Annotated in this window: 77 protein-coding genes and 4 tRNA genes; 13 read left to right on the top strand and 68 right to left on the bottom strand. The window is 63.4% G+C overall.

Annotated elements, in window-relative coordinates; all coding sequences use genetic code 11:
- Nucleotides 1–321: 321 nt before the first annotated feature.
- From ACW4LP_RS11125 to ACW4LP_RS11065, 13 genes are all read right to left on the bottom strand, one after another.
- Entirely contained in the window at nt 322–1,434 is a 1,113-nt protein-coding gene (locus tag ACW4LP_RS11125) for a cell division protein FtsQ/DivIB (protein ID WP_455803816.1), read from the bottom strand.
- Nucleotides 1,427–2,578 carry a UDP-N-acetylmuramate dehydrogenase gene (murB, locus tag ACW4LP_RS11120; protein WP_157012229.1) on the bottom strand — a complete coding sequence of 384 codons (1,152 nt, stop codon included), beginning with the start codon at nt 2,576–2,578 and terminating at the stop codon, nt 1,427–1,429. Before murB ends, ACW4LP_RS11125 begins: the two co-directional genes overlap by 8 nt.
- A 9-nt stretch (nt 2,579–2,587) precedes the next feature.
- A complete protein-coding gene (murC, locus tag ACW4LP_RS11115; RefSeq protein WP_173112451.1) occupies nt 2,588–3,976 on the bottom strand; it encodes a UDP-N-acetylmuramate--L-alanine ligase in 1,389 nt (462 codons plus the stop codon).
- A gap of 46 nt (nt 3,977–4,022) precedes the next feature.
- A complete protein-coding gene (gene murG, locus ACW4LP_RS11110; RefSeq protein ID WP_114539916.1) occupies nt 4,023–5,123 on the bottom strand; it encodes an undecaprenyldiphospho-muramoylpentapeptide beta-N-acetylglucosaminyltransferase in 1,101 nt (366 codons plus the stop codon).
- Between the two features lie 4 nt (nt 5,124–5,127).
- A complete protein-coding gene (locus ACW4LP_RS11105) occupies nt 5,128–6,474 on the bottom strand; it encodes an FtsW/RodA/SpoVE family cell cycle protein (RefSeq protein ID WP_455803815.1) in 1,347 nt (448 codons plus the stop codon).
- A 4-nt stretch (nt 6,475–6,478) separates the two neighbouring features.
- Nucleotides 6,479–7,945, bottom strand: coding sequence for a UDP-N-acetylmuramoyl-L-alanine--D-glutamate ligase (murD, locus tag ACW4LP_RS11100; protein ID WP_114539917.1), 1,467 nt, complete (start codon nt 7,943–7,945; stop codon nt 6,479–6,481).
- Nucleotides 7,946–7,965: 20 nt separating this feature from the next.
- Nucleotides 7,966–9,012 carry a phospho-N-acetylmuramoyl-pentapeptide-transferase gene (mraY, locus tag ACW4LP_RS11095; protein WP_443613040.1) on the bottom strand — a complete coding sequence of 349 codons (1,047 nt, stop codon included), beginning with the start codon at nt 9,010–9,012 and terminating at the stop codon, nt 7,966–7,968.
- A complete protein-coding gene (locus tag ACW4LP_RS11090) occupies nt 9,012–10,514 on the bottom strand; it encodes a UDP-N-acetylmuramoyl-tripeptide--D-alanyl-D-alanine ligase (protein WP_114539919.1) in 1,503 nt (500 codons plus the stop codon). The genes mraY and ACW4LP_RS11090 overlap by 1 nt, the downstream gene beginning before the upstream one ends.
- Nucleotides 10,515–10,529: 15 nt before the next feature.
- On the bottom strand, nt 10,530–12,020 hold the full coding sequence (locus ACW4LP_RS11085) for a UDP-N-acetylmuramoyl-L-alanyl-D-glutamate--2,6-diaminopimelate ligase (protein WP_114539920.1): 1,491 nt from the start codon (nt 12,018–12,020) through the stop codon (nt 10,530–10,532).
- Nucleotides 12,021–12,035: 15 nt separating this feature from the next.
- Nucleotides 12,036–13,943: a peptidoglycan D,D-transpeptidase FtsI family protein gene (locus ACW4LP_RS11080; protein ID WP_232325587.1), complete on the bottom strand. Its 1,908-nt coding sequence runs from the start codon at nt 13,941–13,943 to the stop codon at nt 12,036–12,038.
- A gap of 4 nt (nt 13,944–13,947) precedes the next feature.
- Nucleotides 13,948–14,508 (bottom strand): cell division protein FtsL, encoded by a 561-nt coding sequence (locus ACW4LP_RS11075; protein WP_114539921.1) that lies wholly within the window; start codon nt 14,506–14,508, stop codon nt 13,948–13,950.
- Between the two features lie 105 nt (nt 14,509–14,613).
- Complete coding sequence (rsmH, locus tag ACW4LP_RS11070; protein ID WP_114539922.1) at nt 14,614–15,570, bottom strand: 16S rRNA (cytosine(1402)-N(4))-methyltransferase RsmH; 957 nt, start codon at nt 15,568–15,570, stop codon at nt 14,614–14,616.
- An 18-nt stretch (nt 15,571–15,588) separates the two neighbouring features.
- Nucleotides 15,589–16,065, bottom strand: coding sequence for a division/cell wall cluster transcriptional repressor MraZ (locus ACW4LP_RS11065; RefSeq protein WP_022740289.1), 477 nt, complete (start codon nt 16,063–16,065; stop codon nt 15,589–15,591).
- A gap of 451 nt (nt 16,066–16,516) precedes the next feature.
- Between ACW4LP_RS11065 and ACW4LP_RS11060 the strand changes: the two genes are divergently transcribed.
- On the top strand, nt 16,517–17,440 hold the full coding sequence (locus ACW4LP_RS11060; RefSeq protein ID WP_241520702.1) for a site-specific tyrosine recombinase: 924 nt from the start codon (nt 16,517–16,519) through the stop codon (nt 17,438–17,440).
- On the opposite strand, the gene ACW4LP_RS11055 is transcribed toward ACW4LP_RS11060, so the two are convergent.
- The 9 genes from ACW4LP_RS11055 to ACW4LP_RS11015 all read right to left on the bottom strand — a co-directional run bounded on the left by ACW4LP_RS11055 (nt 17,437) and on the right by ACW4LP_RS11015 (nt 26,710).
- Nucleotides 17,437–18,465, bottom strand: a complete 1,029-nt coding sequence (locus ACW4LP_RS11055; protein WP_114539924.1) for an asparaginase — start codon at nt 18,463–18,465, stop codon at nt 17,437–17,439. The genes ACW4LP_RS11060 and ACW4LP_RS11055 overlap by 4 nt on opposite strands.
- Nucleotides 18,466–18,468: 3 nt before the next feature.
- A complete protein-coding gene (locus tag ACW4LP_RS11050) occupies nt 18,469–19,236 on the bottom strand; it encodes a trimeric intracellular cation channel family protein (RefSeq protein WP_114539925.1) in 768 nt (255 codons plus the stop codon).
- A gap of 3 nt (nt 19,237–19,239) precedes the next feature.
- Nucleotides 19,240–20,721, bottom strand: coding sequence for a DUF1846 domain-containing protein (locus ACW4LP_RS11045; RefSeq protein WP_417177164.1), 1,482 nt, complete (start codon nt 20,719–20,721; stop codon nt 19,240–19,242).
- Between the two features lie 411 nt (nt 20,722–21,132).
- Nucleotides 21,133–22,974, bottom strand: a complete 1,842-nt coding sequence (locus ACW4LP_RS11040) for an FAD-dependent oxidoreductase (RefSeq protein ID WP_302383943.1) — start codon at nt 22,972–22,974, stop codon at nt 21,133–21,135.
- A 185-nt stretch (nt 22,975–23,159) separates the two neighbouring features.
- Complete coding sequence (locus ACW4LP_RS11035) at nt 23,160–24,608, bottom strand: helix-turn-helix transcriptional regulator (RefSeq protein ID WP_417177165.1); 1,449 nt, start codon at nt 24,606–24,608, stop codon at nt 23,160–23,162.
- A gap of 39 nt (nt 24,609–24,647) precedes the next feature.
- Nucleotides 24,648–25,043: a HEPN domain-containing protein gene (locus ACW4LP_RS11030; RefSeq protein ID WP_455803814.1), complete on the bottom strand. Its 396-nt coding sequence runs from the start codon at nt 25,041–25,043 to the stop codon at nt 24,648–24,650.
- 4 nt (nt 25,044–25,047) lie between these two features.
- A complete protein-coding gene (locus ACW4LP_RS11025; protein ID WP_455803813.1) occupies nt 25,048–25,593 on the bottom strand; it encodes a helix-turn-helix domain-containing protein in 546 nt (181 codons plus the stop codon).
- Between the two features lie 533 nt (nt 25,594–26,126).
- On the bottom strand, nt 26,127–26,456 hold the full coding sequence (locus ACW4LP_RS11020) for a type II toxin-antitoxin system HicB family antitoxin (protein ID WP_417177167.1): 330 nt from the start codon (nt 26,454–26,456) through the stop codon (nt 26,127–26,129).
- Nucleotides 26,453–26,710 (bottom strand): type II toxin-antitoxin system HicA family toxin, encoded by a 258-nt coding sequence (locus ACW4LP_RS11015; protein ID WP_302383954.1) that lies wholly within the window; start codon nt 26,708–26,710, stop codon nt 26,453–26,455. Before ACW4LP_RS11015 ends, ACW4LP_RS11020 begins: the two co-directional genes overlap by 4 nt.
- 370 nt (nt 26,711–27,080) lie before the next feature.
- Between ACW4LP_RS11015 and ACW4LP_RS11010 the strand changes: the two genes are divergently transcribed.
- Complete coding sequence (locus ACW4LP_RS11010) at nt 27,081–28,694, top strand: CTP synthase (protein WP_417177168.1); 1,614 nt, start codon at nt 27,081–27,083, stop codon at nt 28,692–28,694.
- A 3-nt stretch (nt 28,695–28,697) separates the two neighbouring features.
- On the opposite strand, the gene map is transcribed toward ACW4LP_RS11010, so the two are convergent.
- Together map and murJ are read right to left on the bottom strand one after the other, a co-directional pair.
- A complete protein-coding gene (gene map, locus ACW4LP_RS11005; RefSeq protein ID WP_455803812.1) occupies nt 28,698–29,471 on the bottom strand; it encodes a type I methionyl aminopeptidase in 774 nt (257 codons plus the stop codon).
- An 86-nt stretch (nt 29,472–29,557) separates the two neighbouring features.
- Nucleotides 29,558–31,489, bottom strand: a complete 1,932-nt coding sequence (gene murJ, locus ACW4LP_RS11000; RefSeq protein WP_114539931.1) for a murein biosynthesis integral membrane protein MurJ — start codon at nt 31,487–31,489, stop codon at nt 29,558–29,560.
- Nucleotides 31,490–31,555: 66 nt separating this feature from the next.
- Between murJ and ACW4LP_RS10995 the strand changes: the two genes are divergently transcribed.
- Nucleotides 31,556–32,584 carry an NAD(+)/NADH kinase gene (locus ACW4LP_RS10995; protein WP_455803811.1) on the top strand — a complete coding sequence of 343 codons (1,029 nt, stop codon included), beginning with the start codon at nt 31,556–31,558 and terminating at the stop codon, nt 32,582–32,584.
- Nucleotides 32,585–32,640: 56 nt separating this feature from the next.
- Here ACW4LP_RS10995 and rplA read toward each other — a convergent pair whose 3' ends face one another.
- The 10 genes from rplA to ACW4LP_RS10945 form a co-directional block, all read right to left on the bottom strand.
- Nucleotides 32,641–33,351, bottom strand: a complete 711-nt coding sequence (gene rplA / locus ACW4LP_RS10990) for a 50S ribosomal protein L1 (protein WP_455803810.1) — start codon at nt 33,349–33,351, stop codon at nt 32,641–32,643.
- 58 nt (nt 33,352–33,409) lie between these two features.
- A complete protein-coding gene (rplK, locus tag ACW4LP_RS10985; protein ID WP_022740302.1) occupies nt 33,410–33,907 on the bottom strand; it encodes a 50S ribosomal protein L11 in 498 nt (165 codons plus the stop codon).
- 114 nt (nt 33,908–34,021) lie between these two features.
- Nucleotides 34,022–34,552, bottom strand: a complete 531-nt coding sequence (gene nusG / locus ACW4LP_RS10980; RefSeq protein WP_041714608.1) for a transcription termination/antitermination protein NusG — start codon at nt 34,550–34,552, stop codon at nt 34,022–34,024.
- Nucleotides 34,553–34,555: 3 nt separating this feature from the next.
- Nucleotides 34,556–34,957: a preprotein translocase subunit SecE gene (gene secE, locus ACW4LP_RS10975; RefSeq protein WP_173112406.1), complete on the bottom strand. Its 402-nt coding sequence runs from the start codon at nt 34,955–34,957 to the stop codon at nt 34,556–34,558.
- A gap of 71 nt (nt 34,958–35,028) precedes the next feature.
- Nucleotides 35,029–35,105, bottom strand: a tRNA-Trp gene (locus tag ACW4LP_RS10970).
- Nucleotides 35,106–35,128: 23 nt separating this feature from the next.
- Nucleotides 35,129–35,278 (bottom strand): 50S ribosomal protein L33, encoded by a 150-nt coding sequence (rpmG, locus tag ACW4LP_RS10965; protein ID WP_022740305.1) that lies wholly within the window; start codon nt 35,276–35,278, stop codon nt 35,129–35,131.
- Nucleotides 35,279–35,393: 115 nt separating this feature from the next.
- Complete coding sequence (tuf, locus tag ACW4LP_RS10960; protein ID WP_114539934.1) at nt 35,394–36,596, bottom strand: elongation factor Tu; 1,203 nt, start codon at nt 36,594–36,596, stop codon at nt 35,394–35,396.
- An 80-nt stretch (nt 36,597–36,676) separates the two neighbouring features.
- Nucleotides 36,677–36,753, bottom strand: a tRNA-Met gene (locus tag ACW4LP_RS10955).
- Between the two features lie 3 nt (nt 36,754–36,756).
- Nucleotides 36,757–36,832: transfer RNA gene (locus ACW4LP_RS10950), tRNA-Thr, on the bottom strand.
- Between the two features lie 5 nt (nt 36,833–36,837).
- Nucleotides 36,838–36,922, bottom strand: a tRNA-Tyr gene (locus ACW4LP_RS10945).
- 433 nt (nt 36,923–37,355) lie between these two features.
- On the opposite strand from ACW4LP_RS10945, the gene ACW4LP_RS10940 reads away from it, so the two are divergent.
- Nucleotides 37,356–38,525: a coiled-coil domain-containing protein gene (locus ACW4LP_RS10940; protein WP_302384650.1), complete on the top strand. Its 1,170-nt coding sequence runs from the start codon at nt 37,356–37,358 to the stop codon at nt 38,523–38,525.
- Nucleotides 38,526–38,592: 67 nt separating this feature from the next.
- On the opposite strand, the gene ACW4LP_RS10935 is transcribed toward ACW4LP_RS10940, so the two are convergent.
- Nucleotides 38,593–39,783 (bottom strand): FprA family A-type flavoprotein, encoded by a 1,191-nt coding sequence (locus tag ACW4LP_RS10935; RefSeq protein ID WP_417177172.1) that lies wholly within the window; start codon nt 39,781–39,783, stop codon nt 38,593–38,595.
- Between the two features lie 108 nt (nt 39,784–39,891).
- Complete coding sequence (gene putP, locus ACW4LP_RS10930) at nt 39,892–41,454, bottom strand: sodium/proline symporter PutP (RefSeq protein ID WP_417177173.1); 1,563 nt, start codon at nt 41,452–41,454, stop codon at nt 39,892–39,894.
- Nucleotides 41,455–41,696: 242 nt separating this feature from the next.
- Between putP and ACW4LP_RS10925 the strand changes: the two genes are divergently transcribed.
- The 4 genes from ACW4LP_RS10925 (at nt 41,697) to asnB (ending at nt 47,363) form a co-directional block, all read left to right on the top strand.
- Nucleotides 41,697–42,986 carry an aminotransferase class I/II-fold pyridoxal phosphate-dependent enzyme gene (locus tag ACW4LP_RS10925; RefSeq protein ID WP_417177174.1) on the top strand — a complete coding sequence of 430 codons (1,290 nt, stop codon included), beginning with the start codon at nt 41,697–41,699 and terminating at the stop codon, nt 42,984–42,986.
- A gap of 274 nt (nt 42,987–43,260) precedes the next feature.
- Nucleotides 43,261–44,661 carry a carboxylate--amine ligase gene (locus ACW4LP_RS10920; protein WP_417177175.1) on the top strand — a complete coding sequence of 467 codons (1,401 nt, stop codon included), beginning with the start codon at nt 43,261–43,263 and terminating at the stop codon, nt 44,659–44,661.
- Nucleotides 44,658–45,389: a cysteate racemase gene (gene cuyB / locus ACW4LP_RS10915; protein ID WP_417177176.1), complete on the top strand. Its 732-nt coding sequence runs from the start codon at nt 44,658–44,660 to the stop codon at nt 45,387–45,389. The genes ACW4LP_RS10920 and cuyB overlap by 4 nt, the downstream gene beginning before the upstream one ends.
- A gap of 93 nt (nt 45,390–45,482) precedes the next feature.
- Entirely contained in the window at nt 45,483–47,363 is a 1,881-nt protein-coding gene (asnB, locus tag ACW4LP_RS10910) for an asparagine synthase (glutamine-hydrolyzing) (RefSeq protein WP_455803809.1), read from the top strand.
- A 39-nt stretch (nt 47,364–47,402) separates the two neighbouring features.
- Here asnB and ACW4LP_RS10905 read toward each other — a convergent pair whose 3' ends face one another.
- The 6 genes from ACW4LP_RS10905 to ACW4LP_RS10880 all read right to left on the bottom strand — a co-directional run bounded on the left by ACW4LP_RS10905 (nt 47,403) and on the right by ACW4LP_RS10880 (nt 54,033).
- Entirely contained in the window at nt 47,403–48,362 is a 960-nt protein-coding gene (locus tag ACW4LP_RS10905; protein ID WP_417177178.1) for a slipin family protein, read from the bottom strand.
- Between the two features lie 22 nt (nt 48,363–48,384).
- On the bottom strand, nt 48,385–48,771 hold the full coding sequence (locus ACW4LP_RS10900) for a GntR family transcriptional regulator (RefSeq protein WP_157012244.1): 387 nt from the start codon (nt 48,769–48,771) through the stop codon (nt 48,385–48,387).
- 68 nt (nt 48,772–48,839) lie between these two features.
- Nucleotides 48,840–49,718 (bottom strand): NrfD/PsrC family molybdoenzyme membrane anchor subunit, encoded by an 879-nt coding sequence (gene nrfD, locus ACW4LP_RS10895; protein WP_417177179.1) that lies wholly within the window; start codon nt 49,716–49,718, stop codon nt 48,840–48,842.
- Nucleotides 49,719–49,745: 27 nt separating this feature from the next.
- On the bottom strand, nt 49,746–50,510 hold the full coding sequence (locus ACW4LP_RS10890; RefSeq protein ID WP_157012246.1) for a TorD/DmsD family molecular chaperone: 765 nt from the start codon (nt 50,508–50,510) through the stop codon (nt 49,746–49,748).
- 234 nt (nt 50,511–50,744) lie between these two features.
- Nucleotides 50,745–51,371, bottom strand: a complete 627-nt coding sequence (locus ACW4LP_RS10885) for a 4Fe-4S dicluster domain-containing protein (RefSeq protein ID WP_455803808.1) — start codon at nt 51,369–51,371, stop codon at nt 50,745–50,747.
- A 10-nt stretch (nt 51,372–51,381) separates the two neighbouring features.
- Nucleotides 51,382–54,033, bottom strand: coding sequence for a molybdopterin-dependent oxidoreductase (locus tag ACW4LP_RS10880; protein WP_417177181.1), 2,652 nt, complete (start codon nt 54,031–54,033; stop codon nt 51,382–51,384).
- Nucleotides 54,034–54,445: 412 nt separating this feature from the next.
- Between ACW4LP_RS10880 and ACW4LP_RS10875 the strand changes: the two genes are divergently transcribed.
- Nucleotides 54,446–55,159: a ferric reductase-like transmembrane domain-containing protein gene (locus tag ACW4LP_RS10875; RefSeq protein WP_417177182.1), complete on the top strand. Its 714-nt coding sequence runs from the start codon at nt 54,446–54,448 to the stop codon at nt 55,157–55,159.
- Nucleotides 55,160–55,183: 24 nt separating this feature from the next.
- Here the strand turns inward: ACW4LP_RS10875 and ACW4LP_RS10870 are convergent, their stop codons facing one another.
- Nucleotides 55,184–56,560: an ATP-binding protein gene (locus ACW4LP_RS10870; RefSeq protein ID WP_417177183.1), complete on the bottom strand. Its 1,377-nt coding sequence runs from the start codon at nt 56,558–56,560 to the stop codon at nt 55,184–55,186.
- 758 nt (nt 56,561–57,318) lie between these two features.
- On the bottom strand, nt 57,319–60,870 hold the full coding sequence (gene nifJ / locus ACW4LP_RS10865) for a pyruvate:ferredoxin (flavodoxin) oxidoreductase (protein WP_455803807.1): 3,552 nt from the start codon (nt 60,868–60,870) through the stop codon (nt 57,319–57,321).
- A 319-nt stretch (nt 60,871–61,189) separates the two neighbouring features.
- Here nifJ and ACW4LP_RS10860 point away from each other — a divergent pair, with 319 nt between their 5' ends.
- Nucleotides 61,190–62,833: an ABC transporter substrate-binding protein gene (locus ACW4LP_RS10860; RefSeq protein ID WP_417177185.1), complete on the top strand. Its 1,644-nt coding sequence runs from the start codon at nt 61,190–61,192 to the stop codon at nt 62,831–62,833.
- Here ACW4LP_RS10860 and ACW4LP_RS10855 read toward each other — a convergent pair.
- The 20 genes from ACW4LP_RS10855 to rplB all read right to left on the bottom strand — a co-directional run bounded on the left by ACW4LP_RS10855 (nt 62,830) and on the right by rplB (nt 74,988).
- The gene (locus ACW4LP_RS10855; protein ID WP_417177187.1) at nt 62,830–65,007 is read right to left on the bottom strand and encodes a cytochrome C oxidase Cbb3; all 2,178 of its coding nucleotides are present in this window, start codon (nt 65,005–65,007) and stop codon (nt 62,830–62,832) included. The genes ACW4LP_RS10860 and ACW4LP_RS10855 overlap by 4 nt on opposite strands.
- Before the next feature lie 175 nt (nt 65,008–65,182).
- A complete protein-coding gene (locus ACW4LP_RS10850; RefSeq protein ID WP_022740320.1) occupies nt 65,183–65,812 on the bottom strand; it encodes an adenylate kinase in 630 nt (209 codons plus the stop codon).
- A 37-nt stretch (nt 65,813–65,849) separates the two neighbouring features.
- Complete coding sequence (gene secY / locus ACW4LP_RS10845) at nt 65,850–67,130, bottom strand: preprotein translocase subunit SecY (protein WP_022740321.1); 1,281 nt, start codon at nt 67,128–67,130, stop codon at nt 65,850–65,852.
- Nucleotides 67,124–67,573, bottom strand: a complete 450-nt coding sequence (gene rplO, locus ACW4LP_RS10840) for a 50S ribosomal protein L15 (protein ID WP_022740322.1) — start codon at nt 67,571–67,573, stop codon at nt 67,124–67,126. Before rplO ends, secY begins: the two co-directional genes overlap by 7 nt.
- Nucleotides 67,574–67,893: 320 nt before the next feature.
- Nucleotides 67,894–68,085: a 50S ribosomal protein L30 gene (gene rpmD / locus ACW4LP_RS10835; RefSeq protein WP_022740323.1), complete on the bottom strand. Its 192-nt coding sequence runs from the start codon at nt 68,083–68,085 to the stop codon at nt 67,894–67,896.
- Nucleotides 68,085–68,615 (bottom strand): 30S ribosomal protein S5, encoded by a 531-nt coding sequence (gene rpsE / locus ACW4LP_RS10830; RefSeq protein ID WP_022740324.1) that lies wholly within the window; start codon nt 68,613–68,615, stop codon nt 68,085–68,087. The genes rpmD and rpsE overlap by 1 nt, the downstream gene beginning before the upstream one ends.
- Before the next feature lie 15 nt (nt 68,616–68,630).
- On the bottom strand, nt 68,631–68,999 hold the full coding sequence (gene rplR / locus ACW4LP_RS10825; RefSeq protein ID WP_016309207.1) for a 50S ribosomal protein L18: 369 nt from the start codon (nt 68,997–68,999) through the stop codon (nt 68,631–68,633).
- Nucleotides 69,000–69,035: 36 nt separating this feature from the next.
- A complete protein-coding gene (gene rplF / locus ACW4LP_RS10820) occupies nt 69,036–69,575 on the bottom strand; it encodes a 50S ribosomal protein L6 (RefSeq protein WP_455803806.1) in 540 nt (179 codons plus the stop codon).
- A gap of 18 nt (nt 69,576–69,593) precedes the next feature.
- A complete protein-coding gene (rpsH, locus tag ACW4LP_RS10815) occupies nt 69,594–69,992 on the bottom strand; it encodes a 30S ribosomal protein S8 (protein WP_022740326.1) in 399 nt (132 codons plus the stop codon).
- Between the two features lie 101 nt (nt 69,993–70,093).
- Nucleotides 70,094–70,279: a type Z 30S ribosomal protein S14 gene (locus ACW4LP_RS10810; protein ID WP_013980746.1), complete on the bottom strand. Its 186-nt coding sequence runs from the start codon at nt 70,277–70,279 to the stop codon at nt 70,094–70,096.
- 97 nt (nt 70,280–70,376) lie between these two features.
- Complete coding sequence (gene rplE / locus ACW4LP_RS10805; protein WP_041714614.1) at nt 70,377–70,928, bottom strand: 50S ribosomal protein L5; 552 nt, start codon at nt 70,926–70,928, stop codon at nt 70,377–70,379.
- A gap of 191 nt (nt 70,929–71,119) precedes the next feature.
- Nucleotides 71,120–71,455 (bottom strand): 50S ribosomal protein L24, encoded by a 336-nt coding sequence (rplX, locus tag ACW4LP_RS10800; protein WP_022740328.1) that lies wholly within the window; start codon nt 71,453–71,455, stop codon nt 71,120–71,122.
- 13 nt (nt 71,456–71,468) lie between these two features.
- A complete protein-coding gene (rplN, locus tag ACW4LP_RS10795) occupies nt 71,469–71,837 on the bottom strand; it encodes a 50S ribosomal protein L14 (protein WP_022740329.1) in 369 nt (122 codons plus the stop codon).
- Between the two features lie 50 nt (nt 71,838–71,887).
- Nucleotides 71,888–72,148, bottom strand: a complete 261-nt coding sequence (gene rpsQ, locus ACW4LP_RS10790; protein ID WP_016309213.1) for a 30S ribosomal protein S17 — start codon at nt 72,146–72,148, stop codon at nt 71,888–71,890.
- A gap of 19 nt (nt 72,149–72,167) precedes the next feature.
- Nucleotides 72,168–72,362, bottom strand: coding sequence for a 50S ribosomal protein L29 (gene rpmC, locus ACW4LP_RS10785; protein WP_016309214.1), 195 nt, complete (start codon nt 72,360–72,362; stop codon nt 72,168–72,170).
- Complete coding sequence (gene rplP / locus ACW4LP_RS10780; RefSeq protein WP_016309215.1) at nt 72,362–72,784, bottom strand: 50S ribosomal protein L16; 423 nt, start codon at nt 72,782–72,784, stop codon at nt 72,362–72,364. The genes rpmC and rplP overlap by 1 nt, the downstream gene beginning before the upstream one ends.
- Nucleotides 72,785–73,498: a 30S ribosomal protein S3 gene (gene rpsC, locus ACW4LP_RS10775; RefSeq protein ID WP_022740330.1), complete on the bottom strand. Its 714-nt coding sequence runs from the start codon at nt 73,496–73,498 to the stop codon at nt 72,785–72,787.
- A gap of 5 nt (nt 73,499–73,503) precedes the next feature.
- Nucleotides 73,504–73,845 carry a 50S ribosomal protein L22 gene (gene rplV / locus ACW4LP_RS10770; RefSeq protein ID WP_022740331.1) on the bottom strand — a complete coding sequence of 114 codons (342 nt, stop codon included), beginning with the start codon at nt 73,843–73,845 and terminating at the stop codon, nt 73,504–73,506.
- A gap of 19 nt (nt 73,846–73,864) precedes the next feature.
- Nucleotides 73,865–74,137, bottom strand: coding sequence for a 30S ribosomal protein S19 (rpsS, locus tag ACW4LP_RS10765; protein ID WP_022740332.1), 273 nt, complete (start codon nt 74,135–74,137; stop codon nt 73,865–73,867).
- 20 nt (nt 74,138–74,157) lie between these two features.
- Nucleotides 74,158–74,988: a 50S ribosomal protein L2 gene (gene rplB, locus ACW4LP_RS10760; protein ID WP_022740333.1), complete on the bottom strand. Its 831-nt coding sequence runs from the start codon at nt 74,986–74,988 to the stop codon at nt 74,158–74,160.
- A 610-nt stretch (nt 74,989–75,598) separates the two neighbouring features.
- On the opposite strand from rplB, the gene ACW4LP_RS10755 reads away from it, so the two are divergent.
- Nucleotides 75,599–77,287: an FAD-dependent oxidoreductase gene (locus ACW4LP_RS10755; RefSeq protein ID WP_173112363.1), complete on the top strand. Its 1,689-nt coding sequence runs from the start codon at nt 75,599–75,601 to the stop codon at nt 77,285–77,287.
- A 171-nt stretch (nt 77,288–77,458) separates the two neighbouring features.
- Here the strand turns inward: ACW4LP_RS10755 and ACW4LP_RS10750 are convergent, their stop codons facing one another.
- Together ACW4LP_RS10750 and ACW4LP_RS10745 are read right to left on the bottom strand one after the other, a co-directional pair.
- Nucleotides 77,459–78,868 carry a LuxR family transcriptional regulator gene (locus ACW4LP_RS10750; protein ID WP_302234054.1) on the bottom strand — a complete coding sequence of 470 codons (1,410 nt, stop codon included), beginning with the start codon at nt 78,866–78,868 and terminating at the stop codon, nt 77,459–77,461.
- A gap of 111 nt (nt 78,869–78,979) precedes the next feature.
- Nucleotides 78,980–79,411: a DUF3362 domain-containing protein gene (locus tag ACW4LP_RS10745; protein ID WP_173112355.1), complete on the bottom strand. Its 432-nt coding sequence runs from the start codon at nt 79,409–79,411 to the stop codon at nt 78,980–78,982.
- A gap of 172 nt (nt 79,412–79,583) precedes the next feature.
- On the opposite strand from ACW4LP_RS10745, the gene ACW4LP_RS10740 reads away from it, so the two are divergent.
- Nucleotides 79,584–80,696, top strand: a complete 1,113-nt coding sequence (locus tag ACW4LP_RS10740) for an ATP-binding protein (RefSeq protein ID WP_173112352.1) — start codon at nt 79,584–79,586, stop codon at nt 80,694–80,696.
- 161 nt (nt 80,697–80,857) lie between these two features.
- Here ACW4LP_RS10740 and ACW4LP_RS10735 read toward each other — a convergent pair whose 3' ends face one another.
- Nucleotides 80,858–81,553, bottom strand: a complete 696-nt coding sequence (locus ACW4LP_RS10735; RefSeq protein ID WP_173112349.1) for a succinate dehydrogenase/fumarate reductase iron-sulfur subunit — start codon at nt 81,551–81,553, stop codon at nt 80,858–80,860.
- A 23-nt stretch (nt 81,554–81,576) separates the two neighbouring features.
- A complete protein-coding gene (locus ACW4LP_RS10730) occupies nt 81,577–83,412 on the bottom strand; it encodes an FAD-dependent oxidoreductase (RefSeq protein WP_173112346.1) in 1,836 nt (611 codons plus the stop codon).
- Between the two features lie 293 nt (nt 83,413–83,705).
- Between ACW4LP_RS10730 and ACW4LP_RS10725 the strand changes: the two genes are divergently transcribed.
- On the top strand, nt 83,706–84,519 hold an 814-nt coding region (locus tag ACW4LP_RS10725), incomplete at its 3' end, for a MarR family winged helix-turn-helix transcriptional regulator (protein WP_451917978.1).

Below are 84,519 nucleotides of genomic sequence, written 5' to 3'. Positions count from 1 at the left end.
CGAGAACCACAGATCCAGCGCATCCTGCTTGGCCCTCTTGTCGTACATTCGAACTCCCTTCCGGACACCTGGGTGTCCAACTTGGAGTCCGCACCCCCTAGACGCTTACAACTCGCGATTTGCTGCAAAAACGGGGGTGTTCGCCGACCGAAGACCGCGACACCTGCTCGGTAGACGCGGTTGGGAGGGGCGACCAAGGTCGCCCCCTACGGGAAAGATCGCTCACGGTTTCGCCCGAGGAAGTCAGGGAGAAGCCAACCGGTGCCTGTCGGGCGCGCAGCGTCGGCAGGGACGTTCGTCCCGTAGGGCGAGCGAAACCTCCTAGACGGCGCGCCAGGTGGGGCGGTCGGGGACGCGGACGTTGATGTAGGAGACTTTGCCGGGGTTGTCGGCCATGATCTGCAGGACGATGCGTTCCTTGTCGCGGATATCCTCGGCGGTGCCGAAGGCGATCTCGATGCCGTTGTCCAAGGTCAGGCACGTGGAGGCGGCGTCGGTGGCCGTCACCGTCTTTACCTGCTCGGCAAGTTCCGTGGAAAGGCCGTCCAAGATGGCCAGGGCGTTGTTCACGTTGCCGTCGGCGCAGTAGGTGCCCACCTCGGGCGTGAGGCCGAAAGGCACGCCGGTGATATGCAGCACCCGGTCGGCGTCCTCGTAGATCTGCGGAGAAATGGTGGCACCAAGTTCGGAATCGCGGGCGGGAATCTCCATGAGCCACATGCCGTCGGAGGCGATGGCCCACATCTGGGTGACCTTCGCGTTGTCGGCCGCCACTTCCACGATGGCGGCGATCTCGCGCTCGGTGACGTTGATCTCCAGCGTATCGGGGAAGATGCGGTTCACGGACACGTCGGCGACCCAGGCGTCGCGGTCGACGCTGTTGGCCACCGAAGACGTGTCCACGTTCAGAAGCGTCGTACCCTGAGGCACGGCGGCGAGGATGGCCATCTCGTCGTTGGTGATGTGGTCGGCGCCGTTGACCTTCACCGACGTGATGGCGAAGGCCCCGCTGAAATAGAGGGCCGCATAGGTGATGCCCAGCACGCAGACGAGCACAAGCGCCACGATAAAGGCTTTGAAGGCGCCGGAGCGCTTCGGGCGGGCGATGGCCCGGGCCGCCGGCGCGCGGCGGTCGCCACGAGACGCGGGCAAGTCCCCCAGGCGCACCGATGTCGTCACCGTGCGGGGCGCGGGGCGCGCGCCCGAGGCGCGACCGCCGGCAGAGCGGCCGGCCGCCGAAGATGCCGCCGAGCCGAAATGTGCGCGCGAGGTCGGGCGCACGGACGGGGCAGGTCGGGACGAAGCCGGGCGCATCGGGGCCGACGCGGGGCGCCGCGACGGCGAGGCGCTGCGCGAAACGCCTCCGCGCGCACTCCCCCGCGAGGTGGAGCCCCGGGGAACCGAGACGTTGCGGTTGCTCGATCTCCTAGCCACGGCGACCGTCCTCGTCGCGCCCCTCGCCTGTGGAAAGCGCGCCAACCTCGCCAGCAGTCTCGCCAGCGGCCGCGTCAGCGGAAGGCGTGCCGCGCTCGCCGGTAGAAGGCGCGGAGCCCGCCGTAGAGGCAACGCTCGCGCCCGTGCCAGCAGACGTGCCGCCAGCGGCACCGCGCGCGCACTCGTCGCCAAATGCCTCGTCGGCACCGCGCGCACTCGGGAAATCTTCGTCGAAGCCCAGCATGCGCACCTCGGGCACAAGCTCGACGCCGGTGCTCTCAAGCACGGCGGCGCGCACCTGTTCCATGAGCGCGCGCACGTCGGCGGCCGTGGCGCCACCGCGGTTCACTATGAAGTTGCCGTGCAGCTCGGACACTTTCGCACCGCCCACCTCGGCGCCCTTGCATCCCGCCCCCTCGATGAGGCGCCCGGCCGATCCCCCCTCGGGGTTCTTGAACACGCTGCCGCAGGTGGGCTCGGAAAGCGGCTGGCAGCCCTTGCGCCGGGCGAGGTTGCCCTCCATCTTGTCGCGCACCCGATAGGGATCGGCGGCCTCGGCGGCCAGCTCGCATTCCAGAATCACCTCGTCCGCCGCAAAGGAACTCGCGCGGTAGCCCCAGGAGATCTCGTCGCCGCGTCGTCGGGCCAGGCCGCGCCCGGGCCGGTAGGTGGTGACGGAGACGACGCGCTGGCCTATCCACTCGTCAGCCGTGCCGGCGTTCATGCGCAGGGCGCCGCCCACGGTACCCGGAGTACCAACGGCGAACTCGAAACCGCCGATAGCGCGCTTGAAGGCCTCCTGCACCACTGCAGAGAGCGAGGCGCCCGCGCCCACGATAAAGCGGTCATCATCGAAGCGCAGGGTGCGGAAGTCGCGGCCGAGCACAATGGCCACGCCGGCGAATCCCGCATCGGCCACGAGCACATTGGAGCCGCGGCCGAGCACGACCCAAGGCGTGCCCTCGGCCGCGCAGACGTCCACCAGCCCCGTGAGCGCCCCCACGGAATTCGCGCGCACGAAGAAGCGCGCCGGGCCTCCGATGCGGTAGGTGGTGTGGCGACTTAAGGGCTCGTGGGCGTAGACGTCGCCGTCGAAGCGGTCGTCCACAAGCAGCGATTGCACGGGCGAGGCGTGACGGGCCATGGGGCTCCCTTAGCGGCCCAGCTCGTCCACAAGCTGTGGCGCGATGGCGGTCACGTCCCCCGCGCCCATGGTGATGACGAGGTCACCGGGCTCGGCCACTTCCAGCATATGGGGCACCGTGTCGATGCGGCGCGGCACGAAGACGGCATGGGGATGCCCATGGTCGGTGACCACGTTCAAGAAGGTCTTGCCGGTAACGCCCGGCACCGGCGCCTCGCCGGCGGAGTACACGTCCATGAAGGTGACGGTGTCCGCTTCGTCGAAGGCGCTGCCGAACTCGTCGCGCATGATATCGGTGAACAGGGCGACGCGGGAATAGCGGTGCGGCTGGAACAGCACGTGCACACGGTTGAAATCCAGGGCCTTGGCCGCCTTGATGGTGGCGGCGATCTCCGTGGGGTGATGGGCGTAGTCGTCCACCACCGTGACCCCGCCGGCCTCGCCGATAAGGTCGAAGCGGCGACGAACGCCGGCGAACTCCTGCAGCTTCTCGGCCGCCAGATCGACATCGAGGCCCAGAAGCGAGATGAGCGTCAGCACCGCGGCACCATTGGAGACGTTGTGCAGGCCCGGGTTCTGCTTGATGCGGCTGGCCACCACGCGCCCGTCGGGTAGCCGCAGGGTGAAGCGGGTGCCCACGCCCTGGGCCTCCGTGGCCAGGATGCGGGCGTCGCAGTCCTCGGAAAAGCCGTAGGTGGTCACGGTGCGCCCGGTGCCGCGGGCCACTTCCACCAATTTCGGGTCATCGCCGCACACGACGATGGGACCGCCCTCTCGCACCCCGGAGAGGAACGCGGCGAACTGGGCGTAAATCTCCTCGAGTCCCTCGTAGTGGTCCAGGTGATCCGCCTCGATGTTCGTGACGATGGCCGCCGCCGGGGAGAGGTAGGTGAAGGACTTGTCGGACTCGTCGGCCTCCACCACGTAGGAGCGGCCGCGCCCGGAATGGGCGTTGGTGCCGTAGGCCCGCACGATGCCGCCGATGAGGAAGGTGGGATCGTAGCCCATGGCGTCCAGCGTGCTGGCGAGCATGGAAGAGGTCGTCGTCTTCCCATGGGTGCCCGCCACGGCCAGCGTGTCCAGATCGCGCCCGAGGCGAGCGAGCATCTGGGCGCGGTGCACGATGGGAAGGTTGCGCCGGCGCGCCTCGATGAGCTCGGGGTTGTTCTCCAGGATGGCCGTGGAGACGACCACCGTCACGTCGCCGTCGGGGATGTTCGCGCCGTCCTGGCCGATGAACACGGTGACCCCCGCATCGCGCAGCTGCTTGGTGTAGCGGCTCTCCTTGATGTCCGAGCCCGACACGGCCATGCCCTGGTCGTGGGCGACCCGGGCGATACCGCTCATGCCAACGCCGCCGACCCCGATAAAGTGAAGCTGCTCTTGTTCGCTATTCACGTCGCCTCGCCTTTCGTCCTCGTTGCAATCCCGCTATTGTAAAGCATCAGCGCGCCGTGGCGACGCCGACCACAACATCTGCCAAGGCGGCCGCCGCCTCGCCGGTCTTCTGGGCCCGGGCCGCCGCGACCATGCCCTCGCGCACCGACGCGTCGTCGATGAGCGCGAAGAGCTTGGCTTTGAACTCGTCGCTTCCCAGCTCGTCGTCGGGCATCATGAACGCGGCGCCCGATTCCACCCACGCGCGGGCGTTGGTGGTCTGATGGTCCGCCGTGGCGAAGGGATAGGGCACGAGCAGGGCCGGAATGGCCAGCGCGGAAATCTCCGCAAGCGAGGTGGCCCCGGCGCGCGACACGATGGCGTCGGCCGCGGCCAAAGTCTCCCCCATGCGATCCTGGTAGCCCAGAAGGTGCCAGCGGCGCGCCTCGTCATCCGTGAGCGCCAGCGCCTCGGTCACCGCATCCAGCTCCTTGGGGCCCGTGATGTGCACGATGTGCAGATTCGGGCGCGCGAGCAGCTCGTCTTTCAGGGCGACGACGGCCTCGTTGATGTGGCGCGCGCCCAAAGACCCGCCGAAGACGAGCAGCATGAAATCATCCTCGGCAAGGTCGAACATCGCCCGGCCCGCGGCGCGATCGGCCTCGATGACCGAACGGCGCACGGGATTGCCCGTCACGGTGACCGGCGCGGCCGCGCCCAGGCTCTCCGCCGAGCACTCGTAGGTCACGCAGACGGCGTCAGCCCGCCGGGCCAGATACTTGTTTGCCATACCCGCCACGGAATTCTGCTCGTGCAGCACCACGGGCACGCCGGTCTTCTCGGCCGCTCGGGCCACGGGAATGCACACGTACCCGCCAAAACCCACGACGACGTCGGGCTTGATGTCGGCAAACCACTTTTTCGCCTTGCCCGTGGAGGCGGCGATCTTCGCCACGCCCTTCGCGAGGGAGGCCGGATGCGATCGGTCGAACCCTGAGGCCTCGAAGGCCGTGAACGGGATGCCGGCGGCGGGCACGAGGCGCGACTCCACCCCGCCGGGGGTGCCGGCGAAGCGCACGTCCCAGCCGCGGCTTACCAGCTCGTCGGCCAGAGCGAGGGCGGGGTTGATATGCCCGGCGGTGCCTCCGCCGGAAAGAACGGCCAGCATGAGCTTACCTCCTGTAATTGGAACGGTTAGATGGGCGCGCGGAGCGGGATCGGGCCGAAGCATCGATGCGACCGGATCCGCTACGACTCGAGGCGCCCGCGGAACGCGAGCGCAAAGACTCCCGCGACCGCGTTCGGCCCGACGGCGCAGGGGGCGCCGGCTCCCGGCGCACGAGGCGCAGATCGGCCCGGCGCTGCTCGTAGACGGACGGGGCGGCCGGCGCCGCGGACACGGAGAGCACGAGCCCCACCAAGATGAACGAGGCGATCATAGACGTGCCGCCCGAGGAGATGAAGGGCAGCGGCTTTCCCGTCGTGGGAAACACGCCGATGACGCAGGCGATGTTCAGAAACGCCTGGAACACGAGCATCACCGTGGCACCGCCGGCGATCATGGCACCGATGTCGTCGGCCGCCCGCTCGGCGATGGCGAGCCCCGCATACAGCACGCAAAAGAACAGCCCGATGACGAAGAGCGCCCCCACAAGCCCCAGCTCCTCGCCGATGACGGCGAAGATGAAGTCGCTCTCCGAGGCGAACAGGTACTGGAACTTCTCATGGGAATTGCCGAGCCCCACGCCGAAGATACCGCCCTCGGCCAGCGCGTAGTAGGAGCGGATGATGTTGTAGCCGGTGCCGTAGCCGCCCTCCCCGTCGTTCCACGGATCCATGAACACGAGGCGGTCGGAACGGTAGCCGGTGCCGAAGATGGCCACGAGACCGCCGAGCACGGCCACGCCCAGACAGGCGAAGATGACCCGGCGCGATACCCCGCCCATCCACATGACGGCGAGAATGCCCACGAAGCAGATGGCCGTAGTACCCAAATCGGACTGGGTGCGGTACATGAGCGCGATGGGGGCGATGATGAAGATGAGCGCGCGCACCATGGTGGCCCGGCTCTCCACGAGCCCCGCCCGCCAATCGACGACGAGGCGCACGGCCACCAGGATGAAGGCGATCTTGCAGAACTCCGAGGGCTGCAGCCCGACAGGCCCGATATAGAGCCAGCGCTGGGCGCCGTAATGGTCGGTGCCAGCGAGCCACACGGCGAAGATGAGCGCCACGGCCACGGCCCACACGGCCCATACAATCGGCCCCACCCAGAAGCGGTAGGGCACGACTTTCCACAAGAAGAGGGCGCAGGCCGCGCCAAAAGCCACATATAGGAGCTGGTCGGTGAAGAAGTCCGTCGCCGGCTTGCCGGCATCCAGCGCCTTCACCATGGAGGCGGAATACACCATGACGAGCCCCACCAGCACAAGCGCCAGCACACACAGAAGCAGCAGAACGCGAGGCCCCTGACTGGAGGGGCCCGCGGACGTCTCGCTATGTCGGGAGGAGCGGCTCAAAGGCCTAGGCCTTCCCGGCCCGGTCGGCCACGAGGCGCTTGAACACGTCGCCCCGCTCCTCGAAGCAGCTAAACTCGTCGAAGGAGGCGCAGGCCGGCGAGAGCACGACCACGTCCCCGTCCTCGGCGATGGAAAGAGCCGCATCGAGCGCCTCCTCCATCGTGCCGGCGGAGAGCACTGGGGAGACCCCCGAGCCCGCGAAAGCCGCCAGGAACCGCTCGCGGGCCTCGCCGAAGCAGACCACGGCCCGGGCGTTCTCTTCGCAGGCCGCCACGAGCGGGGCCAAATCGGTGCCCTTGTCGCGGCCGCCGAGCAGCACGATGGGGCGCGTCGGCAGAAAGGCGGTGAGCGCCACCAGCGTGGCGTCCACGTTGGTGGCCTTCGAATCGTTGTAGCAGGCCACGCCGTCCACGAGCCCTGCCGGCTCGATGCGATGCTCCAGGGGGCGGAAGGTGAGCAGACCCTCGCCCACCGCCGTGTCCGTGGCGCCCAGTACGAGCGCGCATGCGGCGGCGGCCAGGGCGTTCTGTTGGTTGTGGCCGCCCTTGATCTGGAGATCGTCCACGAAAACGAGGTCGGAGACGCGGCCGTCCCACGCCACGACGAGCTGACCGCCGTCGCCGCGGAAGGCGGCGGCGCCAGTGCCGCAGGTGGCGCGCATGTCGGCGCCGAGACCGGAGGCGCCCCCGATAGGGATGTAACGGAAGGGAACGCCGCCTCGGGCCCGCAGCTCGCGGATCTTCGCGCGCACGGCGTCGTCGCAGGCATCGAGCACGGCCACACCGCCGCTGACGCCCAGATTGGCGAGCACCTTCCACTTGGCCGCGGCGTAGGCCTCAAGGCTGCCATGCCAGGAAAGATGATCCGGCGTGATGTTGAGCACCACGGCCACATCCGGCGCGAACAGGCGCGTCGAGGCCAGCTGGTAGCTGGAGGTCTCCGCCACGTACACGTCGGTGTTCCCGGCGGCCACCGCATCGATGCAAGTCTCGCCGATGTTGCCCACGGCGGCCGCGTTCATGCCCGCCTCCCGCAGCAAATGGCAGGTGAGCGCGGTCGTAGTGGTCTTGCCGTTGGTGCCAGTGATGGCGACCCACTTCGAGGAAGCGTCGCTCTCGCGCCAGGCGAATTCCACCTCGCTGATCACCTCGGCGGAGGCCGCAGCGGCGCTCCGATAGAACGGGGAGTTCTCGGAAATGCCGGGGCTCGCGATGCACAAATCGTAGGCGCCTTCGATGGTCTCGTGGTCGAAGAGCACCACGGCCCCGCGCTCGCGGGCGCCCTCGGCCCAGACCAGCGCCGCCTCGCCCGGCGCGCCGGCGGCCACGGCCAGCGTCTCCACGCGGCTGCCCAGCGCATCCAAGCAGTACTCCGCCGCCGCTGTGCCCGACTTTCCCAGCCCTAAGATAAGCACGCGCCCGAGGTTCTTCGGGGCGTGTTTCTTGCCGGCGATCATCTCCACGTTTTCCATGCCTTCCCTAGCCATTGCCTCTACGCCCCCAGCGTCGTCGCGAAGTACAGCACAAAGCCGCAGGCGGCCAGCATGCCCGAAACGATCCAGAAGCGCACGACCACCTTCGTCTCCGACCAGCCCTTCTTCTCGAAATGATGGTGCAGAGGCGCCATGAGGAAGATGCGCTTTTTGGTCTTTTTGTAGTAGAACACCTGGATCATGACCGAGAGCGCCTCGGCCACGAACAGGCCGCCGATGATGATGACGACGAACTCCGTCTTGGTCACCACGGCGAGGCACCCGAGCGCCATGCCGAGGGCGAGCGAGCCGGTGTCGCCCATGAAGATGTCGGCGGGATGCGAGTTGAACCAAAGGAAGCCGATGCAGGCGCCGGCGAGCGCCCCGGCGAACAGGGCCGGCTCAAGCACGCCCGCGCGGAAGGCGATGGCGGCCATGACGAGCATGACCACCATGACCGTGCCCGCGGCCAAACCGTCAAGCCCGTCGGTGAGGTTCACGGCGTTGCAGAGCCCCACGAGCAGGATAAGGCAGTAGATAAGGTAGAGCCAGGGAATGGCGATGCCGTCGCCCACGGGCACCACCGTGGTGAGCACGCCCAAATCGAGGGTGGCCACAAACGGGATCTCCACGGTGGGCTTGATACCGAGCAGGTTCACCGCCACCAGCACGAAAACGGCGGCGATGAGAAACTGGCCGATCAGCTTCGCCTTGGGCGTGAGCCCAAGCGATCGCTCGTGGGCCACCTTCGAAGCATCATCGATGAGCCCGAGGATACCGGTGGCCACCGTGGCGCCGAGCAGAAGCCACAGCTCCGCGGTAGGGGCGCCCACCGAGGCGAGCAAGGTGAAGACGATGACGGCGATGAGCATGATGACGCCGCCCATAGTGGGGGTTCCCTGCTTCACCAGATGGCTCTGGGGGCCGTCGGCGCGCACCTGCTGGCCGATGTGGCTCGTCTTCAGAAAGCGGATCCAGGCGGGCATGAGCACCATGGTGATCACCATGGCGATGGCCACGCCGAGGAAGATCGTGAACGTGGGGTAGGCGGAGAACAGAGAGAACATCAGTTGACCAATCCTTCGACGATACGGGTAAGGCCCATGAAGTGCGAGGCCTTCACGAGCACGGCGTCGCCCGGCTCGAGCAGCGCGTCCAGCTCCTCCAGCACGTCGGCGACGGTGTCGGCGCGGCTGATGCGCGCCGCGTCCATGCCGGCAGCCTCGGCGCCTGCGGCGATATGCCGCGCCAGCTCGCCGATGCAGATGAGCTTATCGAGATGGTGCGAGGCAGCGGCGGCGCCGACGCCCTCGTGGCAGGCGGGGGCGAAGCTGCCGAGCTCGCCCATGTCGCCGAGCACGGCGATGCGCCGGCCGGCCACGTCCGTGGCGGCGAAGGTCGCGAGCGAGGCGCGCATGGAATCGGGGCTCGCGTTGTAGGCGTCGTTGATGACCGTGAAGCCGCCGCGGGCGGCGATGACCTCCTGGCGGCCCGGCTCGGGCACCGACGCTCCCAGCGCGGCGGCGATGGTGGCCAAATCGAGCCCCAAGGCGAAGCCCACCGAGGCGGCGGCGCAGGCGTTGTCCACGTTGTGGGCGCCGGTGAGGGAGAGCGCGCAGGGCACGCGTTCCACGGTGGCGAACAGGGCGCCGTCGTCGTGGTCGGCGGCATCGCGGGCGCACAGGGTGAAGCGGGGGCGGCCCTCGGCGTCCAGCGACACGTCCTCGGCCCAGACCGCCTGATCGCAAGCGGCGCTCTCGCGCTCGAGCGCCCCGCGGAGGGCCGCATCGGGATGCCCGGCGAAGCCTGAGAGGGCCACAGAGCGCTCGGACAGGCGTCCGCGCTCGGCCATAAAGGCGGCGAAGTCGTCGTCCAGGTTGGCGAAGGCGCGGCCCACACCGGCGGGCAGGGCCTCGAAGAGCTCGGACTTGGCCCGGGCGATGTTCTCCCGACTGCCCAGAAGCTCGATGTGGCTCTCGCCCACGTTGGTGATAAGGCCCCACACCGGCCGCACGAAATCGCACAGCTCGGCAATTTGCCCGCGGCCGCGCATGCCCATCTCAACGACGACCACGGCCGTCTCCGGATCGGCGTTGAGCAATGTGCGGGGAACGCCCAGCTCGTTGTTCTGATTGGCCTTGGTGGCCACCACGCTGCCGTAGGCGGCGCACACGTCCCGGGTGAGGTTCTTGGTGGTGGTTTTGCCCACCGAGCCGGTCAGCCCGATGACGCGGCCCCGCAAATGGGAGCGCCAGGCCCGGGCCAGGTCGGTGATGGCCGAGGCGGTGTTGGGCACCTCGATGATGGCGGCCCCCAGCTCCCGGGCCAAAAGAGCGCAGGATTGCGAGGGGCCATCGGTGACCAGCGCGCCCGCGGCGCCGGCGCGCAGGGCGGCCTCCACGAACGCGTGGCCGTCGACGCGCTCGCCGGGCAGGGCCACGTAGAGCCAGCCCGGGCGCACTTCCCGCGAATCCCAGGTGATGCCCGTCATGAGGGCGCTGGCGTCGATGGGGTCTACAAGGAACTGGCCGCCGGTGTATGCTGCGATTTGTTTTGCGTTGAGGCGCACGCCGAGTCCTTTCGCCTAGTCCGAACACGCACCGCCGAAGGCGCGCTCCAACTCCTCAGCCGCCACAACGCGGTCGTCGAAGGAGAGCACTTCATCGCCCACGAGCTGGTAGTCCTCATGGCCCTTGCCGGCCACGAGAATGGCATCGCCCGGGCGTGCGAGCGCGATGGCGGCCGCGATGGCACTACGGCGGTCGGGCTCCACGGTGAAGCGCTCGGCGTCTTCCATACCCGCCACGATATCGGCGATGATGGCATCGGGCTCCTCGTGGCGCGGGTTGTCGCTCGTCACCACGGCGTAGTCGGCGGCCAGCGCCGCAGCTCCCATGATGGGGCGCTTGGTGGCATCGCGGTTGCCGCCGCAGCCGAAGACGACGATGGTGCGTCCGTGTGAGAGCTCCTTGATAGAGGCGATGGCCTTGGTGAGCGCGTCGGGGGTGTGGGCGTAATCCACGTACACCGACACCGGCGCGTCCACCGCAGGGCGCACGCGCTCCAGGCGGCCGGGAACCGCCGGCATGGTGGCCAGGGCCTCGGCGATGATCTGGGCGGGAATCCCTAAGGCCAACGCGCAGCCGAAGGCCGTCATGACGTTCTCCACGTTGAAGCGCCCCACGAGCGGGTACTCCACCGCGATGCGCGTCCCGCGCACCTCGAGCACCGCCTTGGTGCGGGCGGCCTCGTAGGTGACCTCCACCGGATGGATCTGGGCGGAGACGTCGAAGCCCGTGGTGATGACCTCGTCGCCGGCGGCGGTGCAGCGGCGCAGAAGCTCGCGCCCCCAGGAGCCGTCGATGGAGATGACGCGGCGGGCCGGGTAGTCCTTCGAGAACAGAAGCGCCTTGGCCTCGAAGTAGTCGTCGAAGGTGTGGTGGTAGTCCAGGTGGTCCTGGGTGAGGTTCGTGAACGCCGTCACGGCGAAGTCGGTGTCCCAGGTACGGCGCAGATCGAGCGCGTGCGAGCTCACCTCCATGGCCACCACCGTGCAGCCCGCGTCGCGCATCCGCGCGAACAGCTTCTGCAGGTCGGGCGACTCCGGCGTGGTGCGCTCGGCGTGCTCCATGGCGCCGGCGATCTTGTTGCCCACGGTGCCGATGACGCCGCAGCGGTTGCCGGCCACACTCGCGATGTGCTCCACCAGATAGGTCGTGGTGGTCTTGCCGTTGGTGCCCGTGATGCCCACGAGCGAGAAGGCGCGGGAGGGGTTGTCGTAGTAGTTCGCCGAGGCGTAGGCCATGGCCTTGCGCGAGTCGGAGACGACGACCTCGGTGACATCGGTGGCGTCGGCCAGGTACACCTTGCGCTCGGCCACCAGCGAGGTGGCCCCACGGTCGATGGCGTCCTGGGCGAAGGAGTGGCCGTCGACGACGGTGCCGACGATGCAAAAGAACATATCGTTCGGGCGAACCTCGTCGCTGCGGAACGCCAGCCCTGCCACCTCCTCGTTCCCGTTGCCGATGATGGTGCAATCCATCCCTTGGAAGAGCTCTGAGCAGGTCTTGGTCATAACGGTATCGTTCCTCTAATTCGACGGCATCGAAGTAATGTTGTACTGCTTGACAGCGTTCTCCATTATATCGTTGAAGATCTGCGTGGTCTGGCGCATGGCGTAAACCTCGTTGGCTCCTACAAAACAAACTAAATTGCTTGACGAGTTGTCAATGAAGCCGCAGAAGCCGATGTTGTAGACTTCCTTCTTGTATCCGCCCTCTTCCGAGGCGATTTCCGCTGTGGACGTCTTGCCGCAGACCTCGTAGCCCTCGATGTCGGCGGCGGCTCCCGTGCCGTCGGTGACTACCGAGCGCAGCATCGAGCGCATATCGGCGAGCACCGTTTCGTCGACGCCCGTCTCCTCGCTTTCCCATTCGGCCACGTCCCCGCTCTGGGGCTTCGAGATGAGGAAGTGCGGGGTCACGAGCGTCCCATCGTTGGCGATGGCGCTGTAGAAGCGCGCCATCTGCAGCGGCGTCACCGCGATGCCCTGGCCGAAGCTCACGTTGTAGCCCGTGATCTTGGCCCAGTTGTCGAAGTCGAGCACGTTGCCGGCCGCCTCGCCGGGATAGTCCACGCCGGTGGATTCGGTGAAGTGGAAGCGCTTGATGTTGTCGTAGAGCTTGTCGAAACCCGCCTGTTCCGTGGCCAGCGAGATGCCCACGTTCGACGAGTGATTCAGGATCTCGCGCAGCGAGTAGGTCTCGCCGTCGCGCTCGTGGGAGTCGGACACGTCGTAGTCGTCGGCGGAGATGGAGCTCGGGCAGAACATGGTGTCCTCGGGGCCCATCGTCCCCTGCTCCAGGATGGTGAGCGCCGAGACGGACTTGAAGGTGGAACCGGGCTCGTAGGCCTGGGTGATGGCCTTCACCGATTCGCTACCCACCTGCGACGAGGACATGTCGGCCGGGTTCATGTAGGGCAACGAGCACGCGGCGTAAATCTCGCCGGTGGCGGCATCCATGACGATGGACGAGCCCTCCTCGGTCTCCAGATCCTTCACGCCCTCGGCGAGCGCCTGTTCCACGGTGTCCTGCAGCTTGATGTCGAGGGAGACCATGATGTCCTGGCCGTTGACGGCCGGCGTCTCCTCCTTCACACCGCCAGGAATGGGGAATCCCTGCTCGCCGCGCTCGGCGGTGTAGGTGCCCGGCGTGCCGGAGAGGATGTCGTTGTATTGCAGCTCGAGGCCGGTGATGCCCTCGCCGTCGACGTTGCAGTAGCCGATAACCTGGCCGCCGATGGCGCCGTTGGGGTACTCGCGGCGGGTGTCGGCGATGAAGTAGACGCCGTCGAGCTTGAGTTCTTTGACCTTATCGGCCACATCGACGTCGGCTTGGCGCTTGATGTAGACGAAGGTGGTGGAAGGGGTGGACAGAAGCTCGCGGTAGTCGGCCGCATCTCCCCCGAGCACCGAGGCCAGAGACGCCGCCTCGGCCGCCGCATCGGTCACCTCCACGGGGTTCGCGTAGATGGTGGTGGCCTCCACCGAGGTGGCCAGCACGATGCCGTTGCGGTCGTAGATGGTGCCGCGGCGCGGCGTCGTCTCGAAACTGACCGTGCGGGACTCCTCGGCCATGGCCGAGTACTGATCCGATACGATGACCTGCAGAAACACCAAGCGCAGGAAGAACACGGCCGCTATGGCCGCGAAAACCAGCAGCAGCACCTTGGCGCGCCCGGAGACCGTCGGCATGGCCGCGTCGATGGCGGCGCCCACGCCGGCGCGGGCCGGGCGAGGGGCGCCCGCGCGCCCCGAGGGGCGGCTGGACCGGTTGCCGCCTGCAAAGCCGCGACCCCGCGAGGAGGCCGAGGCCCGGGCCGTGCGCGAGGAGGCGCGCCGGGGCTCGTCGAAGGAGCGTCCGCGGACGCGCCCGGTGCGCGAGGCATCGGCACGGCCGCCGCGGCCGCTTTTGTCGGGGTAGCGGTAGCGTTCCATGGGATTAGAGCCCCTTCATGCGCGCCACCGACTCCGACAGCGACAGGCTGCCGGCGCCATCGGTGGCGACGATATCGGGAGACAGCGTGATCTGCTCGCTGCACTCGGGGGCCGGGGCCGCCATGCCGAGGGCCGTGGCCTGGGCCTTGATGCGCGAGGGGTTCGCCAGCACGCTCTGGGACACCTCCAGCTCGTTGCCCTCGGCCCGGGCGGTCTCGATGCTCGTCTGCAGCGAGCGCGTCTCCAGCGCGCAGGAAGCGGCGGCCGAGGTGATGGCCACGCGGGCCATGGCGATGAGCGCTATGACGATGCAGATGACGGCGCAGGCCTTCGCCAGGGAAAGCGCCGCCGCCGAGATGCCCTCGCTCTGGGCGCGGCGACCGGCACCGGGCACCACCGAGATGGAGGGCGCCTCCTCGAAGGAGAGCTCCTCGGCCAGAGACGAGGAGACGTAGCGGGCGCCGCGGTAGCCGGAGGCAGCGCCGGCGCGTCCGGCGGAGGAGCGCCCATAAGAGACGCGGTCGGTGCGGGGGCGCGACGTGCGCGAGTATGATGCGGCGCTCATCTTGGCCCTCCTCACTCATTCTGCGGCTCAAGCGTCCATTAAGGCTTAACAAGCCCGATGACAGCGTCCTCGGGCTTGCTTTTGTTCTCTTGTCGGGCGACTCCCCTAGCGCTTGCGCGCCACGCGCAGCTTGGCACTGCGCGAGCGGGGGTTCCGCTCGATTTCCTCCGCGCTGGGCAGCAGAGGCTTGCGGGTGATAAGGTCGAGTACCGGCTGCTTTCCGCACACGCACACCGGGATGTCCGGCGGGCAGGTGCATCGGTTCGCGAAATCCGCGAACATGTCCTTCACGATGCGGTCTTCCAAAGAGTGGTAGCTGATCACCGCGATGATGCCGCCCGGATTGAGCCAGCGTACCGCCGCGTCAAGGCCGCGACGCAGAACGGTCAGCTCCGAGTTGACTTCAATCCGAAGGGCTTGGAAGGTGCGCTTGGCGGGATGTCCCCCCGCGCGCCTCGCCGAGGCGGGTATAGCCGCCTTGATCACATCGACCAGCTGACCACTCTCGGTTATCGGAGCGTCCGCCCGCGCCTTCACGATGAAGTCCGCGATGCGGCTCGCCCACTTCTCGTCCGAGTAACTGCGAATGATCCGAGTGAGATCTGCTGCGTTGTAAGTATTGACGATCTCTTCTGCGGTTAGAGTTTGTTTCCCCGGATCCATCCGCATGTCGAGGGGGCCGTTCTCCTTGAAGGAGAAGCCACGTGATTGCGTGTCTATCTGCACCGATGAGACGCCCAGGTCGAACAGTATCGCGTCGATGCCGGGGATCTCGCAACTCGCGAGCAGCTCATCGAGGTCGCCGAAGTTGCCGCGCAGAAGCGCGAGCTCGGGACGATCGCCCGCAGGTATCGACTCCAGCTTCGCGGCGGCCTCAGTGAGCGCCACCTCGTCCTGGTCGATGCCGATAAGCAGGCCGCCGGCGCCCAATTGCTTGGCCGCCTCGAAGGAGTGCCCCGCGAAGCCGAGCGTGGCGTCCACGAACACCGGATGATCCGGAAGGTCGAGGGCGTCGATGCATTCGGTGAGAAGAACGGGTATGTGCCGGTATTCGCTTGTCACGGTTCGCTCGCTTTCCGCCTAGCTGTAGAACAGCCCCAGATCGACTTCGTCGCTCATGGCCTTGAAGCGGTCGGCGTCCCAGATCTCGAAGCGGCCCGTGTTGCCCACGACCACGACTTCCTTGTCGATGCCGACGGCGGCGCGCACTTCCGGGGACAGCATGATGCGCCCCGAGGCGTCCACCTCGACATCGCGGGCGCGGCTCTTCAGCACGCGGCGAAGCTTGACGTGCTCGCGGTCGGACTCCTTGTACTCGCCGAACCGATCGATGAACAGCTTCTCGACCCATTCGTTGAAATCGGGCGTCTCGAACACGTACACGCACTCGTTGGTCAGCTCCGGCGTCACCACGAGATCTTTGGAAAGAACCTTGCGGAACTTCGCGGGAAGGGCCATGCGACCTTTGCCGTCAACCTTGAAATGGAACTCGCCGTTGAGATCTACCCCATGTTGGGGCAGCTCGCTTGTCCCTTCGGTGTCGGCGGTGGCGGCCACGTGTTCCTTTCCGTGCTGCGTTTTGAGGGAGATTTGATTTCGTTTGGAGTGCGTTTCGAAATCCCGCTCGGTCGTTTTCCACAGCACGCATATTACCCCACAATGCCCCACTTCGCAACATTTTCTCCCACTTTTGCCCTATTTTCACCCCACTTGTCATCCTCAAGATATGGAAGGGTAACCGAAGGAAAATGCGAGCATTTCCCATATCTTGTATTCGTATTGAGGTATTGCGCACAATGGCCACTAGATATGCCCGACTCATGCGGATGGTGGGGCGCGGTGGGGCGCGCGACCGCGCACGTGCCACCTGTGAACGAGATTTGAAGAGGTGCGCCAAGACGGCCGCCGAGCGGCTACAATGAGGTCCGCGCATCCTGCGCCGAGTCCTGCACCGTCCCGATCGGAGACGCAGCGAAAAGTCGGAAGATCTCCCGAAAGAAGGAGCCCCGTGTTCGAATTAGAGAACGCCCTGGACGAGTACTTGTCCCATCTGCGCATCGAGCGCGGGGCATCGCCGCGCACGGCCGAGGCCTACCGACGCGATCTGGAGGACTACCTCGCCTTCCTCGACGGCGAGGGCGTGGAGGGCTTCGGCGACATCGACCGCGAGAAGGTGGCCGCCTTCGAACGCAGCCTCATGGAGCAGAACCTCGCCGTCACCACCGTGCGCCGGCGCATCTCCGCCGTGCGCGGCTACCACCGGTTCCTTGTGCGCGAGGGGCTCACCGATGCGAACCCGGCCGACGCCGTGGACATTCCCAAGGCCGCCGACCGGCTGCCGGACGTGCTTTCCATCGAGGAAGTGGGCAAGATGCTGGACGCCTTCGTGGGCGAGCGCCCGAGCGACTTGCGCGACCGGGCGCTTTTGGAAGTGCTCTACGGTTGCGGGCTGCGCGCCAGCGAGGCCGTGGGGCTCGATATGGAGGCCGTCAACTTCGACGACGGCTTCCTGCGCGTGTTCGGCAAGGGATCCAAGGAGCGCATCGTGCCCATTGCCGGCGCGGCCGAGCGCGCGCTGCGCCGGTATTTAGCCGAAGGGCGCCCGGCCCTCGCGCGCGCGGCCGCCAACCCAACCGCCGATGCCACAGCTGCGGTGTTCCTGAACCAGCGGGGCGGCCGCCTCGGGCGCCAGAGCGTCTTCAACCTGGCGCGCAAGGCCGGCCGCGTCATCGGCCGCTACGATCTGCACCCCCACACCTTGCGCCACTCGTTTGCCACCCACATGCTGAAGGGCGGCGCCGATCTGCGCGTGCTGCAGGAGATCTTGGGCCACGCCGACATGTCCACCCTGCAGGTGTACACGCACCTCGACCGCACCCACCTCCACGAGGAGTACGCCCACGCCCATCCCCGCGACAAAATGAATATCTAGACCGTCATCTCCCCGGCGAGGGGCTTAACCATGGCGGCGGCCACCTCGGTCGCCGTGAGGCCCTGGCCGAACAAGTACATGAGCTTGGTGAGGGCCGCCTCGCAGGTCATGTCGTAACCGGACACGACGCCGGAGCGCGCCAGAGCGTCACCGGTGGCGTAGCGCTTCTCCTCCACACCGCCCGCAGGGCACTGGGTCACGTTCACGACCACCTTTCCCGCGCGCACCGTATCGGCCATAAGCTCGGTGAACCATGACTCGGTGGGCGCGTTGCCGGCGCCGAACGTGCGCAGCACGAGGGCCTTCACGGCCTTCGATTCCAGCTGGGGCCGCAGCACCGCCTCGGTGATACCGGGATACAGAAACACCACCGACACCGCATCGTCCATGGCGAGCGCCGCCGCCAGCGTCCCTCCCGTAGCGGGCCGAGCGAGCAGGCGCTCGCGGAAAACGATGTGCAGGTCCATGTCGGCCAAGGGCGGGTAATTGAACGATTGGAAGGCGCCGAAATTTGTGGAGCTGACCTTCGTCGCGCGGTTGCCGCGCCACAGATGGCGCCCGAACGAGATGGCCACCTCCTGCACCATGGGCTCGCCGGCATCGGTACGGGCCGCAGCGATCTGCAGCGCCGTGATGAGGTTCTCAGTACCGTCCTCGCGGATCTCGCCGATGGGCAGCTGGCTTCCCGTGAGCACCACCGGTTTGGCCAGACCGGACAGCATGAACGAGAGCGCCGAGGCGGTGTAGGCCATGGTATCGGTGCCATGCAGCACGACGAAACCGTCGAAGTCCTCGTAGCGGTCGGCGATCACGGACGCTATCCGGGCCCAGCAGGCCGGGTTCATGTTCGAGGAATCGATGGGCGGATCCATCTCCACGTGATCGAGGTTAAAGCCGAGACGCCCGATCTTCGGCACGTTCTTCATCAGATGATCGAAGCTGAAGGGCACGAGCGCGCCGGTGGAGAGATCCTCGGTCATGCCGATGGTGCCCCCGGTGTACACGATGAGAATGCGGGGTTGCATAAGCTAATCCTTTCGATGGCGAAACCACGAGGCGCGGGTGGCGGGCTCCTTCTTGCGATGCAGGGTGGCGCGGCGAAACAGCTCGGCGCAGAAGTGCTTGGCCGTTCGCGCGCCACGGGCCACCTTCGGCGTGAGGTCGGCCTCGTCGGAGGTCTTCCAATCGTAGTACACCGACAGGTAGCGCAGAAACACCACGGTGAACACGCAGGCCGCGGCCGCCAGCACGAGCGGCGCCTTCGCGAAAGCCATGGCCGCGAACACGAACGCGCCGCCGAATCCGGCCACCGCGTAGAAGTTCGAGCGCTGGAACACGCCCGGCGTCTCCCCCACCGAGATATCGCGCAGAGCGCCGCCGCCCACGCTGGTAAGCGCGCCCAAAATGACCACCATCACGAAGCCCTCCCCGCAAGCGAAGGCCTTGTTGGCCCCGGCCAGTGCGAACAGGGCCACCGAGAGCGCGTCGGCGAAGAACAGCACCTGGCCCGTGTGGCGAAACAGCCCCCGGAAGTAGAACACGAACACCGCCAGGCAGATGCATATGAGGATGACCTCGGGATATTCCATGAAGTAGACCCCGTGATCCTGCAGCAGCAGATCGCGGATGATGCCGCCGCCGTAGGCTGTCACGAGGCCCAACACAATGGTGCCCACGATGTCCAGCTTGCGGTCGCAGGCGAAGATGGCCCCGGTGAGAACGCCCACGGCGACGCTGAAGAAGTCGGCCCCGAAGGGCACCTGCAGGGCGCCTCCCCCGGCGAAAAACTGATCCATGGCTTACTTGTGGTAGAAGCGGTGCTGCTCGTACTTCGGCTCGCAGCACACGTTGATGCCGAGTGTCTTGTACAGCTTCTCGTCGGCCGCGGAGATGATGACCGAGAAGTAGGCGTCGCAACCGCGCAGCTTGTCGGCGTTGTCGATGAGCTCGGCGGCCAGCGGGTTGTGCACCGAGGAGATGGACAGCGCCAGCAGCGTCTCGTCGGAGTGCAGGCGCGGGTTGTGGCTCTTCAGGTGCTCGGTCTTCAGGTGGCAGATGGGCTCCAGCACGTCGTCGGAGATGACATAGAGCTCGTCGTCGACCCCCGAGACGCCCTTGAGCGCGTTCATGAGCAGCGCCGAGGCCGCACCGAGCAGGTTGCCCGTCTTGCCCGTCACCACGCGCCCGTCCGGCAGCACCATGGCACCGGCGGGGCCGCCCGTCATTTCCTCCTTCAGAAGTGCCGCCGAGCGGGCCGGCGAGAGATTCTGGGTGATGTTCGCCTGGTTCATGAGCAGCTCGATCTTCTTCAGGGCCTCCTCGCCCACGCCCGTGCGCTTGATCTCCTCGGCGGTCTGGAAGTAACGGCGCACGATCTCGTTGTTGCCCGCCTCGCGGCACGCCTCGTCGTCGGAAATGGCCAGCCCCGCCATGTTCACGCCCATGTCCGTGGGCGACTGGTAGGGACACTCACCGGAGATGCGCTCCATGGTGGCGCGCAGCACAGGGAAGATCTCCACGTCGCGGTTGTAGTTCACCGTGGTCTCGCCGTAGGCCTCCAAATGAAACGGATCGATGATGTTGTCGTCGTCCAAATCGGCCGTGGCCGCCTCATAGGCGATGTTCACCGGATGGGACAGCGGCAGATTCCAAATGGGGAAGGTCTCGTACTTGGCGTAGCCGGCGGTGATGCCACGCTTGTGCTCATGATAGAGCTGGGAGAGGCAGGTGGCCATCTTGCCCGAGCCGGGGCCCGGGGCGGTCACCACGACGATGGGGCGCTCGGTTTCGATGTACTCGTTTTTGCCGAAGCCCTCGTCGGAGACGATGTAGTCGATGTCGTTGGGATAGCCCGGAATCGGGTAATGCAGGTAGCTCGTGATGCCCATGGCCGTGAGCCGCTTGCGGAACAGGTCGGCGTCGGGCTGGTTGGCGTAGCGGGTGATGACCACGCTTCCCACTTTGAAGCCCATGGAGCGGAAGATGTCCATGAGGCGCAGCACGTCCTCGTCGTAGGTGATGCCGAGGTCGCCGCGCACCTTCGAGCGCTCGATGTCGTTGGCGTTGATGGCGATGACGATCTCCACGTCATCCTTCATCGATTGCAGCATGGAGATCTTCGTGTCCGGCTTGAAGCCGGGCAGCACGCGCGAGGCATGGTAGTCGTCGAAGAGCTTACCGCCGAACTCGAGATAGAGCTTGCCGCCAAACTGCTCGACCCGCTCGCGGATACGCTCGGCCTGCAGCTCGATGTACTTGTCGTTGTCGAATCCTTCGCGCATGGGCGGCACTCCTTCGCATCCGTTGCCTTCGGGCTCTCTGCGTCTCCGCGCCGCCGTGGCCTTAAGGGGCGGACGGTTCGCGGCTCGCTAGCAAACTCCCAAATTATAGCCCAGCCGCCCCGAAGTCTCCGACCTGTTCTCCCTTTTTCAAGTTTTCAAGAGAAAATGCCAGTTCGACCCTGAAATGGCATTCCCTTTCTAGCCATTTCTGGGCCGAAGTGGCATTTTCAGCCATTTCGGCCCTCAACTGGCAGCCCTTCCTTACCATTTCTGCCTCCAACTGGCATCTACTTTGCAAAATGGGCAAATGGGAGAGCTCTCGATGAGCTTCAACGCACAAAAGGCCCGCGACGCCGGGGAGGGAAAGCGTCGCGGGCCCGAAAGGGAGGGAGCAAGGGAAAGTACGAAGCGCTACAGCCCCTTGGCGGCGTTCTGGCCGGCCAAACGGCCGTAGACGATGCACCCGGCGTGATTCTGTCCCATGTTGGTGTTGGGGTAGCAGCCATGGAAACGGTTGCCCACCATGGAGCCGGCCAGGTACAGCCCGGGAACGGGCATGTTGTCGGCGTCCAACGCATGCACGTGCTCGTCGCTCATCACACCGCCCACGGTGTTGCGGAACTTCGGCGGCGTGATGGCCGTGGCATAGAAGGGGGCCTTGCGCACCGGGGCCATGCGGTCGGCGCGCTTGCCGAAGTCCTCGTCGACGCCCTTGTCGTACAGCTCGTTGTAGCGCTCGATAGTGGCGGCGAAGGCGTCGGCCGGCACGCCCATCTGCTCGGCCAGCTCCTCCAGCGAGTCAGCCTTGAACTGGCTCATCTTCTCCACCTCGGCGCGGGTCATGGTGCCGATGGGATCGAACAGATGCCCCATGGGGATGTCGTCGTAGTTATCGGTGATGCGCCAGTAGCAGCGGTGGCCGACGGGCATATGCGACACCTGCTCCGGGAAGTCGTCGTCGAAGATCTGCCACATGACCTTGCCGGCCACGCGCATCGACTTCGCGCCGAACACCTCGCCGACCACGTCCTCGTTCATGAAGCGGTTGCCCAAACCGTCGACGAGCAGGAAGGGGTTGCAGCCCATGGCGCCCCCGTAGGAGTCGCACACGTAGGTCATGGTCTCCGAACGGTCGATAGCGGCGCCGGCCCACGCGGCCAAGCTGATGCCGTCGCCCACATTGGTCACGTTGCCCTTGGCGTCCACCTCCGGCCAGCCGGTGGGCTCCAGCTCGGCGGCCGAGCGCACATAGTAGTCTATCATGGCCGGGTTGCTGGAGAAGTTGCCCGTGGCCAAAATGACGCCGTTTTTCGCCACGGCCTTGTGCATGTCGCCGGCCTCGTCCTCGAAGTAGACGCCGGTCACGCGGCCGTCGTCATCCTTGGCCAGCTGGCGCGCCCACACGGCATAGCGCACATCGGCGCCCTCTTCCACGAACTCGGCGGAGTACTTGCCCACGTAGGTGTGCTCCGGCTCCACGGCGATGACCGAGGCGAACATGGGGTACAGCTCGTCCTCGACGTTCCAGTTGGGGTTCACCGGATGGTTGAACAGGTTGATGTAGGGAGCGGCGGCACGAGCGGCTTCCTCGCGCTCGGGGGTCACGTCGTCGAAGTGGCGGCCGGCGCGCTCGGCCAAACCTGCGGTGCAGATGTTCAGAATGGCTTCGTAATCGAGATCGGTCTCCCCTGCCGTCTGCTGGGCGTCGAGCACCGTGTAGCTGGGGCACTTCTCCAGGTACCAGTCGAAGTCCTCGCCGCAGTGGTACACCATGTGCTTGAGCAGGTTGTAGTTGCCGCGGCCGCGCCCGTCGGCCACTACCTGGCGCAAAATGCGGTCGAGTTGCTCGTCGGAGAACTCCACGCCCTGCTCTTTGGCGATTTTGGAATTGATGGCCGTGATCTGGTGGGAGTGCAGGTGGTACTCGGCGCCCTTCTCGAGGCAGATCACACTCGCGCCCTCCTCCAGAGCGGCGCGGGCGGCGCAGATGCCGGCCAGGCCCATGCCCACGACGACCACATCGGCCTCAACCGTCTCGACGAGCGTCGACTCGTCCACTGGGTCGGGGGCGATCAAAAACGACGGGGTGTACACGCCGTCGGCATCGAAGGTGCCGAACTCGCTGCCGCCGGTTTCCGCAAGCGACTCGCTTTGCGTCTTGGGCGCGCAGCCGGCCATGCCGGCGGCCAGGGCGGCGGCGCCGGTCATGGCAGCGCCCTTCAGAAAGCTGCGGCGGTTGATGTTCGTTTTCATGGTAATCCCTCCTGAACCTTTGATGACTGTTGCCGCGTTCGGCGGTTCAGTTCTCGCCGAGCGCACTGCCATCATGGCCTCTCGGCAGCAGAAAGGGAATCAACGAACCATGTGAATTAGGGACAAAACCCCTCGTCAATCCATGTGAAATTGCAGAAAAGCCCAGAGGTGGGCTTTTCGGGAAACTACAAGGAAGCGTCTTGGTGAATAAGCGCGATCAGCTCCTCGCGCGAGCCGATCTTCGCCTTCCGGTACACGTTGCGCACGTGGGTGCGCACGGTGTTCTCCGACACCACGAGTTCCTTGGCAATGTAGGGATAGCTGTGACCGCGGGTGAGCAGCGCCATCACCTCGCGCTCGCGAGGCGTGAGGGCCCAAGCGTCCGATAGCGCCTCGCAGCGACGGGCGATGACCGCTTCCAAATCGTCCTTCGGAGCATCCGCGGGGGCCTTGGCGGCAGCCCCATCAACGATAGGCGCATTCACAATGGCGATGATCACGATATAGAACGTGAACAAGATCGCCCCCATGTAGGACACGATCGGCCCTAGAACATAGGTGATCCCCAGCCCTGCGAGGCCGCAGGCCCCGAAACCCGCGAGCAGAACCCCAGCCCCGAAGCCCGTCGACACATCCGATTCACGCGCCGCGTCCGACACGGCAATCCAAGCCGCGCCGAGGAACAGCGCGAAGCCCGCTTCCCGCAAAACCCCGAACACGCTGAGCACCAGCGCGCCGGTGGGCACATCGAGGAAGTAGGGCCTTATCACGAACACGAGCACCATGAGCGGCAGCACCGTGTTAAAGAGCACACGCTGGGCGTCGCCGCCCTTGCGCGCGAAACGGCTCAGCCCGGCGAACAGCGCGGCGCCCAGCGCCATGCCGATGACCTTTTCGAAGGCGAGGGATGCGCCGTAGTTCAAGGTGATGCTCATCAGATCGGTATCCCAGGTAAACCCGAAGACGAACATCGTGATGAACGCGCCGACAACCGGCCGCCACGTTCCCGCCGCGAACGACTTCAAGCGCTCCTTCGGCGAAAGGCCCTCCCCCTCAGGTTGCGCAATGGCGCCGGCGACTCCCTCGGAAGCGGGCAGCAGCAACCCGATCCATGTCAGGGCAACGAGGACAGCTACCACGACCGACACAAGCGACGTCGGCACGTAGAACAGCAGAGCGCTGGCCACAGCCGCCGTCGCGAATGCCAAGCCCGTGCAAAAGAAGCGCTCGGCCATGGTGCGCCGGGCGAACCAGTCGAGCCAGGCGAGAAGCAGCAGCGACGCGCCAAAGCCCGCGGCAGCCCCGCCAACAAACATCGGAAGCGGCACCAGCCACCCGGCAACAGCGACGAGAGCGCCGATGCCGCCAATCACCTGGCGCCGCCGGCGACAGCCCGAAGAACGATCGAATCCTTCGCGAGCATAGAACAGCACGAGGCCTCCCCCGAACACCAGAAGGCCCGCAAAGCACACACCCGCAAACGGCTTCCACGCAGCCAGCCCCGCCGCGAGCACCATCGCGCCCGTCCGATGGATCGCCACAACCAGCGCGGCTATAAGAGCCCCGAAGCAGCACGATGCGGGCCAGAGCATCCCTGCGCCGGCCACGCGTCCTTCATGCTTGCGCCCTGCCATCAACCCTCCATCGCCCTGTGCCCACACTGCAGGCCGCCGTCACTCACGGATTTCCTCCTCAAGGGCAGCAATGGCAGCCGTTTCTTGTGCCGCCACTTCGGCTAGATAGTCGTCGATCTCGCTCAGGGCCCGTTCCACCTTTCGGGATTCGATGGCGTAACCGAGAACGTAACGCGACTTGGCCTCCCACTGGGAAAGCATTTCAGCGTGATCCTCCAAATACTCGGGAAGATACAGCTCCGCTCCGGCCTCACGGCCCATGCGTATGAGCTGATCGATGTCGTGGGTCTTAGGATATTCGACGCCGTTCTGCTCCAGCAAGTACTTCAACGCCAGCTCCATGGCTTGCTGAAGGTGATAGCCCATCGCGTTGATCTGCTCTTCGTCGTCGGCGTCGTGGTCGAACAATATTTGAGCTGTTCGCAAGTTTGCCACGGCCTTATCGTAGAGCGTCCGAGCGCTTCCCATAGACCGTCACCCCCGTCCTCGCTATCTCGGCCTTCAAGCCCCCGTCGGCGGTATAGTTGGTCCATAGATCGAAGGGGAAATCGTGGGCCTCCGTCACGGGATTGCGGTCGCTGGCCATTTCCACGTACACATCGACATCGCTTCCACGGTGACAGCGCTCGGTGACGCTTGAGCCGAACACCGCGATGCTCTCCACCGCATCGTCGCGCGCAATGTCGTCGATGAGCTCGCGCACCTTCCGCTGCTGCGTGGGATAAACGCGATGGCACTGGTCGAAAGGCCGATCGACGCACACGCGCCAAGACGTCCGAGGGGGAATGACGTGGCGAGCCGCGTGCCGCTCTCCCCTACGCCAGCTGCTCCTTGGTAAAAGCCGTTCCATCATGGAGAGCACATAAGCTGGCGGAGCGCTCTTCCCCTGCTCCCACTGCTGCAACGTCCGGACGGGGATACCGAAAAGCTCAGCGAACTGACGCTGACTCAGCTTTGTTTCCCTCCGCAAATCCGCAACCGTCATAGCGCACCTCCTATACGTTGATAACGTATATGATTTCCTGTGGCCTGTCAAGATAGGGGCACCCCTGACTCTCTCTTCGACCCTAAAACCCGAAAGCGAGAGACCGCCGAGGACGACCGCTTCCTCGCCTCGGGCGCTGCGGGCCGCTTCTCCAGCGACAGCCGAGCTCATCGAAGCGGCGATGGTCCAATGAGCCGGCTCACCGTCGACTTCTCAACGGCCTTCTTCGAGAGAGTCGACAGCAACGATAAGCTGTCCCGGCGAAGTCCATCTCCCGCAATACGATCAGCTCATCGCCGACTTCAATAGACAGAGCATCAGAGAGGCTTTTGCTTCTGCGCAAAAGGAAGGGAGCTTCAGTCTGATTGCTCTAAGTTCACGACAATCGGCCCTCCTTTATGTAGACAGGTTTGGTAATCCCAACGACTTTCGAGCTCGTCGACGTCCAGCAAAAAGGTAAGACTTTTCCAATCACGTTCACTTCCGCACTATCGGAAAAGCAAGGGCTATATGCCCCATTCCCGCAAGAACCCTCAAACAGCAGCCGCAATAGCGTCGGCGACGAACTGGTTGAGAGACTCGTTGCGTGCCGCAGCGGCCATGGCGGCCGCACGGTGCAAATCGGGGTTGATGCGCACGTTGAATGTCCCCTTGTAGGACTTCTCCGGCTTCTTGCCTTTCTCTGCGCAAAAAGCCAAATAATCGTCGACGGCGTCGTGGAATGCCTGCTCGATGCAAGAGGCGCTATCGGCCTCGAAGTAGACCCTGTCGCTCATACCCACCACGGTGCCGCAAAGCATCTTGGTATCGCTGTCGAATTCAACCGTTGCGAAGTAACCGCAATATGAAAGAACGTTGCTCACAAGCGCTCCTCTCCATGAAGGAACTTGACGGCAGCCTTGATAGCGCCTCCGGTCATCTCGTCGGAAGGGTGCGGAGAATGCATGACCAGCATTCTCCCGTCGGACTCGCGATAGAATCGAACGCGAGACCCGGACGTGGCGCCCTTCTGGTCCAGCTCGTAGCCCAGAGACTCCATGACGCGGACGAAATCTCTGAAGCGGAAGGTACGGGGCTTCGTCATAAGAAGGCTGTACAGCTTTTCCACTTGAGTCATAACCCCTCACCTTATGCAACTATATTATAGTTGCTATTTCCTGCATGTCAAATATGTCATCAAAAAATGATGATAGCACAAATGTTCTGTTAAACCAGATGAAATCTATGAGCTCAATGCAAGATTCCTAATCTGCCTGATAGATTCCCCCTGAGCTCCTCGAAGCTTTGGCGGTCTCGCTTACAAGAAACCCCAACAAGCAGCTTCCCCCGAAATCCGTTTCCTGTTGGAAACATTTCGGGACTATGCTGGTTAAGCGTTGGGAAGTTGCGCAGGCGCGCCGCTTCGAGCGCATTTTTTATGCCCGGAGCCCGCAACAGGCACACTGCCCCATGGCAAGAGATTCGCTCGCAATGATAAGGAGACTCGTATGGCCAAGCACATCTTCGTTACCGGGGGCGTCGTCTCGTCGCTGGGCAAGGGCATCACCGCCGCCTCGCTGGGCCAGCTTTTGAAAGCGCGCGGCTACAAGGTGACCATGCAGAAGATGGACCCGTACCTGAACGTAGACCCGGGCACCATGAGCCCCTTCCAGCACGGCGAGGTGTTCGTCACCGAGGACGGCCACGAGGGCGATCTGGATCTCGGCCACTACGAGCGCTTCATCGACGAGAACCTCTCGCGCGAGAGCAACTTCACCCAGGGCTCCATCTATCAGACGCTCATCGCCCGCGAGCGGCGCGGCGATTTCCTCGGCGGCACCGTGCAGGTCATCCCGCACGTGACCGAGGCCATCAAGGAGCGGATCCGCCGCGCGGCCGAGCAGTCCGGCGCCGACATCGTCATCTCGGAAATCGGCGGCACCATCGGCGACATCGAGGGCCTGCCCTTCATCGAGGCGGCGCGCCAGTTCAAGAAGGAGATGGGGCCGGGCAACGTGCTGTTCGTCCACGTGACGCTCGTGCCGTACATCGCCGCAGCCCACGAGGTGAAGACGAAGCCCACCCAGCACTCGGTAAAGGAGCTGCGATCCTTAGGCGTGCAGCCGGACTTCATCGTGTGCCGGTCCGATCATGAGATCACCGATGGGGTGCGCGAGAAAATCGCGCTGTTCTGCGACGTGGACACTGACGACGTGCTCGCCTGCCCCGACGCGCCTTCCATCTACGAGGTGCCCATCAGCCTCTACGAGCAGGGTTTCGACATCTCGGCCCTGGCGAAGATGGGACTCGCGCCCCGCAAAATCAAGCTCGCTCCCTGGCGTGCCTTCCTGAAGGCGAAGGACGCCTGCGCCGGCGAGCTGGACATCGCCGTGGTGGGCAAGTACGTGAGCCTGCCCGACGCCTACCTCTCCATCAACGAGGCGCTCGTGGCCGCCGGCATCGCGGCAGGGCGCCACGTGAACGTGCACCTCATAGACGGCGAGGAGCTCACCGACAAGAACGCTGAGAAAGTGCTCGGCGCCATGGACGGCATCCTCGTGCCGGGCGGCTTCGGCGCCCGCGCCTTCGAGGGCAAGATCGCCGCGGCCCGCTACGCCCGCGAGAACAACGTGCCGTTTCTGGGCATCTGCCTGGGGCTTCAGGCAGCCGTCTGCTCCTTTGCCCGCGACGTGTGCGGCCTGGAAGGCGCCACTTCCGCCGAGTTCGCCGACGCGGCGCCCGCGGGCACGCCCTTCGTCATTGACCTCATGCCCGAGCAGGAGGACGTGGAAGACAAGGGCGGCACCATGCGCCTGGGCGCCTACCCCTGCAAGGTGGTGACCGGCACCCGCGCGGCGCAGGCCTACGGCGAGCCCATCGTCTACGAGCGCCACCGCCACCGCTTCGAGGTGAACAACGCCTACCGCGACGCGCTCGTGGAAGGCGGCCTCGTGATTTCGGGCCTCTCCCCCGACGAGCGCCTGGTGGAGATGATCGAGCTGCCCGACCATCCCTTTTTCGTCGCCAGCCAAGCCCACCCCGAGTTCAAGAGCCGCCCCGGCAAGCCCCACCCCCTCTTCAAGGCCTTCGTGGAAGCCGCCAACGAACGCAAGGGAGCGTAGAGCCTACACGGGGCGCGGATGGCCTTCCTCGGTGGTGAGAACGACCGGACCGTCCTCGGTGATGGCGACGGTTTTTTCGAAGTGCACCGAGGGCTTCCCGTCGCGGGTGCGCACGAGCCAGCCGTCCGCGGCCGCCTTCACCTTGCGGATACCCATGTTCACCATAGGCTCGATAGCGAGCACCATGCCCGGCAGAAGCTTCAGCCCCGTGCGGCGACGCCCGAAGTTCGGGACGTTCGGATCCTCGTGCATCTCGCGTCCGATGCCGTGGCCCACATAGTCGCGCACCACCGAGTAGCCGGCCGCCTCGGCCAGCGACTGCACCGCGTGCCCGATGTCGCCGAGGCGCTTGGTGGGACGCGCGTTGTCGAGCCCCTCCCACATGCAGCGCTCCCCCACCTCCAGCAGGCGCTGCACCTCGGGTGCCACCGTGCCCACCGGATACGTCCAGGCGTTGTCGCCCACCCAGCCGTCCACGATGGCCCCGGTGTCGATGGAGATGAGGTCGCCCTCGCGCAGGACGAGCTTCCTCGAGGGAATGCCGTGCACCACGGCGTCGTTCACCGAGGCGCAGATGGAGCCGGGAAAGCCGCCGTAGCCCTTGAAGGCCGGAACGCCGCCCTCGGCGCGGATGACCTTCTCGGCGATGGCGTCCAGCTCGGCCGTGGTGATGCCGGGCTCGACCGCCTCGCCCACGCGCCGCAGCGCCAGCGCCGACACGCGGCCCGCCTCCTTCATGGCCTCGATCTGAGCCGGGGACTTCAACTTCACTGCCATGGAATCACGCTTTCTGCTTGCTGATCTTATCTGCCCGAGGCCCTGCGACCTCGCACGGCGCGCACCGTGCGCGCGGACGCGTCGCGTTATCGCCTCAGCTTCCGGGCGACTTTGCGGACGGCGCCCGAAATGAAGGACGCCTCGGGCCAATCGCCGCGCACAGCGGGGCCGAACGTCACGACGAGAGCCGCGCACCCGCCGGCAACCACGTAGGCGAAGGCGCGGACGACGCTGCCGTCCATGGGCCCGAAGCCGAGCGTGAGCCCCACGAGCACCCCGTAGCCCACCACGGCTCCGGCGCCGCCCAGGGCGAGCGCCACGATAAACGAGCGCATCACCGCGCCGAGCCCCATGGGCCCGAAATGCCGCCGCAGGTACGCGAAGGCGATTACGTCGCCGATAACGTAGGAGACGATGGTCGAGGCCGCAATGGACTCCAACGTGACGTCCAGTCCCTGCTGGTAAGCCCAGGCCGCCCCCAGCGTGACCGCCACCTGGGCCGCCACCGCCGCAAAGTTGATAACCGAGAAGACTCCCATGCGCCGAATGGAGCTGAATATCTTGTTCAAGTAGGCGTTCACCCCGTAGAACGGCAGCGCCACGGCCATGACGGCCAGATAGCTCGCGATCTGGCCTATGGCATCGGCGGTGAACGCGCCGATATGGTACAGCGTCACGAGCGGTGTCGCGAACACCATGAGGTAGAGCGCCATGGGGATCATGAGAAAGAGAATCTGCCGCGTGCCGTCGATGATGCCCGCGATGACACCGCGGGTGTTCCCATCGGCCTGCATGTCCGACAGCTCCGTGAACAGCGTGGTGGTCACGGGCACTGCGAGGAACGAGTACGGGAACGTGAACCACAGCCGTGCGTAGGCGATGACCGAAGGGCCGTTGTCCGCGAACACGTAGGAGGCGGCGTTCTGGGCCGACACCGTGGCGAACGAGCACACCGTGACGAACACCGCGGGCGCGCCGAGGCGCAGCGTGTCGACCAGCGCCGGATCGCGCCAGTCGATGCGGGGGCGCAGGCGGATGCCCACCTTCTTGAGCGCGGGAATCTGGAAGGCCATCTGCACGAAGACGCCGAGGGGGTTGCCGATGGCGATGGCGAGAAAGGCCAGGTTCTGATCGGTCTGGGCGATGACGGCGTATAGGATGAACGAGGCGATGACGATGAGGTTGTTGAACACCGGTGCGAAGGAGGACCAAAAATATTCGCGGTTCGCGTTCAGAAGGCCCGACACAATGGAGGAGGCGCCGTAGAAGACAATCTGGATGGAGAAGAACTGGAAGAAGAACACCGCCAGCGCCATCTCGTCCTGGTTCGAGTAGAAGCTCTGGGTGTAGATGATCTGCCCGGCGAACACCATGCAGAGCACCGAGACGATAGCGAGCAGCACCACGACGATGGTGAGCAGATTCGATGCGTACTCGTTGCCCCGCCTGTCGCCGAGCTGCTTTTTCACCGAGAGGTACACCGGTAGAAACGCCGTGATGAGCATGCCGCCCATGACCAGCTCGTAGAGCATGTTCGGCAGGTTGTTGGCCACCTGGTAGGAGCTGGAGACGAAGGTGGAGCCCAACGCGAAGGCCATGGCCCAGGTGCGGGCGAAGCCAGTGATGCGGGAGATGATGACACAGATGGAGATGAGGGCCGCGCTCGCCCCCACCGATTCGGCCGACAGCTTGCCGGCGCTCGCGCCACCACGGCCCGCAGCCTCGGCCTCGGCGGCCTCGGCGACGATCACCTCCTGCTGGCGGATGGACGCCTCGGACGTGGCGCCGGGGATGGTGCGGTCGAGGCCCGCATGGGAGCCGACGACGGGGATGAGCCCCGTGGCGCCCGGGTCGGTCGGAGGACGCAGAAGCGTCTTGTCCACGCCGCGATGGCGACCGCGGGCGGGAATGCGCGCCTCGGCGTTCGCCCGCGGGTTGTTGCGGGGCGCAGCATTCCTATCCGTCGGGTCGGGCGGATTCGAGCGTATATGACGGGCTCGTTGGAGCTTGTCGGACATGGGCGAACTCTTCGATGATGAGCGGTATAATTCATCCATCATAGCAAACTCGGAAAGCAGAGCCCCATGCACATACTTGTCGTACGCAATAACTCCAACCCGCAAGCTGTTGACGCCTCGCTGCTGCTCACCGCCTATCTTACGAGCCAGGGAATCGAGGCGCTGCTCGTCGATTCCTCGTCGCTTGGCACCGACCAAGGGCGCCGTGACGTGCGTGCGCAGCTGCCCGGGCAGCTGGCGCTTGTCGTCGTGCTCGGCGGCGACGGCACCGTGCTGCATACCGTGCACCTGCTCCATGACCGCCAGGTTCCCATCCTGCCCATCAACTTCGGACGGCTGGGGTTTCTCGCCAATGCCGACACCGATGGCGTGGTGCCGCTCGTGGCCGAGGCCCTGGCCGGCGACTTGCGCGCCGAGCGCCGCAGCATTCTCTCCATCGAGGTGGTTTGCGAAGGCGAGCACGATCCCTACGGGGAGGCGAACAGGGCCGGAGAAGGCGCCGCCTGGGACATGCCCGACGTGAACGCGGAGCCGAACGCCGCCACCCCTCCTTCGGTTCGCAAGCCCGGGGAGACCGACAGCGCCCCCTGGACGCCCATCTCGGGTCGCTTCGGCGTCAACGGTCGGGGGCTCTCCGGCGCACGGCAGTTCTTCGCCCTGAACGAGGCGGCCATCACCCGCGGCGCCATGGGACGCATCATCGAGCTGACCCTGAACGTCTCGGGGGTGGACGTGGCCCGCATGCGCGGCGACGGCCTCGTCGTCTCCACGGCCACCGGCTCGACGGCCTACGCACTCTCAGCCGGCGGCCCTTTGGTCTCCCCCGGCTTCAAGGGCATGATCGCCGTGCCGCTCGCTCCCCATACCCTGCGCTCCCGCGCCGTGGTCACCGATGTCAGCGACGTTATCGAGGTAGGTTTCGACGACACCGACGAGTTCCGCGAGGCGACGCTGTTCGTCGACGGCGACATCGTCCCCTTCGATGCGCCCCTGCGGAAGATCTACGTGCAATGCGCCCCCTTCGACGTCACGCTCCTGCGCGCCGACGGCGCCTCCTTCTACGACCGCATCAGCAAGGACTTCTTCGGGGAGTAAACGCAAAAGGGCCCCGCCGAAGCGGGGCCCTTGCTCTTCGATAGAGAATCGTCGATTTACTCGGCGGACTCGGTGTAGGCGCGGGTCGCAGAGGAGTCCACGGAAACACCGGGAGTCATGGTGCCGGACACGGTGATGGACTTGACGTACTTGCCCTTGGCCGCGGCGGGCTTCATGCGCAGGATCTCGTCGTAGACAGCGCCGTAGTTCTCGGCGAGCTGCTCGGGGGTGAAGCTCACCTTGCCGAGGACGACGTGCGCGATGCCGTAACGGTCGGCGCGGTACTCCACGCGGCCGCCCTTGAGCTCCTTGATGGCCTTCGCCACATCGTTGGTGACGGTGCCGAGCTTCGGGTTGGGCATGAGACCGCGGGGGCCGAGGATCTTGCCGAGACGGCCGACCTTGCCCATCTGATCGGGCGTGGCCACAGCGGCGTCGAAGTTGAACTCGCCGGCCTGAATCTGCTGCATGAGCTCGTCGGTGCCCACGATGTCGGCGCCGGCCTCCTCGGCGGCCTGGGCAGCGGCGCCCTCGGCGAAGACGGCCACGCGGACGGTCTTGCCGGAGCCGTTGGGCAGGCTCACGGTGCCGCGCAGCTGCTGGTCGGCCTGACGGGTATCGATGCCCAGGCGGAAGTCGCCGGTCACCGTCTCGTCGAAGTTGGCCACGGAGATCTCCTTCAGCAGCTTCATAGCGGCGAGCGGGCTCACCGGCTCGGCCGGAATCTGCTTCTCGGCCTCAACGTACTTCTTTCCGTGCTTAGTCATTGCATTTCCTTTCGTGGTAATGGCGGGCGCTTCTCACCCTTCCACTGTTGAATCAAACTTAGTCGACGGCCTTGCCCTGAAGCATCGCGGCAACCTTGCGGCTGGGCACGTACTTCTTCTTCATCTCGCGACCCTCGATGCGCACGCCCATGGAGCGGGCGGTGCCGGCCACGATCTCCATGGCCGCCTCGATGTCGTTGGCGTTCAGGTCGGGCATCTTGATCTCGGCGATCTCGCGGAGCTGATCCTCGGTCAGCGTGCCGGCCACCTGAATCTGCGGAATGGCGGCGCCGCTCTTAATGCCGAGCTTCTCCTTGATGAGCACGGCCGCGGGCGGGGTCTTGCACACGAAGGTGAAGGACTTGTCCTCGTACACCGTGATCTCGACCGGGATGATGGTGCCGGCCTGGTCCTGCGTCTGGGCGTTGAACGCCTGGCAGAACTGCATGATGTTGACGCCCTGGGCGCCGAGGGCCGGGCCTACCGGCGGGGCCGGATTGGCAGCGCCGGCGGGGATTTGCAGCTTTACAAATCCAGTGACTTTCTTGTCAGCCATCTGTGACTACCTTTCAGATGAATCGACGTTTACTTCTCTATCACTCAAAACTCGAAGGCCGCGAGAAGCCCCGGTCCACGCGGGCGCGACGATCGAGTCAAAGTGCTTGCAAAATTAGATCTTGGCCACCTGGTCGAAGGAAAGCTCGACGGGGGTCTCGCGGCCGAAGATGGAGACCATGACCTTGACCTTGCCCGCGTCGGGCATGACCTCGGAAATCGTGCCGTCGAACTCGGCGAGAGGACCGTGGGTCACCTTCACCGACTGGCCGACCTCGAGGTTCGTGGAGGTCTTCTTCGGAGCCTCGCGGCTCGTGCGCTTCATGATCTTGTTGTATTCGTCGCGGGTCAGCGCCTGGGGGTTGCCCTGGCTGCCCACGAAACCGGTGACGCCCGGCGTGTTGCGAACAGCGGCCCAGCTGCGGTCGTCCAGCTCCATGCGGACGAGCACGTAGCCCGGGAACACCTTCTTCTCGCTCTCCACGCGACGGCCGCCCTCCTTGATCTCGGTGACCATCTCCGTAGGGATCTCGATGCCGAAGACGTTGTTCTCGAGACCCATGGCCTCGATGCGCTGCTCGAGATTCGACTTCACCTTGTTCTCGTAGCCCGAGTAGGTGTGCAGCACGTACCATTTCTTAGCCATCGATTACGCCCCAATCCCAGAGATGAACACGAGCAGCGGCGTGATAATCACGTTATCCAGCAACGCCACGAAGATACCGAAAAACAGCAGGGCCACCACCACGACGCCGCTCCAGCGGAGCACATCGGTGCGGGTCGGCCACGTCACGCGCTTCATCTCGGACTTCACGTCGCGGAAGAACTGGAAGCGCTTCTTCTTCGGCTTGTCCTCCTTCTTGGAGGACTTCGCGGTATCGTTGGAAGACGCAGACTTGTCCTCGGAGCCCTTCTTGAACAGGCCGCCCTTCTTCTCCTCCGTCGCCTCGGCAACGGGGGTCGGGCTCTGCTCTTCCAGCTCGCGGTTGGCCTTGCGCTGCTGACGGGCGGCGGAGGCCTTGGCCTTCTGTGTCTTGGATTTCTTTGCCATGGAATTCCTTATGGAAAGTCTCTTGTCTAATCGCCAAAAAAGCAGCCTCTAGGCTGCTCACGAAAACAAGCTGGCAGGCCAGGAGGGACTCGAACCCCCAACATGCGGTTTTGGAGACCGCCGCTCTACCAATTGGAGCTACTGGCCTATGCCTGTTTCTTCCTTAACCTCTTATCGGGTCTCTTTGTGCACCGTGTGGGCGTTGCACCACTTGCAGTACTTCTTGAGCTCGATGCGGTCAGGATTGTTCTGCTTGTTCTTCTTGGTCGTGTAGTTGCGGCGCTTGCACTCGGTGCAGGCCAGAGTGACCAGAGTACGCATGAATTCTCCTTTTACCTATAAAGCGAAACGCAGGGTTGATCATACACATGAAGCGCAGGGGGCGGGGCCTGCCTCGCAAAAGACAGGCCCCGCGAAATCACTCAGTAAGAAGGACTTACTTGAAGATCTTGGTCACGCGACCGGAGCCCACGGTACGGCCACCCTCGCGGATAGCGAACTTCAGGCCCTCTTCCATGGCGATGGGGTGAATGAGCTCGCCCTTGATCGTCACGTTGTCGCCCGGCATAACCATCTCGGTGCCCTCGGGGAGGTGCGCCACACCGGTGATGTCGGTGGTACGGAAGTAGAACTGCGGACGATAGCCATCGAAGAACGGGGTGTGACGGCCGCCCTCTTCCTTGGTCAGGATGTAGACCTGGCCCTCGAACTCGGTGTGCGGAGTCACGGAACCGGGCTTGCAGAGAACCTGGCCACGGACGATCTCCTCGCGCTTGATGCCGCGCAGCAGGCAGCCAATGTTGTCGCCGGCCTGAGCCTCATCGAGCAGCTTGCGGAACATCTCGATGCCGGTGCAAACGGTGTTCTGGGTCTCGCGGATACCCACGATCTCCAGCGGGTCGTTCACATGGAGCACGCCGCGCTCCACACGGCCGGTGGCAACGGTGCCGCGGCCGGTGATGGTCATGGTGTCCTCGACGGCCATCAGGAACGGCTTGTCGACGTCGCGGTCGGGAGTCGGGATGTAGGAGTCCACAGCGTCCATGAGCTCCCAAACCTTCTCCTGCCACTCCTTGTCGCCCTCCAGGGCCTTCAGAGCGGAGCCGCGGATGATCGGGGTGTCGTCGCCCGGGAACTCGTAGCTGTCGAGCAGCTCGCGAACTTCCATCTCGACGAGCTCGATGAGCTCCTCGTCGTCGACCATGTCGCACTTGTTCAGGAAGACCACGATGTAGGGCACGCCCACCTGACGGGCGAGCAGGATGTGCTCGCGGGTCTGGGCCATGGGGCCGTCGGTAGCAGCGATAACCAGGATGGCGCCGTCCATCTGGGCCGCACCGGTGATCATGTTCTTCACGTAGTCGGCGTGACCGGGGCAGTCGACGTGAGCGTAGTGACGGGTATCGGTCTCGTACTCGATGTGAGCGATGGAGATGGTGATGCCGCGCTCGCGCTCCTCGGGGGCCTTGTCGATCATGTCGAAGGCAGTGAAGTCAGCGTGCGCCGTGCCGTGGGAGCCGTCGTTCTCGGACAGAGTCTTGGAGATGGCGGCCGTCAGCGTCGTCTTACCGTGGTCGACGTGACCGATGGTGCCGATGTTAACATGCGGCTTCGAGCGCTCGAACTTCTCCTTAGCCATGTTTCATCCTCCTTCAAGGGTGATTGCGAAACGAATTGCAACAAAATAAACGCGCCCAGAAAGGACGCGGTAAATCTAAATGGTAGCGGTGACTGGATTTGAACCAGTGACGCCACGGGTATGAACCGTGTGCTCTGACCAACTGAGCTACACCGCCAAGTGGAGCCTGCGACCGGACTTGAACCGGTGACCTCTTCGTTACCAACGAAGTGCTCTACCGACTGAGCTACACAGGCAGAAATGGTGGGCGCGCTAGGATTCGAACCTAGGTAGGCATAACCAACGGGTTTACAGCCCGTCCCCTTTAACCACTCGGGCACACGCCCATTTCGGCGCTTAATTCATGTGTACTTTTCAAGCTGCCACCCGTCTTTCGCGTTGTTCCGCGAAAAGCGAGCGAACGGAATAATACGCTACGGCAACAAGCGTGTCAACCATTTACACGCCCCCGGGCGTGTCTCCACGATTCCTCCCCAACCTCGAACGAGGAACCCGGCGACCGCCTTTTCTTCATACTATATAAAGAGACACTTGGACACCATATGTTGGATGAGAAAGCGCACCTCTCCCCCAAGGTATGGAAACCCTCCTTCACTCATGATTTTTTTCGGCCGCGAACGGCGCGAATTCCCGCGCGGATGGGCTGAGGTCGGCTTGTGAATCCCTTCTGTGGGGGTCGTGAAGAGGCGGCATCCGTGCTATGATACGAAGCTAGTTTGCCCCAACGCACCAGATGCTCAACCAGGAGGATACTTTTATATGAGTGAGCATACACGTCCCTTCAGCAGACGCGCCTTCGTCGGCACGGCGGCCGCTTTCGGCATCTCGCTGTGCCTGCCCCCGCTCATGCCCGCCAAGGCTCACGCCGTCACGGCCGCCGAGAAGCAGGCCGAGGCCAACGCGGCACTTGAGAAGCTCAACGCCATGCAGGAGAAGCTCGACCGCGCCGAGGTCTCCCTCTATGCGGCTGAAACCGAGCGCGACGATGCCCAGGCCCGCATGGACGAGGCTCAGGGTCGCATCGATTCCGCTTCCTCGCGCATCAGCGAGCTGCAGGACAAGCTCGGCAACCGCGCCCGCTCCATGTACCGTTCCGGCTCGTCTACGTTCCTCGATCTTCTTCTGGGAGCCACCACGTTCCAGGCCTTCGCCTCGAACTGGGATCTCCTGAACGATATGAACCAGAACGACGCCGACATGGTGGAGGAAACCAAGACCCTGCGCTCCGAGGTGGAATCCGAGAAGGCCGTCTACGAGGAGCAGCGCAACGTCGCCGCCCAGAAGGCCGAGGAGGCCGAGGCCGTCAAGAAGGAGGCCGAGAGCCTCGTCTCCCAGATGCAGGACACCTACAACTCCCTGTCCGAGGAAGCGGCCCAGCTGCTCGCCGAGGAAGAGGCCGCCCGCGAGGCTGCGGCTTTGGCTGCCGCCCAGGCGGCCGAGGAAGAGGCCCGTCGCCAGGCCGAGGAGGAAGAGCGCCGTCAGCAGAGCAATTCCGGCGGCAACTCCGGTGGAAACTCGGGCGGCGGCTCCGGCTCCGGCGGCAATTCCGGCGGCAGCTCGAGCGGCGGCTCCAGTTCCGGCGGTGGCTCGTCGAACAACTCGAAGCCCCAGACCGTCGGCGGCACGGCCGTCGACCGCGCTTACGGCGAGCTGGGCAAGCCCTATTCCTGGGGCGCCGTGGGACCGGATTCCTACGATTGCTCCGGTCTGGTGAGCTACTGCCTGCTCGGCCGTCACAGCCGCCTGGGCACCGCCGCCAGCTTCATGGGCTACACGCGCGTCTCCAACCCCAAGCCGGGCGACATCTGCTGCAACGACCACCATTGCGGCATCTACATCGGCGACGGCCAGATGATCCACGCGCCGCGCACCGGCGACGTCGTGAAGATCTCCGCCGTGCATTCCGGCATGATTTATACCCGCTATTAGAGCGTATCTGCCAGCTAGCGAAGGGGCTCCCGTTGGGAGCCCCTTTTTTCGCTCGCGTTCCTGCTCTTTAGGCCCTCTCGTGAAAGAGACTCACGTAGTCGACGATAGCGTCATGCAGGGCATTCAGACCCTCCTCGTCTTCCACCCATTGGTGGGTAAGCGGAGCTTCCGGCAGAATGAACTTGCAGCTCTCCAGGGCCTGGTACACATCATTGGGGCCCATGGGCGCCCAGCCGTAGCTGCCGAACGGGATGCCCACGCGCCCGGCCGGCGCCAAGCCCCGCATGTAGCAGAGAAACGACGCCACCGTGGGCATCATAGTCTTGTTGAGCGTCGGCGAGCCTACAGCGATGTAGCGCGCGTTCAGCACTTCGGCCATGATGTCGGAAATGTGGTTCACCTTCAAATCGAGCAGGCGCGCGGGGATGCCCATCTCGATGAAGGCCTCGGTGATCTCCGTGGCCATGGCCTCGGTGGTATGCCACATGGAGTCGTAGACCACAAGCGCATACTCCTCGGGAATGCCGCTGCTCCACTTCTCATACATCGCCAGAATCTCCGGCACATGGCTGCGCCAGATGATGCCGTGGGCCGGGGCGATCATATCGAAGGAAAGGCCGGAGAGCGCCCTTAGGGCCGCTTCCACATTCTTACCGTAGGGCATGACGATGTTGGCGTAGTACTTCTGGGCCTGGACGAGCACCTCGGGCAGGCCCACCTCGTCGTCGAAGCGCTTCGAGGAGGCATAGTGCTGGCCGAAGGCGTCGTTGGAGAACAGGATCTGGTCGTACTCGTCGTAGGTGACCATGGAATCGGGCCAGTGCACCATGGGCGTCTGTACGAAAGCGAGCGTGCGCTTTCCGATCTCGAGGGTGTCGCCGGTCTTCACGCCCACGAGGTTAAGACCGTCCCCGTAATGAGCGCGAAGTCCCTGGATGCCCTTGGGCGCACCGGTGACGATAGTGGCTTTCGGAGCGATTTCGGCCAGAGCCGGAAGGCCTCCGGAATGATCCATCTCCACATGGTTGGACACAATATAGTCGATGGAGGCCGGATCCACGATGGTGCCGATGCGTTCGATGAGCTCGCCGGTGAAGGGCTTCTTGCAGGTGTCGATGAGCGTGATCTTCTCGTCGAGGATGAGGTAGGCGTTGTAGGTGCTTCCGCGCTCGGTGGTGTAGCCGTGGAAGTTGCGCTCGTTCCAATCGATGCCGCCCACCCAGAACACGTCCGGCTTGATCTCGATGGCCTTCAACATATCGCTCTCCTTGTCTCACGGTTGACGTTCGCATCGTAGCCCGAAACAGCAACGGAGCACCCCGCTTCGGAGTGCTCCGTTGAGAAAACGTATCGTTGCCGCGCAGCGCTACACGTCAAGCTCCATGTAGGTGTCGAAGTCGTCGGTGACTTCCTTGCTCGGCTCCTTCGTGAGCTTGGAGACCACCACGATCACGAGCAGCGCCAGCAAAAAGCCGGGAAGCAGCTCGTAGACGGCGAACCAGCCGCCGAGCGGGGCAATGAGGTTCTTCCACACCACCACGGTGACGGCACCGGTCAGCATGCCGGCGATGGCGCCAGGCAGCGTGGTGCGGCGCCAGTACAGCGAGCACAGCATGAGCGGGCCGAACGACGCGCCGAAGCCGGCCCAGGCGTAGGATACGATGTCGAAGATGGAGGAGTTCTGGTCCATGGCCAGGAAGATGCCCAGAAGCAGGATGCAGGTGAGCGTGATGCGGGCCACGATCATGACCTGGTTGTCGGTGGCATCGCGCTTGATGAGGCCCTTGAAGATGTTGGTGGCCACAGCGGAGCCGGAGATGAGCAGGTAGCTGGAAGAGGAGCTCATAGCCGCCGCGAAGATACCCGAGACCACGAGCCCGCAGAAGAAGCTCGGCAGCAGCATCTTCGACAGCACGATGAACACAGACTCGGCCGCCGACTGGGTGAGGAACTCGGTCGGGATGACCGCGCGGCCGATAAGGCCGATGCACACCGCCGAGGACAGGGACACCACGAGCCAGATCATGGCGATGATACGCGACTTCTTGATCTCGTCGGAGTGGCGGATGGACATGAAGCGGATGAGCACCTGGGGCATGCCGAAGTAACCGAGGCCCCAGGCCAGGCCGCTCACGATGGTGATAATGCCGTAGGTGCCGGCCGGCCCGAACATGGGCTCGTTGCCCTCGATGAGCTGGTTGCCCGCCTCATCGAGCAGGGGCGTGGCGATCTCGGTGCCCGAGAGGAAGCCGGGGATGTTCTGCAGGAAGGCGACGGTGTTTTCCACGCCGCCGGCCGCTGTGACAGAGCCGATGAACACGGTGGCCAGCGCGAAGAACATGAGCATGCCCTGAATGAGGTCGGTGGTGCACACCGAGAGGTAGCCGCCCATGAAGGTATAGAGGAACACGATGATGGCGCCGATGACCATCATGACGCCGTAGTCCCAGCCAAACAGCGTGGCGAACAGCTTGCCCACGGTGACGAAGCAGGACGCGGTGTAGATGGTGAAGAACAGAAGGATGATGACCGCAGCGATGGTCATGAGGATGTGCTTCGTGTCATGGAAGCGATTGGAGAAGAAGTCGGGCACCGTGATGGCGTTGCCGGCCTTCTCGGAGTACTTGCGCAGGCGCTTGGCCACGAACTTCCAGTTCAGATAGGTGCCGATGGCCAGTCCGATGGCCGTCCACATGGCGTCCGACGCGCCGGTGAAGTAGGCCACGCCGGGCAGGCCCATGAGCAGCCAGCCGGACATGTCCGACGCCTCGGCCGACAGGGCCGTGAGCCACGGGCCCAGCCCGCGCCCGCCGAGGAAGTACTCCTCGCTCGACGAGTTCGAGCGCTTGGCGTACACGAAGCCGATGACCACTACTACGACGAAGTAGAGCAGCATGGCGAGTACGACTTGCATATCGCTTTCGATCATGTTTCCCCTTCCGCGAGAATCCTTGCAACACGTTTGGAACTCCCAGGGTCGGTTTCGGCAAGAGGCGCCAGCGGGCCAGCCCCCAACGCCGCCCTGCCGAAACCGACACCGTATGGCCAGCCATTCTTGCGAAGCGCCATATTCCGTGTCGTTTCATTGACCTTTGGGATTATACTTTACCGCGATGGAGTGACACTCCGTATCTTATGCAGACGAGCAGTTTTACGGCGAAAGGACGGAATATGCCGCGCTATGCAGAGATGTCCAAGGCGGAATTGGAGGCCGAGCTCGCCGAGGTGCGCGCCCGCTACGGCGAGATGGCGGCCCGGGGCCTCAAGCTGAACATGGCCCGCGGCAAGCCCTCGGCCGCACAGCTGGAGCTGTCCTTGCCTATGCTGGACGTGCTGGACTCCGAAGCCGACCTTGCCGCCGAGGACGGCACCGACTGCCGCAACTACGGCGTGCTCGACGGCATCCCCGAGGCGAAGCGGCTCATGGCGGCGCTTCTGGACGATGAGCCAGAGAACGTCATCGTGCTCGGCAATGCGAGCCTCACGGCCATGTACGACGCCATGGTGCGCTACCTGGTGTTCGGGGCCCTGGGAAGTACGCCCTGGGGGCGCTTGCCCGAGGTGAAATGGCTCTGCCCCGTCCCCGGCTACGACCGTCACTTCTTTATTTGCGAAGATCTCGGCATCGAGATGATTCCCGTCCCCCTTTGCGAGGACGGCCCCGATATGGAAGAAGTGGAGCGCCTCGTCGTCGCCGACGACGCCATCAAGGGCATCTGGTGCGTGCCGAAGTACTCGAACCCCTCCGGCATCACCTACTCCGATGAGACGGTGCGCCGCCTCGCCGCCATGGAGTGCGCCGCCGACGATTTCCGCATCTTCTGGGACAACGCCTACGCCGTGCACCATTTCTCCGGCGATCCGGCCGAGCAGGACATCGTGCTCGATATCGCCGAAGCCTGCCGCGAGGCGGGCAACCCCGATCGCTATCTGAAGTTCGGCTCCACGTCGAAGATCACCTTCCCCGGCGCGGGCGTGGCCGCTTTGGCCGCAAGCCCCGCCAACATAGCCGAGATCAAGCGGCACTTGGGCGTTCAGGCCATCGGCCACGACAAGCTCAATCAGTTGCGTCACGCCCGCTTCCTGGAAGAGGGCGCGCGCCTGCCCGAGCATATGGCCGCTCACGGCGCGCTCATGGGCCCGAAGTTCGAGCTCGTCGAAAAGAAACTGGCCGAGAAGCTTGCCGAGGCCGGCATCGCCACATGGACCAATCCGCGCGGCGGCTACTTCGTGAGCTTCGAGGGGCCCGCCGGCACGGCGCGCCGCATCGTGGAGCTGGCGAAGAATGCCGGCGTCACCATGACGGGTGCCGGCGCCACCTGGCCCTACGGCAACGACCCGGCCGATTCCAACATCCGCATCGCACCCTCGCTGCCGCCCTTGGAAGAGCTTGACGCCGCCATGGATGTCTTCACCTGCTGCGTGAAACTGGCCGCCCTGGAACAGCTCGCCGAGGGATAGTCCCCCGACATCTTCGGGGCGCGCCCGACGGGGATGCACCCCGTGCTCAAGCAATGGCTCGCTCGGCAGGACAGGACATTTAGTCCTGTCCTGTTCGCTGCGCAACCTGCGCGCGGGGCGCATCCCCGTCGGGCGCCCGCATGGCTTCCACTGTCGTAAGGAAAAGTTACGCCCTCCTTACGCTTTCGTCAGCATTTGCTATGGGAAGCGTAATGGAGGGCTTTCCTATCATTTCTCCTGAACGCAGACGAGCGAAGGTCAGGAGATGAGCCCTATGGAGAATATCGACGCCCCCGATGTATTGCCGGTGATCCTCGGCGGAGACATCGGCGCCTACAGCCTCGCCCGGGCCTTCCACGAGGCTTACGGCATCGTGCCCTTGGTGTTTTCCCAGGCCGACTGCCACATGTGCGGCGACTCATCCATCCTTGTGAACCGCATGGTGCCGCATTTGGAACGGCCGGCGGTGCTCCTCTCCACCTTGGCCAACACTGCCGAGTGCTTCAGCGACCGCCCGCTGCTTCTGCTCGGCTGCGGCGATTGGTACGTGCGGCTCATCGTTGAGAACCGCGCCGTGCTGGAGAAGCCCTTCATCATCCCCTACATTGGCGAAGATCTGCTGAACCGGCTCACCGAGAAGGATCGCTTCTACGAACTGTGCGCGAAAGTCGGCGTGCCCGCGCCGCGCACCGTGGTGTTCGATGCCCGCACGGGCGGCGACGACCCGGCCGCCCTCGCGCTTCCCTTCTCCTTCCCCGTGGTGGCCAAGCCCGCTTCCTCGGCCGCCTACCACTATGCCGACTTCCCCGGCAAGCAGAAGGTCTTCTTCTTGCGCGACGCGGCGGAGCTTCGGGCGACGCTTGCGGCCGTGCAGAGCAGCCGCTACGAGGGGAAGTTCCTCATCCAGGAGATGATCCCCGGCGACGACACGAGCATGCGCATCCTCACTACCTACTCCGACCAGAACGGAAAGGTGCGCTTCGCCTCTTTCGGACAGACGCTTTTGGAGGACATGCGACCTATGGGAGTGGGCAACCCGCTCGCCATCGTGAGCCGCACCGACGAGACGATCGTGGCCGAGGCCGCGCGCCTTCTGGAAGCTGTCGGCTACACCGGGTTCGCGAACTTCGACATCAAAGTGGATCCGCGCGACGGCAGCCATCGCTTCTTCGAGATAAACACGCGCCTGGGCCGCAGCAACTATTACGTGACCGCCGCCGGCGACAACGTGGCCCGCTGGCTCATGGACGACCTCGTGTTGGGCCGACCCCTGCCCGAAGGGCTCACGATAGCCCGGGGCGAGTCGCTCTACACCGTGGCGCCCAAGGCCATCCTGCTCGACTACATCCGCGACGACGCCCTGCGTCGGGAGGTGCGGGGGCTGTACGCGCTGGGCCGCGATGCCGACCCGCTGGACTACCCGGCCGAGAAGAGCCTGCGTCGGCGCCTGTATCCGCTCGTTTTCGCGTTCCGCCAATGGAAGACCTGCCGGGCCGCCATGGCAGATAAGCGGGCCCGGGAGAAAGCAGTGGAAGATTTGGAAGGTGCCGGGGCCATAGTCGATCGCCGTACGAAGGGGACTGTCTCCGGCAAAGACGACGAGTGCGTTGCCTGCGTCTCGCCGGAGCTCCCGTTGACAGACAGGCTGGCGGCCCGCGCGAAAGCAGCATCATGAGCGGGCGCTTGGTAGGCGTGCTCGGAGGCACCGGACCTGCGGCCACGGCCTACTTCCTGCAGCGGCTCGTCGAGCGCACCGAGGCCCGCTGCGACCAGGACCACGTGCGCACCCTTGCCTTCAACGACACGGCCATCCCCGATCGCACGGCATTTCTGCTGGGGCGAAGCGACCGCTCTCCCCTCGCGGCGCTTATCGAGGACGGTCAGCTTCTGGAAGCCTGCGGCTGCGATCTTCTGGCGCTGCCCTGCAACACGGCCCACGGCTTCTTCGACGAACTGCAGGGCGCCTTGGGCATCCCCGTCGTCCACATGGTGCGCGAGACTGCCGCCGCCGCATCCGCTGTGGGCTTGGCGCGCATCGGCGTGCTGGCCACAAGCGGCACCGTGGCCGCCGATCTGTACGGGCACGAGGCCGCACGACTCGGCGTGGACTGTCTTTACCCGGATAGCGCCACGCAAGCGCGGGCGAACCGCATCATCTTTGACGAAGTGAAGGCGGGGCGATTCGTAGAGCCAGCGGCTCTCGAGGCGCTGGCGGCCCCGCTGCGCGCAGCGGGCTGCGACGGCGTCGTGCTCGGCTGCACCGAGCTGTCCTTGGCTTTCAGCGGCGTGACGCGGGCGGCAGGACTTCCCGTGGTAGACGCCCTGGACGTACTAGCCGACTGCGTCATCATGCGTGCCGGGCGGCCGTCGAAAACCTCGAAAAACTTGTCACTTCGAAACTAGCCTTTTGACCTGCGGTTTCCTTCGATATCACCAGATCAGAAGCTTGGCAAGTTTTCCACGTTTTTCGGCACGAGCTTTCAGGAAGGATCCCTTATGTGCGGCTTTGTCGGCTTTATCGACGAGAACGACCAGACTTACGACCACCGCGCCACCATCGTCGCTATGGCCAATGCCATCGCCCATCGCGGGCCCGATTCGGAAGGGTATTTCAGCGACGGCCGCGCCGCCTTGGGCTTCCGGCGCCTGGCCATCATCGATCTGGCCGGTGCAAACCAGCCCCTCTATAACGAGAATCGCTCGCTCGTGCTCGTCTTCAACGGCGAAATCTACAACTACCGGGAACTACACCAGCAGCTGATCACCGCAGGTCACACCTTCTCCACCCAGGGCGATGCGGAAGTGATGCTCCACGGGTTCGAGCAGTGGGGCGAAGGGGTGCTCGACCGTTTGCGCGGCATGTTCGCGTTCGCTCTGTATCGCCCAGCCACAGGAGAGCTTTTCTGCGCGCGCGACGCCTTCGGCATCAAGCCCCTCTACTATGCCGTGGAAGGCGAGCGCATCCTGTTCGGCTCCGAGATCAAGGGGCTTATCGCGCATCCGCGCGCGCACCGGAGCCTGAACGAGCGGCGACTCGCCCATTGGCTGTGCATGGAGTACCTGCCCGACGAGGAGACCCTGTTCGAAGGCGTCCGCAAGTTGCCCGCCGGCCATTGGCTGCGATGGCGCGACGGCCGCGCCGAATGTGGCCGATGGTTCGCCCCGCGCTTTGTCCCCGATGCGAGCCGCAGTCTGGAGGAGAGCGCCGAGGCCATCGAGGCTACCTTGCGGGAGTCGGTGGCGGCCCATGCCATCGCCGACGTAGATGTGGGCTGTTTCCTCTCGGCCGGGGTGGATTCCAGCCTCGTGGCCCGGGAGGCCGCCCGCATCATGGAGGCGCGCACGTTCACCATCGGCTGGGGCGAGGGGCGCTTTTCGGAATTGGAGGCCGCTGCAACCTTCGCCCGGGCCACCGGGTTGCCGAACGAGGGGTGCATTCTCGGCGCCGAGCAGTTCTTCGCCTCGGTGCCCGCCGTGCAGTACGCCATGGACGAGCCTCTGCCGAACCCCTCGGCGGTGCCGCTGTACCACCTGTGCGCCATGGCCGCCGAGTCGGTGAAGGTGGTGCTGTCGGGCGAAGGGGCCGACGAGCTGTTCGGCGGCTATCCCTACTACCAGGAGTGCCTCGCCTTTGCGCCTTACATGGCCGTGCCCGCACCCGTGCGCCGGGCCGCGGGCGCCGCCGCGCGGCACCTGCCCGAGGGCACCCACGGGCGGCGCTTCCTTTTGCGCGGGGCCCATGGGCTACCCGAGCGCTATATCCGATTGGAGTACAATTTCACCTGGGCCGAAGCGCTGGGGCTCTTGGCGCCGGAGGTGGGCGCCCGATGCGCGGCGGCCCCGGCGCCCTGGAAGCTCACAGCGCCCCTGTTCGCGGAAATCGAAGGCAGCGGGAAAGCGTGTGGGGATGCGCCCGACGAGGTCACGGCCATGCAGACCGCCGACGTTCTCACCTGGCTTCAGCAGGACATCCTCCTGAAGGCGGACAAGATGTCCATGGCATCGTCGCTGGAGCTGCGCGTTCCCTTCCTCGACCGCGAGGTGTTCGCCCTGGCGAGCACGCTTCCCGCCGCCCAGCGCGTCGGCCGCCACGAGACGAAAATCGCCCTGCGCGCCGCCGCGGCCCGCATGCTGCCGCAAGCCACGGCCGCCATGCCCAAGCAGGGCTTCATCACCCCGCTCGCCCAGTGGCTGAGGGAAGAGCCGTGGAACGCCCAGGTCCGCGAGGTGCTGAACAGCGAGCGCGCCCGTCGCCTCTTCCACACCGAACGTTTGAATGCCCTGCTCGACGAGCACCAGCGCAGCGCTTGCTCCCACATGAAGAAGATCTGGTCAGCCTACTGCTTCCTCATCTGGCACGAGCAGTACTTCGAGTAGCAAGGGTTTCCGGGAGATGCCGGGTGCCTCGACCGCCCCCTATTTCCCGCTTTTCAAGCTGTCCAGCGCGCGGTCCAAGCCGGCGTCGGCGAAGCCCTCGGAGTAAGCGCTCGGGATGACCACCGTGCCGCCGGAGTTCTTCACCGACTCGTACAGCAGGTGCATGGTACGCAGCCGCACCGCCAACTCGTTCTCGTCGTACACATTGGCGGCGTCCACCAGCATCGAGGAGATGTCCTTCTCAACCTCGGCCAACACCATGCGGGCGTTCTTCTCGCGCTCGGCCTGGGCCTCGGCGGACATGGCCTCCTGCAGCTCCTGCGGGATAACGATGTCGCGAATCTCCACGGACATGACGGTGATGCCCCACACGCTCGTGCGCTCTTCGATGACCTCCTGCAGCTCCTGGTCGAGCTGGTTGCGGCGGATAGCCACCTCCGACACGCTCGCTCGTCCGATGGCATCGCGCAGGGCCGTCTGGGCCGCCAGCGACACGGAGTTGTAGTAGTTCTCCACCTCCAGGCACGCCTTCTTCGCGTCCCACACCATCCAGAACAGCACGGCGTCCACATTGATGGGCACAAGATCGCTCGTCAAGGTCTCCTCGGCGCCGAAGCCGGTGACCATGATGCGCTGATCGGCCTTGAGCGCCGTCTGTTCAATGAAGGGAATGGTGAAATACAACCCAGGCCCCGCCATGCGGTCGAACTTGCCGAAGCGGAAGATGACCACCTTCTCCCACTGCATGGCGATGTGCACGCACATGGTGGCAGCCCAGGCCACTACCAGCGCGCCCAAAAGCCACCAGACGTTGAATTCCCCCATCAGCGCGAACCCGCCCACGAACACGCAGGAGAACACCACCACAGCGATGAAGGCCGAGAAAATAAGCGGCCCGTTTTGGGAGGTGCGACGGTCGACGTTAGAATTGTATTTCTCGATGCCGGCGGCGCGACGGGTGCGGCCCTCGCGCTCGGTCTTCGCAGTGCGGTTTAGCATGGAACTCTCCCCTCTTCGAGGATCAGGACTTTTCGTCCTTCAAACGGTGGGCCACGTCCATCATGCGCAGGGTGACCTCGTCTATGGTCATTCCCAGGGCCAGACAGCGCCGGATGCAGCCCTCGATCTCGGTGTCGGCGATGGAACGCACGTCATCGGCCTTCCCGCCGATGTCGCGCACGAACACGCCCCGGCCGCGCACGGACTCGACGTAGCCGTCGCTTTCCAAATTGACGTACACCTTGCTCACGGTGTTGTAGTTGATGGCGGCCTCGGCGGCCAGGGTGCGCACGCTGGGCAGCTGGTCGCCCGGCTGGTAGTGGCCCGTCTTGATGAGATACACGAACCGGTTGCGCAGCTGCACCCAAACGGGGAGTCCGCTTGATTCGTCTATCTCGAACAGGGCCATAGGGCGCCTTCCGCCTTCCTGCTTGCGCGCGCAACGGGCGCGTCAGTTTCATGTCGGCTCGCATTGTATCACCCGAGCCAGTGACTTCCGGCCAGCACCAGGCAGAACCGTAGAATCAGTCCTCCGAAGAGGCAGAGCACCTCGGATGCGGCCACGGGCGCGACACGGCCCGTGAAGGGGCGCAGCGTTTCAGCGGCGAAGGGAACGATGATGCCGCCCAGCACGAACCCCGCGAAGAACCAGGGGGCTTGGCCATCGGGCGAAACAAGCTGCGCGAGGCCCGGACCGGCGAATGGGTTTATCGCGGCCAGGGCGAGAAAGACGACAAGCGCTAGAAACTCGAGTCCCAGGACCACCAGATGCGCCCGGTGCAAGCCGCCTATCCAGCCGGACAAAAGTGCCCAATCGCGCACAAAAGGCGCCGCGAGAAGCACTGCAGCCATTCCCGAAGAGAGCGACGAGAGCGCGAACAAAGCCGGGAGCGCCCCATTGCTCCAAAGGGGCACGGCTTCCATCCACGCCAGGTACAGGCCGGTATATACCATCAGCACCGTCGCCAGCACCGCACAAAGCGCTTCCAACCCCTTGCGCGCCCATGAGGGCGCAGGCCAGCCGAGAGCATGAACCGCTGCCAAGCAGCCTGAGGCGAGCAGTGCCGCCAACAGCACGAACGAGCCCACCGACAGCAGCGATGCCGTCGGGCGCAGGAACAACAGGAAGAAGCGGTGGGGGCTACCAAGATCAAGAAGCAGGCAGAATGCCGAAAGAGCCAGAAGCCCGAAACTAGCGAGGTAAAGCTTCCCCGCCAGATCCCAGAAGGCGCGGCTCTGCTGGAAGGTGCGCGTTTCCGTGCGATGGAACAGCAGCGACCATACAGCCGTCACGAACAGCGCGGCAGCCCCGCATCCGCCTAGAAACAGGTACAGCACCACGAACGTCCCCAACATACGCGCCTCCCCTCAAAGGCACCGACGCTACTTCCTCCGCTTGAACGCGCTGGCCTTTCCGTCGAAGCGAATGCCGAAACGCTCGGCATAACAGGCAATCAGGCCGAAAACGAACGCTCCGACACCACGGTAGTAATCGGTGCGCGCGTATTTCTCGACAGCATAGCGCCACGGAGCCAGCCAGGGAAGGACATGCTCGGTCAGGAACGCGTCCTGCTCGTCAGCGAGTGCAGCGCCCTGCTGCATATCGCCGGCCTCGACGGCCTCGCGCTCCTCGGCCATCAGGCGCGAGAGAAAGCCCAGCATGAGGCCTAGATGGTCATCAGGCTCGCGGTGCAGTCGCTCAATCTCAAGGCCATGGCGGCGATAGGCCTCGCGCACGGCGATGACGTTCTTACCGAACATATGGCTGTTGGGCTCCACGTAGAACGACTCTAAGCACGACGCCTCGGGCGTGCCCAGGCCGACAAACAGGCGCAGCCATTCGCGGCGCAATTCAGCCACGGCTTCGGCGAATGCGGGGCTTTCCACGAGACGCGCGGCCGCTTCGTCGGCGCTTGCCTCCTCGGGCACCTCGGATGCGTTCAGGGCGACTGCACACCACCCGTCAAGAAGATGCAGGCCCTGCCGCTCATCGTCGTTACCTTCGCCAAAGGGAGCGCTCGCGAACTGACGGCTTGCGACCTGCTCGGCCACCGGCGCGATCTCCGGCTCAAGGTACAGCAACTGCGAGGCGACAGCAAAGCAGACCTCGGCCGCAGCCAGCGTATCGGAATCAAAAGGAGTGTTCATGGGGCACCTCGGAAAAAAGAAAGGGCGGGGCACCGGGCAAATCGGGAGGGAGGGGGGTGAATCTGTCCGGTGCCCGCCTTAACGTGGGATTATACAGGGTTGGAAAGCATTCTTCTCGGTATTGGAAAGGTTCATGAAAGGGGCACAGATCCTGCCGCAACGGTTACTGCTTCGCGCAGCGATCTGCGCCCCTCGCAGTCCTCTCGCACCGAGCGAGTATCTTCCCGGAAACCGCTACAGCTCTTCCTCGAGATTGACCACTGAGCCAGTGCCCGATCCCGACTTCTGAGCGTCGCGATGATGCGTCAGGATCAGGTTGGGGCCCGTGGTGTCGGCAGGCAGCGGCTCCACCTCAACATCTCCCTCGCCGTACTTCTCGATCATCTCCTCGCGAGTGCCGAAGTCCAGCGCGCGCATGGGACAGCCGGTTACGCAGATAGGCTTGCCGCCCGCGGCCACTTCGCCGCGGCACATGTCGCATTTCAACATGTAGCCCTCTTCCTCGCCGTAGGTCGGCGCGCCATAGGGGCAAGCGGTCTCGCAGGTCTTGCAGCCGATACACACGTCGTGATCGGTCCAAACGATGCCGGTCTCCTCGTCCTTCTGCATGGCACCGGTGGGGCAGTTCGCCACGCAGGCCGGGCTCGAGCAGTGGTTGCAGGCCAGAGACACAAAATAACCGAACACACCGTCGGGTACATAGTGGCCAGCTTCAGTGGGTTTCCATGAGCCACCTTGGTAGTTGTACACCTTGCGGTAGAGGTTGCTCACTGGCAACTTATACGTTTCCTTGCATGCAACCTGGCACGTCTTACAACCAGTGCACTTGCCACCATCCAAATGAAATGCGTATTGAGTCATGATGCGCCCCCTATTCCTCAATGCCTACAGGCATAACTATAGGCGTGTCCTTGTCGGGCTTAAGTGTCAGCGGCCCATCGTATTTCTCCACCTGCACGAGCGTGCCCGTCCACGACTGGGAGGCTTGCCCCGACGCCTTCGGCGCCTGAAGAATATTCGGATCGCCACCCAAATCGATGCCCGTCTCCTCGTCGATGCGAATCCAGGCGCCGTCCTGCAGCGCCACGGCACCGGGCACAATGGTGGGCAGCACCTTGGCCGGGCGCAGCACTTTGCCGTAGGGGCTCGTCATCAACACTGTGTCCCCACTCTTGATGCCCCGGGCCTCGGCATCCACGGTACTCATGAAGCACTCTTGGGGGAATGCCTCGCGCAGCGAGACAACGTTGTCGTTCACCGTATGGGAGCGACGCAGGGAGTGCGGCGTCCACAGCAGCAGCGGATAGGCGTCGGTCTGAGTACCAGCACCCTGCTCGGGGTCGCCGATCTGCCACTTCGCGATGGGCGGAATGGCGGAATAGCCCAGCGAACTTACAACTGCCGAGAGCGTCGCGCTGTAAATCTCGAACTTGCCCGATGCCGTGGCAGCGGGATTGGCTACCGGATCAGCGATGAATGCCTCGAACGGCCGATAGGTGAGCGCGTCCCCCTTGGATCGCTGGGTCTTATAGCAGCCCTTTTCCTTGAACTCGGCGATGGTGATGCTGCCTTGTTGCGGTTCGCCCTCCACGCCCAGGGCGTTAATGTCTTCCTGGGTGATGGTGAACAGCGGCTCGTATGCTGCCGTTGCCTGGTCGGTCATCTTGATGGCGCCGGCGAAGGAATAGTAGGTGCGCTCGGCGTCGGTCATGGTGTTTACGGCCTTCGGATCGAGGCCGAGGCGGCTCGCCAGCTCTTCGGCGATCTCGGTCTCAGGGCGCGCCTCGTACAGCGGCTCCATAATGCGGTCGGCCCAGTACACCGTCTCGGCATTCACGCTCCAGGCTATGTTGCCCTTCTCCCACCACGTTGCCACGGGCAGCACAATGTCGCAGTATTGGCGCGAGGCATCGAAGAAGGGCGCGGCGCCCCACACGAAATCGACTTTGCGGAAGACCTTGATGCCGGCATTCGCGTTGGGCAGCGAGTTCAGACTGTTCTCGTAGCCGCCCGTGTAGATGACGTGGATGTCAAGGGGCTTCTTGCCGCCGGGCCAGGTGTCGCGTCCGTAGGCCCCGTCGAGAATGGACTGCCAGCACTCGGTGTAGTCCACCTTTTCCCAGGAGTCTTTGTCGGTAATTTCAGCCCAATTGGGCACAAGCACGATGACCGGGGGAGCCAGCGGGTTGACAGGGTTCTTGCCGGCACCGTTGGAGGCATCCCCCGCGAAGCAGTAGGGTGTAGTGGAATAGCCGTGCTCGTGCATACCGAGCCATCCCACATAGTTGCCCGGGGTTCCCACGCCGTGCATGAAGGCCAAGGTGTAGAAAGCCTGGCCGAACATCTCGCCAGCGGGAATCTTGGTGGTGGACTGACCAGCGAAGAAATCGACCTTCTCGGTTTTAGCGATCTCCTCGGCGAGACGGCGCGTAGTGGCCGCAGGTACACCGCAGATAGCCTCGGCCCATTCCGGCGTCTTCGGCTCACCGTCGTAGGTGCCCAGCAGGTAGTCCTTGAAGTTCTCCTTGGGGTCCGCCCCCTCAGGCATATGCTCGGCGTCGAATCCGATGCAGTAGGTATCCAAGAACTCCTGGTTCTGCAAGTTGTTCTCCACCTGGTGGTACATCATACCGAGACAGAATGCCGTGTCGGTTCCGGGCAAAATGGGTACCCACTCATCGGCAATAGCGGCGGCCGTCTGGTTGAGCCATGGATCCACGATGACGAGTTTTGCCCCCTGCTCCTTAGCGTAATTCAGTTGCAGGGGCGTGTTGCCGGCCTTGTTCGCCGCCCAGTTGTTGCCGAAATGGAAGTGCAGCTGACTCTCGGCGAGGCTTAGGGCATCGGGGGCTTCGAAGATGCTGCCCGTCATGAACAACTCCACACAGGGCCACGAACCCAGCGACACCGTGCCCAAGTCATGATGTACCGCGCCACCCTTGGCGTTCAGCAGGCACACAATGGGATCGAAGTATTCCTCGCCGATATCACTATAGGCGGCAGCGAGGATCGATTTCGGGCCCCAATTATCGTAGGCCTTCTGCATCTCCGCGGCAATATAGTCGAGTGCCTCGTCCCAACTGATGCGCTCCCACTCATCACGACCGCGCATCTCGCCATTGGGGGCGTCGGGGCTCCAACCCTTGCGCTTCATGGGGTACTTGATGCGCGCCGGAGAGGTCATGTTGCTGATCTGGGCGCGTCCGCGCGGGCAGGCGCGGCGTTGGGGGATTTCGATGGAGTCTTCCTCCTCGTCAGTGCGAATGCGCAGCGGGACGCCATCCTCCACATACACCCGCAAAAGGCACCGGGAATGCTCGCAGCTGCAATTGTTCATGCAGGCACCTGTGAGCCACTGGCCATCGCCTTTCTCCCCTGGATAGGCTTCAATGCTGGTATCACCCAACGCGGTCTCGGAAGATGCTGACGAATTCGCGCAGCCAGTGAAACCGGCGAGGGTGGCAGCGCCTGCGGCGGCGGTGCCCCATTTTACGAAGCTGCGTCGAGTCAAATCATTGCTCATGGTTGACCCTCCCTCTTCTCTGATCGTACGGGAAAGCTCCCAGGCAGGTCGCTTCCCCTTCTCTTCCAATACGACCCATGCATAGGTGCAACCGTCCTAAAGTTATATGACGGCTACAAGCGGCATACTATCATGCTCACGTAGGACAGTCAATGAGGGTTTCCAAACTTATTTATCTATCTTGGATATAATATTTTCCAGGTCATTTTTCAGTACTATATTTCATGATTCACCCTTTTCTTTCGCTTGAGGTGTCCTAATGCTGTGTTGACATCTAGCTCTGGCCCTTTTGCCGTCAACTTGCGCATTGACCGTAATGCACAATGTTGGGTTGAGAAAAAATCTATCCTATGCTACTGTGACAATCAGGAGAGAGCAGTCGAGCATCACTCGAACGATCCGAGGAGGCCCCATGAGGTTCATCGTCGCCCTTGTCATTTCCTTCGCGCTGGTCTGGCTGTGCGCCAAGCCCCTCAAGATGCATCCCGTGCCTTTCTACGTGGGAGCCGTCGCGCTCCTTGGTCTGTATTTCTGGGGCACCACCACGGGCGTGCGCAACGAGGTCTGGGCGTACTTCCAGCCGCTCATGCAGCGCTGCGCCCTGGCGTTTCTGCTGTTCTCCATCGTGATGTTCGTCGGCGTGCTCGGCGAGCGCAACCCGCTGCGCGTGCACCTCATGCCCATTCGCCGGCAGCTGTCCATCCTCGCCTGCATCTTCGCCTGCGGTCACATCGCCTTCTACGCCTCCTCCTACGTGCCGCGCCTGGCAAGCGCCTTTACGGGCAACCTCGCCTTCTCGCTGGGACTCGCGGCGCTCATCACCGCGCTCATGGTGGTGCTGTGGGCCACCTCGGCCCAGCGTGTGAAGCACACCATGAAGGCGGCCAGCTGGAAGCGCGTGCAGCGGCTCGCCTATCCCTTCTACGTGCTCACCTATGTGCACCTGGCCCTGCTGCTCATGCCGAGCGCGATGGCCGGCAACAATGTGGCCGTGCTCTCCATCGCCGTGTACTCCATCGTCATGGGCGCCTATGTGGTGCTGCGCCTGCGCAAGGCCGCTGCCGACCGCCTGGCCGAACCAGCCGCCGCAGCCTCCGACCTCGACCTGGAAGCCGCCCCGGCGTAAACGCTTCAGAACGTCGTGGGCCTTCTAAAACGTCGGAGGAGCCAGATGCATGGAGCCGAAGGTGCCACTTGTTTGCTCGGCAATGCAGAACGCCATGTAAAGAGGCAGATACCATATGGGCTTACCCTCGCGCTCACGCCGCTCCACATTCGCCGAGGAGAGCACGCAGGCCTCCCCTATCTCGAAGTCGTGCGTGCCCAACAAAGTGTTGAGAGCCGTATGCAGCTTGTAGTCCTTCCCCGACTTGACCTCAATGGGCACAAGAGCGCCGTCGTTGCGCTGCGCGATGAAATCCACCTCGCCCTTTCGGCTGCTGCAGAAATAGAACAGATCGGGGTTCTCGTTACTGAGCGCCTGGGCGACGGCATTTTCGTAGACCGAGCCGAAGTTCACCGAGGGTGCGTCGGCGATGACATCCAGCATTGTCTGGGGCGCGTACTGCGATAGCAAGAGCCCCGTGTCGGCCTCGTAAAGCTTGAACTTGTTCTCTTGGGCCGTTCGCCTAAGCGGGCGTTTCGGTTCGCTCACTTGATAAGTCGGCAGCACAACCGCCGCATCGATGAGCCACGCGAAATCGTTGGCGTAGCGATCGTACACGGCCCCGCTTTTCAAAGCGTCCATGCGAAAGCGCTTGTTCACCTTATCGAGTTGCGAGGGGACGGCATCGAATACCCGCCGAATCTGCGGTGCGCGACCTTGGGCATATTTCGCGATATCGAACCGATACTGCTCCACGATCTGCGAAGCAACAGCGCGCACCGCCATCATGTCGTAGGAGGAGTCGAGATACGCACTCACCGCCTCAGGCATTCCACCAATAGCTACAAAGTACCTGAACAAGCCGGAAAGCCTCTCGTGAAGTCCTGCATCCAGCCCCTTTCGAGCATCAAACGCCTCTCTGATGCCGTCGATGATCGCCTGTGGCACGTTTTGCGACCAGCAGAACTCCTCGAAATCGAGAGGGAACATGCGCTCGATCTGCACATAGCCTACCGGGAAAGAGCGAAAGCCCTTCATTTCGGTACCCAGCATCGATCCGGAGATCACCACCCGATGACGGCCATCCTCGACGAGGAACTTCACAGCGGTAATGAGATCGGGTGCCTCCTGTATCTCATCGAGAAAGACAAGCGTCTCTCCAGGAATTACAGGCATGCCGCAAATCAGAGAGAGACGCGAGACGAAGTCTTCCGCATCCTGTGCTTCCGAAAGAACCCGAATGGCCTTCTCGTCCTCCAGAAAGTTCACTTCGGCAAGATGAGCGAAGTGTTCGCGAGCAAATTCTCTCACGATATAAGTTTTTCCCGTCTGTCGCGCTCCCACAAGCAGAAAGGCCTTCTTTGCCTTGCTTTCGTTCCAGCGTTCAAGTACCTGAAGCATTTTACGTCGAATTGCAGCCATGGAAAACACCGCTTTCATCAGGTAGTTGTTTCTAATACGGAAATAATATCACTATATCTGTGTCTAGAACGGAAAGATATTCTCCCAAAATGTGTCTAACGCAGAAAATCGTGTTTCTGGGCTTGCTTGCGAGTTCTTCGAAAGCGAGGGTTACCGCGTGCTGGCGACGCGCGGCGGGATCGAGGCGCTGCGACTGGCCGAGAAGGGGCCGATCTCGTTTTGCTAGACGTGACGATGCCCGGCGCCGACGGTCTCGTGACTTGCCGGCACCTCGGTCACTGCCATCTTTTCCATTGGCGATAATTAGATAGCTGTCGCAATAGCGCGGCCACACTCGTCAGCGAAACCCCTCTTTTTTGCACGAGATATCGAGTTGTAAGCGTCTTAAATGAACGATTCCTTCTCTTGCATCATTTTTGAACTTCCATGACCTGGGGTTTTGCGAAAAGCAACGGGCATTCAATCTAAAGCCCACATTCCCTGGACGCTTACAACTCGCAATCTCATGCAAAAACCAAGGGTTGAGTTGACTGGCAGATCTTATGCGGGCCGAAACGCCCCAAACTACGAGAAGAGTGCTGGGGAAGCTGGCTCCTGCGGTCACAGAGGCGCCGTAACTGCGATCTTGCTGCCGCAGAGGCAACGCAGCAGCGCCCCTATTACCGTAAATGCGACGACGGCCAAAGAAAAGGGAGCCCGAAGGCTCCCTTTTCGGTTGCGGCCTAAAGCGGGCCGGCACGTTTTGGCGTGCGCTCGCGCTACTCGGCGGCGTAGAGGTCCTTAAGCTTCTGCAGGTGATCCCAGCGGGCCATGGCGGCCTGCTCGTTCTCGGCGAACAGCTCCTCGGCGCGCTCGGGGAACTCGCGGGTCAGGCGGCTGTAGCGGGCCTCGTTCATGAGGAAGTTCTGATACTCGCCCTCGGCCGGATCCTTCGAGTCGATGACGAGCTTCTTGCCCGGAGCGCCCTCGGGGTTGAAGCGCAGCAGGTTCCAGTAGCCGCAGTCGACGGCCTTCTTCATCTCGGTCTGACAGTTGGTCATGCCGCCCTTGATGGAGTGCATCTCGCACGGGCTGTAGCCGATGATGAGCGAGGGACCCGGATAGGCCTCGGCCTCGGTGATGGCCTTAATGGTCTGGTTGAGGTTCGCGCCCATGGCCACCTGAGCCACGTACACGTAGCCGTAGGTCATGGCGATCTCGGCCAGCGACTTCTTCTTCACGTCCTTGCCGGCGGCGGCGAACTGCGCCACCTGGCCGAGATTAGAGGCCTTGGAGGCCTGGCCGCCGGTGTTGGAGTACACCTCGGTGTCGAACACGAACACGTTCACGTCCTTGCCGGAGGCGAGCACGTGGTCGAGTCCGCCGTAGCCGATGTCGTAGGCCCAGCCGTCGCCGCCGAAGATCCACACGGACTTCTTGGTCAGGTACTCCTTGTTGGCCAGGATGCCGGCCGCCAGCTCGGCCACCTCGCCGGTGCCCTCGGCCGCCGTCGTCAAGGCCGCCACATAAGCCGCAGCCGTCGTCTTGGAGGCCTCGGCATCCGTGCGGGCCTCAAGCCACGCGCGGGCCGCGTCGGCCAGCTCACCGGCCGCTCCGGCGCACTCGATGAGCGCCTCGGAATCGACCACGACCTTGTCCTGCACAGCCTCATAACCCAGAAGCATGCCCATGCCGTGCTCCGCGTTGTCCTCGAACAGCGAGTTGGACCAGGCCGGGCCGTGGCCGTCGGCATTCACCGTGTAAGGAGAGGTGGCCGCCGGACCGCCCCAGATGGAGGAGCATCCCGTGGCGTTGGCAATGTACATGCGGTCGCCGAACAGCTGGGTGACCAGGCGCGCATAGGAGGTCTGGGCGCAACCGGCACAGGAGCCGGAGAACTCAAGCAGCGGCTTCTTAAACTGGCTCGCCTTCACCGACGTGCCCTCGAGCTCAGGCTTGGCCGCCACCTTGTTCACGCAGTAGTCGAACACCGGCTGCTCGTCCAGCTCATCGGCGATGGGCATCATGGTGAGCGAGTCGGTCGGGCACTGGATGACGCACAGGCCGCAGCCCATGCAATCCAGCGGCGACACGGCCAGCATGTACTGCATGTCAGCGCCCACCTTGCCCTTCACCGGCACGTGCTTGGTCTGGGCCGGAGCCTGCGCCATCTCGGCGTCGGTCAGCGCGAAGGGACGGATGGTGGCGTGGGGGCAGACGAAGGAGCACTGGTTGCACTGGATGCAGGTATCGGGGTTCCACTCAGGCACCGACACGGCCACGCCGCGCTTCTCATAGGCCGAAGCACCCAGCGGGAACTGGCCGTCCTCGTAGCCGACGAAGGCGGACACGGGCAGCGAGTCGCCGTCCATGCGGGCCACGGGCTCCATGACGTTGGTGACGAGCGCCACCGTCTCGGGACGGCCATCGATGTCGGAGGTCTTTGGCGCCGCTTCGGCTGTCTTCCACGCCTCGGGCACGTCCACCTGCACGAAGGCAGTGGCGCCGGCGTCAATGGCCTTGTGGTTCATGTCCACGATGTCGGCGCCCTTCTTGGCGTAGGACTTCGTGGCGGCATCCTTCATGTACTGGATGGCCTCCTCCTGCGGCATGACCTTCGCCAGAGTGAAGAAGGCGGACTGCAGGATGGTGTTGGTGCGCTTGCCCATGCCGATCTCGATGGCCAAATCGATGGCGTTGATGAGGTAGAGCTTGATATCGTTCTCGGCGATGTAGCGCTTGGCCGCGGCCGACAGGTGCTCCTCCAGCTCGTCTGCCGTCCACTGGCAGTTGATGAGCAGGGCACCACCGGGCTTCACGTCGCGCACGATCGGGAAGTCCTTGGTGATGTAGGAGGGATTGTGGCAGGCCACGAAGTCGGCCTTGTTCACATAGTAGGGACTGCGGATGGGGCTGTCGCCGAAGCGCAGGTGCGAGATGGTCACGCCGCCGGTCTTCTTCGAGTCGTACTGGAAATAGGCCTGCACGTACTTGTCGGTGTGGTCGCCGATGATCTTGATGGAGTTCTTGTTCGCGCCCACGGTGCCGTCGCCGCCGAGGCCCCAGAACTTGCACTCGATGGTGCCAGGAGCGGCAGTGTTGGGGGCGGGAACCTCAGGCAGCGACAGATTCGTCACGTCGTCGACGATGCCGATGGTGAACTGGCGGCGCGGCTCGTCCTTCTGAAGCTCGGTGTACACGGCGAACACGGAGGACGGCGGGGTGTCCTTGGAACCGAGGCCGTAGCGGCCGCCGATGACGGTGATGCCGTCGCGGCCCTCAACGGACAGCGCGTTCACGACATCCATGTACAGCGGCTCGCCAATGGAACCGGGCTCCTTGGTGCGGTCGAGCACGGCGATCTTCTTCACCGTCTCGGGCAGAGCGGCCACGAACTTCTCGGTGACGAAGGGGCGGTACAGGCGCACCTTCACGAGGCCCACCTTCTCGCCCTGGGCGGTGAGGTAGTCGATGACCTCCTCGGCCACGTCGCAAATGGAGCCCATGGCCACGATGACACGGTCGGCGTCCGGGGCGCCGTAGTAGTTGAACAGCTGGTAGTTGGTGCCCAGCTTCGCGTTCACCTTCTCCATGTACTCCTCCACCACGGCCGGCAGGTCGTTGTAGATGGAGTTGCAGGACTCGCGGTGCTGGAAGAAGATGTCGCCGTTCTCGTGGGAGCCGCGCATGGCCGGGCGCTCCGGGTTCAGGGAATGCTCGCGGAAGGCGCGCACGGCATCCATGTCGCACATCTCGGCCAGATCCTCGTAGTCCCACACCTGGATCTTCTGGATCTCATGGGAGGTGCGGAAGCCGTCGAAGAAGTTCAGGAAGGGAACGCGGCCCTTGATGGCGGCAAGGTGCGCCACGGCGGACAGGTCCATGACCTCCTGCACGTTGCCCTCGGCGAGCATCGCGAAACCGGTCTGGCGGCAGGCCATGACGTCGGAGTGGTCGCCGAAGATGTTGAGCGCCTGGGTGGAGACGGTACGGGCCGACACATGGAAGACGGTCGGCAGCTGCTCGGCGGCGATCTTGTACATGTTGGGGATCATGAGGAGCAGGCCCTGGCTGGCCGTGTAGGTGGTGGTCAGCGCGCCGGTGGCCAGAGAGCCGTGAACCGCGCCGGCCGCACCGCCCTCGGACTGCATCTCGCACACCTTCACCGTGGTGCCGAAGATGTTCTTGCGGCCCTGGGCGGCCCAGATGTCGACGAAGTCGGCCATGGGGCTGGAAGGCGTGATCGGGTAGATGCCGGCAACTTCCGTGAACGCATACGAGACATGCGCTGCGGCGTTGTTGCCGTCCATCGACTTGAGTTCTCTCGTCATGTTCCTCTCCTTTGCATCTGGCCCGCACGGAATCGGCCGGCTTGCGGCCTCGTCGCTCAACGCGCGGGTGGTACTGTCGCGGAGAGGTCGGAGGGACGAAGCGCGTCCGACGATGCGGGTCGGATTTGCTCTGCGAACAGAAATACCTGTCCGATATTAGCAGCCCGCGCGCGCCAACGCGCCGTCAACGCACGGGCGGGCCGCGCTAGGCTTATCCCCGTCGGTCGGCGGGGCACCTGCAGCTTTGTCATGGGCTTTCTTCGAGCTGCTCCAACTTTCTATATAATAGGCTGCGGAAAACGAAGAAGGAGCCTTTACGATGCTGAACTTCCCCCTCACGCGGCGGGCCTTTGTGGCTGGGACGGCGGCGACGGCGCTGGCGTTGGCCGGCTGCTCGGTGGAGCAGCCCATCGAGCCCGGGCCCGCACCGGCAGATCCGGCCGACGACAACGCGCCCACCGAGCCCGTGGCCGCGCAGAGCGGCGTGGCCCGAACGCTCACGGCCGCCGTGGCCTACGAGGGGAGCGATCCGAACCCCATCGGCACGAGCTCCGGCGTCTTTCTCGCGGCCGGCTGGCACGTCTTCGAGGGGCTCTACGAGCTGAACATGCATACCTATCGGGCCGAGTGCGGCCTGGCAGCCGACGCGCCCGTTCAGATAGACGACTTGGAATACGAGGTGACCCTGCGCGAGGACACCGTCTTCTCCGACGGCTCGCCGCTCACCTCCGCCGATGTCGTGAACGCCTTCGAGCGCAACGGCGAAAGCGACCTGTACGGCGCGTTCCTCTCGTTCATCACGGCAGTGTCGGCCCCCGACGAGCGCACGGTGCGCTTCAAACTGAACGCCCCCATGGGCTCGGTGCTGCAGGAGCGCCTGGCCCTCGTTCGCGTGTTCCCGGCCGCGCTGACCGACGAGCAGCTGGCGACCAAGCCTATCGGCTCGGGCCCGTGGTGCTACGAGACCATCAACGCCGCCGACGGGGGCCGCATCTCCTTCACGGCGAACCACCGCTACACCGGCCCCTGGCCAGCCACCTGCGAGCGCATGGAATGGTCGGTGCTGCTGGACGATACGCGCCGCACCGACGAGCTTATCGACAAAGACGTCATGGCCATGGAGGCCGCCCCGGTCGTGCGCGCCGAGGAGCTTGCCGGCGCGGGCGCCACGGTGGAATGGGTGCCTGGGTTCAACCTCCCCTTCCTGATGTTCAACTGCGAGAAGCCGCCTTTCGACGACGTGCGCGTGCGCCAGGCACTGCTGTACGCCATCGACGTCGACTCGCTCATCGGCACGTACATGGCGGGCCACGCGCGGGCGGCCACGTCCCTTCTGCCCGATTACTTCCGGCATTACCACCGCGCGGCCACGGTCTACAGCTACGACCTGGAGAAAGCGCGAAAGCTTCTGGCCGAGGCCGGCGTCGACGAGCTGGCGCTGACCTTGCGCGCGAACGACAACTGGGTGAGCACGCTCGCCCCCGCCATCGCAGAGGACTGGAAGGCCGTGGGCGTCACCGCCGAGGTGGTGCTCCTGGACACGACGGCCCTGTTTGCGGACCTATCCACGGAACCGGAGCCGGGGACGCTTCTGCCCTTCGACGTCGTGCTCTCCCCCGGCGACCCGTCGTGCTTCGGAAACGACGCCGACCTCATCATCAGCTGGTGGTACGGCGACAACGTATGGACCCGCGCCCGCAGCCGCTGGGCCACCACCCCGGCCTTCGCGGAGATGGCACAACTTCTGGCCGAGGCGCGGTCGAAGACCTCCGAGGACGAGCAGCAGCCCCTGTGGAACCAATGCTTCGACATCATCGCCGCCGAGGTGCCCCTCTACCCGCTGTTCCACCGCGAGACGGCCACGGCCTGGTGGACGGCCCAGCTGGACGACTACGATCCCATTTCGGCCACGGGGCTCAACTTCCTCGGCACGACACCCATGCGCGACGCCGATCCCATTTAGCGCCAGAAGACCACCGCATCGAGCAGCCCCTGATAGGCCCACGGGTACACATCGGAGTACCAACCGGTTTCCGGAGCGAGGCAGAGCAGGGCGCTGTAGGCCACCGATACGCCGACGAGCACGAGCAGAAGCTTCAGCATGAGGTCGTGGAGGGCCGCCCGCTCAGCTAATTGCTCGTTCACCACGAAGCACAGAAGCACGGCGGCGGCCAGGAACATGAAGCTGAAATCGGCGTAGTAGCGCTGCAGGATGCCCGCCAGCTCCGCATCGAGCAGCGCCACGAGCACGCCGGAGGCCACCAGCACCACAATGATGCCGAAGATGGTGCGCGTCTCCGCCTGGCGCGCCCGCATCCCCAGAATGCGCCGCGTGAAGGCGAGCACCCACAAAATGGGCAGGCAGGCGAGGATGCCGCCGAAAGTCACTTCCTTGATGGTCTGTCCCATGTAGGTGGTCTCAAAAGGCGCCGGCTGCAAAAACGGGAAGACGCCGGTCATGCAGGGCGGCTGTAGGAAGTAGGTGAAGAACGCCGGGGCCAGGCGACCGACGTTCATGCCGCGCTTGGTCATGTCGTTCACCGTCAGGTTGTAGTTCGCGCCGAAATCGGTCAGCGAGCCGAAGCGCGCGTAGTTGTAGGCCATGATGCCCGCGGCCACCAAAACGTAGGGGGCCGCCAGGCAGGCGAACTCCACGATACCCCGGCGGGTGGCCAGCCGGCGCTCGGTGATGTAGGTGCGCCAGAACAGCGGGAAGGCCAGAAGTGACAGCACGAGCAGCTGGGGACGGCAGCCAGCCACGAGCGCCATGCACAGCGACCCGGCGAACAGCCAGCCGCACTTGTGCGCGGCGAGCCGCGAGCGCATCCAGCAATACAGGCCCCACACCGAGAACGCCAGGCCGCACATGATGGGCAGGGAGTAGAAGGTCGGGAACTTCACGAGGTACATGATGCCGCAACAGAACACGAGCGGTATCTGAAGCAGCAGGTACACGCCGAGGCTCACCGAGCGGAAATGGTAGCGGGCGAATCGGTCGAGAAGGGCCGTGGCCCCCAAGATGAACAGCAGCGCCATGACGAGCACGCCGATGGCCGTGGGGAAATTGGCCCCGGTGAGCAGATAGAAGGGCAGGTAGAACAGCAGCACCGGCACCACGCCGAAGTAGACGTAGTAGTGCCCGTCGTGGTAGGCCACATCGAACAGGTAGGGCTCGCCGGTCTCCTTCTGGGCCTCGTCGCGGGCGCCCTTGTCGTAGGGATCCTCCATGTCCTTGAGCCACTGGGGCGGCTCCTCCTCCAGATACAGCTGGCCTTTGGCCATGGCCTGGGCCAGCATGGCGTACTGCTGGGCGTTGTCGCCGCCCACCTCGAAGGTGTTCACGAGCGACGTACCGTTCCAAGCGCCGTAGTTGTAGGAGGAAGTGGCCACGCCCACGAGGTTCGAGCCGTAGAAGAGGAACGTCGTCGTAAGCGCCAGCTCGATGGCCACGGCGAAGATGATGCCCGCCTTCGACTTGCGCGGGTTCTCGACAATGCGGATGCGGTAGATGGCCGACTTGGGACGGAAGGCGTAGCCCAGAAGCAGCAGTCCGAAAACGGCGACGAAGCGCAGCGGGTTGAAGGCGAAGGGGCGATGGGCGTTCAGGGAGACGCCGTTCAAGAGGATGGGATAGGAGACATCCTCCCCCACCACCTCGATGCGCAGGTTCTCCACGTAGCCAGCGGTCTGCAGGTTGATGAACTTGCTCGGATCCACCACGGTGGACACGCTCGCATCGGGGATGCCGACGGTGTATTCGGTGGTGTCGAAATAGGTCTGGTGGGCCGAGTCGGTGAACTGGATCTTCACGGCGATGTTCTGGGCCGGCTGATCGGTGGCAAAATCGATGCGGATGTTGCGCACCTCGGTGTTCAGGCTGGAGAACTCGAGCGTGTGATCCACGTCGGTGAGCAGAAAGGCGCCCGTATCGTTGCGCTGAAGCTGGATGCGGTCGTCCAAGTTGATGGTTCGATAGCCCGACGAAGTGAAGAAGTTGATATTGAAGACGAAGACCTCCAACGCCAGGGCGACAAGAGCAATGACCGCCACCGCCCGGGCCACCTTCAGCAAGGTGCCGCGGTAGACGAGCATGAAATGTTCGAAGGTGTAGGCTATGTTCTCGCGCACAGTGGGCATGAAGGGAATTATACCGTAGGGGCATGACTTGGTCTGCTCTCACGAAAGAAACGGAAGCGCATTCCCTCTCGTAGGGGCTGACCTCGGTCAGCCCTCGCAAGCAGAACGACATCGCACGACAAAAAAGGGGGCGACCAAGGTCGCCCCCTACGGGTTTGGCTGTGCGTCCTCCGGCCTACAGGTCGAGGGCCTCCTTGACGTCGGCGTACACCACGTTCGGGTCGCGGTCGCCGTCGATGGTGACGAGCAGCTCGCAGCCGCGGTAGTAGTCGATCAGCGGGCTCGTGGACGTCTCGTACACGTCGAGACGGTTGCGCACCGTGGCCTCGTTGTCGTCGTCGCGCTGATACATCTCGCCGCCGCACTTGGGGCAGGTGTCGCCGTCGGCGGCGCTGCCGATGTAGCCGCAGTCGCGGCACATGCGACGGGAGGTGAGACGGGCCACGATGACCTCGGGATCCACATCGATGAGCAGCGCGGCGTCCAGCGGACGGCCCAGCTTGGAGAGCTCCGCGTCCAGCGCCACGGCCTGGGCCGAGGTGCGCGGGAAGCCGTCCAGAATGAAGCCGGCAGCGGTGTCGTCGTCCTGCAGACGCTCGGTCACCAGGCCGATGATGACGTCGTCGGGCACCAAGTCGCCGGCGTCCATGTAGGACTTGGCCTTCTGGCCCAGCTCGGTGCCGGCGGCCACGGCGGCGCGCAGCATGTCGCCCGTGGAGATATGGGGCGTGGAGAACTCCTCCACCAGCTTGGCGGCCTGAGTACCCTTGCCGGCACCCGGCGCCCCCAAAAGCACGATGTTCATAGCAAACATCCTTTCCTATTCGGACTGCGCGTCCGCCTTACTTAAAGAAGCCTTCGTAGTTGTACATCTTCAGCTGGCTCTCCACCTTGCTCATGGTGTCAAGCGCCACGCCGATCATAATGAGGATGGACGTACCACCGAAGGCCTGGATGAGCTGGTTGTTGGTGAAGTAGAAGATGATGGTGGGCACTACCGCGATCAGCGCGATGAAGATGCCGCCGGGCAGCGTCACGCGGTTGATCACGTTCTTGATGTACTGCACCGTAGCCGTGCCCGGACGCACGCCAGGGATGAAGCCGCCCTGCTTGCGGATATTGTCCGCCGTCTCCTCCGGATTGAACACCATGGAGGTGTAGAAATACGCGAAGAACACGATAAGGGCAACGGTGAGCAGCCAGTTCAGCCAGCCGGTGGAGCACCAGTTCGCGAAGGTGGTCAGCCAATCGACGTTGAAGATCGCCGCCAGCTGCGCCGGGAAGTAGATGATGCAGCTCGCGAAGATGATCGGGATAACGCCGGCCGCGTTCACCTTCAGCGGAATGTAAGTGGACTGGCCACCCATCATCTTTCGGCCCTGGACGCGCTTGGCGTAGTTGACCGGAATGCGGCGCTGGGCGCGCTCCACGAAGATGATGAGCGGGATGCAAACGAGCACCACGGCCAGAATCACGATGGTGAGGGCGATGCCCGTGCCCAGATCGTTCGTCAGCGTGGCGGACGAGAAGATGGCCGACGGCACGCGGGACACGATGCTCACGAAGATGATGAGCGACATGCCGTTGCCGATGCCGCGCTGGGTGATGAGCTCGCCCATCCACATGATGAAGGCGGTCCCGGCGACGAGCGTGAACACGATGATGATGTTCGTGAGCGCCTCGGGCACCTCCGTGGAGAACTGCACACCGTAGGCCGGCGACTTGAACAGCAACAGGTAGCCCACCGCGTTGATGAGGCCGAGGCCCAGCGTCAGGTAGCGGGTCACCTGAGTGATCTTGCGACGGCCCGTATCCCCCTCGCGAGCCCAACGGCCCACGGCGGGGATAACGCCCTGCATCAGCTGCATGATGATGGATGCGGTGATGTAGGGCATGATGCCGAGCGAGAACACCGAGAAGTTCGACAGCGCGCCACCGGTGAACAGGTCAAGCATGGTCATAGCCACGCCCGTGTCCTGGAAGGCCGTGGCAAACTCATGGAAGGGAATGCCCGGCACCGGCACGTAGGCACCGAAGCGGTACAGCGCGAGAATAGCCAAGGTGAAGAGGATCTTCTTGCGCAGCTCCGGAACCTTGAATGCGTCAATGATTGAGCTTAGCAAGGCTCTTCGACCTTTCCTCCGGCCGCCTCGATCTTCGCCTTGGCGGAAGCGGACACCTTATCGACGCGGACGGTGAGAGCCTTGGTGATCTCGCCGTCGCCGAGCACCTTCACCAGCGCATCGGCATGCTTGATGATGCCCTTGGCCTTCAGGGACTCGCCGTCCACCACGTCTCCGGCCTCGAACTTGGCATCGAGACGGCTGACGTTCACGGGCAGATACTCCACGCGATTGAAGTTACGGAAGCCGGGCAGCTTGGGCAGACGACGGGCAAGCGGCGTCTGGCCGCCCTCGAAGCCGGCACCCTTGCCGCCACCGGCACGGGACTTCTGGCCGTTCATGCCGCGACCGGCGGTCTTGCCGGTGCCAGAAGCGGGGCCACGGCCCACGCGCTTGCGGTTCTTCGTCGAGCCCTCGGCCGGGCGCAGATCCTTGAGTTCCATGTAAGTAAATCTCCTTTTCGCTCTCTGACCGGGGATTTTCTCTTCCCTCAGTCAGTGCTAGCAGCTCGCCGCTAGCAAACTTCCATCTATCATGGCAACGGCGTGTCTGTTCAGACACGCCGATTGTCATCTTTCATCCCGACACATTATTAAATTCATAGACTCACTGGTTCGCCCAAGGGAGTCAGCGAGGTTGCGACAGGTGCCTGGAATTGCCCCGCCTTGGGGCCAAGTTGGCTTAGGCCAACGCCGTGCCCCAAACAAGGGGCAAGGCCAGGTGCCTGTCGGAACCGCAGCGTCGGGATTGAAGTTGGGGAAATTTAGATTTCCTCAACTTCAATCAAGTGCTTGACCGTGAAGATCATCCCGCGCACGCTCTCGTTGTCCACCTGCTCGGTGGTGCTGCCGATGCCGTGCAGGCCCAGCGCGCGCAGGGTGCGACCCTGGTTCGGCTTGCGGCCGATGGCGCTCTTCACCTGGGTGAGGCGCAGCGTCTTGTTCGTCTCAGCCATTAGTTCTCCTTCCCGCCGAACATCTCGGCCACGGAGATGCCGCGGCGCTCGGCGACCTGGACGGGGCTCTCCATGTTCTTGAGACCCTCGGCGGCAGCCTTCACGATGTTCATGGCGTTGTCCGTGCCCAGCGACTTGGTGATCACGTTCTGAACGCCGGCCAGCTCCATGATGGCGCGAACCGGGCCACCGGCGAGCACACCGGTACCAGGAACAGCGGGCTTGATCAGCACGCGGCCGGCACCGTACTCGCCCATGATCTCGTGGGGCACCGAGCCCTCGGCGGTCACGGGGACGGTGAACATGTTCTTCTTCGCGTCCTCGACGCCCTTCTTGATGGCGGTGGGCACCTCGGCGGACTTGCCCATGCCCACGCCCACGCGGCCGTTGCCGTCGCCGACGACGACCAGGGCCGAGAGCTGCATGCGGCGGCCGCCCTTGACGGTCTTCGCGACGCGATTGATGAAGACCACGCGCTCCTGAAGCTCAGGAGTCGTGCTCTCCTGCTGACGGTTGTTGTTACGAGCCATAAGCTAAAACCCCTTCTAGAATTTCAATCCTGCTTCACGGGCAGCTTCGGCCAGAGCCTTCACGCGCCCATGATACAGGTGGCCGCCACGGTCGAACACAACTTCCGTCACGCCGTTTTCCTGAGCCAACTTGCCAACGATGGTGCCGAGCTCGGCTGCGCCCTCGACGGTCGCGCCGCTCTTGCCGGTGGCCTTGAAGGCCTCCCCGAGGGTAGAGACGCCGCAGATGGTGGTGTGGGCCACGTCATCGATGACCTGCACGTACATGTTGCTGTTGCTCCGCGTCACGCACAGACGCGGGCGAGCTGCAGTGCCGGAGATCTTGCCGCGCACGCGACGATGGCGACGGGCAAGACGGGCCTGCTTCTCCTGTTGCTTATTCATAGGTTTAATCCCTTCAATCAGCTACCGAATAGGCACTTAGTCTTTGCCGGCCTTGCCAGCCTTGCGGCGGACATGCTCGCCCTCGTAGCGAATGCCCTTGCCCTTGTAGGGCTCCGGCTTGCGCCACTTGCGGATGTTCGCGGCAACCTGGCCGACCTGCTCCTTGCTCGGACCGGACACGACGATCTCGGTCTGAGAGGGCACCTCGAAGGTGATGTTCTCGGGAGCCTCCACCAGCACGGGATGGGAGTAGCCGAGCTGCATCTCGAGATCCTTGCCCTTGAGTGCGGCACGATAGCCAACGCCGACGAGCTGCAGCTTCTTGGAGAAGCCGTTCGACACGCCCTCCACCATGTTGGCGAGAAGGGTGCGGGTCAGGCCGTGGGCGCTCTTGGACTCACGGGTGTCGTCGGGACGGGTGACGATAAGCTCATCGCCGTCGCGGGTGATGGTCATGGACGGCAGGAACATGCGGGTAAGCTCCCCCTTGGGGCCCTTCACCGTCACCGTCTGGCCGTCGATGGTCACATCGACGCCGGCAGGAACGGGGATGGGCATCTTGCCGATACGAGACATACTAGATACCTTCCTTTCCTACCACAGATAGGCGATGACCTCGCCGCCGATGCCCTGCTTGCGGGCATCGCGGTCGGTCATGACGCCGCGACTGGTCGAGATAATTGCCGTGCCGAGGCCGCCGAGCACGCGGGGCAGATCGTCCTTGCCGGCATAGATGCGCAGACCCGGCTTGGAGATGCGCTTGATGCCGCGGATGGTCTTGGCCTTCTTCGGGCCGTACTTGAGGGTGATCTCAAGGGTGCCGCGGGGCTCGCCGTCGATAACATCGAAGCGCTGGATGTAGCCTTCCTGCTCCATAATGCGCACGATCTCGACGAGCTTCTTGCTCGTCGGCATGGACACGGTGTCCTTGCCGGCAGACTGGGCGTTACGCACACGCGTAAGCATGTCTGCGATGGGGTCGGTCATTGTCATGTTTGTTTTCTCCTTTGATCCGTGATGAACCGGCGTTCGGTTCGTCGGCGCCCATAGCGCCTCCGCCTTTAACGTCGGCACACCCTTAGCGTCCGCGTCTTCTACCAGGAAGCCTTGGTCACGCCGGGCAGCTCGCCTTTGTTAGCCAACTCACGCACGCAAATACGGCACAGGCCGAACTTGCGATAGTAGGCGCGGGGACGTCCGCAACGGGTGCAGCGGTTGTGCTGACGCGTAGAGAACTTCGGCTCGCGCTTGGCTTTGGCGATCATCGATTTCTTAGCCATGCATGTCCTTCTTTCTTTATGTCCTTAAGCCCGCAGCCTTATCGCGGACTTGTGACCGAGGTTGCGCGACGCGGGGCATAAGTGGGCCCCGGTCGGTTTACTTGCTCTTGAACGGGAACCCGAGGGCGGACAGAAGAGCGAACGCGGAATCGTTGTCGCCGGCATTGGTCACGAAGGTGATGTCCATGCCGCGGGTGCGATCGATCTTGTCGTACTCGATCTCCGGGAAGATGAGCTGCTCGGTGATGCCCAGGGTGTAGTTGCCGCGGCCGTCGAAGCTCTTCGGCGAGATGCCGCGGAAGTCGCGGACGCGCGGAAGGGCGGTAGCCAGCAGGCGATCGAGGAACTCCCACATGCGGTCGCCGCGCAGGGTCACCTTGCAGCCGATGGCCTGGCCCTCGCGCACATGGAAGCCGGCGATGGACTTCTTGGCGCGGGTCACGCAGGGCTGCTGGCCGGTGATGATGCGCATGTCGTTCATGGCGGCATCAAGCAGCTTGGAATCGCCGGCGGCAGCGCCGACGCCCATGTTCACGACGATCTTCTCCAGCTTCGGCACGCAGTTGATGTTCTTGATGCCGAGCTGCTCGACGAGCGCGGGGACGATCTCGGTCTGGTACTTCACCTTGAGGCGGGGGGTATCAGCCATCTTTCTTCAAACCTTTCTCCGATGGATTAAACGCCGGATTTCCGACCCGGCGTCCCTGGGACCTTCCCAGGGCCATGGCGCTTGCGCGCGATTGGAAATTGTCCCACAAAACGAGATACTTTCCAAGTAAAAACCGCCCGCTACACAAATTCGGTAGCAGGCGGTCTGTTCAGAGCCTTGAGTGCCTTATCTTAGGCCTCGACGGCGGGGATGTCCTTGCCGCACTTCTTGCAGACGCGGACGAGCTTGCCGTCCTCGCGGCGACGGGCCACGCGGGTGGCCTCGCCGCAGCTGGGGCACACGAGCATCACGTTGGACACGTGGATGGGCGCCTCGACGGTAGAAATGCCGCCCTGGGGGTTGGCCTGGGTCGGGCGCATGGCCTTCTTGACCATGTTCACCTTCTCCACGACAACGCGGGACTTCTCGGGCACCGAGCGCAGCACCTTGCCGGTCTTGCCGCGGTCCTTGCCGGCGATGACCTTGACGGTGTCGCCCTTGCGGATCGTCATCTTGTTCTGAGCCATTCTGACACCTCCCCTACAGCGTTTCCGGTGCCAGAGACACGATCTTCATGTACTTCTTGTCGCGCAGCTCGCGGGCGACGGGCCCGAAGATACGGGTGCCGCGCGGAGAGCCGTCGTTGTTGATGAGCACGGCGGCGTTCTGATCGAAGCGGATGTAGGAGCCGTCGGCGCGACGGACTTCCTTCTTCACGCGCACGATCACGCAACGCACGACCTCGCCCTTCTTGACGTTGCCGTTGGGCATCGCTTCCTTGACGCTGCAGATGATCACGTCACCGAGGCCCGCATAGCGGCGCTTCGAGCCGCCCAGGACCTTGATGCACTGCACCTTGCGAGCGCCGGAGTTGTCGGCCACGGCGAGCATGGATTGCATCTGAATCATGTGATGTTCCTACTTTCCTTATCAATAGTCCTCGTGCCGGAGCACTCAAACTATTTGGCCTTCTCGACGATCTTCAGCAAACGCCAGCGCTTCATCTTGGACAGCGGGCGCGTCTCCATGATCTGAACGGTGTCGCCGACGCCGGCCTCGTTGTTCTCGTCATGGGCATGGAACTTCTTGGTGGAGGTGATCATCTTCTTGTAGATGGGATGGGGCTTGCGCTCCTCGACGGCCACCACGATGGTCTTGTCGTTGGCATCGCTGACGACGACGCCCTGACGTACTTTACGCAGATTGCGCTCTTCAGTCATTTCTTGCACCTTCCTTAAGCTACGCGCTCAGCTCGCGAGCCCGCATCTCAGTCATGATGCGCGCGATGTCCTTCTTAACCTGCTTGACGCGGGCAGTGTTGTCCAGCTGGCTGGTGGCCATCTGGAAGCGAAGGTTGAACAGCTCCGCCTTGGCCTCCTTCAGCTTCACCTGCAGGTCTTCGGCAGAAAGTTCACGAATCTCTGCTGCTTTCATTATTGCTGCCCCTCCGTTTCACGAGTGACGATCTTGCACTTGATGGGCAGCTTGTTGATGGCCAGACGCAGAGCCTCGCGGGCGGTCTCGTCATCGACGCCGGCGATCTCGAACATGATGCGGCCGGGCTTCACGACAGCGACCCAGCCCTCGGGGTTGCCCTTACCGGAACCCATGCGGGTCTCGGCGGGCTTGGAGGTGATGGGCTTGTCGGGGAAGATCGTGATCCAGACCTTGCCGCCACGCTTCATGTGACGGGTCATGGCAATACGAGCTGCCTCGATCTGACGGTTGGTGATCCAGTGGGCCTCGAGGGCCTGGATGCCATACTCGCCGTGGTTCAGACGGGTGCCACCTTTGGCCTTGCCCTTCATGGAACCACGCTGCACCTTGCGGTGCTTTACGCGCTTAGGTACGAGCATTTACTTGTCACCCCTCTCGCGGCGATCATTACGACGGGAACGGTTCGGGCGGGACGAACCCTCGAGCGCGGGCTGGGGAGCCTTCTGGCCCGGCAGCACCTCGCCGTGGTACACCCACACCTGTACGCCGATGGAGCCCATGGTGGTGGCGGCGGTGGCGAAGCCGTAGTCGATCTTCGCGCGGAGGGTGTGCAGCGGCACGCGACCCTCGCGGTACCACTCGCGGCGGCTCATCTCGGCGCCGCCCAGACGACCGGAGCACTGGATGCGGATACCCTTGGCACCGGACTTCATGGCGGACTGCACGGCCTTGCGCATGGCACGGCGGAAGGCCACGCGGCCCTCGAGCTGCTCGGCCACGGACTGGGCGATGAGCTCGGCGTCCAGCTCGGGACGCTTCACCTCGACCACGTCGATGGAGACCGGGCCGTCGGCGACCTTCTCGAGCTTCTTGCGCAGAGCGTCGATCTCGGCGCCCTTCTTGCCGATGACCACGCCGGGGCGCGCCGTGGTGATGGTCACCTTGATCTTGTCGCCGGCGCGCTCGATGTCCACGCGAGACACGGAGGCACGGGCGAGCTGCTTGTCGAGAAACTTGCGGATGGCGATATCGTTCTCGAGCGTCTTGGCGTAATCCTTACCGGCGTACCAGCGGCTGCGCCAATCCTCGGTGATACCGAGGCGGAATCCGGTAGGGCTGACTTTCTGACCCATGGACCTTATGCCTCCTCTCGGGGTGCGACGACAATGGTGATGTGGCACGTGCGCTTGTTGATGCGCGACGCGGAGCCCTTGGCGCGGGGACGAATGCGCTTCAGGGTCGGGCCTTCGTCGACGTAGGCGGCCTTGACCACCAGGTTGTCGCCGCGAAGGTGATTGTTGTGCTCGGCGTTGGCCACGGCGGAGTTCAGCGTCTTTGCGACGGTCTCAGCGGCGGCGCGCTCGCAGAAAGCCAGGATCTCGCGGGCCTGGGGCACGGACTTGCCGCGAACCAGGTCGACCACGATGCGGGCCTTGCGGGGAGCGATGCGGACGTAACGCGATACTGCTTTAGTTTCCATGTAACTTCTCACCTATGCCCTATCGCTTCTTCTTGTCGGCCGCATGACCCTTGAAGGTACGGGTCGGCGAGAACTCGCCCAGCTTGTGACCAACCATGGACTCGGTAACGTAGACCGGCACGTGCTTGCGGCCATCGTACACGGCGATGGTGTGACCCACCATTTCCGGGAAGATGGTGCTCGCGCGGGACCACGTCTTGATGACTTCCTTTTCGCCGGCCGCGTTCATTGCCTCGATGCGGGCAAGAAGGCGCGGTTCTACGAAAGGACCCTTTTTCAAACTTCTGCTCACTATGACTCCTTACGATTCCGCTACTTCTTGCGACGACGGATGATGAGACGGCTCGAGGCCTTCTTCTTGTTGCGGGTGCGATGGCCCTTGGTCGGCACGCCCCAGGGGGTGACCGGGTGACGACCAGCGGACTTGTTCTTGCCCTCGCCGCCGCCGTGCGGATGGTCGACCGGGTTCATAACCGTACCGCGGACAGAGGGGCGAACGCCCATCCAGCGCTTGCGGCCGGCCTTGCCGATCTTGATGTTGGAGTGCTCGGCGTTGCCCACCTCGCCGATGGTGGCGCGGCAGGTGATGAGCACGCGGCGCATCTCGGAAGAGGGCATGCGCAGGATGGCGTAGTTGCCCTCCTTGCCCATGAGCTGAATGGAGGTACCGGCGGAACGGGCGATAGCGGCGCCCTTGCCCGGCTGCAGCTCCACGTTGTGGATCAGCGTACCGACGGGGATGTTCGCCAAAGGCAGAGCATTGCCCGGCTTGATGTCGGCTTCCGGACCGGAGACCACGATGTCGCCCACCTTCAGGCCCTTCGGGTGAATGATGTAGCGCTTCTCGCCATCAACGTAGTGCAGCAGAGCGATACGGGCCGAGCGGTTGGGATCGTACTCGATGGTGGCAACCTTGGCGGGCACGCCGTCCTTGTTGCGCTTGAAGTCGATGATGCGGTAGCGCTGCTTGTTGCCGCCGCCCTGGTGACGGGTGGTGATGCGGCCATAGCAGTTGCGACCGGCCTTCTTCGGCTTCGGGGCCAGAAGAGACTTCTCCGGCTTGGACGTGGTGATCTCCGAGAAATCGGAGACCGTCTGGAAACGTCGGCCGGGGCTCGTCGGCTTGTACTGTTTGATTCCCACAGTAACAACCTTTCTTCTTCGGACTCTCCGCGGCCGGGCTGGTAACGGCAGCCCGGGGCGAATCGCCCCTTACTTCGGATGCCCGCTCGCGCGCCTCTCCGCACACCGGGTATCCCCTACGAAAGTGGCATGGACGATTGCCGTATCGGCGCAGATGGAGGCTCTACGCTGCGACGCCGTCTTGCCACGCGCCCGGGTGTATCCATAGGCACACAGACGCAAAGAAGCATTATAGGTTTGGAAGAAGGGCGCCTCAAGAAGTTTTTTTCGAAGTCGGCAAACGCCACATTTCCCGCACATACGGGGAGAAGAGATTGCTGCTCGCATCAACCGCAAGCGCCTAATCCACACGCAGCAATGCACACCACACGACTCACGCCCCAGCCTCTCTTATCGGTGCTGCTGCATGGGGGCACGGTAGAACGCAGACAACCTTCGAGCAGCGTGCCACGACTCTTTACCTGGGCTTACTGAGATCTACCCAATAATTGCCTAGCAAAAACTTCCTCAATGATACCTAATTTTTGGGGTGTTCTCTCATTAATCGATGCAGCAGTCTTATCAAAGGTCGTTCGAAGACCTGCTCAATATCCCACCTAAAGGAGGAACTATGGAAATGCAGCGTCGACAATTCATCCAAGGAGCGGCAGCATTGGGGGCTGGCGCGCTTGTGGCAAGCCTTACTGGTTGCGCTACGGGGCCATCTACTAGCATGTCCGACACGGGCACGGATACCGCGACCAGCGGGGGCGCGGAAATTCCTCAAGGCTTTGCTGCCGAAGACTTCGAGGAATCTGCCGTTATCCTCGAGCCTATCACCGATTTCGTCAAAGAGCACACTTACGATATCGTGGTCGTAGGAGCCGGTACCGCAGGCCTACCTGCCGTGCTGACCGCTTTGGAGGAGGGCGCCACTGTTGCCTGTCTCCAGAAGGAGTCTACCGCCATCTCGCAAGGCTGCGCTGGAGCGGGAGCCTGCCTGCAGGAAAGTACCGAACTGGGCATCAAGCGATTCATGTCAACCTATGCCGAGCTATGCGAGTATCGCGTCAACTACGAGCTCTTGAAGACCTATGTCGAGCATTCCGGCGAGACGATTATGTGGATCAGCAGGCAGGCGCAAGAGGCGGGTTACCCTAATGCCAAAAACTCCTCAGAGGTGTTCGAATATGGCGAGGGCGCACAGGTTCTCTATATTAAGAACGACTCGGCCGTAAAACCCGAAAGCAACCTGCAGTTAATTCAGGCGCTTGCAGCCATGGCTGAAGACAGAGGAGCCGACTTCTATTATTCAACCCCCGGCGTACAGCTCATAAAAGACAGTGAAGGCTCCGTGACCGGCGTAGTCGGTCAAACGTCTGACGGGTTCGAACTTTTTAACGCCACTAAAGCAGTCATCTTGGCCACAGGCGATTATCAGAACAACTCGAGCATGGTCGATCGGTTCTCGCCTGACCTTTCCCGCTTCGCGCGAAAGCAAGTCAACAAAACGGGCGACGGCATTTTGATGTCAGCAATGGCAGGCGGACACATTACTCCCGTGCATCACAGCCGCCAGATGCATGATTTCGATTCGGGCCCTATGCCCGATGAGCCCTTCCTGTGCGTCAACGAAAACGGCGACCGCTTTATGGATGAATCAATGCCATCAACGAGCGCCGTCAATATCCTGCGCTTCCAAGACGCTGCAGATCCAGGAAAGTATTCCATGATCTTCGACAGCAACTATCAAACCCAGGTGACTGACTGGGGCGGCCGTCCAGCCGACGAAGCCAAATTGCGTCAATATGTTCCAGGCGAAGGCGGCGGTGAAGGGGTAGTGGAGAGCCTCATTGATACTCACTACGCCGATACCCTTGATGAACTAGCAGATAAATTAGGGATTCCAGCTGCCAACCTCATAGCATCTGTCGAGCGATACAACGAGCTGGCAAAATCCGGCGTTGATGTCGACTTCGGCAAAGATCAGGCCTATTTGAAGCCCATCGATACCCCTCCGTTCTGGGGCCGTCATCGCTGGATTCGCATTACTGCCACCTGTGGTGGCATTGCCGTAAATGGAAACTACCAAGTCATCGACAGCCAGAACGAGCCCATCCCTGGATTGTACGCCACGGGCTTCGGCGCAGGAGATCTCTGCGGAGCCGCCGACTGGAGCATTTATTGGGCGGGCATGTCGGTCGGCTCATGCATGAACTCAGGACGCGTTGCGGCGCTGCATGCCATTACGGGCGCCCTTGAACCTTCCCACCCAGCAGAGTGGGACGAGTTTAAAGAAACATACACGGCGTCCAAGTAGAATACCCTCCCCTTTGCAGAGGGAGCCTCTCAGAGGCTCCCTCTGTTCTGTCTCGAGGCACAACGCAGGATAGAGCCTATAGAGCACATTGAGCATTTCCGCGCTCGCAGTTAACCACTTACGATCCCCCGCGCTCAGCGATCGAACGTCTCGTCTCGTGATATTGCGAGCTTATTCGCCAATACGACAGTTCACGAGGTCAATAAGCTCCTGCTTTGAATGCACGTTCAGCTTCGCGTAAATATTGCGCGTGTGTGAGAGCACGGTTTGCGGAGAGATGACCAAGACCTCGGCAATCTTTTTATAGTTGTTTCCCTTATACAGCAACGCGCATACCTCTCGCTCGCGCTGCGTGAGGAGGTAGGTACAGGACAGTTCGTCTAACGCAGCTTGCGGATCGAGCAAAAGCGACTGTTGTCCTCCTTTGCCCTGCTTCTTTAATTGAGAATAGTACTTTTCATAGGTAAGAACAATTAACGTCAGACCGATAAGAGCAAGCGCAGCCATGAGTAGCATCGACTCGCGTGCAACTTGAAACAGGGATGGAAAAACAGCAGCCACCCAAGGGACAAATACGTAAGTAACGGCCGACGAAAGCGTTTCAGTAGCAATGAAGAGCAGCATGTAGCGACTTGGTTGCCCTTTAGAGGCGGCTAAATCCGCCAAGGATAGGAAAAGCAGCAAGGTGAAACAAGTCCTCGCTGCAACGAACAGGCCCGATCCAAGAAAACCAGAAGCAGACACCATCCCGAACAATCCCATGAAATATAAAAGCGATACGACAGCCCAGAGAAGATTAAGCGCCAATTCATCGTTTCTCATGGCGATGAAGATCGCCACCACAACGGCCGCGCACCCAAAGGATGCAAGGGTAACGGATAGCGAGCCGCCCACGGATGGAGTCGAACTCGCACCTTCCGCATAACTCATGCCCCGAACGAGACCGCCAACAAGCAAGTAGGCAATCACGAGAGCCATAAAGCGACCTTTTTCATGCAAGACAGCTTCGTCAGCCGACGGTTTGTCGGAGGCGGAAAGCATATCAGCCGCCTTCCATAGTGCCAAAGAGGATACGAGCGGCCCCGCAAAAGGCAGCACAAAGCAAAACGGCTCGGGAGATAGATCGACCAGAGAAACCAAGGTTGCGAGGGCAAAAGAAATCGCCACGCTGACAATGACGCGCCGAGACAACCTCTCGGAAACGAGCGTCCCCCATCCCCACGCAAGCCCACAAAGCAGAGCGGCATAGCAAACCGCCTTTCCGAGAGCGACGGCAGGAGGACTCTCAGAACCCAAGATGCCAGCGACCAGCCCCAGTACCGCGGAGATGCCGCCTACAAAAACGAGTATCCAGGCATGCCTAACCACGATTCTGGAAAAAAAGCCTTGCGCAAGAGCATCAGCAAGCGCAACGGCGAGCGCTAGCACCACGGCCGCAAGATAGGGGCCAGGCAGCCCAGCTCCAGTTTCCACAGGAGCGAAAAAAAGAGCAATGTGACCACGCCTGAGCAACAGCCAAAAGAAGCTCATTCCCAATGATATCAAGGCGGGCAGCTGCCATTTGCGCAAATTTGAGCCCATCCGTCACCACCTCCCTTGATTAAGTATTCTCAGTATAGCGCTCACGTCAAGAGCTGACGCGTTCTCGAAAGAAAAGACGTGCTCGGGCGTAGGCGGCACTTTTCGATAAGCCTACGCAGCAACTCCCGCGCGCGCCCACAACGCTACCCCAACTGCTACCACATTTTCTCGCTGCAATGCAGAGCAGCGGCTATGATGTACCGACAATAACGCGAGAGAGCATGAAGGGAGGTTCGCCATAGCTACGTTGGGCATTGGCCAAGTCGTAAAGCTGGATGACAAAATGGCCGACACTATTGCTTGCGCGACAACGACGTCGCCTTCTTCCCCAAGAACTACGCTATCGACAACGAGATCCTCGGTGAAAGCCGAACCTATTTTACCGTTGACACGGACGAATACGAACAGGGGCGGCTTGCGATTCTCGCGTTCTTCACTCCGACTATCTCGACAACAGGCTGCTCTTTCGAGGCCCGTGTAGTACATGCAGGTGGAAATGGCGGGCGGCGTGGGGTGAAAGTCCTGCACCTGCTCGGGGGCCATGCGAAGCCGGCCAGAAACGTGACGGCCCAGGGCTCGGCCGCCTTGCGTTCGCTGAACCGAAACGCCGTCGCCCCTGCCGTCCTCGTTCGGACTTCTACTTGCTAACTTTCCTAACAAATGCTAACTTTACTAAAAATTGCTAACTTTGCTAACACAGCGCAAGGAGATACCCATGGATGAACCAGCTGAAAACCCCTTCACGCCCATCTTCGGCAAGATTCCCGCCTATATGGCCGGCCGCACCGACTTGGTGGACGAGATGGATTTCGCCCTCAAGGGCAGCGGCAACGATCCAGCTCTTGTCTCTGTTTTCGTGGGTGCTCGAGGCGCCGGCAAGACAGCGCTTCTCTCGCTCTTCGCAAATATGGCCGAAGAGAACGGCTGGGTGTCCGCCAGGGTAACATCCTCTCCTGATATGCTTGAGGAAATCCTCTTACGTATCAACCGGGGCGCTTCTCACCTTATCGATGGCACCCCCAAGCGCAAACTTGCCTCGGTGAGCATTGCTCCTATCGGATCTCTATCTTGGGATAACCGAGAAGATGCCAAAACCAGTTGGCGCACAAGGATGGACGATGTACTCGACCAGCTTGAGGAAGCTGGAGTCGGACTCGTTGTGACTATCGATGAGGTCGATCCCGATCTTGACGAAATGACCACCCTCGTAACGGCCTTCCAGCATTTTCTCGATGAAAACCGCAAAGTCGCCCTTCTGATGGCTGGCCTCCCCTATGGCCTCACCGCACTCTTGGCTGGGAAGACCACATCGTTTTTACGTCGCGCGACCCGGCACGATCTCGCTTCGATCAGCGACTACGAAGTGGCAGAGGCTTTCCGCATTACCATGGAGAAGGGAGGGAAAGCTCTTGACGACGAGGCCTTGACTGTTGCTGTTGAGGCCATCGGTGGCTTTCCCTACATGTTCCAGCTCCTCGGCTATCGAGCCTGGAATCTCGCCTCGGATCGGACCCAGGTCACGGCAGCCGATATTCGCAGCGCTGCGGCCATCGCCCAGCGGGAACTGGAAGAGCGCGTTTACGAGGCGACTTATTACGAGCTAACCGAGGCCGACCGAGCATTCCTAACGGCCATGCTGGAAGACTCTCGGACGACGAAGCAAGCCGCCCTCGCCAAGAGGCTCGGTAAGCAGTCTGGCCACGTGTCCCGGTACAAGAAGCGCCTATTGAAGCAGGGCATTATTAGCGAGAGGGCCAAAGGGCAGCTCGAATTCTGTCTGCCAGGCTTCCGAGAGTTCTTCGCCGCTCGCGAAGCCGAGGTAGATTAACAGAGCGTGCGGAGAGCGCTCGCTTAAGAACCGCTGGCACAGAGCTTTTCGATACGCCAATCGAAAAGCGGCGGGCGCGGCCGTGTGGTCGCGCCCGCCGCTGCAAGCAAGAGGGGGCCTTCCGGTGGGAGGGAGGGTCGGAAGGCCCCGGAGGGGATGGCTTAGGCTTCCTCGACGATGAGGCCGCGCTCGGTGGCGGCGTCGCGCAGCTTCTGCCAGATGGTCAGGTGGTCGATCTCCAGCTGGTTGCACAGCGTCGTGCAGGTGCCGCACATGGTGCAGTCCCACAGGCCGCCCTGGACGGCCTCGACGACGCGGTCGGCCTGGTCGTAGGCGTCGAAGTGGCGGAAGGCCACGGCCAGCATGTGCGAGGGGCCGATGTACTCGGGGTTGGTGGCGCGGGCCGGGCAGCCGGCGGTGCACACCTGGCAGCGGGCGCAGTAGTTGATGCCGAACAGCTCCGCCTCGTGCTCCATGTTGTACTCCTGGAGGTCGGCCTCGGTCAGCGGGGCGACGCGCACACGCTTGTAGGTCTCGGCGATGCGGGCCTGCACCTGGCTCTTGTCCACGATGAGGTCCTTGATAACCGGCACACCCTCCAAGGGCTCGACGGTGTGGTTGCCGTCATCGATGGGCTCGACGCAGGCCAGCACCGGCTTGCCGTCCATCATCATGGCACAGCGGCCGCACATGCGCCCGCGGCAGGAGAAGTCGAAGGCCAGCGGTTCTTCGTTCTCGTGCACGTACACCAACGCCTGCAGAAGAGTCATGTACTCGTCGTCGTGGGGCACCTCGTAGGTCACGTCGTAGGGCGCGTTGTCCTTCGAGGGATCGTAGCGCTTGATAGTGAGCTTCATAGCGTATTCTCCTTCTTACTTAACTAGTAGGGAATCTTCTCGTAGGACAGGGTGCCGTCCTCGGCGCGAGTGTAGGCCAGCGCGCACTTCCAGTTCGCATCGTCGGTCTCGGGGTATTCGGGGCGAATCAGCGCGTCGCGGCTTTCCTCGCGGGCAAGGGAAGCCTCCACGGAAAGGCGCGCGATGTCGAGCAGGTTGACAACCTCGATGGCGTCCTTCCAGTCGGCATTGCTGACGAGGCTGTCATCGGCGCAGGCCATCTTGGGAATGTCCTCGTTCATGATGCGGTCGAGCTCGGCCTTGGCCGTCTCAAGCACCTCGACAGATCGGCTCGGACGCCCCGACTCGGCGCAGGCGTGCTGGATGTTGCGGCGCACCGTGATGGGACGCAGCGAACCCTCGATCTGGCGGGTGCGCAGATCCTCCAAGCGCTCGATCTCAGCGGCAACGCCCTCGTAGGTTACGGCCTCGGACTCCTCGTAGGTCGCCAGGTACTCGAGCGCCTTCTTCATGGCGTAGCGGCCCATACGGCGGTTGGTGATGTTCATCATGCCGCCCTCGCTGCCGGCGTTGGCACGCACGCAGAACAGGCCCTCGGCATCGACGCACATGGCGTTCTCGTCGGTGATGGGCTCTCCGCCATGCTCGTACATCTCGGGCACGACCTCCACGGGCTGCTCGGTGAAGTCGAAGCCGAACTTCTCCTTCAGCAGGGCCGCGTTGCGCTGGTACATCCAGCGCATGGTGGAAAGCGACTCGGGCTTGCAGTCCAGGTACACTCCGCCGTTTTCCGTGCCTTTGCCGGCGTCCACGACGATGCTCACAGCCTGGATAACACCGGCCTGGGTACCCAAAAGCTCCTTTTCGGCGATCTCCGGGTAGTCCTTCAGATAGGTGCCGTCCACATCCATGAGGTCGCCGGAGTGCACGCTGTCGGCACCCACCATGGAGCCCTCGGAGGCGGTGAAGCTGCGGGGGAAGACGCCCATCATGTCGTAGCTGCCGAACTCGGCGTTGGCGATCTTGCCGCCGTGGCGCAGGAGTGCCATCTCAACGTCAGCCGTGTTGTCGCACACGTTGTTCGTCGTGGGCGAGGTGGAGTTCCAACCGTAGAACTGGGTGCAGCCGCCCGCGGCAGTCAGCGTTACCTTGGCGCGGTAGACGCGGTACTCGCCCGTGGGAAGATGCAGGCCCACGGCGCCCAGGCAGCGGCCGTCCTCGATGATGAGGTCGGTGATCATCGTGCGATCGTGCACGGTCACGTAGTCCTTGGCGCGGAAGTGGTCGGACCAGTGACGCGTCATGGAGTGCTCGAAACCGCGAGTCGTCGGGAAGTCGTAGATGTAGTTCGGCGTGCCGTCTTCCTTGCGGTCCGAGAGGATCTCACCCCAGTTAGCGCACACCACATCGGGATTCACCTCAACCTCGTTCTGGACGCCGGTCTTCGCGTAGAGGGCCTCGTTGCGGATCTTCTTTGTGCCAGGCACCTCCTCCTCCGTCTCGTAGTACGCACCGGGCACCCAAGTGTTCATGATGTCGAAATTCATGCCGAAGGCACCGCCGAAGCCGTAGGGAGCTTTGTCGACCACGAGCACGTTCTGACCCACCTTGCACGCCTCGTTCATGGCGAAGCTGGCTCCGTAGCCACCGCCGATCATAAGGATGTCGGTGTCGTAGACCGCGTAGGGCACCCGGGCCGCGACCGTCTCATTGTCGCCGCCGGTGTTGGCCATCTCCTGCTGGGGCGCGCAGCCGGCCATGCCGGCGAACGCGACCACGCCGGCGGTGAGCCCGCCGAGCTTGAAGAACGAGCGACGATCCATGCCGCCGCTCACCTTCTCCTCTTCGTAGTTCCCCATCCCTCTCTCCTTTCGTGTGGGGTCTTAACGGGGAAAAGATTAGGGGCTGCGACCGGCGGCAGCAAAAGTTGGTTTGCCGGAGTAATTGTTGACAAGGCGAAGAGGCACCTTGCGGGGACTCCCTCCCCCTTGTCGCGGCGCCCTTAAGAGCACCGCGACATTGGAAGTGGACGAAAGAGCTCGGGGCAACCCCAGCAACTTGTGGCTTCCCACAACAGTTGCAATTTCGGAACAACTCGACACGTCCGTCCCATCCGCGATACCATGATCCCGTCCAAGAACAAGGAGGGGCAATGGAACATGGGGGCACGGCCATGGCGGACGCCTTCGCCGCGGAGGTTGTCTTCGACCGATGGCTAGGACGCGTTGTGCACCGCCTTCGCGCGAGCCGCGTCGCCACGCTCAACCAATTTTGGGTCTTGCTGCTCGTCGACATTCATCACGATGTATCCATTCGTTCGGTGGCAGACCGGCTGGAGATCAGCTACACCACCCTCGCCGAATGCATCGACGAGCTGTGCCGAGCCGGAGCCTTGAGCAAGACAACCGACGAGGACGACCGGCGCGCCACGAGGCTTTCCGTCACCCCCCAAGGCCGGCGGCTCACAGAGAGCATTGATCGGGAGCTGATCGCCGTGGCCAAACAGGCCCTTTCCCTTCTTTCCGGCACCTCAAGGACGCAGGCCATGCACCTCCTCTATGACGCCTGCCTCCGCCTCAACAAAAAGCGGCTGGCGGGCAACCTCGTGCGGGGCGACAGCGCCTTCTTCATCGTGTGCCAGCAGGTCTCACTGGAATTCTCCCGCATCTGCAGGCAGAGTCTCGTAACGCCCCAGCAGGGGCATCTCCTTCTAGCCCTTGGCCGCACGGGCCCGATGACGGGAAGGGAGATTCGCGACGCCCTCGACTACGACGCGCCGATGCTATCGAAAATCGCGGCGAAGCTGTCCGACGCCGGGCTTATCACGAAAGAGATCGGCAACAACAGGCGAGAAAGGCTCTACGCCTTGACGTCCCTCGGCCTGCAGTGCGCCTCGCTCATCGCCGAGGGCACCGAGGAGATGCTGCGGCAGCTGTTCGGCGACGACTACGGCACCGAGACCTACC

This window comes from Adlercreutzia sp. CNCM I-6215, from assembly GCF_977072315.1.
Note: the sequence above shows the minus strand (reverse complement) of the source record. Positions and strands in the feature narration are given on the sequence as shown.

Excerpts from the sequence above, each read along its gene's own strand:
- murB (WP_157012229.1), bottom strand. The coding sequence starts at position 2,578 with ATGGCCCGTCACGCCTCGCCCGTGCAATCGCTGCTTGTGGACGACCGC.
- murG (WP_114539916.1), bottom strand. The coding sequence starts at position 5,123 with ATGCTGGCCGTTCTTTCCGGCGGAGGCACCGCCGGGCATATCAACCCC.
- murD (WP_114539917.1), bottom strand. The coding sequence starts at position 7,945 with ATGGAAAACGTGGAGATGATCGCCGGCAAGAAACACGCCCCGAAGAAC.
- mraY (WP_443613040.1), bottom strand. The coding sequence starts at position 9,012 with ATGTTCTCTCTGTTCTCCGCCTACCCCACGTTCACGATCTTCCTCGGC.
- ACW4LP_RS11085 (WP_114539920.1), bottom strand. The coding sequence starts at position 12,020 with ATGACCAAGACCTGCTCAGAGCTCTTCCAAGGGATGGATTGCACCATC.
- ACW4LP_RS11080 (WP_232325587.1), bottom strand. The coding sequence starts at position 13,943 with ATGGAACGCTACCGCTACCCCGACAAAAGCGGCCGCGGCGGCCGTGCC.
- ACW4LP_RS11075 (WP_114539921.1), bottom strand. The coding sequence starts at position 14,508 with ATGAGCGCCGCATCATACTCGCGCACGTCGCGCCCCCGCACCGACCGC.
- ACW4LP_RS11055 (WP_114539924.1), bottom strand. The coding sequence starts at position 18,465 with ATGCAACCCCGCATTCTCATCGTGTACACCGGGGGCACCATCGGCATG.
- ACW4LP_RS11050 (WP_114539925.1), bottom strand. The coding sequence starts at position 19,236 with ATGGATCAGTTTTTCGCCGGGGGAGGCGCCCTGCAGGTGCCCTTCGGG.
- ACW4LP_RS11045 (WP_417177164.1), bottom strand. The coding sequence starts at position 20,721 with ATGCGCGAAGGATTCGACAACGACAAGTACATCGAGCTGCAGGCCGAG.
- ACW4LP_RS11040 (WP_302383943.1), bottom strand. The coding sequence starts at position 22,974 with ATGAAAACGAACATCAACCGCCGCAGCTTTCTGAAGGGCGCTGCCATG.
- ACW4LP_RS11035 (WP_417177165.1), bottom strand. The coding sequence starts at position 24,608 with ATGGCAGGGCGCAAGCATGAAGGACGCGTGGCCGGCGCAGGGATGCTC.
- ACW4LP_RS11025 (WP_455803813.1), bottom strand. The coding sequence starts at position 25,593 with ATGACGGTTGCGGATTTGCGGAGGGAAACAAAGCTGAGTCAGCGTCAG.
- ACW4LP_RS11015 (WP_302383954.1), bottom strand. The coding sequence starts at position 26,710 with ATGACTCAAGTGGAAAAGCTGTACAGCCTTCTTATGACGAAGCCCCGT.
- ACW4LP_RS11010 (WP_417177168.1), top strand. The coding sequence starts at position 27,081 with ATGGCCAAGCACATCTTCGTTACCGGGGGCGTCGTCTCGTCGCTGGGC.
- map (WP_455803812.1), bottom strand. The coding sequence starts at position 29,471 with ATGGCAGTGAAGTTGAAGTCCCCGGCTCAGATCGAGGCCATGAAGGAG.
- murJ (WP_114539931.1), bottom strand. The coding sequence starts at position 31,489 with ATGTCCGACAAGCTCCAACGAGCCCGTCATATACGCTCGAATCCGCCC.
- ACW4LP_RS10995 (WP_455803811.1), top strand. The coding sequence starts at position 31,556 with ATGCACATACTTGTCGTACGCAATAACTCCAACCCGCAAGCTGTTGAC.
- rplA (WP_455803810.1), bottom strand. The coding sequence starts at position 33,351 with ATGACTAAGCACGGAAAGAAGTACGTTGAGGCCGAGAAGCAGATTCCG.
- rplK (WP_022740302.1), bottom strand. The coding sequence starts at position 33,907 with ATGGCTGACAAGAAAGTCACTGGATTTGTAAAGCTGCAAATCCCCGCC.
- nusG (WP_041714608.1), bottom strand. The coding sequence starts at position 34,552 with ATGGCTAAGAAATGGTACGTGCTGCACACCTACTCGGGCTACGAGAAC.
- secE (WP_173112406.1), bottom strand. The coding sequence starts at position 34,957 with ATGGCAAAGAAATCCAAGACACAGAAGGCCAAGGCCTCCGCCGCCCGT.
- rpmG (WP_022740305.1), bottom strand. The coding sequence starts at position 35,278 with ATGCGTACTCTGGTCACTCTGGCCTGCACCGAGTGCAAGCGCCGCAAC.
- tuf (WP_114539934.1), bottom strand. The coding sequence starts at position 36,596 with ATGGCTAAGGAGAAGTTCGAGCGCTCGAAGCCGCATGTTAACATCGGC.
- ACW4LP_RS10940 (WP_302384650.1), top strand. The coding sequence starts at position 37,356 with ATGAGTGAGCATACACGTCCCTTCAGCAGACGCGCCTTCGTCGGCACG.
- ACW4LP_RS10935 (WP_417177172.1), bottom strand. The coding sequence starts at position 39,783 with ATGTTGAAGGCCATCGAGATCAAGCCGGACGTGTTCTGGGTGGGCGGC.
- putP (WP_417177173.1), bottom strand. The coding sequence starts at position 41,454 with ATGATCGAAAGCGATATGCAAGTCGTACTCGCCATGCTGCTCTACTTC.
- ACW4LP_RS10925 (WP_417177174.1), top strand. The coding sequence starts at position 41,697 with ATGCCGCGCTATGCAGAGATGTCCAAGGCGGAATTGGAGGCCGAGCTC.
- ACW4LP_RS10920 (WP_417177175.1), top strand. The coding sequence starts at position 43,261 with ATGGAGAATATCGACGCCCCCGATGTATTGCCGGTGATCCTCGGCGGA.
- cuyB (WP_417177176.1), top strand. The coding sequence starts at position 44,658 with ATGAGCGGGCGCTTGGTAGGCGTGCTCGGAGGCACCGGACCTGCGGCC.
- asnB (WP_455803809.1), top strand. The coding sequence starts at position 45,483 with ATGTGCGGCTTTGTCGGCTTTATCGACGAGAACGACCAGACTTACGAC.
- ACW4LP_RS10905 (WP_417177178.1), bottom strand. The coding sequence starts at position 48,362 with ATGCTAAACCGCACTGCGAAGACCGAGCGCGAGGGCCGCACCCGTCGC.
- ACW4LP_RS10900 (WP_157012244.1), bottom strand. The coding sequence starts at position 48,771 with ATGGCCCTGTTCGAGATAGACGAATCAAGCGGACTCCCCGTTTGGGTG.
- nrfD (WP_417177179.1), bottom strand. The coding sequence starts at position 49,718 with ATGTTGGGGACGTTCGTGGTGCTGTACCTGTTTCTAGGCGGATGCGGG.
- ACW4LP_RS10890 (WP_157012246.1), bottom strand. The coding sequence starts at position 50,510 with ATGAACACTCCTTTTGATTCCGATACGCTGGCTGCGGCCGAGGTCTGC.
- ACW4LP_RS10885 (WP_455803808.1), bottom strand. The coding sequence starts at position 51,371 with ATGACTCAATACGCATTTCATTTGGATGGTGGCAAGTGCACTGGTTGT.
- ACW4LP_RS10880 (WP_417177181.1), bottom strand. The coding sequence starts at position 54,033 with ATGAGCAATGATTTGACTCGACGCAGCTTCGTAAAATGGGGCACCGCC.
- ACW4LP_RS10875 (WP_417177182.1), top strand. The coding sequence starts at position 54,446 with ATGAGGTTCATCGTCGCCCTTGTCATTTCCTTCGCGCTGGTCTGGCTG.
- ACW4LP_RS10870 (WP_417177183.1), bottom strand. The coding sequence starts at position 56,560 with ATGGCTGCAATTCGACGTAAAATGCTTCAGGTACTTGAACGCTGGAAC.
- nifJ (WP_455803807.1), bottom strand. The coding sequence starts at position 60,870 with ATGACGAGAGAACTCAAGTCGATGGACGGCAACAACGCCGCAGCGCAT.
- ACW4LP_RS10860 (WP_417177185.1), top strand. The coding sequence starts at position 61,190 with ATGCTGAACTTCCCCCTCACGCGGCGGGCCTTTGTGGCTGGGACGGCG.
- ACW4LP_RS10855 (WP_417177187.1), bottom strand. The coding sequence starts at position 65,007 with ATGCCCACTGTGCGCGAGAACATAGCCTACACCTTCGAACATTTCATG.
- ACW4LP_RS10850 (WP_022740320.1), bottom strand. The coding sequence starts at position 65,812 with ATGAACATCGTGCTTTTGGGGGCGCCGGGTGCCGGCAAGGGTACTCAG.
- rplO (WP_022740322.1), bottom strand. The coding sequence starts at position 67,573 with ATGGAACTCAAGGATCTGCGCCCGGCCGAGGGCTCGACGAAGAACCGC.
- rpmD (WP_022740323.1), bottom strand. The coding sequence starts at position 68,085 with ATGGCTGAGACGAACAAGACGCTGCGCCTCACCCAGGTGAAGAGCGCC.
- rpsE (WP_022740324.1), bottom strand. The coding sequence starts at position 68,615 with ATGGCTCGTAACAACAACCGTCAGCAGGAGAGCACGACTCCTGAGCTT.
- rplR (WP_016309207.1), bottom strand. The coding sequence starts at position 68,999 with ATGAATAAGCAACAGGAGAAGCAGGCCCGTCTTGCCCGTCGCCATCGT.
- rplF (WP_455803806.1), bottom strand. The coding sequence starts at position 69,575 with ATGTCTCGTATCGGCAAGATGCCCATCCCCGTTCCTGCCGGCGTCGAT.
- rpsH (WP_022740326.1), bottom strand. The coding sequence starts at position 69,992 with ATGACAATGACCGACCCCATCGCAGACATGCTTACGCGTGTGCGTAAC.
- ACW4LP_RS10810 (WP_013980746.1), bottom strand. The coding sequence starts at position 70,279 with ATGGCTAAGAAATCGATGATCGCCAAAGCCAAGCGCGAGCCGAAGTTC.
- rplE (WP_041714614.1), bottom strand. The coding sequence starts at position 70,928 with ATGGCTGATACCCCCCGCCTCAAGGTGAAGTACCAGACCGAGATCGTC.
- rplX (WP_022740328.1), bottom strand. The coding sequence starts at position 71,455 with ATGGCTCAGAACAAGATGACGATCCGCAAGGGCGACACCGTCAAGGTC.
- rplN (WP_022740329.1), bottom strand. The coding sequence starts at position 71,837 with ATGATTCAGATGCAATCCATGCTCGCCGTGGCCGACAACTCCGGCGCT.
- rpsQ (WP_016309213.1), bottom strand. The coding sequence starts at position 72,148 with ATGACTGAAGAGCGCAATCTGCGTAAAGTACGTCAGGGCGTCGTCGTC.
- rpmC (WP_016309214.1), bottom strand. The coding sequence starts at position 72,362 with ATGAAAGCAGCAGAGATTCGTGAACTTTCTGCCGAAGACCTGCAGGTG.
- rplP (WP_016309215.1), bottom strand. The coding sequence starts at position 72,784 with ATGCTCGTACCTAAGCGCGTAAAGCACCGCAAGGTGCAGCGTGGTTCC.
- rpsC (WP_022740330.1), bottom strand. The coding sequence starts at position 73,498 with ATGGGTCAGAAAGTCAGCCCTACCGGATTCCGCCTCGGTATCACCGAG.
- rplV (WP_022740331.1), bottom strand. The coding sequence starts at position 73,845 with ATGGAAACTAAAGCAGTATCGCGTTACGTCCGCATCGCTCCCCGCAAG.
- ACW4LP_RS10755 (WP_173112363.1), top strand. The coding sequence starts at position 75,599 with ATGGAAATGCAGCGTCGACAATTCATCCAAGGAGCGGCAGCATTGGGG.
- ACW4LP_RS10750 (WP_302234054.1), bottom strand. The coding sequence starts at position 78,868 with ATGGGCTCAAATTTGCGCAAATGGCAGCTGCCCGCCTTGATATCATTG.
- ACW4LP_RS10745 (WP_173112355.1), bottom strand. The coding sequence starts at position 79,411 with ATGGCCCCCGAGCAGGTGCAGGACTTTCACCCCACGCCGCCCGCCATT.
- ACW4LP_RS10740 (WP_173112352.1), top strand. The coding sequence starts at position 79,584 with ATGGATGAACCAGCTGAAAACCCCTTCACGCCCATCTTCGGCAAGATT.
- ACW4LP_RS10735 (WP_173112349.1), bottom strand. The coding sequence starts at position 81,553 with ATGAAGCTCACTATCAAGCGCTACGATCCCTCGAAGGACAACGCGCCC.
- ACW4LP_RS10730 (WP_173112346.1), bottom strand. The coding sequence starts at position 83,412 with ATGGGGAACTACGAAGAGGAGAAGGTGAGCGGCGGCATGGATCGTCGC.